87 protein-coding genes (2 of these 87 cut by a window edge) are annotated in these 115,343 nt (G+C 48.3%); 65 read left to right on the top strand and 22 right to left on the bottom strand.

Features of this window, described 5'->3' with window-relative positions:
• Window positions 1–421: the 3' portion of an SDR family oxidoreductase gene (locus tag FXO21_RS00810; protein ID WP_149638315.1), read on the top strand. Its footprint begins 323 nt before the window's first position; only the last 421 of its 744 coding nucleotides appear in the window; its start codon lies beyond the left edge, outside the window; the stop codon is at window positions 419–421.
• Window positions 422–434: 13 nt separating this feature from the next.
• Here the strand turns inward: FXO21_RS00810 and FXO21_RS00805 are convergent, their stop codons facing one another.
• Window positions 435–2,003 carry a sodium:solute symporter gene (locus tag FXO21_RS00805; protein ID WP_149638314.1) on the bottom strand — a complete coding sequence of 523 codons (1,569 nt, stop codon included), beginning with the start codon at window positions 2,001–2,003 and terminating at the stop codon, window positions 435–437.
• Between the two features lie 267 nt (window positions 2,004–2,270).
• On the opposite strand from FXO21_RS00805, the gene FXO21_RS00800 reads away from it, so the two are divergent.
• The 9 genes from FXO21_RS00800 (at window position 2,271) to FXO21_RS00760 (ending at window position 15,156) form a co-directional block, all read left to right on the top strand.
• On the top strand, window positions 2,271–3,302 hold the full coding sequence (locus FXO21_RS00800) for a LacI family DNA-binding transcriptional regulator (RefSeq protein WP_149638313.1): 1,032 nt from the start codon (window positions 2,271–2,273) through the stop codon (window positions 3,300–3,302).
• Window positions 3,303–3,535: 233 nt separating this feature from the next.
• Complete coding sequence (locus FXO21_RS00795) at window positions 3,536–4,705, top strand: iron-containing alcohol dehydrogenase (RefSeq protein ID WP_149638312.1); 1,170 nt, start codon at window positions 3,536–3,538, stop codon at window positions 4,703–4,705.
• Window positions 4,689–5,612 (top strand): dihydrodipicolinate synthase family protein, encoded by a 924-nt coding sequence (locus FXO21_RS00790; protein WP_192579136.1) that lies wholly within the window; start codon window positions 4,689–4,691, stop codon window positions 5,610–5,612. Before FXO21_RS00795 ends, FXO21_RS00790 begins: the two co-directional genes overlap by 17 nt.
• Complete coding sequence (gene pdxA / locus FXO21_RS00785) at window positions 5,612–6,655, top strand: 4-hydroxythreonine-4-phosphate dehydrogenase PdxA (RefSeq protein WP_225865509.1); 1,044 nt, start codon at window positions 5,612–5,614, stop codon at window positions 6,653–6,655. Before FXO21_RS00790 ends, pdxA begins: the two co-directional genes overlap by 1 nt.
• A 5-nt stretch (window positions 6,656–6,660) precedes the next feature.
• Window positions 6,661–7,836, top strand: a complete 1,176-nt coding sequence (locus FXO21_RS00780; RefSeq protein ID WP_149638310.1) for a four-carbon acid sugar kinase family protein — start codon at window positions 6,661–6,663, stop codon at window positions 7,834–7,836.
• 34 nt (window positions 7,837–7,870) lie between these two features.
• Window positions 7,871–9,190 carry a Gfo/Idh/MocA family protein gene (locus tag FXO21_RS00775; RefSeq protein WP_149638309.1) on the top strand — a complete coding sequence of 440 codons (1,320 nt, stop codon included), beginning with the start codon at window positions 7,871–7,873 and terminating at the stop codon, window positions 9,188–9,190.
• Between the two features lie 40 nt (window positions 9,191–9,230).
• Window positions 9,231–10,235: a DUF6807 family protein gene (locus FXO21_RS00770; RefSeq protein ID WP_192579135.1), complete on the top strand. Its 1,005-nt coding sequence runs from the start codon at window positions 9,231–9,233 to the stop codon at window positions 10,233–10,235.
• Window positions 10,236–10,448: 213 nt separating this feature from the next.
• Window positions 10,449–13,517, top strand: a complete 3,069-nt coding sequence (locus FXO21_RS00765) for a SusC/RagA family TonB-linked outer membrane protein (RefSeq protein ID WP_149638307.1) — start codon at window positions 10,449–10,451, stop codon at window positions 13,515–13,517.
• A 10-nt stretch (window positions 13,518–13,527) separates the two neighbouring features.
• Complete coding sequence (locus FXO21_RS00760; RefSeq protein WP_192579134.1) at window positions 13,528–15,156, top strand: RagB/SusD family nutrient uptake outer membrane protein; 1,629 nt, start codon at window positions 13,528–13,530, stop codon at window positions 15,154–15,156.
• 87 nt (window positions 15,157–15,243) lie between these two features.
• Here the strand turns inward: FXO21_RS00760 and FXO21_RS00755 are convergent, their stop codons facing one another.
• Entirely contained in the window at window positions 15,244–16,131 is an 888-nt protein-coding gene (locus FXO21_RS00755) for an AraC family transcriptional regulator (RefSeq protein ID WP_149638305.1), read from the bottom strand.
• Between the two features lie 312 nt (window positions 16,132–16,443).
• Here FXO21_RS00755 and FXO21_RS00750 point away from each other — a divergent pair, with 312 nt between their 5' ends.
• Both FXO21_RS00750 and FXO21_RS00745 read left to right on the top strand, forming a co-directional pair.
• Complete coding sequence (locus tag FXO21_RS00750; RefSeq protein WP_225865508.1) at window positions 16,444–19,614, top strand: SusC/RagA family TonB-linked outer membrane protein; 3,171 nt, start codon at window positions 16,444–16,446, stop codon at window positions 19,612–19,614.
• Window positions 19,615–19,657: 43 nt separating this feature from the next.
• Window positions 19,658–21,187, top strand: a complete 1,530-nt coding sequence (locus FXO21_RS00745) for a RagB/SusD family nutrient uptake outer membrane protein (RefSeq protein WP_149638304.1) — start codon at window positions 19,658–19,660, stop codon at window positions 21,185–21,187.
• Between the two features lie 95 nt (window positions 21,188–21,282).
• On the opposite strand, the gene FXO21_RS00740 is transcribed toward FXO21_RS00745, so the two are convergent.
• Window positions 21,283–22,020 (bottom strand): IclR family transcriptional regulator, encoded by a 738-nt coding sequence (locus tag FXO21_RS00740; RefSeq protein ID WP_149638303.1) that lies wholly within the window; start codon window positions 22,018–22,020, stop codon window positions 21,283–21,285.
• A gap of 63 nt (window positions 22,021–22,083) precedes the next feature.
• On the bottom strand, window positions 22,084–22,854 hold the full coding sequence (locus FXO21_RS00735) for an SDR family oxidoreductase (RefSeq protein WP_149638302.1): 771 nt from the start codon (window positions 22,852–22,854) through the stop codon (window positions 22,084–22,086).
• 286 nt (window positions 22,855–23,140) lie between these two features.
• On the opposite strand from FXO21_RS00735, the gene FXO21_RS00730 reads away from it, so the two are divergent.
• The 16 genes from FXO21_RS00730 (at window position 23,141) to FXO21_RS00655 (ending at window position 47,025) form a co-directional block, all read left to right on the top strand.
• Window positions 23,141–26,173, top strand: a complete 3,033-nt coding sequence (locus FXO21_RS00730; protein ID WP_149638301.1) for a SusC/RagA family TonB-linked outer membrane protein — start codon at window positions 23,141–23,143, stop codon at window positions 26,171–26,173.
• Window positions 26,174–26,230: 57 nt separating this feature from the next.
• On the top strand, window positions 26,231–27,928 hold the full coding sequence (locus FXO21_RS00725) for a RagB/SusD family nutrient uptake outer membrane protein (RefSeq protein WP_149638300.1): 1,698 nt from the start codon (window positions 26,231–26,233) through the stop codon (window positions 27,926–27,928).
• 79 nt (window positions 27,929–28,007) lie between these two features.
• Window positions 28,008–28,874 carry an alpha/beta hydrolase gene (locus tag FXO21_RS00720; protein ID WP_192579133.1) on the top strand — a complete coding sequence of 289 codons (867 nt, stop codon included), beginning with the start codon at window positions 28,008–28,010 and terminating at the stop codon, window positions 28,872–28,874.
• 3 nt (window positions 28,875–28,877) lie between these two features.
• Window positions 28,878–30,284 (top strand): glycoside hydrolase family 28 protein, encoded by a 1,407-nt coding sequence (locus tag FXO21_RS00715; RefSeq protein WP_149638298.1) that lies wholly within the window; start codon window positions 28,878–28,880, stop codon window positions 30,282–30,284.
• Between the two features lie 10 nt (window positions 30,285–30,294).
• Window positions 30,295–32,421, top strand: coding sequence for a glycosyl hydrolase 115 family protein (locus FXO21_RS00710; protein WP_149638297.1), 2,127 nt, complete (start codon window positions 30,295–30,297; stop codon window positions 32,419–32,421).
• A 21-nt stretch (window positions 32,422–32,442) separates the two neighbouring features.
• Window positions 32,443–35,265 carry a GH39 family glycosyl hydrolase gene (locus FXO21_RS00705; RefSeq protein ID WP_149638296.1) on the top strand — a complete coding sequence of 941 codons (2,823 nt, stop codon included), beginning with the start codon at window positions 32,443–32,445 and terminating at the stop codon, window positions 35,263–35,265.
• A gap of 20 nt (window positions 35,266–35,285) precedes the next feature.
• Window positions 35,286–36,443: a hypothetical protein gene (locus FXO21_RS00700; RefSeq protein WP_149638295.1), complete on the top strand. Its 1,158-nt coding sequence runs from the start codon at window positions 35,286–35,288 to the stop codon at window positions 36,441–36,443.
• 17 nt (window positions 36,444–36,460) lie between these two features.
• Complete coding sequence (locus FXO21_RS00695) at window positions 36,461–37,972, top strand: GH39 family glycosyl hydrolase (protein ID WP_192579132.1); 1,512 nt, start codon at window positions 36,461–36,463, stop codon at window positions 37,970–37,972.
• A gap of 7 nt (window positions 37,973–37,979) precedes the next feature.
• Window positions 37,980–39,461: a glycoside hydrolase family 28 protein gene (locus FXO21_RS00690; protein WP_192579131.1), complete on the top strand. Its 1,482-nt coding sequence runs from the start codon at window positions 37,980–37,982 to the stop codon at window positions 39,459–39,461.
• A gap of 16 nt (window positions 39,462–39,477) precedes the next feature.
• The gene (locus FXO21_RS00685) at window positions 39,478–40,167 is read left to right on the top strand and encodes an SGNH/GDSL hydrolase family protein (protein WP_192579130.1); all 690 of its coding nucleotides are present in this window, start codon (window positions 39,478–39,480) and stop codon (window positions 40,165–40,167) included.
• Between the two features lie 9 nt (window positions 40,168–40,176).
• Entirely contained in the window at window positions 40,177–41,862 is a 1,686-nt protein-coding gene (locus tag FXO21_RS00680; RefSeq protein ID WP_149638291.1) for a sodium:solute symporter family transporter, read from the top strand.
• Entirely contained in the window at window positions 41,859–42,560 is a 702-nt protein-coding gene (locus tag FXO21_RS00675; protein WP_149638290.1) for an SDR family oxidoreductase, read from the top strand. Before FXO21_RS00680 ends, FXO21_RS00675 begins: the two co-directional genes overlap by 4 nt.
• Window positions 42,561–42,610: 50 nt before the next feature.
• Complete coding sequence (locus FXO21_RS00670; RefSeq protein ID WP_225865507.1) at window positions 42,611–43,303, top strand: RraA family protein; 693 nt, start codon at window positions 42,611–42,613, stop codon at window positions 43,301–43,303.
• A gap of 2 nt (window positions 43,304–43,305) precedes the next feature.
• Window positions 43,306–45,360 (top strand): heparinase II/III domain-containing protein, encoded by a 2,055-nt coding sequence (locus FXO21_RS00665; protein ID WP_149638289.1) that lies wholly within the window; start codon window positions 43,306–43,308, stop codon window positions 45,358–45,360.
• Between the two features lie 43 nt (window positions 45,361–45,403).
• A complete protein-coding gene (locus FXO21_RS00660) occupies window positions 45,404–45,799 on the top strand; it encodes a VOC family protein (RefSeq protein WP_149638288.1) in 396 nt (131 codons plus the stop codon).
• A gap of 212 nt (window positions 45,800–46,011) precedes the next feature.
• Window positions 46,012–47,025 carry a zinc-dependent alcohol dehydrogenase gene (locus tag FXO21_RS00655; RefSeq protein WP_149638287.1) on the top strand — a complete coding sequence of 338 codons (1,014 nt, stop codon included), beginning with the start codon at window positions 46,012–46,014 and terminating at the stop codon, window positions 47,023–47,025.
• Window positions 47,026–47,040: 15 nt separating this feature from the next.
• Here FXO21_RS00655 and FXO21_RS00650 read toward each other — a convergent pair whose 3' ends face one another.
• The 4 genes from FXO21_RS00650 to FXO21_RS00640 all read right to left on the bottom strand — a co-directional run bounded on the left by FXO21_RS00650 (window position 47,041) and on the right by FXO21_RS00640 (window position 50,960).
• Window positions 47,041–49,422, bottom strand: coding sequence for an ABC transporter permease (locus tag FXO21_RS00650; RefSeq protein ID WP_149638286.1), 2,382 nt, complete (start codon window positions 49,420–49,422; stop codon window positions 47,041–47,043).
• A 240-nt stretch (window positions 49,423–49,662) separates the two neighbouring features.
• Window positions 49,663–50,106, bottom strand: a complete 444-nt coding sequence (locus FXO21_RS00645; protein ID WP_192579129.1) for a putative toxin-antitoxin system toxin component, PIN family — start codon at window positions 50,104–50,106, stop codon at window positions 49,663–49,665.
• Complete coding sequence (locus tag FXO21_RS28645) at window positions 50,072–50,284, bottom strand: hypothetical protein (protein ID WP_192579128.1); 213 nt, start codon at window positions 50,282–50,284, stop codon at window positions 50,072–50,074. Before FXO21_RS28645 ends, FXO21_RS00645 begins: the two co-directional genes overlap by 35 nt.
• Before the next feature lie 400 nt (window positions 50,285–50,684).
• Window positions 50,685–50,960, bottom strand: coding sequence for a hypothetical protein (locus FXO21_RS00640; protein ID WP_149638284.1), 276 nt, complete (start codon window positions 50,958–50,960; stop codon window positions 50,685–50,687).
• A gap of 141 nt (window positions 50,961–51,101) precedes the next feature.
• Here FXO21_RS00640 and FXO21_RS00635 point away from each other — a divergent pair, with 141 nt between their 5' ends.
• Together FXO21_RS00635 and FXO21_RS00630 are read left to right on the top strand one after the other, a co-directional pair.
• The gene (locus FXO21_RS00635) at window positions 51,102–51,452 is read left to right on the top strand and encodes a nuclear transport factor 2 family protein (RefSeq protein WP_149638283.1); all 351 of its coding nucleotides are present in this window, start codon (window positions 51,102–51,104) and stop codon (window positions 51,450–51,452) included.
• Window positions 51,453–51,635: 183 nt separating this feature from the next.
• Window positions 51,636–53,111 (top strand): tannase/feruloyl esterase family alpha/beta hydrolase, encoded by a 1,476-nt coding sequence (locus tag FXO21_RS00630; RefSeq protein WP_149638282.1) that lies wholly within the window; start codon window positions 51,636–51,638, stop codon window positions 53,109–53,111.
• A 43-nt stretch (window positions 53,112–53,154) separates the two neighbouring features.
• On the opposite strand, the gene FXO21_RS00625 is transcribed toward FXO21_RS00630, so the two are convergent.
• The 6 genes from FXO21_RS00625 to FXO21_RS00600 are packed head-to-tail and all read right to left on the bottom strand — an operon-like array spanning window position 53,155 to window position 61,893.
• Window positions 53,155–54,555, bottom strand: a complete 1,401-nt coding sequence (locus FXO21_RS00625) for a RagB/SusD family nutrient uptake outer membrane protein (protein WP_149638281.1) — start codon at window positions 54,553–54,555, stop codon at window positions 53,155–53,157.
• Between the two features lie 4 nt (window positions 54,556–54,559).
• Window positions 54,560–57,583, bottom strand: coding sequence for a SusC/RagA family TonB-linked outer membrane protein (locus FXO21_RS00620; protein WP_149638280.1), 3,024 nt, complete (start codon window positions 57,581–57,583; stop codon window positions 54,560–54,562).
• Window positions 57,584–57,604: 21 nt separating this feature from the next.
• On the bottom strand, window positions 57,605–58,507 hold the full coding sequence (locus FXO21_RS00615; protein ID WP_149638279.1) for an LLM class flavin-dependent oxidoreductase: 903 nt from the start codon (window positions 58,505–58,507) through the stop codon (window positions 57,605–57,607).
• A 19-nt stretch (window positions 58,508–58,526) separates the two neighbouring features.
• On the bottom strand, window positions 58,527–59,447 hold the full coding sequence (locus FXO21_RS00610; RefSeq protein WP_149638278.1) for an LLM class flavin-dependent oxidoreductase: 921 nt from the start codon (window positions 59,445–59,447) through the stop codon (window positions 58,527–58,529).
• Window positions 59,448–59,459: 12 nt separating this feature from the next.
• Window positions 59,460–60,677: a lanthionine synthetase LanC family protein gene (locus FXO21_RS00605; RefSeq protein WP_149638277.1), complete on the bottom strand. Its 1,218-nt coding sequence runs from the start codon at window positions 60,675–60,677 to the stop codon at window positions 59,460–59,462.
• A gap of 31 nt (window positions 60,678–60,708) precedes the next feature.
• Window positions 60,709–61,893: a lanthionine synthetase LanC family protein gene (locus tag FXO21_RS00600; RefSeq protein ID WP_192579127.1), complete on the bottom strand. Its 1,185-nt coding sequence runs from the start codon at window positions 61,891–61,893 to the stop codon at window positions 60,709–60,711.
• Between the two features lie 331 nt (window positions 61,894–62,224).
• Here FXO21_RS00600 and FXO21_RS00595 point away from each other — a divergent pair, with 331 nt between their 5' ends.
• The 14 genes from FXO21_RS00595 to FXO21_RS00550 all read left to right on the top strand — a co-directional run bounded on the left by FXO21_RS00595 (window position 62,225) and on the right by FXO21_RS00550 (window position 73,855).
• On the top strand, window positions 62,225–62,404 hold the full coding sequence (locus FXO21_RS00595) for a class I lanthipeptide (protein ID WP_149638275.1): 180 nt from the start codon (window positions 62,225–62,227) through the stop codon (window positions 62,402–62,404).
• A gap of 70 nt (window positions 62,405–62,474) precedes the next feature.
• Complete coding sequence (locus FXO21_RS00590) at window positions 62,475–62,654, top strand: class I lanthipeptide (protein WP_149638274.1); 180 nt, start codon at window positions 62,475–62,477, stop codon at window positions 62,652–62,654.
• 77 nt (window positions 62,655–62,731) lie between these two features.
• Entirely contained in the window at window positions 62,732–62,902 is a 171-nt protein-coding gene (locus tag FXO21_RS28640; protein WP_192579126.1) for a class I lanthipeptide, read from the top strand.
• 69 nt (window positions 62,903–62,971) lie between these two features.
• On the top strand, window positions 62,972–63,142 hold the full coding sequence (locus tag FXO21_RS28635; RefSeq protein WP_192579125.1) for a class I lanthipeptide: 171 nt from the start codon (window positions 62,972–62,974) through the stop codon (window positions 63,140–63,142).
• 56 nt (window positions 63,143–63,198) lie between these two features.
• Window positions 63,199–63,378: a class I lanthipeptide gene (locus tag FXO21_RS00585; protein WP_149638273.1), complete on the top strand. Its 180-nt coding sequence runs from the start codon at window positions 63,199–63,201 to the stop codon at window positions 63,376–63,378.
• Window positions 63,379–63,479: 101 nt separating this feature from the next.
• Window positions 63,480–66,641, top strand: a complete 3,162-nt coding sequence (locus FXO21_RS00580) for a lantibiotic dehydratase (RefSeq protein WP_149638272.1) — start codon at window positions 63,480–63,482, stop codon at window positions 66,639–66,641.
• A gap of 121 nt (window positions 66,642–66,762) precedes the next feature.
• The gene (locus FXO21_RS00575; RefSeq protein ID WP_149638271.1) at window positions 66,763–67,602 is read left to right on the top strand and encodes a LytR/AlgR family response regulator transcription factor; all 840 of its coding nucleotides are present in this window, start codon (window positions 66,763–66,765) and stop codon (window positions 67,600–67,602) included.
• Window positions 67,603–67,614: 12 nt separating this feature from the next.
• Window positions 67,615–68,760 (top strand): sensor histidine kinase, encoded by a 1,146-nt coding sequence (locus FXO21_RS00570; RefSeq protein ID WP_149638270.1) that lies wholly within the window; start codon window positions 67,615–67,617, stop codon window positions 68,758–68,760.
• A 116-nt stretch (window positions 68,761–68,876) separates the two neighbouring features.
• Window positions 68,877–69,041, top strand: a complete 165-nt coding sequence (locus FXO21_RS28630) for a class I lanthipeptide (protein ID WP_192579124.1) — start codon at window positions 68,877–68,879, stop codon at window positions 69,039–69,041.
• Between the two features lie 126 nt (window positions 69,042–69,167).
• Complete coding sequence (locus tag FXO21_RS00565; protein WP_149638269.1) at window positions 69,168–69,380, top strand: hypothetical protein; 213 nt, start codon at window positions 69,168–69,170, stop codon at window positions 69,378–69,380.
• Window positions 69,381–69,395: 15 nt separating this feature from the next.
• Window positions 69,396–69,569, top strand: a complete 174-nt coding sequence (locus tag FXO21_RS28625; RefSeq protein WP_192579123.1) for a hypothetical protein — start codon at window positions 69,396–69,398, stop codon at window positions 69,567–69,569.
• A 34-nt stretch (window positions 69,570–69,603) separates the two neighbouring features.
• Window positions 69,604–70,818, top strand: a complete 1,215-nt coding sequence (locus FXO21_RS00560) for a radical SAM protein (RefSeq protein WP_149638268.1) — start codon at window positions 69,604–69,606, stop codon at window positions 70,816–70,818.
• A 5-nt stretch (window positions 70,819–70,823) separates the two neighbouring features.
• Window positions 70,824–73,127, top strand: a complete 2,304-nt coding sequence (locus FXO21_RS00555) for a peptidase domain-containing ABC transporter (RefSeq protein WP_149638267.1) — start codon at window positions 70,824–70,826, stop codon at window positions 73,125–73,127.
• A gap of 11 nt (window positions 73,128–73,138) precedes the next feature.
• Window positions 73,139–73,855, top strand: coding sequence for an HlyD family efflux transporter periplasmic adaptor subunit (locus tag FXO21_RS00550; RefSeq protein WP_149638266.1), 717 nt, complete (start codon window positions 73,139–73,141; stop codon window positions 73,853–73,855).
• A 28-nt stretch (window positions 73,856–73,883) separates the two neighbouring features.
• Here FXO21_RS00550 and FXO21_RS00545 read toward each other — a convergent pair whose 3' ends face one another.
• Window positions 73,884–75,392, bottom strand: a complete 1,509-nt coding sequence (locus FXO21_RS00545; protein ID WP_149638265.1) for a DUF6734 family protein — start codon at window positions 75,390–75,392, stop codon at window positions 73,884–73,886.
• Window positions 75,393–75,605: 213 nt separating this feature from the next.
• Here FXO21_RS00545 and FXO21_RS00540 point away from each other — a divergent pair, with 213 nt between their 5' ends.
• Genes FXO21_RS00540 through FXO21_RS00520 form a run of 5 tightly spaced genes read left to right on the top strand, consistent with a single transcriptional unit; the run spans window position 75,606 to window position 81,512 of the window.
• Window positions 75,606–77,993 carry an outer membrane beta-barrel family protein gene (locus FXO21_RS00540; protein WP_149638264.1) on the top strand — a complete coding sequence of 796 codons (2,388 nt, stop codon included), beginning with the start codon at window positions 75,606–75,608 and terminating at the stop codon, window positions 77,991–77,993.
• A 25-nt stretch (window positions 77,994–78,018) separates the two neighbouring features.
• Complete coding sequence (locus FXO21_RS00535; RefSeq protein ID WP_149638263.1) at window positions 78,019–78,786, top strand: glycosyltransferase family 2 protein; 768 nt, start codon at window positions 78,019–78,021, stop codon at window positions 78,784–78,786.
• A gap of 19 nt (window positions 78,787–78,805) precedes the next feature.
• Window positions 78,806–79,690, top strand: a complete 885-nt coding sequence (locus FXO21_RS00530; protein WP_149638262.1) for a DUF6625 family protein — start codon at window positions 78,806–78,808, stop codon at window positions 79,688–79,690.
• A gap of 12 nt (window positions 79,691–79,702) precedes the next feature.
• A complete protein-coding gene (locus FXO21_RS00525; protein WP_149638261.1) occupies window positions 79,703–80,569 on the top strand; it encodes a beta-1,6-N-acetylglucosaminyltransferase in 867 nt (288 codons plus the stop codon).
• Between the two features lie 55 nt (window positions 80,570–80,624).
• A complete protein-coding gene (locus FXO21_RS00520) occupies window positions 80,625–81,512 on the top strand; it encodes a polysaccharide pyruvyl transferase family protein (RefSeq protein ID WP_149638260.1) in 888 nt (295 codons plus the stop codon).
• A gap of 19 nt (window positions 81,513–81,531) precedes the next feature.
• On the opposite strand, the gene FXO21_RS00515 is transcribed toward FXO21_RS00520, so the two are convergent.
• The 7 genes from FXO21_RS00515 to FXO21_RS00485 all read right to left on the bottom strand — a co-directional run bounded on the left by FXO21_RS00515 (window position 81,532) and on the right by FXO21_RS00485 (window position 91,545).
• Window positions 81,532–82,821, bottom strand: a complete 1,290-nt coding sequence (locus tag FXO21_RS00515; RefSeq protein ID WP_149638259.1) for a Gfo/Idh/MocA family protein — start codon at window positions 82,819–82,821, stop codon at window positions 81,532–81,534.
• Window positions 82,822–82,840: 19 nt separating this feature from the next.
• Window positions 82,841–83,530, bottom strand: coding sequence for a 3-keto-disaccharide hydrolase (locus FXO21_RS00510; RefSeq protein ID WP_149638258.1), 690 nt, complete (start codon window positions 83,528–83,530; stop codon window positions 82,841–82,843).
• Between the two features lie 71 nt (window positions 83,531–83,601).
• Complete coding sequence (locus tag FXO21_RS00505; protein ID WP_192579122.1) at window positions 83,602–84,489, bottom strand: DUF1735 domain-containing protein; 888 nt, start codon at window positions 84,487–84,489, stop codon at window positions 83,602–83,604.
• A gap of 26 nt (window positions 84,490–84,515) precedes the next feature.
• Complete coding sequence (locus FXO21_RS00500) at window positions 84,516–86,354, bottom strand: RagB/SusD family nutrient uptake outer membrane protein (RefSeq protein ID WP_149638256.1); 1,839 nt, start codon at window positions 86,352–86,354, stop codon at window positions 84,516–84,518.
• Between the two features lie 11 nt (window positions 86,355–86,365).
• Entirely contained in the window at window positions 86,366–89,800 is a 3,435-nt protein-coding gene (locus FXO21_RS00495; RefSeq protein ID WP_225865506.1) for a SusC/RagA family TonB-linked outer membrane protein, read from the bottom strand.
• A gap of 27 nt (window positions 89,801–89,827) precedes the next feature.
• Window positions 89,828–90,823 carry a FecR family protein gene (locus FXO21_RS00490; protein ID WP_149638255.1) on the bottom strand — a complete coding sequence of 332 codons (996 nt, stop codon included), beginning with the start codon at window positions 90,821–90,823 and terminating at the stop codon, window positions 89,828–89,830.
• 65 nt (window positions 90,824–90,888) lie between these two features.
• Complete coding sequence (locus tag FXO21_RS00485) at window positions 90,889–91,545, bottom strand: RNA polymerase sigma-70 factor (RefSeq protein ID WP_225865505.1); 657 nt, start codon at window positions 91,543–91,545, stop codon at window positions 90,889–90,891.
• 318 nt (window positions 91,546–91,863) lie between these two features.
• Here FXO21_RS00485 and FXO21_RS00480 point away from each other — a divergent pair, with 318 nt between their 5' ends.
• The 16 genes from FXO21_RS00480 to FXO21_RS00405 all read left to right on the top strand — a co-directional run.
• A complete protein-coding gene (locus FXO21_RS00480) occupies window positions 91,864–93,057 on the top strand; it encodes a n-acyl-d-glucosamine 2-epimerase (protein WP_149638254.1) in 1,194 nt (397 codons plus the stop codon).
• A 1-nt stretch (window position 93,058) separates the two neighbouring features.
• Entirely contained in the window at window positions 93,059–94,309 is a 1,251-nt protein-coding gene (locus tag FXO21_RS00475) for a sugar MFS transporter (RefSeq protein ID WP_149638253.1), read from the top strand.
• A gap of 295 nt (window positions 94,310–94,604) precedes the next feature.
• Window positions 94,605–96,335 carry an FAD-dependent oxidoreductase gene (locus FXO21_RS00470; RefSeq protein WP_149638252.1) on the top strand — a complete coding sequence of 577 codons (1,731 nt, stop codon included), beginning with the start codon at window positions 94,605–94,607 and terminating at the stop codon, window positions 96,333–96,335.
• A gap of 284 nt (window positions 96,336–96,619) precedes the next feature.
• Window positions 96,620–97,828 carry an ROK family transcriptional regulator gene (locus FXO21_RS00465; RefSeq protein ID WP_149638251.1) on the top strand — a complete coding sequence of 403 codons (1,209 nt, stop codon included), beginning with the start codon at window positions 96,620–96,622 and terminating at the stop codon, window positions 97,826–97,828.
• 115 nt (window positions 97,829–97,943) lie between these two features.
• Window positions 97,944–100,676: a PQQ-dependent sugar dehydrogenase gene (locus FXO21_RS00460; RefSeq protein ID WP_225865504.1), complete on the top strand. Its 2,733-nt coding sequence runs from the start codon at window positions 97,944–97,946 to the stop codon at window positions 100,674–100,676.
• A 330-nt stretch (window positions 100,677–101,006) separates the two neighbouring features.
• Window positions 101,007–103,379, top strand: coding sequence for a TonB-dependent receptor (locus FXO21_RS00455; protein ID WP_149638250.1), 2,373 nt, complete (start codon window positions 101,007–101,009; stop codon window positions 103,377–103,379).
• Window positions 103,380–103,415: 36 nt separating this feature from the next.
• Window positions 103,416–104,648, top strand: a complete 1,233-nt coding sequence (locus tag FXO21_RS00450; RefSeq protein ID WP_149638249.1) for a DUF4374 domain-containing protein — start codon at window positions 103,416–103,418, stop codon at window positions 104,646–104,648.
• A gap of 148 nt (window positions 104,649–104,796) precedes the next feature.
• Window positions 104,797–105,672, top strand: coding sequence for an AraC family transcriptional regulator (locus FXO21_RS00445; protein ID WP_149638248.1), 876 nt, complete (start codon window positions 104,797–104,799; stop codon window positions 105,670–105,672).
• Between the two features lie 100 nt (window positions 105,673–105,772).
• Window positions 105,773–106,105 carry a hypothetical protein gene (locus FXO21_RS00440; RefSeq protein WP_149638247.1) on the top strand — a complete coding sequence of 111 codons (333 nt, stop codon included), beginning with the start codon at window positions 105,773–105,775 and terminating at the stop codon, window positions 106,103–106,105.
• A 3-nt stretch (window positions 106,106–106,108) separates the two neighbouring features.
• On the top strand, window positions 106,109–106,408 hold the full coding sequence (locus FXO21_RS00435) for a hypothetical protein (protein ID WP_149638246.1): 300 nt from the start codon (window positions 106,109–106,111) through the stop codon (window positions 106,406–106,408).
• Entirely contained in the window at window positions 106,398–108,077 is a 1,680-nt protein-coding gene (locus FXO21_RS00430; protein WP_149638245.1) for a PepSY-associated TM helix domain-containing protein, read from the top strand. The genes FXO21_RS00435 and FXO21_RS00430 overlap by 11 nt, the downstream gene beginning before the upstream one ends.
• A 164-nt stretch (window positions 108,078–108,241) precedes the next feature.
• The gene (locus tag FXO21_RS00425; RefSeq protein ID WP_149638244.1) at window positions 108,242–111,367 is read left to right on the top strand and encodes a SusC/RagA family TonB-linked outer membrane protein; all 3,126 of its coding nucleotides are present in this window, start codon (window positions 108,242–108,244) and stop codon (window positions 111,365–111,367) included.
• Window positions 111,368–111,378: 11 nt separating this feature from the next.
• Entirely contained in the window at window positions 111,379–113,217 is a 1,839-nt protein-coding gene (locus tag FXO21_RS00420; protein ID WP_149638243.1) for a RagB/SusD family nutrient uptake outer membrane protein, read from the top strand.
• 43 nt (window positions 113,218–113,260) lie between these two features.
• On the top strand, window positions 113,261–113,668 hold the full coding sequence (locus tag FXO21_RS00415) for a DUF5018 domain-containing protein (protein ID WP_225865503.1): 408 nt from the start codon (window positions 113,261–113,263) through the stop codon (window positions 113,666–113,668).
• 18 nt (window positions 113,669–113,686) lie between these two features.
• A complete protein-coding gene (locus FXO21_RS00410) occupies window positions 113,687–114,670 on the top strand; it encodes a DUF4466 family protein (RefSeq protein ID WP_149638242.1) in 984 nt (327 codons plus the stop codon).
• Window positions 114,671–114,760: 90 nt separating this feature from the next.
• A protein-coding gene (locus FXO21_RS00405; RefSeq protein ID WP_149638241.1) for an alginate lyase family protein crosses the window boundary here: on the top strand, window positions 114,761–115,343 show its start. Its footprint extends 698 nt past the window's final position; the window shows 583 of its 1,281 coding nt (coding positions 1–583); its start codon is at window positions 114,761–114,763; the stop codon falls past the right edge of the window.

Below are 115,343 nucleotides of genomic sequence, written 5' to 3'. Positions count from 1 at the left end.
TGCGGCCAATATCACCGGGCAGTTTCTTTGTTCGCGCGAGGCGATCAAAAGAATGTCTGTGAAAAATGGCGGGGAAGGCGGCACGATCGTCAATGTGTCTTCAATCGCTGCCAGGACCGGGGCGCCAAACGAATATATTGATTACGCCGCCTCGAAAGGCGCAATCGACGCGTTTACCATCGGACTTTCAAAAGAGGTGGCCGAAGAAGGTATCCGCGTAAACGCCGTGCGGCCTGCATTCATTTATACCGACATCCACGCAGCTGGCGGCGAGCCGGGGCGGGTCGACAGGATCAAGGATAGTATCCCACTGAAACGCGGCGGACTCGCATCAGAAGTAGCCGAGGCAATCCTCTGGCTTTCAACAGAGAAATCATCCTTCTCCACCGGAATTTTTATCGACGTTACCGGCGGCAGGTAGAAAATGATTCATGCTAAGCGATTGTCTCCCGTTCTTTTTGTTCGCTGATCTCCCGCCAGCCACTGTATAGCAGTCTTTTGTCTAAGACCGGTTTGGGGAAAAATAAACTGGCTACATATCCGACCCCGATCACAATAAGGTGGCTGTAAACACCAAGCATCAGTTTATGGTGCGTGAAATTCAGCGCACCCATATCCAGAAGCAGGCGTTTGTTTTCTCCGATACCTATGGGGGTGGAGGTCAGAAAAGCGTAGGCTGTGAATAGGATACAAGTGACAATTGCGATATTAATTCCTTGATTGTTAGCTCTTGCGCTGAATAATCCCAGCAGAAATATGCCCACAATTCCACCCGAGAAAATTGCATATAGCGTAAACACAATGCCCAAAACACCCTCATCGCCTGCATTGAGGTACAACATCGCAATGCCCACGGAAATCAGGCCGGACATCACCACAATCATTTTTGATGCATACAGATATTGCTTATCCGTTTTTCCCGGACTGAATTTTTTGTAGTAATCCTCCACGCCCACCGCAGCCAGCGAGTTCAAATCGGCACTCAGACTGCACACTGCTGCCGAAATCATAGCCGAAAGGATCAGGCCTACAACGCCAGTCGGCAGCTGTGTCATGATGAAATAGGGGAACACTGCATCCGCACGAAGATCGGCTGGAATAGGGTTTTGTTTATAAAACACAAAAAGCGCGGTACCGATAAACATGAAGAGCGTCCAGACCGGAACTGTCAGCAAAATCCCCAAAAGCGATGCATTAATGGCCGATTTATCAGTTTTCGCGGTGAGGTAGCGCTGCACAACGGTTTGGTCGGTAGCATATTTCTGCACGGCGTAAAAAGCCCCGTTGATCGCCATCACCACAAATGTGAGCTTGGTCAGGTTCCATTCATAGGGGCCAAAACCAGTCCGGCCATTTTCAGAAGCAACGCGCCAAACCTCCGCCGGGCCGCCTTCTACCGAGAATAAAAGTACGCTGATGCAAATGATCCCGCTCGCGAAAAGCATGAAACCCTGAAAAACATCCAGCCAGATCACCGCCTCGATACCGCCCAGTAAATTGATGATGATAATCAGCGAGCCAACCACCAGAATAATAACAACGGTATCAATATTGGTCATTTTTTGCAGGGAAATAGCCAGCAGGAAAAACACGGTCCCCATTCCCGAAAACTGCCTCAAAACGAATGCAATGGAACTGTAATAGCGGGCCAGTGGCCCAAACCTGCGCTCAAAATATTCGTAGGTACTGAGGTTGATCACTTTTCGAAAAAGCGGCACGATGAACCAAATGACGATCAACAGGACGATTGGCACCATTAATCCCTGAACGAGCAGGATCCAGTTGGAAGAATAGCCCGTGCCGGGGTAGGCGAGGAATGTTACGCTGCTGATCAATGTAGCGAGCAGCGAAATACCCAGAGCCCACGACGGGATCTTACCTTTTGCCAAAAAATAATTCTGCGTAGTTTTCTGGGTTCTGGCGAAATAAAGGCCGAAACCGAGACTCCCGATCAGAAAGACCAGAATGATACAGTAGTCCAGTACATGTAAAGGCGAGTTCATAAAAACTAAGAAATGTTAAGGGTTAGGTGAGATCAGAAAGCCGGGTAATTGGTGTGACTGAAACTTCGAAGCAGGATTTTGCGCTGTAAAAATGTAAACGTTTACATGATTAACAAAATATTTTACATAAAAATGTAGGAAAAATGCCAGTAAGAGGCGTTGAAAATGAATCTGAATAGTATAAAAGCTATAAATAGTTAGATTATATTTTTTTATTTAAATAATTCCGTTTAATATTGTTGCAATCGTTTACATTGAATTGTTACCATGGCCAGTCAAAAGGGAGTTAGTCTGAAGGAAGTCGCTGATAAGGCCGGCGTTTCTACGGCAACGGTTTCCAGGGTAATCAATTCCAAAACGGTAGTAAAAGGGGAGACGGAGCTGCGCGTTCAGAAAGTGATCAAGCAGCTGGGTTACAGGCCAAACCGGGTGGCACAGCGGCTTCGCACAACACGGGGAGCCAGTAAGCTGATCGGATTATTGATTCCGGATATCCAGAACCCGTTCTATGTAGATATCATCCGCGGCATTGAACAATATGCTTATGCGAAGAATTTCGCGATCGTGATCGGAAACTTCTCGCAAAACGAGGAAAGACAGAAATTTTATATTGAAATATTGAAGTCCGAATCCGTCGACGCATTCATTGTAGCGCCGTTTCCGGGCATGAATGAATATGTGAAGGAGCTGGTGGAAGAAGGTTATGCGGTGGTTTGTATTGACCGGGGACTGGCCAATGTAGATTTGGACGTGGTAAAGGTCGATAACTACCAGGGGGCGTTTGACGCGGTAGAGCATTTGATCAAAACAGGACACACGCGCATTGCGCATATCTCAGGTAATGCATTGATTCCTACTACCATAGAAAGAATTTCTGGTTATGAAGCCGCGTTAAATAAATATGGAATCGCGATTGACCGGGACATTATTTTAGGCCGCAATTCGGACCACCAAAGCGGCGTGGAGCTCACAGCTCAGCTGCTGGATATGCCCAACCCGCCGAGCGCAATTTTTACGTCCAATAACCTGTTGACGCTCGGGGCGTTGGAAACGATCCACACCAGAGGATTGAAGATCCCGGAGGAGGTTGCGATTGTTGGTTTTGATGATATGTACTGGGCGATGTCGCTAAACCCGCCACTTACCGCCGTGCGGCAGTCGGGTTTTGAAATCGGCAGGATTACAATAGAACTGCTTCATCAGCGCATCGCCGATCCGGGAAGGCCATTTGTAAGTATTGTATTAAAAACCGAGCTGATTGTAAGGAATTCGTGCGGTTATAAGTTGAAAACAGGTTAAAGTGAAAATGTAGCAAGTGTAGCTGCTATTTTTTTGAAACAAAATGTAAACGATTACATTCGCAAGCAGTATGCCCTAAGCTATATGCATTAGGCTTCGAGGTGGAGTGGGTTAATGGCTGTTAGCTATTAGCTATTAGAAATGAGCAAAAGGTTATTCGAAAAAACATAAAAGGCTAACGGCTAAAAGCTAAAAGCTAACAGCCAAAGCTAACAGCCAAAAGCATCAAACAAATGAACAAAATTCAAATTTTCAATCCGGGTAAGGTTGTCTTTGGGGCTGATAGCCTGGATCAGTTTGTGGCGGATTACCTGAAACTTTCCCACAGGAGATTGTATATGGTGACCATCTCGCCAATGGTGGAGAAGCTGGGGGATACTTTGTCACAATTCACGGCAGCCGGCGTCGCTACGTGCATCAATACTACGATTGTGGATGAACCCACTTTTGATGATTTTGAAAGGCTTATTAACGAAGCAGCAGCATTTGAGGCGGATAGCGTGGTGGGAATAGGAGGGGGAAGTGTGATGGATATCGCCAAGCTCATTGCGGCGCAGCTGCATAGTGAACAAACAGTGGATGAGGTTCTTAGCGATGGCTTCCGGAAAAAGCGCAGTACGTATGTAGCTTGTCTGCCTACTACCGCGGGAACGGGAAGCGAGGTTTCTCCCAATGCGATTTTTGTAAATTCGAAGGGAAGTAAGATCGGTGTGATAAGCCCCGAACTGGTGCCCGACGCAGCCTATATCGACCCTGCTTTGACCATGACCGTGCCGCCGTCGGTTACCGCGGCGACCGGGATTGATGCATTGGCGCATTGTCTGGAAGCTTATACCAACAAATTTGCGCACCCGGTGATTGATCTCTTTGCATTGGAGGGTGTGAAACTGATCGGCAGTTCTTTACTGAAAGCATATCAGAATGGTGCGGATGCGGAAGCGCGTACCAACGTGGCGCTCGGCAGTATGTATGGCGGCATGTGCCTCGGGCCGGTGAACACAGCTGCGGTCCACGCGCTGGCTTACCCGCTCAGTACAGAATACCACATTCCGCATGGACTGTCGGTTGCATTGTTGCTTCCTTATGTGATGGAATTTAATCTTACCGCTTCCCCCGAACGTTATGCCGCGGTTGCAGTCGCTTTGGGTAGCACCGCCACAGGCTCGCAGGAGGAAATAGCCCATTCTGGTGTGCAAATCATCAAGGAGCTGATCAAAAACTGCGGCTTGCCGGCCAGTCTGGCGGACGTGGACATTCCCTTGGAGGCGGTAGCAAAACTGGCAGCCGGTGCGATGCCGATCCAGCGGTTACTGAAAAACAACCCGCGCGAGATCACGCTCGCCGATGCAGAAAAAATATACACCAGCGCTTTTAATTTGCAGGAATATGAAGAAAAAATTTAGCGGGGTAGTGGTACCGATGATCACGCCGGTGCACGCAGACCTGACCATTGACGTGCCTGCCGCAGAAAAACTGGTGCATTACCTTACCAGCAATGGTGCGGCCCCATTCATATTGGGCACAACGGGTGAATCCGCGTCGATCGGCAGGGCTGAAAAAAAGAAACTGGTGGAAGCAACTGTGAAAGCGGCGGCTGGAAGAAGCATTGTTTATGCAGGTATTTCAGGCAATGCGGTCACCGATTCCATTGAAGATGCACATCATTACCAGGATTTGGGCGCGGATGTTTTTGTAGCTACCATGACAAGCTATTACCCGGCCGATGCCGACCAGATGCTGCGTTACTTCACGCTGCTGGCGGATAAAGTGCCTGCGCCGCTGATTATTTACAACATTCCGGCCACAACACATTTGTCTATTCCGCTGGATGTGGTCGAGCAGCTTAGTACGCATCCCAATATTGTTGGTTTTAAAGATTCGGAAAGAAGTGTGGAGCGGCTGGAAAGGTCCGTTTCGCTTTGGAAAGACCGGTCGGATTTCGCTTTTCTGACGGGCTGGGCGGCGCAGTCGCTTCGTGCGTTGCAGCTGGGTGCCGATGGTATCATTCCGAGTACCGGAAATCTTGCCCCGAAATTGTATGATACACTCAGCAGATCGGTGGCTGAGGGAAATGGGCAGGTCGCTGAAAATGCGCAGCTTAAAGCCGATAGGATTTCAGAGATCTATCAGAAAGACCGTACATTAAGCTATTCTCTGCCCGCACTAAAAGCAATGATGTCGGCTTACGGATTATGCCAAGCCTGCATGTTGCCTCCGATGTTTCAGCTGGCAGCCGATGAGGAAAAATCTATCAAAAACTTCACATTATCGCAATTCGGCGATCTGGAAGCAATAAACACTATCAAGTGATGAACGAACAGAGACCAATTTTAGGCATTACAATGGGCGACCCGGCGAGTATCGGGCCGGAGGTTGCAGCGAAAGCTTTTGCCAATCATGAAATATATAATACCTGCCGGCCGCTGGTAGTAGGCGACGCGCGTGTGATCGAAGATGCAGTCCGTTTTTGCGGGCTGGACCTGAAAGTCAATGCAGTGAAAGCCATGAGCCAGGCGGAGTTTTTACCCGGACAAATCGATGTTTACGATCTGGAAAATGTGGATCTGGCGGAGCTGAAAAAAGGCGAAATGTCTGCTATGGCTGGCAACGTGGCTTTTCAAACGGTGGTGCAAACGATTAATCTGGCCATGAAAGGTGAGATCGACGGAACCGTGACAGGCCCCATTAACAAAGAGTCCATTCACATGGCGGGACACGAATTTTCGGGGCATACCGAAATTTATGCGCATTATACCGGTACCAAAAAGTATGCTATGCTGCTGGTGGAGAATGATTTGCGTGTGATTCACGTGTCAACCCACGTTTCATTGCGCCAGGCTTGTGACCTCGTAAAAAAGGACAGGATACTGGACACGATCGAGCTGATGCACCAGGCTTGTGTACAATTGGGAATCCGCGAACCCAGGATTGCAGTTTCAGGCCTGAACCCGCATGCAGGTGACGGCGGGATTTTTGGCTGGGAGGAAAAAGAGGAGATCATTCCGGCGATTGAAGAGGCTGTCAGCCGCGGCTACAACGTAACCGGCCCCATTCCGGGCGACACCCTTTTTCCGAAAGCAATAGGCGGCCGGTACGACGGCTGCGTGGTGATGTACCACGATCAGGGCCACATTCCATTCAAAATGGTCGGGTTTACGTGGGACGATCAGGCGCAGAAAATGAACAGTGTGAAAGGCGTCAACATTACCCTGGGACTACCTATTATCCGCACCTCGGTAGACCATGGAACTGCCATGGAAATTGCCGGAAAGGGCATTGCGAGTGCCGATGCGATGCTGCTCGCCATTGAGTATGCCGTTAAACTATTTGAGAACAAGGTTCAATCTTATTAGCATTTATGATAGCTGTCATAGCAGATGACTTTACCGGTGCGGCCGAGATCGGAGGCGTAGGAATACGCAACGGTTTCAGGGTTGTGATTGACACTAAGGTAGATAGCAGTGTGGAAACGGACATTCTGATCATTGCTACCGATACCCGGTCGCAGGCCCCCGCACAGGCGGCAGATCTGATCAAAAAAACAACACAGGACCTGCTGGCGCTGAAACCTGAATTCATCTATAAAAAAATGGACTCGATCCTGCGTGGTAATGTAGGCGAAGAGCTTTTGGCGCAGCTGCATGTTTCCGGCAAAGAAAGGGCATTGCTGATCCCGGCAAATCCGGTTTTAAAGCGGACGATCAAAGACGGGACTTATTATTACGACGGAATGCCGCTGAATGAATTCAGTTTTACAAACGGAACGGTTAAAAAAAGGGTTTCTTCGAAAGTGATTGATTTGATTGGCGGAGAAACAGGTACGGATATCTGTGTGATTTCAACCCATGACGAGCTGGCGGAAAAAGGGCTGATGATCGGGAACACTTCCACTTTGGAGGACCTGGAAGCATGGGTTAAAAAAGTGGACGAGAAGACCATCCCCTCGGGTGGATCAGGGTTTTTTGATGCGATTCTGAGAGGCCGGAAGGATGCAGGAAAAGAAGAATTCAACCCGGTGCATCTGGGGGAAAAAATCCTGTATGTATGCGGCAGTGCTTTTATAGACAGCCGGTTGCTGGTAAAGGCTTCGAAGGAATCGGGGCAGGAGGTTATTTATATGCCTGAAAAGCTATTTTGTTCAGATGACCAGGATGAAAGGCTTATTTCGGCATGGACAGCGGATGTGATCGATAGCCTCGAAAAGAAAAATAAAGTAATACTGGCAATAGATAACCTGGAATGCGGGGAGGTGGAAAATCTTCCGGCTAAAATCAGGAAGGCGATTGCAGACGTGGTTGAAAATGTGCTGAGCCGTTCAAAAGTGGATGAATTGATCATCGAAGGCGGTTCTACTTCCTTTTCGATCATTCAGAGACTGAATTACACACGCTTTTTCCCGACCCACGAATTCGGTCCCGGTTCTATCAGAATGCGGATCGAAGAGCAGAAAGACATTTTCCTTACGTTGAAACCGGGGAGCTACGTCTGGCCGGAGTCGATATGGGAATATCCGGTGCATCATCAGATGAAATGAATACGCAATAACAATTCATGCTAAATCCTGTAAAATGAAAAACAACGCAGACAACACAATGCTTCCGGAGGTAACCCGACGTGACTTTATCAAATCCGCGGGAATCGGCGTGATTGCAGCGCCGTATATAGCTAAGAGTGCGTGGGCGCAGACGCCGCCCAGCGACCAGATCCGGCACGCGATTATCGGAACGGGGAGTATGGGCCGGAACCATATCAAAGGTTTTGTCAATACCAAAGGCTGCGACCTCGTGGCCCTCTGTGACGTGGATCCGCAGCAGCTTGTAAAAGCGACGAAAGATTTGCCTAATGCGGATAAAATCAAAAAATACGCCGATTTCAGGGAATTGCTGAAAGACAAATCGATTGATTCTGTGTCTATCGCTTCGCCGGACCACTGGCATACACCCATTGCATTGTGGGCGCTGATGGCGGGAAAGCATGTTTACGTTGAAAAACCCTGCAGTCATAATATCAGGGAAACCAATTTGCTGGTGAAAGCCGCGAAGCATTTCAATAAATGCGTGCAGCACGGAACGCAGCGCCGCAGTAACGGTGCGCACATGGAGGGCATGAAGCAATTAAAGAACGGTATCATCGGTAAAGTACATACCATCAAAGCTATCGATCACCAGCACCGCGAGGCGATTGGCCGCGCGCAGGCGGAACCCGCTCCCGAAGGCGTAAATTACGATCTCTGGCTGGGTGCAGCGCCGAAAGTACCTTTTACTAAAAACCGCTGGCATTACAACTGGCGCTGGTTCTGGGAATATGGAAACGGCGACGCAGCCAACGACGGCGTTCACCAGATCGACGTGGCGGTTTGGGCATTGGGTGACAGGTATCCGAAGCGCGTTGTGTCATCAGGAGGCCAGTATTATTACAATGACGACCACCAGACACCGGATACGCAAACCACGATTTTCGAATACGACGATACGCAGATCATCTGGGAAATGCGCCTCTGGACACCCTATAACCTGGAAGGCCACGACAATGGCAATGTGGCTTACGGAACAGATGGCAAGATGGAATTCGGCCGCGCCGGGGTTGTGGTGACCAAAGGAAAAGAGCAGATCAAAATTGAGTCTCCCAATGAGGTGGAGGCGATTATGCCGAATTTCCTGACTGCGGTGAGAGAAAACAATCCGTTGAAACTGCATTCACCCATTGAAAAAGGAGCTATTGCAACCAATATGGCACTTCTGGCCAACATTGCAACCCGTATCGGCGCTTCTTCGCTCGAATATGACCCGATTAAGGTGAACATCAAATCTCCCGGCTACGATGCCAAGGCCAATGCATTGCTCGGCAGGGAATACCGGAAAGGCTATGAACTTCCCTGGAAAGGTTAAACTAAACGCTTGCTATCACTCAACCCTTAACGCCTTCAATATGAATGAAAATCTGACTTTAAAGACCCGATTCAAGCAATTTACAAGTGTTTTAAGTGTAATTATCTGCACGATATTGCTAGTCGGCGCCGATGTAATTGCACAAAAACCGAAGAAAACTTCCGGCCAGCCTGTGGTTGCCTTTGAGCAAAAACCCGGAGAACTGACGATTACCATTGGCGGAAAGCCCTTCGCCAGCTACGTGTACGAAGACCCGAAGATCAGCCGGCCGTATTTTGCCCATGTAAAATCCTCCTGCGGGATTCAGGTCACACGCAATTACCCGCCGCAGGAAGGCGATCCGAAGGACCACGCCACGTTTCATCCCGGAATATGGCTCAGTTTTGGCGACATCAACGGCAATGATTACTGGCGTTTGAAATCCAAAGTGGAGCATGAAATGTTTGTGGAACAACCCAAAGGCGGTGCCGGATCGGGCACATTCACAGTCAGGAATTACTATATGACCGCGGATGGAAAAGACCGGCTTTTGGCAGAGCTGGTAAAATACACGATTCTGATCAGGCCTTCTGGTACTTTGCTGCTCACCAACAGTACTTTTTCCTCAGAGACAACGGACCTGGCTTTCGGGGATCAGGAGGAAATGGGCCTTGGCGTGCGTGTGAATACGAAGTTTACCGTGCAATACGGAAAGGGGCATCTGACCAATGCGGAAGGTCTCAAAGAAGGGGCCGGAACCTGGGGGAAAGCTTCCAAATGGGTGGATTACAGTGGTATTGTTGATGATAAAAACGTAGGTGTTACCGTTATGCCGGATCCCGGGAACTTCCGCCCGAGCTGGTTCCATACCCGTGACTATGGTTTGATGGCCGCCAATGCTTTTGGCAGGGAAGCCATGAAACAGGGAGAAAAAAGCTCCATTGCTGTAAAAAAAGGCGAGAAATTTGAACTCGGTTATGGTGTTTTGATCTATTGCAAATCAAAAGGTGAAAAAACCGACATCGAGGGCGCATATCAGGACTATCTGCAAGTTCTGAAAGACTAAGGTTTTCTACTAACAAGCTTCTTTACCAGACATTCTGTTTTGCCTTGCGTACACTTTTCATCCAGCCGGACGAAAAGTGTACGCGGGGATTCTTACTGCCAAAATTCAGGATCCAATAAGCATATGATGAAGGTTTTTCATCATAGACAGGATTCCTGCTGCCTGCTTTTATTTGCATTATATCGTGAAAAACTATTTTAAAACTAATTTACTATGCAAAAGTATTACGATGATTTGATTGCATCAGCCAGGAAAGGCGGCATTTATTTGCTGACGGCCCTGCTGCTGCAGGTCGCTCTTGTGAACCTTGCCTACGCTCAGACCAGGACGGTCAACGGAAGGGTTACCTCTCTCGACGGTGGCTTACCGGGCGTGAATGTGCTTGAAAAAGGAACAAACAATGCTGCTATTACCAACAGCAGCGGGCAATATTCTATCAAGGTTGCTGAGGATGCGGTCCTTGTGTTCAGCTACGTAGGCTTTTTGAGCGAGAGCATCAGCGTGGTTGGTAAATCCACACTGGACGTCGAGCTGAAAGACGATGTGAAGGCACTCGGTGAAGTTGTGGTGGTAGGTTATGGCGCACAGGAAAAGAAAACGGTGACCGGTTCCATTGTGACGGTTCAGGGAAAGACACTGGAGCAAACTCCGGCGGTAAGCCTTTCCAACTCTTTTGCAGGCCGTCTTCCTGGTTTACAGGCGCTTAACCGTTCGGGTGAGCCTGGAAGCGATGTGGCTCAGCTGCTGATCAGGGGGAAAAGTACATTGGGGACCAGTGCTGCATCCACCGCCCCGCTGATCGTCATCGATGGTGTTCCCGGCCGTGAAGGTTTTGACCAGATAGACCCGCGGGACGTGGAAAGTATTTCCATTTTGAAAGATGCCTCGGCTTCTATTTATGGCGCCCGTGCCGCCAACGGAGTTATCATCATCACTACGAAACGGGGCGCATCGGGTAAGCCATCGATCAGTTACAGCTTCAACCAGGGCTTTACCACGCCTACACGCATTCCCGATTACGCAGATTCGGAGACATTGGCGAGGTTCCAGAATGACCAGTTGCAGGCACAGGGACAGGCGCCAAGATATACAGCAGACCAGATCCAGAAATTTCGCGATGGTTCGGACCCGCTGAACTATCCCAATACAGACTGGGCCAAAGCCACTTTGAAAAATGTGAGCACGCAAAGCCGCCACAGTCTTTCGGTACGCGGCGGAACGGATGCTGTTAAGTATTTTGTATCAGGAAATTATGCCAATCAGGAAGGGATTTTTAAGAATGGTATTAATAATTACAATGTGATTGGTGGACGCTCCAACATTGACGCCACGATCACTAAAAACCTGAAAATCGGGCTTGATCTTTCGTTTCAGGAACAAAACCGCACCTTTCCCGGAATTGTTGCCGCGGACATTGTCAAGTCTATGTGGCGTAATTATCCTTATCTGGTTGACTTTTATCCAAACGGCTTGCCGGGTGACGGGGTGGAAAGGGGGGATAACCCCATTGTAATGGCTTCTGACAAAGCGGGGTACCGGAAAAGCAAAACGGACATTTACCAGACCAGACTTTCTTTTGACCTGAACATTCCGCAGGTAGACGGACTTGGCGTGGACGGTTTTGTTGCTTTTGACAAAAACAGCGAGCAGATCAAGGAATTCAACAAACCTTATTCTGTGTACAGCTACAATGCCACTACCAATGTGTATACGGCCAATGCAGCACGTTTTTACGCCCAGCCACAGCTTACCGAGCGTTTGAACTACAAGTCCAGCCTGATTGGTCACTTGAAACTGAAATATGTTAAAGCCTTCAACAATCACAAGTTCAACTCTTTTGTGGCCATGGAATTCGCTGATAACCGCAGCAATTACTTTTCTGCACAGCGGAGAAACTACATTTCAACGGCAATTGACCAGCTTTATGCAGGCGGCGAGGCTAATCAGGTAACAGATGGAAGCGCCAATGATTTTACGCGGAAAAACTTTTTCGGCAGGATCAATTATGATTTTAAAGGAAAATATCTGGTGGACCTGAATGTGCGTTACGACGGCTCTTCCGCTTTTCCGAAAGACAAGCGGTGGGGCCTTTTTCCGGGGATTTCCGTCGGCTGGGTGGCTTCGAATGAAAGTTTCCTGAAAAACGACTTCATGAATTTCCTGAAGTTCCGCTTCTCCTGGGGTAAAATGGGTAACGACGCCATCGATCCATTCCAGTATTTGTCTACGTACAGTTTCACCAACGGGTATTTTCTCGGCGACGGAAAAGTGCTGAACAAAGGTTTGAACCAGAACGTGGCGCCTAACCCGAACATTACCTGGGAAGTGGCCAAAACGACCAACGCAGGTTTGAATGCCGAATTTTGGGACGGCTTGTTAGGTATTACGCTGGACGTTTTTAAAACCCGGCGAAGCAATATCCTGACTGCTCGCGACGCTTCCATTCCGGTTTACACTGGACTAAAACTGCCGCTGGAAAATATAGGTGTTGTGGAAAATAAGGGCTTCGAAATTGAATTATCTCACCGCAAAGCGATTGGAAATTTCAATTACAGCATTCGTCCCAACATGTCCTTCGCCCGTAACAGGATCATCGATATCGACGAACCCGAGAATGTCCCGGAATGGCAGCGACGAACAGGTCATAACATCAACAGCGGACTTTACCTGATCCCATTAGGCATTTACAGAACCCAGGAAGCGATAGATAACTCCCCGCACATTCCGAATACGATGATCAATGACCTGCAATACAAGGATGTGAACGGTGACGGAAAAATTGACAACCTGGACAGGATCAGGCTCGATAAATCCAGCACGCCGGAGATTATTTTCGGAACTCAGATCGCTGTCGGTTACAAAAATTTTGACCTCGGGATCCTGTTGCAGGGGCAGAGCAATGCGTGGCGCTATTATTGGTTCCCGCAGGGTTTATTCGGCAATGTGATGCAGGAAATGGCCGATAACCGTCCAAGCGCAGATAATCCGGACTCTAAATATCCAAACCTGACCTACGATGCGGCGCAGGTAAGCGCGCAAACGTCCGAATTCTGGCTGAAAGACGCTTCATTTCTTCGTTTGAAAAACGTTGAAATCGGTTATGTCCTGCCGTCCGGATTTTTGAAAAAGATAGGCATCAGCGGCGCACGGCTTTATGTGAACGGGTTCAATATCCTGACCCTGGACAAACTGAAATGGTTTGATCCTGAGGGAGATGCGGACAGGGGCTCGTTTTATCCCCAGAATAAAATTTTCAATGCTGGTTTTAACATTACCCTTTAAAATAACGGATATGAAAAGCATTTTTAAATTCAGACCGGTTCATTTACTGGCTGGTGCCATGTTGGTTGTGCTATCGTCCTGTAATGATTTTCTTGAAAAAGAACCTCTTAATGCAGTTTCCGAACTGGTAGTTTGGAATGACGTTCCGCTGGTGGAAGCGTTTGTAAATGAAACTTACGCAACCATGCGTACGGGCTGGCCCAACCACAGTTCGCTAAGCGTTACCTCCGACGAATCGTTTGCGCGGGAGCGGGACGGTGCGCATTTGATCCAGCGGGGACAGATCACACCATCCAATCTGGGGCATCTGAACTGGACCTGGGCCCACTATTATACGATTATCACCAAAAGCAACATATTCTTTGACAAACTGCAAGGCGCCGACCTCGATGCTTTGAAGGCGATCGACGAAAAGCGAGTCAACCGGATGATTGGAGAAATGAAGTTTTTGCGGGCATTTTCCTATTTCAGACTTTCTGCATTTTTCGGCGGCGTTCCGCTGATTGAAAATGTTTTCGGGCTGGATGATGAATTTGGGGTGGAAAAAAGTTCGTACGAAGAGATAACAGCTTATGTCGTGAAAGAGCTGGATGAGGCTGCTGCATTGCTGCCGCTTGCGCATGACGCTGCGAACAAAGGCCGTATCACCAAAGGCGCATGTCTCGCGATCAAATCCCGCGCATTGCTGTATGCGGCCAGCCCGTTGCACAACACAACCAATGACAAAGGCAAATGGCAACAGGCTGCCGACGCGGCCAGGGCGGTGATCGATCTTAAACTATATGCACTGTATCCGGAGTATGGTAAAGTTTTCACGGTACCTTTCAATAGTGAAGTCATATGGGAAAAAGTGATGAACAATGATGTGCTCCGTCAGGAAACGATAGAAAGGTACTTCTTTCCAAATGGCAGCGGCGGACATGCCGTAACCGTCCCCACCCACCAGCAAGCCGAGACCTACGAAACCAAAAACGGCCTGCTGCCCAAGGACGACCCGACTTACAAGCTTGAGAAGTTTTGGGAAAACCGTGATCCCCGTTTTTATGAAACCATACTTTACGATGGGGCTCCCTGGAAAGGACGGCAGATTGAGGTGTTTTTACCAAAAGGCATGGATTCCAATCAGGGCAATGAGGGCTGGAACGCGAGTTACACCGGTTATTATACCAAAAAATTCGTAAACGAATCCGTTAATGGTCCTGGCAGCACCAATTCATCGAGCCCGAACTGGCCTTACGCCCGTTATGCCGAAATCCTTCTGAACTATGCCGAAGCGCTTTACAATCTGGGGGATGAAGCGGGCGCGCGCGAGTACATCAACCAGGTCAGGGCGCGCCAAAACGTGAATATGCCCGCTGTAAAAGACACTGGCGCCAAACTCTTGGCACGCATTCAAAATGAGCGAAGAGTGGAACTTTACCTGGAAGAGCATCGCTTTTTTGATATCAGAAGGTGGAAATTGACGTTTCCCGCCAGCACGTCATTACTAAAAATGAATGTTGAGCTGGCAGGCGGCAAGAAAACGTATTCGTTTTCTCCTGTTATCCAGTTTGCGTTACCGGAAAATACTTACCTGCTCCCGATCCCGCAGGATGAGATCAATAAAAGTGCTGTTTTAAAGCAAAATCCGGGGTATTAAGTAAGTGCCTGACATAATAAAGCGGGAAGGTACATGCGCAGCAGGCGCTTACCTTCCCGTTTTTATATTTTCCTGGGTTCAACGCATTCAGAGTTTCTGACGGTTGCGGGTTTCCAGTGAGTCGCGAAATTCTTTGGGGGACATCTTGTTGATCCTTTTGAAACACCGGTTGAAATAGGAAATGTTACTATATCCGCATTCCAGCGCTATTTGGGTGATCGACAGCTCAGACTGGTGCAGCAGCTTGCACGCAAACCCAATTCTCACATCATTCAGAAACTCGGAGAATGTGCGATTGGTGAGGGATTTGAAATAACGACAAAACGCATGAATTTGCAGGCCGGCCACCGAAGCAGCCTTTTCCAGGCTGATATCATCCTTGAAATTTTGATGGATGAAATACATCAGCTTCGGGATCCTTCCGTGAGGCTGGATCGAATAGGTGGAGATCGGGTCAGGGGCATTGAGGTAGCTTTCTTCAGCCGGGTCGCAGAGATGCACCAGGATGCGCAGGAACGATGAAAGCAAATGAACATCTTTCTGTTCCAGCATTTCCTCCAGAATCGCGGTTACCAGCGCCCGTTTTTCTCCGTGTATTTTGAGGCCTCGCTGCGCTTCAATGAAAAAATTCTGCACCTTTTTCACATCCACAAGGCCCTGCATTTGCTCGCAAAATTGTTCTGAATCAATGTAAAGTGCCACCGAAACTGCTTCAAGCGGCTCGGGGGTTTCAGAATCCGGTTCGCTATACCAAACGTGGGGAACATTGGCGCCGACAAATGTGAGGTCATCTTTTTCGAACCTTTCAACAGAATGGCCGATAATGCGCACGCCGGAGCCGGAAACGATATGTACCAGCTGACATTCCTTGTGAAAGTGAAAGTCGGTAGAGAACGAGGAGCGCGCAATTTTTTTGACCACAAACGAACTTCGTGAGTGGGCAAGGTCAGACAGGATCGAGAAGCTTGGTTTCATGGAAAGTTGATAGATGTTGCAAATATAGTATCACAAGATATCAACCCAAAATCATTTTTTAGAACTAAATCAGTATTTATTTGTATGAAAGTGCGTGTCGTTTAAACCGGTGGCTGGCGCTGATATATTCCTGACAAAGTGAATTAAACCTGATTTCTATTCGTCCTGGCATCAGCGGTTACATCAGATCATTTTTTGATTACAATCAGGTCGTCCGGTGTGTTTGATATTATGTTGCCCATGTCAGCTGATCGGCTTTACCCTTGAATAACTACACTACTCAAACAATTTCCTTCTAACCATTTCAGATTTATGGATCAAATTTACAACTCAGGGTCCCGGATGAAATCAGGCTGGCTTCCGGCCTGGCGACTGTGCGGCCCAGGCGACGTTCACCCGGTAAACGCTGCACATTTGAATGGCCTTTCGGGCAAATTCGCCAAAGCGTTTTTTATCGTCTTACTCATTTTTTGTCAAACATCGTTCGGCCAGACGCGGCAGGTTTCCGGCACCGTATTTGATAACGACAATGCCCCGCTGCCGGGCGCCAGTGTCCAGGTAAAAGGTACCACCACCGGCACGATCACAGATGCTGAAGGGAAGTACAATTTGCAGGTGCAACCCAATTCTACACTGGTTTTCAGCTACATCGGTTATATTAAACAGGAAGTGCCGGTTGGGACACAGACTACGCTGGACGTGAACCTGAAATCCGAAGAATCCTCTCTTTCCGAAGTGGTGGTGGTCGGGTATGGAACCAGCAAGAAAGCGAATCTTTCCGGTTCGGTGACGACGGTGTCGGGTAAGGAACTGACAGAGCGGCCTGTACCCAACGTGCAGAATTTGCTGCAAGGCAGGGTTTCGGGTTTGGATGTGATCCAGTCAACGGGTGAGCCTGGCCGCGATGACGCTGCTTACCAGCTGAGAGGATTTGGCTCGTTTGGTGCTTCCAATGCGCCCCTGATCCTGGTCGACGGGATTATCGCCTCGATCAAAAACCTTTCTCCGCAGGATATTGAAAGTGTTACGGTATTGAAAGATGCCGCGTCTGCCTCCATTTACGGTGCACGTGCAGCCAATGGCGTGATCCTGATCACAACGAAAAAAGGAAAAGCGGGCTCGTCGGAAATTGAGTATACGGGCAGCTTCGGACTTAGCGAAGCCACCAGGACACCGGAGCTGATCACCAATTCGGTACAATATATGGAGATGTACAATTCGGCCCGGGCCAGAAGCGGGCAGGCGCCGATTTACACCCAGCAGCAGATCGATTTATATAAGAACAACCCGAACAGCGATCAATACCCTAACTTCAACTGGCTGGATTATGTGCTGGACAAAGGTCCGATCCAGAACCACCACCTCGGTTTCAGCGGCGGCAATGAGAAAACGCTTTATAATGTTTCCTTCAATTACCTGGACCAGGAAAGTATCACGAAAGGTTATTTGTACAAACGTTACAACGGCCTGATCGACTTCTCGACACAGGTACATAAAAAGGTGCGGGTGGGTACAAATCTCAACCTTTCGTTCCAAAATGCGAAAGCGCCCTGGCTTGTCAACGACGACCTGCTGCTGCTTGCTTACGCATCTGCGCCAACATTCGGCCCGTTCCTTCCTGACGGTAGCGGCAGGGTAACAAACAGGGATTTCGCGACCAACGGATCGGGTAACAGGAGTGTGGAAGAAGTGTATGCGACAGGCGGGCAGTATACCAAAACCTACAATGTCAATGCACAGGCTTTTGTTGAAATAGAAATTTTAAAAGGATTGAAATGGCTCAATAAGGCCGGTCTCACCTTTTACAATGACCAGCTGAAAAACAGGCAATTCGGTTCTCCTTCGTTTGCCTACCAGCCCAATGCGGAGGGGAATTATGTGCAGGTAGCGAATGGCAACCCTACATTTTTCGGATTGCAGCAGCGGGAGGACAGAAGCATTACCAGGACTTTTTTCAGCACCCTGAACTACACGAAACAATTTGGGACGAATCACAATCTGGGGCTTTTGGCCGGTTTTGAACAGCAGAACAACCTGACGGAAAGGCTTTCCGGTAACCGGTTTGATTTTCCAAATACGTCGATCATGGTGCTGGACGGCAGCGGGCCTAACAATCAATCAACGGGCGGCACGGCATCGGAATGGGCATTGCGGTCGTATTTCGGTCGTGTGAATTACGATTTCAAAGGCAAATATTTCATTGAAGGTAATATCCGCCGCGATGGTACTTCCCGCGTGAGCTCGCGCTGGGGAACGTTTGGCGGAGGTTCTGCGGCCTGGCGGATTTCGGAGGAAGGATTTATCAAAAATTCATTGTCCTGGATGGATAACCTGAAACTCAGGGCTTCTTACGGTGTATTGGGTAATCAGGAAATCAATGTGGGTGTGGCCGACAGGATCAATCTCGCAGGTAACTATCCTTATCAGGATATTCTCAGTCTGACGGCTTATCCGTTTGCCAATTCACTCGGTACCGGTGCGCAGCTGACCCGTCTGGTCACCAAAGACCTGAGATGGGAAAAAACTTCTATGCTGGATTTCGGTTTGGATATCGACATTTTCAAAGGGCTTTTCGGTGCGACGATCGACTGGTATAAGCGCAATACAACCGATATTCTTTCCACCCGTGCGGATTTGCCCAGCAGTGTTGGCTTGATTGCCCCGATCGTGAATGCGGGTGGTATGCAAAATACGGGTCTGGAAGTGGAACTGCGGCACCGGAAGAGTTTTGGGGAATTTAATTATGGTGCAAGCGTGCTGTATCACAAATTCAACAATAAGGTTACCAAACTACTTGCCCCTACTTTGGGTACCATAGAAGTGGGCCAGCCTTACAACAACTTTTTCTTATACGACTGGATCGGGGTATTCCAGAGCCAGGAGGAGATCAACAATTCACCCAAGCAGCCTTCTTCTGGTACCCTGAAACCCGGGGATCTGAAAATCAGGGATGTCGACGGCAATGGTACCGTAGGGCCAGAGGACAGGATCCGGATCAGCCGGTTTCCGAAATACAACTATTCGTTCAGTGTGAACGCCGGTTGGAAAGGCTTTAACCTGACCGCTTTCTTCCAGGGCGTTCACGGTATCAATACGCAGGTAAGCGGCTGGGGATATGAGCCTTTTCAGCAAAATTCCGCACCTCCGACCCGCTTCCTGGACGCATGGTCGCCCACCAATCCGAGCAATACAGTGCCGGCTACTTACCTGACTGGCTATGCGGGTGTGGCAGGCTACACGTCGACCTATTTTCTTCAGGACGCTTCTTATCTGCGGTTGAAAAACCTATATCTCTCTTATGCTTTCAATGAGAAGCTATTGAGCAAGATTCGGTCAAAGGGGTTAACCATCTACATTTCAGGGGATAACCTCGTTACCTGGACCAAATACGAAGGGAATGACCCGGAACGCGCAGGTTCAGGCAGGTTTGCCCAATTTCCCCAGCTGCGGATCTACACGGCCGGATTAAGTATCAAGTTCTAAAACATGTGGATCTGATTCACAGCCATTTAAACCGATATTAAAAATGAACCTCAGACATAAATTTATATTTTCCGCGATGCTGGCAGGTTTGGTGCTGGGTGGTACCAGTTCCTGCGACGACGGCTTCCTTGACAGAGAACCGCTGCACGCTATTTCCGGTGAAAGTTTCTGGAAGACGCAGGCAGATGTGGATATGGCGCTGGTAGGTGTGTACCGCAGATTGCAAAGTAACCTTTTCGGACACCGCAGGACCCACCTCGACGGATATTCCGACAACTCCTATGACCGGCATCAGCAGATAGGTTTTCAAAATCTCACCATAGGCATTACCAATCCTTCCAATGTGCCCTCGGCATTGTACAATGATCCGTATGCGGGAATTGCTGCCTGTAACTATTTTTTGGAAAATGTTGGAAGCGTAACGGCCTTGCCACCCGCAACGGCGGGCATTTACATTGCCGAGGTCCGTTTCCTTCGGGCATTGTTTTATTTCGAGCTGGTGCAGTTTTTTGGGGATGTAGTGTTGTATAAAACACCGCCAAAAACCGCTGAGGACGCTAAAATTGCAAAAAGCCCCAAAGCCGATGTGCTGGCATTTATCGTGGAAGACCTGGACGATGCCATATCAAAATTGCCCGCAACTGCCTATTCAGGTCATGCTGTGAAGGCGAGTGCACAAATGCTGAAAGCCAGGGTTAGGCTGTACCAGCAAAATTGGGCCGATGCAGTGGCGTTGACAAGCGATATCATGGGTACCAATACCTTTTCAATTTTCCAGGGTGGCTATGCCAATCTCTTTTTGCAGCCAACGCAGCAGGGTAATCCGGAGATCATTTTTTCGACCAAATACCTGGCGCCCAACAATCCGCAGGGCAATGAAGGTATGCTGGTTGAAATCGGTTGGTATGGTGGCAATCAGCCTTATCAAAATCTTGTAGATGAATACGAAACCGCCAGCGGTAAGATGATCACAGACGCATCATCGGGCTACGACCCGGCTAATCCATACGATAAAAGAGATCCCAGGTTGAAAATGACCATTCTGGTGCCGGGTGATAAATATGTGAATCCCGATGGTTCTACATTTGCAACCTCAGACCCGATCCTTACCGGGTTTGCCCAGAAGAAATACATGGACGTCTCGAAGCTGCCATGGGACCGGTCGAAGATCACTGTTACCGACATGAATATTGTACATATGCGTTACGCCGAAGTGCTGCTGGCCTATGCGGAAGCTAAAAATGAAGTGTCAGGGCCGGATGCCAGTATTTACGATGCCCTGAACAAGATCAGATCGAGGACGGGTGTAAACCTGCCGCCGGTGAGCCAGACGATGTACAATACCAAGGAAAAACTGCGCGATTTTATCCGGCATGAGCGACGCGTTGAGCTGGCCATGGAGGGACATCGTTATTTTGACCTGAAACGCTGGGGAATTATAGCGCAGAAACTGGCGACTGTGAAAAACCCGGCCGGTGTCACTTTGTCTTTCGGAGAGAAAAATAACGTGCTGCCATTCCCGCAGTCCGAGATCGACCGCAACAAGAGCTTGGTACAGAACACAGGCTATTAAAAATTATTGATTGAAATGCACAATCCCGGACCGGAAAATCACTGGTCCGGGATTGTGCATGATAGGCTATTCCCCCGGGGGATGCTTCTTGCTGATCAGACATCCAGCCGAAGCCTTATTTTCTCTCCTGCATTCCTTAGCGCCTGGATGATTTCTTTTTTTCTGGGCAATGAAAATCTGGATTCAGGCATAAAAATACTTAGTGCCGCGATGACCCTGTCGTTTTTACGAATAGGCACAGCGATCCCTATTATGTGCTTCACAGAATGGGTAATCACAAGTTCTTCCTGAACAATTTTCTCCAAAGCTAATTCGAGACCTTCCCTGGTATTTGCTTCTTTCCAGGTTTCAGTGGTTGGAATTCCATTGCTATTGATGAAATTTTCTCTCTCCCGTCTCGATAGAAAAGCGAGCAGTAGTCTGCCGGTTGCAGTTTCGTAGACATTCCGCTCGCTCCGGCTCCGTACCTGTAAATCCTGGTCGCTGTTCACCAGATGAAGTACAAAGCGTTTCTGGTTCCGAAGTATCCCAAGCAGGGAGGTTTCGTTGACCTGGTTTGTCAGCTCTTCCATCACATCCTTCGCTGCCATGATCAGGTTCTGGTTGTACGAAAGGTTGTTGGTGAGGTTGAATGCCATCGGGCCCAGCCTGTAACCTTTTTTTCTGCCCAGGTGTTCAATGTAATTTTTGCTCACCAGCGATTTAAGTATGTTCGCGCAGGTGGCCTGGTTCAGTTCCAGCTTTTCAGCAATTTCAGTAAGTGTGTAGGCCTTGTCCGGGTCCTGGGCAACATATTCCAGGATATCCAGCGCCTTGATGATGACTAGTACCATTGTGTTTCGGTCAAATCTTTATATGACAATTTACATTCAATAACCTCACTTTATGAAGTCGCGTTACCGGCCCATCCAGCCGCCATCCACGGTAATTATGCTTCCGTGCACATAGTCTGAAGCCGCGGACGCCAGAAAAATAGTCGCGCCTTTAAAATCATCGGGAGTACCCCAGCGGCCTGCCGGAATGCGGCCCAGAATAGATGCGCTGCGATCGGGGTCATTCCGCAATGCCTCGGTGTTATCGGTATTGATGTAGCCGGGCGCTATGGCGTTTACGTTGACACCCCTTCCGGCCCATTCATTGGCGAGTGCTTTTACGATTCCGCCAATGGCCGATTTGCTCGCCGTATAGCCAGGTACGTTAATGCCGCCCTGGAATGTCAGTAACGAAGCTGTAAAAATAATCTTGCCCGACCCGCGCGCGACCATCGTGCGGCCGATCTCACGGCTGAGGATGAATGGCGCATGGAGATTCGTATTGATAATGGTATCCCAGTATTCGTCGGAATGCTCTTGTGCCGGCTGGCGTAGGATGGAACCTGCGTTATTGATCAGTATATCAATGACCGGAAAGTCGGCCTGGACCTTTTCTATAAAGCTATAAAGAGCCCCACGGTTACTGAAATCGCATTGATAGGCTCGGAATTGACGACCCAGCGCATGAACCTCTTTTTCAATTTCGCTGCCGGAAAGTTCCAGATTGGCTGAGACACCTATGATATCCGCCCCGGCTTCTGCCAGCACCGCCGCCATTGCACGCCCAATCCCTCTTTTACAGCCGGTAACCAATGCTGTTTTCCCGGTCAAGTCAAACCGCTTGAATATGTTCATAATTTTATAATGCTAAATTAAAATTTCTTTGTCCAGGCAATATTATAGTATTATGGAATAATTTTCAAATTCGGAACAAAATTTTTCAAATAGGAATATCCGGGGTAAAACAGCCATTTATTGGATTTTATAAAATGTTTAATATAAATTAAGCAATATTAAGACTTTATAGAACAGGATTTAAACCAAAATTAATTGTACTAAAAGTTGCTGAAAGTGCTGTTTCATAGTAATATTGTATTGTGAAATTATTATTTATCATTATTAAATTATAAACCACTTCACGATGCGAAAGTGTTTTACAGCCCTGCTAAAACTGGCGATGCTACCAAGCCTGCTAGTCCTCTTAACCCTGGTATACACGCCTTCTTTTGCGCAGCTGACGGTTACCGGTACTGTGTCTGATGAAAGCGGGCAACCTGTGCCAGGTGTCAATGTGGTGGAAAAAGGAACCACGACGGGTGCCTCCACCGGTGTGGATGGCAAGTACGTTACCAAAGTGTCGTCACCAAATAGTGTGCTGGTGTTCTCATTTGTGGGATACGTGTCCCAGGAAGTGACGGTAAATAATCGTGATCTAATTGATGTGATGGTATCGCCGGACGATAAGTTGCTGGGAGAAGTAGTTGTGGTCGGATATGGGACGCAGAAGAAAAAGGACCTTACCGGCTCCATCGCTTCAGCTAATCTGCAAGCCTTCAAGGAATCGCCAAACGTCAGTATATTACAATCATTGAAAGGGGCATTGCCGGGCCTGACAATCGGGCAGACAAACCAGGCCGGGCAGGAAGCTGCTATCAATATCCGCGGCGTATCTACTTTAAACGGAAATACATCTCCACTCATCATTGTCGACGGGCTTATTTTTAACGGACGGCTGTCGGATATCAACCCGAGTGATGTAGCCAGTGTGGATGTTTTGAAAGATCCGAGCAGCAAAGCCATTTACGGTTCGCAGGCCGCCAATGGTGTGATCCTGGTGACAACCAAATCCGGTAAAACAAATCAGAAACCCTCGATCACCTATTCGGGCAGCTTCGCCGTCTCTTCACCTACTATCAATGCAAAATTGCTGGATCGGGAAGGTTACCTTCAGAAAGTACGTGACATCAATTATTACAATTCATACACAAAGGAATCGGGCTATACGCAGACCAATCCGGGCTGGGATTTTATCAACTCCGATATGAACCCACCTTTGCTTGCAGGTATCGGCGCAGGCAACAATTATGACTGGTTTGGCAATCTGACACAGGATGCGCTGATCAGTAATCACAGCATCGGAGTTTCGGGCGGCTCTGAAAAGACGACCTACTTTCTTTCCGCTGGTTATACCGGGGAAAAGGGTTTTATCAAAAATGATAATTATAAACGATACACCGCGCGGCTCAACCTCGACACGGAGGTTACCAGCTGGCTAACAGTCGGAGCCAATACGTCGGGTACATTTACTGATTTTTCCGGCGACGCACCTAATGTGGGCACCATTGCAGTCACCTCACCGCTGGTATTACCCTGGGACGCAAATGGCGATTTTGTTATCAATCCGGTTGGAGATGCTAATAATAACGCCTTTTTACAGTCGACCAACGACAACTTCGAAACCCAGAGCCGCCTGGTGGGCAATGTCTACGGGATCGCGAAAATTCCTGGGATCAAAGGTTTGACCTATCGGGTGAATTTCGGTAACAATGTTAAGTTTTTTAAAGAGTTCGGTTCCAGTATCTACGGTGCAGGACGGACGGGTTCGGCTTTCAAAAACAATGCTTATCAGTATGAGCAAACCCTGGACAATATCCTGAGCTACACTAAAACGATTGGCAAGCATAACATCGGCGCCACTGCGGTGTACGGATACAATACCGGCAAATATGAGCGCACGGCTGCAAGTGGCAGCGGGTTCTCGGATCTCGACCTTTCTTACAACAACCTGGCGCTCGCGGAAATCAGGAATATCGAATCCAGCGCTTGGAAAGAATCATTGTTATACCAACTCGCCAGCGCGACGTATAGCTTTGACGGTAAGTACCTTTTTAAAGCGACGGTGCGGCGGGATGGTTTCAGCGGTTTTTCCAAGAACAATAAAACGGCGATTTTTCCATCGATCGGGTTGGGCTGGGTAATCTCGGAAGAGCGCTTCTTTCATATATCTCCCATTAATTACCTGAAAATCAGAGGTAGTTATGGTGAAAACGGAAATAAGGTCGCACGATACAGTTCTCTGGCTCTCGTGAAAGCAGAGGATGAGTCGAAATATGTTTTTGGTGACGGAGGGACGACCCAGGTCGGCCGGAGCGTAAATACGCTCGCCAATAACGACCTGAGATGGGAGAGGACAAAAGGGATCAATATTGGAATGGACTTCGAGATCCTGAAAAGTAAAATTGACGGAAATATTGAATATTATAACTCCGATACCTACGATCTGCTCTGGTCCAAAGTGTTGCCGCAGACTTCCGGCTTTTCAACGGTATTGAGCAACATCGGTCAGTTGAAAAATACCGGGCTGGAATTCATGGTTCACGGGGCGCCGGTAAAAGGCAAAAACCTGAGCTGGGATGTGACGTTGAACTTTTCGCGAAACCGAAATAAAGTGGTGAGTTTGCTGGGAGACGATTTGAATACCGACGGCAAGGAAGACGATCTCATCGCCAGCGGACTGTTCATTGGCCGGTCTATCGGGACGATTTATGACTATAAAGTGAATGGCATTTACCAGGTCAACGATGAGCGGCCGGCAGGATTCGAGCCGGGCAGCCACCGCGTGGTCGACCAGAATGGTGACGGCAAATATACGCCTGCTGACGATCGGGTTATCCTGGGTCAGTCGGAACCTGCCTATTCATTTGGGATCCAGAATACGGTTTCATACAATCAGTTCACGCTACGGCTTTTTGTTAACTCCATCCAGGGCGGCAAGGACGGTTACCTGAAGGCCAACTTTCCACAAGGTAATCTCAGCAGCCGGGGGAATGCCACTAATTCCAATTGGTTTGATTTCTATGATTACTGGTCGCCGCGTAATGCCGATGCCAAATATGCGACGCCATGGGTGGGGTCACCTGTCGGAGGTAATGCGCGCGGGTATTACCAGCGCAACTTTGTCAGACTGCAGGATATTTCGCTTTCGTACAATTTCGACAAAACCGTGACGGATAAGCTGAGAATGCAAAATCTCAAATTGTTTGTGAGCGGAAAAAACCTGCTCACACTTACGAAGTGGGATGGCTGGGACCCGGAAACCGGCGTCGGAATTGATTCACGAAACCCGTATCCGGTCATGAAATCGTATTCTTTCGGCCTGGAAGTATCCTTTTAAAATCACCCTCTATTGTTCAGACTATTCCTACCCGTTTAACATACAATAGCAAAAAGTATGAAAACCAATCTATTTAAAATCAGCTTGTTCGCGGCTTTAATGGCGTGTAGTTCCAGTTGTAAAGAAGAGAGCTTCCTGAATGAGGTACCGCTGGATTTTTACAGTCCTGAAAACTCTTATGTGAATGAAGCGCATTTCGAATCGGCCCTGGTTGACCTGTATGCCAAGGTGCGCACAGAAACGAGCGTTACTGCCAATGCCAATGAGTATACCGATGTGCTGGGCACTGACGTGGCCTTTAACGCACGCCTGGATAACAATCGGCTGGCGGATTATAACAACACGATCACGCCGCAGAACAACGTACCCAAAATCCACTGGGTGAACATGTACAAAATCATCTCCAATGCCAATACGATCCTATCCAGGCTGTCGGTTTCCGAGGTCCCGGAAGAAAAGCAGGCCATTATTGCAGCCGAGGCGAAGCTTTTCAGGGCGTGGGCTTACCGTTACCTGGTTCATATTTATGGCGGGGTACCTTTGATCCTGGAAGAAGCCACGTCGCCGAAAAGCGATTTTGTGCGGGCAACGCGTGATGAGATTTTTAGTCAGGTTATCAAAGACGCCACGGAAGCGGCCGGCATTCTCCCGAATGTTGCCGGTGTGGCCGACGGGCGGTTGAACAAATCAGTCGCCAATCATATTCTTGCGGAAACGTATCTTACCTTAAAACAATACGACCAGGCCATTGCCGCAGCTACCGAAGTGATCGAAAAATCGTCACTGGCGTTGATGACAGTGCGTTTCGGGAGTCTGAAAGATAAGCCGGGCGATGTCTATTATGACCTGTTCCGGGCGGGGAACCAAAACCGGAGTGCGGGAAATACCGAGGCGATCTGGGTGGCCCAGTACGAGGTCGATATACCTGGCGGCGGTCTCACATCGGCCGGTTCGCCTACCAATCAGCTTGAACGCGTGGTGGCGCCGGTTGCATTTACGCTCAAAGATCCAAAAGGTGCAGCGGTGGTACTGGATAACCTGCCGGCCTCCACGCTCAATGTCGGCGGGAGAGGCGCGTCATTTGTGCAGCCCACCGATTACTATTTGTACGATATCTGGGGCCTGGACCCGAAAGCCGATAACCGCATCATTAAATCGACGGACATCCGGACTTCTCCATTCAACATCGTGCGTGATTTCATTTATACCAATCCGGCATCTGAATACTTTGGAAAAAGCATGATAGATTTCCCCACCTCTCAGTGGGTACAGCAAAGCTGGCGCTGGTATCCGTATCCTTCCAAGGTGACCACGCCGGGCCAGCATCCTCCGGGATTGATGGAAGATCCGATTGCGATGACGCTCAAAGCAACCGCTGGCGCGACGTATCGCGATATGTACCTGATCCGGCTTCCGGAAACCTACTTTCTGCGGGCAGAGGCTTACTTGATGAAAGGTGACCTGGCAAAGGCGGCAGCTGACCTCAATGTAGTCCGTGTGAGATCGAATGCGACACCGGTATTGCCAGCGCAGGTAAGCCTGGAATATATCCTGGACGAGCGGGCCCGCGAACTGACTTTCGAGGAAAACCGCCGGTTGGTATTGGTTAGGATGGGTAAGCTGGTGGAGCGGGTACGGAGGTATAATCCATTGAACAAAGGCAATATCAACGACCATAATATCTTGTTCCCCATTCCGTACTCGGAAATTGAAGCAAACAAGGATGCGAAACTGGAACAAAATCCCGGGTACTAGGGAAAGGCGGCTTTTGGTGAATAGATGTCATTTATGGTCAGTGGTCGTCATTGGTTGTTTTTGGATGAATGGGGTTTGTGTGGCGCAGACTGAAATTGAGATACCGCTTTATGCATCGAAAGTGCCTAATTCGATACCAGCCACCCAGCCTGAAAAGAGGACTTTTAATGCTGCCGGGCAACTGACAGCATTGTCAAAAGTGATTGCGCCGCGACTGATCGTATTTCGTCCGGCTGCGGCCAATGGAACCGGAATTATTATTTGCCCGGGTGGCGGCTACCGCAACCTGAATATTGAAAATGTAAGGTTCATTGCTCAACGGTTAAATAAAATGGGTATCACCGCTTTTGTACTGACCTATCGCCTTCCTGCCGACAGTTTGATGGTCGACAAGTCGGTTGGGGCGATGCAGGATATCCAGCAGGCTTTCAGGGTGGTTCGCAAAATGGCGGCTGAATGGAAGTTGAGCCGCATTGGCGTCTGGGGTTCCTCGGCTGGGGGACACCTGGCGGCGATGGCGGCCACGCATTGGAACAAAGCCTATGAGACAGGAAAAGACACCGCGAATTTGCGACCTGATTTTGCGGTTTTGGCCTGGCCCGTGATCACTTTCAATGGAAGCGACGCGCATAAAGGCTCGGTTCAGAACTTGTTGGGAAGTAATGCCACGGAGGCACAGATCAGGGAATTTTCACCAGAAGAAAGTGTCGACGCCCAAACGCCGCCCACTTTTCTCGTCCACGCCGGCGACGATCCCACGGTTTCATTCCAGAACAGTATGCTGTTTTATCAGGCATTAAAAAAACAAAAGGTACCCACTGAGCTGCATATCTATGAAGAGAAAACGCACGGTTTCGGGATCAATCCGGAGGTGAAGCATTCATGGATGTCGCAGCTGGAAATATGGCTTACTAACCGGGGGCTTATTCCTTCCAATACGCATTAAACGATGAATTTGAAAGATTTCGCCTTTTACTTACTCTTCATGATGCTGGTAGCATCCGGAGCAGTGTTTGCCCAAAACACTCCATCTGCCGTGCCGTTTCCATTCCCGGAGATGAAAGCGCCCGTATTCCGGAAAGAGAAGTTCGATATCCGGAAATACAGGGCGAAAGAAGGGGGCATCACTTTGAATTCCGAGGCGATCCGGAAAGCGATTGTGGCTTGTAATGCGGCTGGCGGCGGTTCGGTAATCGTTCCGAAAGGTATTTGGCTCACGGGTGCCGTCCATTTGAAAAGCAATGTTAACCTGCATCTGGAAGAAGGGGCAGAACTTCGTTTCAGTCAGAAATTCGCGGATTACCTTCCGGTAGTGCTGATCCAGCGCGGTGGGTTCTTTTGTTACAATTACTCGCCTTTTGTGTATGCCAAAGATTGCGAAAACATCGCGGTGACGGGCAAAGGTACTTTGAATGGACAGGGTCAGGTTTGGTGGCCGTGGAAAAGTAAGCAGCCCGGAATGACGCAGTTATTTCAAATGGGAAAAGCTGGTGTGCCGATCGAGCAGCGGGTATTTGGTACTGAAAAAGCAGGCGTTCGCCCGCCATTTATTCAATTTTTGGAATGTAAAAATATCCTTTTGGAAGACATTACGGTTGTCGATGGGCCTTCGTGGAATGTGCATCCCGTTTTTTCTGAAAATATCATCATCTGGAAAATCAAGATCAGGGCGCACGGGCCAAATAACGATGGTATTGACCCGGACGGCTGTAAAAATGTGCTCATTGAAGATTGCGATATCGATGTCGGCGACGACAATATTTGCCTCAAATCCGGCCGCGACGAAGAAGCCTGGAAAATAGGCAGACCGTGTGAAAATGTAGTGGTACGCCGTTGCAGCACCAAAGCCGGACATGGAGGATTTGTAATCGGCAGTGAAATGTCGGCGGGAGTGAAAAACGTGCTGGTCGAGGATTGTCATTTCGCCGGTACAGACCGCGGGTTGAGGTTCAAATCCAGGGTTGGCAGAGGCGGAGTTGTGGAGAATGTGTGGGCCAGAAATATTACCATGACGAAGATCAAAGGCGAAGCGATCGTCTTTGACCTGACTTACGACAGCGAACCCATCGAAAAAAATATGAACTATGGCAAAGGCTCTGCCCCGCTGGCAAATGCGCCCGTTTTCAGGAATTTCAACATCAAAAACATGGAATGCGATGGCGCGAAAACAGCAATTAGCCTTCGTGGCCTGCCGGGGAATTACCTGCATCACATCACGTTCGACAACATTAAAATCAATTCTAAAAACGGCGTCTTTTGCAGCAATTCCCAGTTTATCGATTTCCGGAATATGGCAATAAAGCATCAAAACGGCGAGGCTTTTCAGATAGAAAATAGCAGTTCAATACAGTACTGAACAGAAACTTATGAGATATTCAGCGATCATTTTTTTCCTTATTTCGGCTTATACCTCTTTTGCGCAAAGTAAGGCAAAGCAGCCTTTTACGCTGGTTAGTGAGCAAAATCAGGCTACGATCATTTTGCCTGAAACAGAGCCTGAATGCGTTCGGCTGGCTGTGAATGACCTGGTGCATGATGTAGCGCAAATCAACGGGAAAAAGTTACGGGTCGTTTCCAAAGATGACGGTAAGGTTTCCGGTTCGAAAATCCATGTCGGAACCGTAGGTTTATCGGATTCGCAGATTAAAAAATACAATAGTAATGCAGCCTCCCTCAAAGGAAAATGGGAGGTGTATGAAGTGAAATCCAATGGCGGCAGCCTGGCGATCAATGGGAGCGACGAGCGGGCAACCATGTTTGGGATCTATCATTTCATTGAGGAATATCTTAAAGTCGATCCGCTGTATTTCTGGTCGGATAAGCTACCGGAAAAGAAGTCGGCACTTCAATGGGAAAGGGTTCAGATCAGCCAGAAAAGTCCATCTTTCCAATACCGGGGCTGGTTTATCAATGACGAAGATCTGCTGACCGAATTTTACGAAAGCGGCGGCAAACGGAATATTGACTATCCGTACTATGGTCAGGTGGTGAACCCTGCATTGATGAGCAAAGTCGTAGAATCACTGGTACGCCAGCGCCTGAACCTCATTATTCCGGCCAGCTTTATCGACATCCGAAATCCTGCCGAGGCTGCATTGGTGAAGGAGGCTGCGAAACGCGGCGTGTTTATTTCCATGCACCATGTGGAGCCGATGGGTGTGAGTGCATTTACTTTTTTTAATTATTGGAAGGAAAAAACGAACGAGAAACCGCTGTTTTCTTTTTACAGCAGCCGGGAAAAACTCACAGAAGTGTGGCAGGTGTATGCCAAAGAATGGGCGAAATATCCGAATGTAATCTGGCAGATCGGTTTGCGCGGCATCGCCGATCGTCCGATGTGGATGGCGGATCCCGGTGTGCCTCAATCGGATGCGGACCGGGGAAAACTGATCTCCGACGCCATGGCGACACAAATGGAAATCATCAAAGAAGTTGACAAACGTCCAAACCCGCCCATTACAACCACATTATGGGCCGAAGGCTCGACTTTGAACCAGGCCGGGCATTTGAAAATTCCTGAAAAAGTAACCATCGTATTTTCCGACAACAGTCCCGGCTGGAAATGGCAAAACGATTTCTATCAAACCCCGCGGACGAACAACAATACGTACGGCGTGTACTACCACCACCAGCTCTGGGGAGCAGGCCCGCACATCGCCCAGGGCATTTCGCCGCAGCATACCTACCAGGTTTTTCAGGAAGTACAAAAAATGAAAAGCAATGCATATGCGATCATGAATGTCTCGAATATCCGCGAGTTTCAGCTCGGTCTGGCTTCTTCGGCGCATATGCTTTATAATTTAGAATCGTATGATCCTCAGGTTTTTATGAAGGAATGGACGGGCGTTCAGTATGGTCAGCATGCAGCTGCCGCCAAAAAAGCATACGATCTGTATTTTGAGTCTTTTGTCGTGCACGACAAGCAAAGGGTGGCCATGCTCCTCGACGGGCAGACCCGCAATTTTGCCCTGAATTACTTGAAGAAACTCTCGCAGCAAATCAGCGATCCGGAGGCATACCAAGCCGCCGAATTAAAAGCAAAGCAAGCATCGACCGAATCTGACTGGGGAAAAACCTCGTTGAGCGACGCGCACCCGCAGCCGCGCGACGAAAACGAACTGCTTGAAAAGGTCCAGAAACAACAGCAAGCCCATCAAAATGCATTGACCGAATCGCTAAACGTGCTGGCGAAGCTGGAAACGCTGCAAAAGACTTTTTTCGAAACCAACCTGATTTCCCAAACCCGCATAATGCTCGGTCTGGAAGAATGGCTGAAACAGGTACTTCTCGCCAAAAAAGCAATGCATGAAGGGCAGCCGGATCAATGCAAAAATCACCTGCAACTGGCGGTTAAGTCCATTGACGGGATCAATGAAGGAAAGGCGATGAATGTAAAGTCGGACAAATGGGCAAACTGGTACCGGGGTGATAAGAAAATGAATATCAATGCTTGTAAAGACGCCACTGAAAAGGTTTATAAACTTTTGAAATGAATTGAACCACCTAAATCCATTATGATGAAAAAAAGTCGTTTTCAAAATTTGAGCCACTGGGTCGCCGGCCTGCTATTAGCCAATTGCATGGGTACCGCGGCGTTCGCGCAGTCACCTGCCGGGCTTCCAGCGGGGCTTCCAGCTGGGCCACAAAATTTTAAGGAAATCGGGTCGGTCAAGACACGTTCGGCCAAAGAGATCAAAGCTTCGAGCTGGTCGATCGGGGGCGAAACCATGGACCGCGACTACACCGATTATCAATCCTATAAAAAATACCTCGACGCGTTGGGCGCCAAACGGATCAGGCTGCAAGGTGGCTGGGCCAAATGCGAAAAAGTGAAAGGGAAGTACGACTTTGCCTGGCTGGATGCAGTTATTCCCGATGCATATAGCCGCGGTGTGAATCCCTGGGTAGAACTTTCCTATGGAAATCCGATCTACGAAGGTGGCGGCGAACCTAAACTCGCCGGTCGCATTCCCACGTCACCAGAGGCATTGGAAGCCTGGGACAAATGGGTAAAAGCGATCGTGAACCGTTACAAAGGACAGGTAACCGAATGGGAGATCTGGAATGAGCCGGACATTAATCCCAAAAATACCGGAGATGAATTCGCTGATTTCTATATACGTACCGCAAACGTGGTCCGGTCGCAGCAGCCTAATGCAAAGTTTCTTGCGATGGGTATTGCGGGTGTGCCCAGGCTGGAATTTCTCAGACCTTTTCTGGAAAAAATAAAAGCTAAAAACGCGCTTGATCTGATCGATGTCATTACCTACCACGGGTATGCGCCGAACCCGGATACCTCGTATCCCAAGATTGAGGAAATGCGAACCTTCGTGGCCGGGTATAGTACCAAAATTGGTTTCATGCAGGGCGAAAACGGCGCGCCATCAACTCCCAGTAATGTAACGATCGGCGCATTGAGGCAATACGACTGGACGGAATTGAGCCAGGCCAAATGGGACCTGCGCCGGATGCTGGGCGACCACGGACGCGGCATTGCCACCAACCTGTTCACGATCAGCGATATCCATTATGCAGCGGGCGACCACATGACGGGTGTGAATACGAAAGGGATTTTGAAAACCAATCCGGATAAAACCATTGAACGTCCCAAGCTGGCCTACAAAGCCGCGCAGCATGTGTTCTCAATCTTCGATTCCGAAATGGAGGCATTGACGACTCAGATTCCGAAAACAGATCAAGAAAACCAGTCTGTATTTGCCTATAAACAAAAAGGAAGCGGCAAAATGGCTGTGACCATGTGGTGCAACGAGGCGCGCCCGGCAGAAACCTACACCCCAAAAAGCAGCAAAATTACCGTGAATGGCGCGTTCAAGGAGCCGGTTTACGTAGATCTTATCTCTGGAAAAGTGTATGAGATCCCCAAAGCAAACTGGAAAAAGGAAGGCGCTGCTTTTACATTCAGCGGCATTCCAGTGCCCGATTATCCCGTATTGATCACTGAAAAATCGACATTTACATTACTCACTTCTTCCATTGATACGCCGGATTTTAAGTACCTGGGAAAGGTGGAGCCGAAGCATGCGCTGGATATCAAATCGTCCAACTGGTCGGTAGGTGCCGAGATGATGGACCGGGATTTCACGATTTATGCCAACTGGAAAGAATATCTGGGAAAATTGGGTGCGAAAAAGGCAAGGATACAGTCTGGCTGGGCGAAAGTAGAGAAAACAAAAGGCAGTTACGATTGGGCCTGGCTCGATGAGATCGTGTATGATATGGTGAAACAAGGTGTAAAACCCTGGATCAACCTGTCTTACGGAAACACACTTTATTCCGGTGGCGGCGGGACTACTTTAATGGGCGCCGTTCCGCAGTCGGACGAGGCTTTGGAAGGCTGGGGCAAATTTGTAAACGCCATTGTGTCCAGATATGGCAAGGTAGTCGACGACTGGGAAGTGTGGAACGAGCCTAACTATAAAGTGTCGCCCGAAGGGTATGCAAAGTTGCTGGTACTATCCGCAGAAATCATCCGCAAAGTGCAGCCGAAAGACAACATCATTGCATTTGCAATGGGCAGCAAAGTGGATTACGAGTATGCCGACAAAGTGCTGGCGATTGTGCAGCAACAAAACAAAATCCATTTGATCGACGAGATCAGCCATCACAGGCACATCAAAATACCCGAAGACCGCGGCACAGAAATCGAGCTGGAAGCGGTGGTGAAAAAATATAACCCCAAGATCAGGATCAGACAAGGTGAGGGCGGATGCCCGTCGGAATGGAACGACAACTTTGCGCTGAACAAATATCACTGGAGCGAGCAAATGCAGTCGAAACACATTTTGCGCAGGCTGCTTACCGATCTGGGAAATGACAAGGAATCGTGCCTTTTCACGATCATGGACGCCCGCTATCCACAGGAGTGGAACCACAAAGGTTTGCTGAAAGCCAATGACGACAAAACGGTGGCCTATGCAAAACCAGCTTACTACGCATTTCAGAATGTAACCTCCGTTTTCGACGACCGCCTCACACGATTGGAAAAGTATCCGTTTGCCATTCAAAATCACCACGACAGGAAAGTGTCACTTTATGGGTATGCCGGCAAAGGAAAGCAAAGTCAGATTGTAACCGCCTGGTTTTCTGATAGCATTCCTTCCAATGTGAATGATAAAACACTTTGTGATCTGTCTTTTGATAACGGGAGTTTTGAAAACCCGGTCTGGGTGGACCTGGCCTCGGGAAGCGTGCACGAGATTCCGAAATCCAACTGGAAAAAGGAGGGCAGCAACGTTCATTTCACCAAAATTCCGATGTACGACTCGCCGATCCTGATCGCGGAGAAATCCCTGATCCAGATCGCCAAAGCAATGTAAAGTTCTTAAACCCATTAAAAATGACTGATATCAACACGCCTGGCTTCGAGAGGATCAAACAGACTTCCCTGAATTTTGTGAATGCGATGAAAATCGGCGATACGCCTGGCATTTATCGAAAAGAAAAAGGCGATGGCGAAAGCTTTTATGGCTCTTACCATGCAGCGCACATCCTGGATTTATTTGGGGAACTACCAAAATTCTCAGATGAAGAAAAGGCGATCTGGGCGCAGCAGTTTCAGGACCGGCAAACGGATCAGGGCTATTTTTCGAGCAAAAAAGAAGATAAAACCCGGTTCCGCACATTGGAAGAAATGGAGCCTGTATGGCATTACACCCGCGGGAATATCTGGGCGATGCGCGTTTTGGGCGTGAAGCCCGAGAAAGAATTCGCATTCCTCGAACCGTTGCTGGATGCTGAAAAGCTTTATAAATGGGTCAAACATTACGATTGGAGCAATTCCTGGGCTGCGGGAAATCAGGTACTGGCGGCTGCCACGGCATTAGTTGCCGCGCGCGACTGGTTTGGGATTTCCGAGGTCGATAAAGTTTTGGAAGAAGGCATGTACCCCGCATTGGAAGAATTGCTTGATGAAAACACCGGTTTCTGGGGAACACAATTTGGCGCCGATCTGCCGAATGGATTGTTTGGTACCATTCACGTAACCCCCATTTATTTCGCCCAGGGCTGGCCGCTGCGGGCTGTGGAACGCAATGTGGATTCCACACTGGCTTGCCAGTTACCCGACGGTTCCTACTGGCCGGGCGGCTCCGACTGCCCGGATTTCGACGGCGCATACATGATCGCCAACCTCGCCGAACTGACCGATTACCGCCGCGACGACCTGATCGCCGCAGCGCGACTTTACCTGGAACATGCTTTAAAGCATGAAGATCCGGCAGGAAACGGCTGGCTTTTACACCGCATTGACAGCAAGCCTGCCGACTGGGTGCCGCGCCCGCACTGGATCTGGAAAGAAGGCGGTACCAACGCCACCGCCGAGCTCCGTGACGAAGACCCGCAAAGAACGCATATCATGCTCGGATCGTGGTTTTACCCGCTTTCCATTGCATTGATCAGCCATTTTCTAGGCGATACCGGCTATGAAGGAAACTACCATTTCAACTCGCATTCCTTGCACGTATGCAATGTGTTCAACGAGCCATTGAATCTCTAAACCCATTGAAAAATAGTATGGAAAGCAACAGGAGGACATTTTTGAAAGCATTAACACTCGCCCCGCTGACGGGAAGTGTTTTGGATACAGAAAACGAATTGCCGCAGATTGAGCCGGATGTACAGCCCGTTTTTGCCCTCAACAAAATAGGCAGCATCAAGCTTGTACAACCAAAAGATATTAAATCGTCCCCGTTTGGTATTGGCTGCGAAACGCTCGACCGCGAACTCTGGGACCCAAAAGAAGTATATCCGTTCCTGACCGACCTGCCTGTGAAATGGGCGCGGCTGCAAACCGGCTGGAACCGGGTCGAAAAGGAAAAGGGAAAATACGACTGGAAGTGGCTCGACGAAAGTGTCGACGGGCTGATCAGTCGCGGCATTCAGCCGTTTTTTAATGTAGGGTACGGAAATAAATTTTATACCGAAGGCGAAATGGGTTTCCATCCGATGGACAAACCCGAGGCTTTGAAAGCATTCAAGGCATTTGTAACTGCCCTTGCCAAACGCTACCACGGCAGGGTGCAATATTACGAGATCTGGAACGAACCGAACCTCGGCGGTTTCTGGCAGGGCGGTAAAGTCGATCCTAAAAAATACGTGGGTCTTGTGAAGGAAACGGCGCCATTGATCCGCAAGAATTGTCCGGGTTCGGTGATCGTGGGTGGCGTGGTTTCGCGTCTTCCGATCGTTTTTATCAAAGGATTATTCAATGCAGGTTTGGCCGAAGAGATCGATATTTTCTCCTTTCATCCCTACACTTCCGCGCCTGAAAGCTATAATGACAAGATCATTGCGGTCACCAGGCTGGTGAAGCAGCATAATCCGAAAGTGAAGATCTGGCAGGGTGAAAACGGTTTTTCTTCACAACCCAATAGCACAGGCTACCCGGGCGAGGGACCATATAGCGAGAACATCCAGGCTAAAATCATGCTGAGAAGGCTGCTTACCGATGTTTCGCTGGGCATTCCGATGACGTTATGGTTTCTGGTCGTGGATCTGCACGATTATCCCAAAGGTTCGGGGAAGGTGAATTACAAAGGGATTTTGCGAACAAAACCGAACATTGAACCCAAAGTGGCTTACAAGGTTTTGCAAAATCTGGGCAGCGTCGTCCATGGCGATGTGAATCCGGCCAATGCAACAATCTACATTCTGGATGGAGAAAAAGCGGGTGATAAAAAGGAATACAGCGCCATGGAAAACTGCGAAATGCGCGGGATGCCAAACCTGAATTCCACGCTCCTGAATACTGCAAAAGGCAAAGTGCTGGCGTACTGGAATATGGATAAGCCGGCAGACACCACGCCTGGCAAAACCGCACACGTCTTTTTGTGGGATTGGGAAGCCCATGGTTTTGAGGACGCCGTATTGGTAGATCCGCTCGACGGCACCATTTATGAACTCACCGATCAGGAGAAATTCTATGATAAAAATAAGCTGAGCACCGAACTCGAAGCCCAGGTTTTCAGGAAACTTCCCCTCCGCGATTACCCGATGCTGATCATGGAAAAGAAATCAGTGATTTAAAATGCGTATGAAAACGAACCGATTGATTCTGTTGCTTTTTGGCATGTTGTCTCTGTCCCTAACCGTATCGGCACAGCGCGGAAACGGCACATGGGATGTATTCGACAGCGGTGCAAAAGGCGATGGTAAAACGAAGGATACCAAAGCAATACAGGCGGCGATTGACAAATGCCACGCGGCTGGCGGCGGGAGAGTGTACCTCCACAACGGGACATTTCTGTCGGGGACAATCTATCTCAAAAGCAATGTGACGCTGCATATAGAAGCTGGCGCGACACTCCTGGGCAGCGACAATGTGAACGATTTTCCGAGTATTTCGTCCAAATACCCTTCCTATACCGGTGATTTCGTAACCAACAAAATGCTGATCTACGCGGAGGATGCGGTCAACATTGCCATCACGGGCTACGGCACGATCGACGGCCGGGGCGACGATATCAAAGAACCGTATCTGTCGCCTTCATTCAGCGGCCGGCCACGTATCATCCATTTCAGGGCTTGCGAAAATGTGAAGATCCTACGCGTGAAATTGTACAACTCGGCATCCTGGGTGCAATCGTATCAATCCTGTAAAAATGTATTGATTGATGGCATTACCGTCGATAGCAGGGAAAATAAGGATATCGAAAAGCCGCGATGGGCCGATGCGAAAGGCCGAAATAACGATGGACTGGACCTGGTGGACTGCCAGCAGGTGCGGATTGCCAACTGCAACATCAGTTCCGGAGATGACGCGATCTGCCTCAAAAGTTTTTCGCCGGATGAAGCCTGCCGCGATATCACGATCACCAATTGCATTGTCAGCTCCAATGCGTCGGGCATCAAGATCGGCACCGAAACCAGCGGGACCATGGAAGACATTACCGTTTCCAATTGTGTGGTTTACGATACCCGCGTGGATGCGATCAGTATGATGACAGCCGATGGCGCAACGGTGCAGCGGATCACGTTTTCAGGCATTACGATGCGCAATATTAAAGGCGGCGCCATTTTCGTGAGACTGAATAAACGAAATCGTCCTTACCGAAAAAATGCCAAGATAAATGAGCCGGTATTAAAGGATATCCTGATTGAAAATATCCAGGGAACTCGGATATCGGCAGATTACAGCAGCTCCATCAGTGGCATTCCTGATGCATTTGTAGAAAATATCACATTACGAAACATTAACCTCACTTTCGAAGGAGGCATGAAAGCTGCGGATGCCGACCGGCAGATTCCGGAACAAGAAAAGGGCTATCCCAACGGTCTGACTTTCGGCAGGTTACCAGCCTACGGTTTCTTCATCCGCCATGCAAAAAATGTATTTATGGATAACATTCAACTGCGGTTTCTGAAAGAAGATCAGCGCCCGGCGATCGTTTGTGAAGATGTGGAAGGGTTGGAGATTACGAAGTTAAAAGCGCAGCGTACGGCGCAAACGCCGGTTTTGGTTAGGAAGGTGAATGTGCGGGAAAAGAACGATGACAATGATAGCGGTATCAAATAAAACTGTTGAGCAAACTATGAAAAAAACAACCAACTACATTATGCCAATTCTCCTCCTCGCGCTCTTCGCTGCCTGGAAGCAATCGCTACCCTCCATTTTCCTGATCGGCGATAGCATTTCCATTCAATATGGCCCCTATCTGGAAAAATACCTGGATGGAACCGTCGCTTTCGACCGGAAAAAAGATGATGGGCAAGCGGAGAAGAACCTGGATGTGCCGGTGGGTGCGAATGGGGGTGATTCGAGGATGGTGTTGGAATATTTGAAAATCAAGATCAAAGAACCGGCTTTTAAACCTGACTACCTGGTGCTCAACTGTGGGCTGCATGACATTAAACATGATGTGAAAACGGGCAAGATCCAGGTGGGCGAAACGGAATACCGGAAAAACCTGCAAGACATTATCGACCTTTTAAAACCCAAAAAAATAAAGATGATCTGGATCCGGACAACGGCGGTGGTGGATTCGATCCATAATAAGAAATCGAGCAGCATTGTGCGCTATGGGAAAGACCTGGCGACTTACAACCGGATTGCCGACGAAGTGATTACCAAAAATAACATCCCGATGATCGATCTGTACGATTTTACCTGGAAGCTGGGTATCGCGCAATTCATTGATCATGTGCATTACAATGAACAAACCCGCTCCCTGCAGGCGGCCTATCTCGCCGGTTCCATTCAAACTCTTGTCCGTAAACCTTAACCTTCTCTCATGCAAACTTTATCAACGCTGGATTACTGGGCCATAGGTATTTACATGCTGCTCATGGCAGGCATCGGCCTGTTTCTAGGCAAGTTTGTGAAAAATATCGGCGATTATTTCAAAGGCGGAAACGCGATTCCCTGGGTATCGGGCGCAATCTCCAATTTCATGACCAAGTTCAGTACATTCATTTTTGTCGCCTATGCCGGGATCGCGTATCAGCATGGTTTTGTGGCACTTACATTGATATGGAGTACCGTTCTTCCTGCATTGGTCGGGGTGGCTTTCTTTGCAAAAAGATGGCGTCGGGCGGGCGTGATGACGCCGATGGAATTGCTGGAAACGCGTTACAATATGCCGGTAAGACAGTTGTTTTCGTGGACCGGCGTGTTTTTCAAAGTCCTGGATAACATGGTGCGGCTCTACGCATTGGGGTTATTTGTAAAAGCAGCCACCAGTTTGAGCCTGGAAAGCTCCATTTTGGTCTGCGGAATCATTGTCGCATTGTATACGGTTGTAGGCGGTCTTTGGGCAGTAGTCGTAACCGATGTCGTTCAATTCATCATTCTGATGGTCGCGACATTGATATTGGTACCCCTCACCATTCAGGCTGCGGGCGGGCTCGACGCGATGAAACTGGCGATTCCCGACCATTTCACCTGGTTCAACGGGCCAAAGGGAATGCCGCTATTCATGACGGTTTATTACCTGATGATTTTGGTCAAATACAGTGGTAACTGGACATTCATCCAGCGTTTTTACAGCGTCCGCGACGAACGCGCGAGTGAAAAGCAGGGTATGCTCACAGCTGTTTTCTTCTTCATTTTCCCCATCATTTTCCTGTTCCCTTCCATTGCTGCAAAAGCATTGATCCCCGGGCTGGAAAATCCGGAAATGGCTTATGTAAGTGTCTGTCTGAAACTGCTGCCGCAAGGAATCATGGGACTCATGATCGCGGCGATGTTTGCGGCAACCATGTCGGTACTGAGCGGGGAGTATAATGTGACGGCCGGCGTACTGACGCGGGACATTTATCAAAGACTTTTTAACCCCAACGCAACCGATAAGGAAATGCTTTGGGTCGGCCGGTTAATGACATTGCTTTTTGGCGGATTTATTACCGTCGGTGCACTTTATGTGGGTGGATTTGGCGGCGCATTTGAAGCGAACAAACTCTTCACCGGATTATTTGCATTGCCGATGACCCTGCCGCTTTTACTCGGAATCGTCATGAAACGTCCGAGACCCTGGGGTGCACTGGCGACGGTGATCGGCGGGATGATCCTCGGATTATTCCTCAACAGCCAGCCTCAGATTTCCTGGGAAATGGCCACATTGATCCAGATCGTGGTGTGCGTACTGATTTTCCTGGCCTCCGGTCTGGTCGAATCCAAAGACGCTGCATACCGGAAAAGGGTGGATGCTTTTTTCCTGAAACTCGCCACGCCGCTGACCGAAGCCGAAAAGCCGAAAGTCAACTGGGGCTTTATGCATGTGATGAACCGCCTGTATGCGGTGGCATTGGCGGTGACCGGGGTTTTGTTCGGCGTAATGAGCCTGCCGTCGATCGGGGAAACCAGCGGGCGGTTTGCGTTCGGGGCCGGAACAGTGTGTTTGATATTGGCCGTGTTTTTATGGCTTAGGACGCAGAAAGTAATTGTAGATGAACCTGTTAATCAAAAAATAGAAGTATGAATTTTGTAAAAGATAAGGTATATTTTATCACCGGAGCTTCGGGCGGAATCGGTAAAGCCGCTGCATTGCAACTGCTGGAATTGGGCGCGAAAGTGTTTGATTTGAGCCGCACGCGACAGCTTGCCGATGAAGTTTCCAATGAAAATCTGCGCTCCTACAAAGGGGACGTAAGCTTGGAAGCAGACGTATTAGCGGCATTTCAGGCGTGTATCGATTCTTTTGGTACGGTGGATGTACTGCTCAACAATGCGGGTCTGGGTGTATTGACTACTGACTTAGCAACGACCGATCTGGACACCTACGAGCAGATGGTCAACGTAAACATGCGTGGCGTGTTTTTATGCAACCGCGAAGCGCTGAAAGTGATGAACCCTAAAAAAGAAGGGCATATCGTGACGGTGATTTCCATGGCGGGCCAGCGTACCAATCCGAATGCGCCGATCTACTGCGCTTCCAAATTTGGCGCGCGTGGGCTGAGCAGCGGACTGGCAGACCAGGCGGTGAAGCTGGGAATTAAGGTTACGGACGTTAATCCGGGTCCGGTGGATAGCGACTACTGGGGCGACCGGCAGGTACCACGCGAGAAATTCCTGAAAGTGGAGCAGGTTGCGAACGTGATCGTTTTTGTACTCAACCAGCCCGCGGAAGTAATGATCCGGGAGATCAATTTTGACAATATAAAATACCTGGCAGGATAACGCACCAATGGCCCGGCATTGAGCCGCAAGTCAGTTAAACATTTGAAACCATGATGAAATCGAACGGAATACTTGTCGAATCACCCTTTCCTATCTCAGTCCGGGAAATGAAGCAGCGGTACCTGAAACTGTATTCGGGTGCTGTGAATGACGTTTTGCGGTTCAAACACAATCGTCACGCATCGAGCCTGCCGGCTACATTTGCCCCGCTTCGGGAGGAAATGAAAATGGCCGGACTCGCATTTACGGTAAAAGGAGGGCCGGACATTACGACCGACGGCGAGATGGAAATGCGCGCCAAAATGCTGGAAGAATTGCACGAAGATTCCATTGTGGTGTGGGATTGCGGCAGCGAAACGGTCACCTCGCAATGGGGTGAAGTGATGACCATGGCAGCCATTCGTGCGGGCTGCTGCGGGGCGGTTGTGAACGGGATCCGCGACACCCAGTCTATTCTTGAACAGAAATTCCCTGTTTTTCATAAATACAAATCCAACACGGGCATGCTCGGCAGGTTCCGGATGTATCATTACCAGAAACCCGTATTGATGGGCGAAGTGATCGTAAAGCCGGGCGACTGGGTCTTCGGCGATATCGACGGCGTGATTTCCATTCCGCAAGAGATAGCCTATGAAGTACTGCTCGCAGCAGAGGAAATCATCGAAAAGGAGGCCGACATCCGTGATATGGTCGAAAGCGGTATGAGCCCGACGGATGTGGTGAAAAATGGAGGTTATTTCTGAGTATGCATATTTTCATTACCAAAAAAGAACGGGAGGATATTCTCCAAAAGCTTCACGACCGCGATCCGCTGATCTGCTCTTTTTTAGATGCATTGAAACAGCGGGTAGCGCGACGTGTCGAAAATGGCGGACTTTGTCAGCCGGGAGACGCTACTTCCTGGTATTACCCCGCCGCCGAATACATCTCGGATGCTGCGATGCTCCATGGCTTGTTCCCGGAGGAAAAACGGGCGGCCTGGATCAGATCGGTTACGCTAACCATTGCCCGAAAGCCGGAAAGTGACTGGGCAGGACCGGCCTTCCGCAATCATTCGAAACCCTATTCCGGACATTTGGAAACGGCGCACCTTTGCTGGGCACTCGCGTCCGCACTGGATCTGGCAGGGGATGTTTGGAGTGAGGCAGAGCGGGACGAGATTGAAACCGCGTTGGCCGAAAAGGGAATGGAGCTGTGCGAACGCTGGGTCCAAAAGAACACACACCTGGCCAACTGGCGCGGGATTATGGTGTCGGGCGTGATCGTGTCGTCGGCTGTTTTGCGAGACGAAGAAATACTGGATGCTTACATTCCGGAATTGCAGCAATGCGCCACTGCTTTTCAATCGGATGGTTCGTATGCGGAATCGCTGCAATACGGGAACTACCTGGCTTTTGCTTTGATGCTGGCCTACGAATCGGTAGCGCGCGCATATCCGGCAAAAGCGGCGCAGCTGGATGTTTCGGCCTATGGAAAAGGTATTAAGTGGGTGGTGAACAGCATGTTGTATGCTAAACCGATGAATTCCTGGGGCGAGCAGCCACGGGCGCGGGCGGTGAATTTTAATGACAGTGCGGCATTATTTCGTCCATCGGGTGACTTGCTTCTGCATCTGGCCGCCAGGAATACCAACCGTGAAGAAGCGGGGCTGGCCTTTTATTTATTTCAAAAATATTACCAGCCGGTACCGTATCAGGGACCACACGATCTGGCGACTTTCGGGATGCGCAATGACTGGGGTTTTCTGACGCTGCCCCTTTTAACAAACGACCTCCAAGCCGTCACACCACAAGAAGCAAACCTTCCGGCAACCGTTTCTTTCAGTAATGGACACGGTTTTTTGCGGGATCAATGGGATGGGAAAGCGGTTGTGGCGATCAATGGAGGTGGAGATGCATTGAACGGGCCGGGGCATTTGCATGGCGATGTGAACGGTTTTATCCTGGCTTATCAACATGAGCGATTGCTCGTCGATCCCGGCCACAGCTGCTACCGAAACCTGATCCACGGCCTGGAAAGCGCATCGCAAACGCACAATACCTGCACATTTCTGGTGGAAAAAGACAAGCTCGGTTTGCAGGAAGACCTGGCAAAGGCCACGTTACTTGAACAAAAAAGCGTTTTGCCCCGCAGGGAAATCCGGAATGGAAAAGTAGGGGAGCCTGTCGATCGCGGCAATAGGAAGTTGATTTGTGAAAGATCAGGCATTGTTTCGGTGATCGGCTGCGAGGCTGCAAAAGTGTATGACGACCCGATTACAACATTCAGTCGGTTCTGGATTTTGGCAGGTAGTCAGGTTGTTTTTGTGGTTGATAAAATCACAGCGAACAAGCCGGTGACGACCATGTGGAACTGGCTGGTCAATAACCGGGACGGAAAAACGACGTTTGAAAAAGATGATCATGCGCTGGCGGTCAGGCGGGGAGGTTCGGGAATGAGGCTGTTTCAATCCGCGCAATCGACGCTCGGTTTTCCGGTATATGCATATGTCCACGATGCTTATCATGTGGAACCCAATCAGTTGGGAGAAGGTAAGCCGGGAAGCGGCTTGTTGTTCAGGCATACCGAAAACGAAAGTACTTTGGATCGGATCATGGTAACGGCCATTGCATTGGACCAGTCCGAAAATATCGCTTTATGGAATTATGAAGCGCAGGGTAATACACACATTTTAAGGAAAGGTAATGATACCTGGGAGTTGGAAGTAGCGGGTGGTTTTGAGAGGATTAACGTGGTCGGGGCCGGGGGAAGGATTGGGATTATCAGGGAGGATGGAGGGTGGAGAATGGAGGAGGGTTGAAACGGAAACAGCTGCTAACCACAAAATAGACAAAAAGAATAATATGGAAAACGATTGGAAATCCCTTTTTACGGGCGTTGATCACCCGGCGGTAGCAGCTGACGATGTAGAAGTATTGGCAGACTGGTACTGCGAAACGCTGGGTTATGAACGGTATTTTAAACATCCTAAACCGATCTGGATGCTCAAAGCACTTGACGGTACCTTGCTGGAAATCATGCCAAAAGACCATACGCTCCGCCAGGAACGCACCACCTGGACACCCGGCTGGTCACACGTCGCATTCCGCGTTACGGACATTACCGCCGCCATTCAGTACCTCGATTCCAAAGACATCAAATGGGGCGGAGAGGTCATGGATGCAATCGGCGGCGGAAAAGTGAGGAATTGTTTCGATGGGGAAGGGAATATGATTCAGGTGTTGGAAAGGGTTTTTTAGCTGTTGGCTTTTAGCCGTTAGCTATTGGCTGTTAGCTTTTAGCTATTGGCTGTTAGCTTTTAGCAATTAGCTTTTGAGGTACTATCAACCAATAGCTAGTGGCACACGAATGAGCGTGAACAAGTAATGCAATTAACTAATAACAATAAATTAAAAAACAAGCTAACAGCTAACAGCTAAAAGCTAACGGCTAACAGCTAAAGAACAACAACATGAAATCACTAGTATATTCTGGAAATAAAACATTTACGGTTCAGGACTCCGAGAAGCAGGAATTGCAGGCTGGGGACGTTCGCTTGAAAGTGGCTTACTGCGGCGTTTGCGGCACGGACGTGCACATCTATCATGGTAATATGGACCAGCGGGTGCAAATTCCTCAGGTGATCGGGCACGAGGTTTCTGCGGAAATCGATGCGATCGGAGCGGACGTGACAGGCTGGGCGATTGGCGATAAAGTAGCCGTGCGTCCGCTGAAACCCGGAGCCGAAGATCCTTCTGATAACGACTGCAACCACATCGGAAAGAACCTCAAATTCATCGGTATCGACACCGTGGGCGGGATGCAATCGTACTGGAACGTGCCGGCTTACACGTTACACCGGCTACCCGAAAACCTTTCGCTGCGGGAGGGCGCGATGATCGAACCGTTGGCGGTAGCTTGTCACGATGTCCGCCTTGGAGAAGTAAAAGCCGGGGAGTATGTTGCCGTGATCGGTGGCGGGCCGATCGGAATGCTCGTTGCATTGGTTGCGCGGCAAAAAGGCGCGAATGTGCTGATCTCCGAAGTAAACCCGACACGCATTGAACTGGCGGAATCGCTGGGTTTGAAAACGGTTAACCCATTGGAAAAAGATCTGGCGGCCGAAGTAGCTACCTTCTCAAATGGCGCCATGGCGGATGTGGTTTTTGAAGTTTCCGGTACCCAGGCCGGCGTGCATGTGATGACGCAATTACCGAAAGCCAGAGGTCGCATTGTGATGGTGGCCATTCATGCTCAGCCAAAGCCGGTTGATCTGTTCCGGTTTTTCTGGCGTGAACTGAAACTGATCGGGGCGAGGGTATATGAGCCGCGGGATTTCGAAGAAGCGATTGCGCTGGCGGCAAATGGCGACATTCCGTTGAGCGCATTGATTACCGAAGTAGCCCCGCTGGAAAACGGGCAGCAGGTTTTTGAGATGATCGATAATAACCCGGCAGGTATGAAGTACCTGTTGCAATGCTCGTAGACAGGTTACCCGGCATTATTCGCTTCGCAAGGACTTTACCGGATTCGTCAATGCTGCCCTGATACTTTGAAAACTTACCGTCACGAAAGCGATGGCTGTTGACAAAAATGCCGCAATCAGGAATATCCACCAGTGGATGTCAGTGCGGTAGGCGAAGTTTTGCAGCCATTTGTACATGCCGTAATAAGCGATCGGCGAGGCGACAACGAAAGCGATCAGGACAAGTTTTAAAAAATCCTGGGAAAGCAATCCCACAATGCTGCCTACTGACGCGCCCATCACTTTCCGGACGCCAATTTCCTTCGTGCGCTGCATCGTGCTGTAAGAAGCCAATCCGAGTAATCCTAAACAGGAGATGAAAATGGCCAGGATTGCAAAGTTGAAAAACAGCTTTTCGAAACGTTCTTCACTGCGGTATTGGCGATCGAAGAACTCATCCATGAAATAGTAGCTGAACGGGCGGTTAGGCATGATGGATTTCCATTTGCTTTCAATCGCCGCAACCGTGCCTTTGACATTGCCACCATCGATCTTAACCGAAACAAGGTCCGAATTTCTTGTCTCAATCCGCATGGTTAGGGGCTTGATAGGCTCGTGAAGTGCCCTGAAATGAAAGTCCTTCACGACGCCAATGATTTTTCCTTCTCTTCCCCATTGCCTGAAACGGCGGCCGATTGCCTGCTCGGGAGAACTGTAGCCGAAGAGTTTAACAGCCGCTTCGTTAATCACCATGGCCTGGGTCGTGTCTGTGCCGAATTCCCTTTCAAAAGGCCGGCCTGCTACCATTTTGAGCTTAAACTGATTGATATAATCGAAATCCACAAAATACAGGTCCAGATTGGCAATCTGCAGGTCGCCGCTTTTATTTTCTATTTCCGAATAGGCTCCCGGGTTCCCGCTTCCCGGTACGCTGGAAGAAGTGGCCGTTGACTTCACGCCTGTCAAATTCCGGAGTGATTCCTTGAATGCTTCTTTCTTAGGATCTCCTTCCGAATTGACGATCAGCATCTGGTCCTTGCTAAAACCCAGATCGCGGTTGCGCATGAAGTTCATTTGCGTATAAACCACAATTGTTGCGATAATCAGCGCAATAGAAATGGCAAACTGAACCGACACCAGTCCTTTCCGCAGTAACACCCCTTTGAGGCTGGTAGTAAAACGCCCTTTCAGCACCACGACCGGTTCAAAAGAAGACAAAACCAGTGCAGGATAAATGCCCGCAACAGCTCCGATGATGATCGAAGCCAGGAATAAACCACCGACAAAAGGAAGGTTATGCAGGATGCCTTCACTGATGATCTTGCCGGACAGGTTGTTGAACAAAGGGATCAAGGCAGCGGATAAAACCACGGCAAAAATGAATGCGATCAGGCAGAGTAAGATTGATTCGCTGAGAAACTGCCTGGCAACCAGCCACTTCTGGGCACCAACAACTTTGCGGATGCCCACTTCCCTCGCCCTTTCAACGGAGCGTGCCGTAGTGAGGTTTACAAAATTGATGCAGGCAATCAGCAGGATGAATACGGCCACAACCGAAAAGATATATACGTTGTTCATACTGCCCGAATCGTCCGAGCCGCGGGTTGAGCGCAGGTGCACATCCCGAAGCGGTTCGAGAAAAAGCGTGTAATGCATATTCAGCTCGTTCATGAGCTTTCCTGCGCGGTTTTTGAGAAATCCCGGAAGCTTTTTCTCCAAAGCTTTTCCGCTTGTTCCCGGTTTTAAAAGCAGGTAGGTCGTAGCGCCGAAATTACCCCACTCCTGATCAATCCCCTTATTGAATTTCTGTGTCAGCGTCGACATAGACACGAACATATCCCCCTTGATCTGTGAATTTTCAGGGATATCTTCCATCACGCCGGTAACAATCGCGGGGAAGCCTTCACCCGACAAGAGCAAAGTTTTTCCAACCGGATCGGTATCGCCGAAGTATTTCCTGGCCGCTTTTTCAGTAAAAACAAGGCTTAGCTGGTTTTTCAGCGCCGTCTCCGGGTTTCCTTTTAATAATTTAAATCCCAATACCTTAAAAATGCTGGAATCCGCAAATACGGTTTTCTCTTCCTGAAATTTGATTTCCCCTTTCCTGACTAAAAAGCTGCCGCCGTTGACGCGCGTAAAGGCTTCGACTTCCGGAAAATCGATTTTAATGTTGGGTGCAAACGCCCAGGAAGTACTGCCTGTGTTGAGGGTCTCGGAAGGGGTTTTTATATCGGTCACCAATCTGTAAACCCGGTCGGCTTTGGTATTGAAAGCATCGTAGCTCAGCTCGAAGTAGACATACAGGAATATCAAAAAACAAGCCGACATCCCTACCGTCAGGCCCATAATATTGATAAATGAAAAAATCTTATGTTTCCAGAGATTACGAAAGGCGACTTTCAGATAGTTTTTGAACACGGCTGATAGCTATTGGATTTTGGATTTCGATTTTTGAAATACAAAACCCATACCCGGTTTTTACCTAACTAATAGTCAGTTTATTAGCTACTGGAATGGCAAAGAAGTGTTCAAAAGTGGACAGTGTATGTTTTTTTGCGAACAGCGATTGTGAGTAGGAGATGATGGTGGAGGCTCCGCTGGAAGCAAAATTTGTATGATTATTGATTTTTTCTAAAAACAAGAAGCTACCCGGGAGCTTTAACCGGCTGGTTGGCTAAGTGTCAAGATCTTGATGAATTGTCCCATTGTAACAATTTTAGTTTGTTGATACTGGCTTAAAACCAGTAAATCCTGATCTCCGGTAACTAGATAATCAGCCTTGCTGCTTTCACATACGCCAAGCAAATAATTGTCATCTACATCACGAGCAATTTCAGGTGCAATTCCGTCGCTGGTTTTCTTTAAAAACTTCAATGCAATGATCTTGAAGCGGTTTATTTGCTTACGCGAAATGTATTTTGAAAATTTTGGACGTTCGATAACATCACTAAATTCATCTATCAAGTCAGACGAATAAAATACCTGTAAGTCTGTATTTTTTAGGATATTATAATAAAGGGTCCTGCGTGAGTTTCTACTGATGCAGGCAGATACGTACCAATTGGCATCAAGGACGATGCTGAGCTTTTTGCTTTTTTTCATTCCGGTACGCATTGATTTCATCCTGGATCTCTTGGGTAGACATTTCGACATCAGGCAGTTCTGAGTCGAGTTCTTCAAAGAGTTGATCAATCATGCGATCCTGTATTTTTTTAGCAATAGCCAAACGTGCCCGCGCCGGGAAGGCCTCAAAGGTCTTTATGAATTCGGTCTGTGTCATTGTGTTACCTGTCCTCATTTTCCTTAATTTTTATGCAGCAATGTAATTTATTGGAAAATTCATTGCCATCTAAACGCAACATGATTTATATGCTTATGGTCAGTTAGCAACAACGTAATCGGTTTAAAAGAAGTGACAAATGTTAACAATATTTCGGATCTTAAGGTTTATCGGCCTTTCTTCACTCGCTTACGGCTTCGCACCAATTAGTTAACCGCAAAGTAGCAAATTGTATCACGTTACCAGAAAAGGCAAGGTCACAAACCATAACAGCCGCAGAGCGGTTTCCTGTTTACAGAAAAGTGCATGCCAACTTATCGCAAGTGTGCCAGCGGGGCAATCCGCCGCGAAGTTCCCGGACATTATACTGTCATCTCGCTGTATGTTATCGGCTCGGTAGTCAGTGAAATATAGGGAGGTGTGCTGCCAGCGAGATTATTAAAATAATGACCATGGTCCAGACCTTGATCCTCAAAGGTTGACGTCGCAGGGCATATCCGATTCCTAATGTTAAACCCAGCGCGATAATGGAGGCGACAGCATATTGGCTGAATGATAGTTCGTCCGTATCCGACATCTTTCTTAGAAACAATCTGACTACTAAATTCAGGCTGCTATTATTCAACATAAAAAGCCAAAAACCCCATTTTTGCTCTTTTTGCTGGGTTTGATCCATCGTATTTAATAGTTCAGTATCTGAAATAAAACTAGCCTGTATAGAGAAAGTGAGTCTGCGTCAGTTGATCCCGATGCGAAGCCAGGAAGTCCTCCAAAGCTAAAATAGTTATCTTAGGCTGTATAGACAAAAAAACTAGTTATGGGCACGAACAACAAGCTGATATTGGAAGAAGCAAATGCCGCAATGACAAAAGGCGACTATGAAGGGTTTTTATCGTTCTGTACTGACGATACGGTATGGACATTTGTAGGGGAGCAGACGCTACGGGGAAAGGAAGCAGTGCGGGCTTACATGGCGGAGACCTATTTGGAACCGCCAAAATTTATGGTTAAAAACCTCATTGCAGAAGGTGACTTTGTTACCGCACTCGGCAACATCGACTTGAAGGATAAAGATGGAAAATCGACCAGCTATTCATACTGCGACGTCTGGCGATTTCTTGATGGTAAGATGGCCGAATTGACGGCATTTGTCATTGAGGCTGAGTAGCGGAGACTGGCCGTTTTCGAGAATCATAAATTCGCAGGAACGAGAGTTGGGCAAGTAAATCAAACTGGTGAAGGTTTAAACAAATCCGATCAGTAGGGATTTCTCTCATCAGATAATACTATGGGGAAAAAATCATTTCTTTTTGCTTTATAATGAAATGCCAGGCCGATAATCTATTCACTTATGAGAAGATTTTACATTTCCCTCGTCTTCATACTATTTGCCGGCCTTGCCTCGGCGCAAAACGCAAAACCTTGTAAGCCCTGCGGTGAGTTAAAAAATCTGCAATTTCCGGATGTCACAATTCTGGTCGCTGAGGCCAATGCCGGAGATACGATTAAAAACCCGGATGAACCGTGGCGCGGAACGGTCGTCATACAGAAGCCTTTCTGTCGCGTACTGGGCAGGATAAGCAAAGAAATCAATTTTGAGCTCCTGCTGCCGGAGGAAAGTAACACGCGTTTTCTGATGTCGGGCGGAGGGGGTTTTGTGGGGAGTATTCAAAATGATTTCCAGAGGCAGGTAGACGAGGGATTTGCAACAGCAGGCACGGATACGGGGCACGAAGGAGGGGGCGACGCGAAATGGGCTTACAATAACATGGAGCGACAGCTCAACTTCGGGCGGCTTGCCGTTCATCGTACCGCCGTGGTTTCGAAAGCCATTATGCAACATTATTACTGCGCAGCACCGTCTAAATCGTATTTCGTTGGCTGTTCGCGCGGGGGCGGGCAGGCGATGATGGAGGCCCAAAATTACCCGGAGGATTTTGACGGGATCGTGGCCGGGGCGCCCGCATTTGGGTGGCCGGCGACTGCGGCGAAATTTTTGCAGCACAGTCAATACAATTATCCTGATCCAAAAGCGCTGAGGCCGGTCATCACATCGGATAATCTCAAACTTTTGCATAAGGAGGTTCTCAAACAATGCGACCAGCTCGATGGTACAGCTGATGGGATTTTGAACAACCCCGGAAAATGCAATTTCGATTTTTCCAAATTACCGGTTTGCGCTGGCGAAAAACCAGGAAGCGCATGTTTGACAAACAAACAACTCGCTGCGATCAAGTCTATTTACAGTCCTTTGGTTGCAAATGGTAAACAGATTTACCCCGGTTTCCCCCTTGGCGGAGAAGCGGAAGCGAATGCCTGGGACCCCTGGATTACCGCACCAAGTTCCGGTCCGCAAAACGAGCCCAGCCTGCATTATATGTTTTCGACAAACATTTTTAAGTATTTGATATTCAACGATTCAACCTTTAATTATTCAAAGTACGACTTCAAAAACTTTGACGCTGAAACTGCCTACGCTTCATCCTATCTGGATGCCACCAGTACCGATTACAGCGCGTTCAAAAAACGCAATGGGAAGATCATCTTTTTCCATGGATGGAATGACGCTGCACTCTCGGCAAACGCAACGATTGAACATTATAACGGGATATTAAAAAACGACAAAGATGCGCCATCCTACGCACGACTGTTTCTTCTTCCGGGAGTGCTGCACTGCGGCGGCGGGCCGGGTTGTGACAGGGTAAACTGGGTCAGCCTGATTATCGATTGGGTAGAAAAGTCAAAGGCGCCCGATCAGATCGTTGCGTCGAAAAACGTTGGGGGGAAAGTTGCTACTAAAAATATCTTTCCTTATCCGAAAGAGTAGGAGCCGCAGCCAGCGGTGACGGAAATTCTTGAAAATTGACAGATCAATACCCTTCGTTCTGATCAATATTTTGATTTTGATTCCGCTCTTCTTCAGGAATAGGCGCGATGCGGAAAGGGTGGGAGAAGGGAATGGTCGCCGGATGTTGGCCATCTTTTCTGATGATATCAAATTTCAGGCGGTTCAGGTCGTGGAAGCGATCTCCCTCGAATGCGAGTTCCTTTCGTCGTTCAAGAAGGATATCATCCAGAAGGCGTTGGCCGGATGAACTGTATTTTTTGCCCGGATCCCGTTCTTTTACCAGCATGTTCAGATAAGATATTGCTTTGTCTTCCTGATGTAGCCTGAATGCGGCTTCCGCTGCGATCAGGTAGATTTCGGATAAACGGATCACTTTTTTATCGTCCTGGTCGCCGGTCATGTGACTGTACTTATTGACGACAAACGCGGGGTTTTCGGCTGCTTCTCTTTTTTGGGCATTTATGAGTTTTGCGCGGATGTCAGTTTGACCATACAGTTCAACCAACGAAGCTCCGGCAAGCGCGTCACCATAACCGGCTTGGTGGTACATATAGCCCAGCTCATCGGAACCCGCATTCGAAAATTCATCGGCAGATACTTCAAATAGTGTTTCCCGTCTGTCGCCAGGCAGGTGTGGCTTGGCGGATGCCCAATAAGAAAGGAACTCATCACGCAAAAGCAGTTTATATTGTGCTTCTTCAATGACCTGTTTCGCCTGATCGAATGCGCTTTGATAGTTCGCCTGATAGAGACTTACCTTGGCTTTCATTGCTATAACAGCGGGCCCCGAGAAGTGCGCGGAACCCTTGTCGGACACGATCATTTCCGCGGCAGAATCCAGGTCGGCTGTTATCTGGTTATAGACTTCGCGGACGCTGTTCCTGGGTGGCCTGGCCGAAGGGTTGTAAGTGAGCACAAGCGGAACACCAGGCATGGAGGGGTCTTCTGTAAATGGTCTTGCAAATGTCCTGACCAATGTGAAATACATCAATGCCCTTAATGCGTAAGCTTCGCCTTTCATTTGGCCCACATTTTCATCCACCGGAAGATCGGCATTGATCACATGATTGATCCTTAATATTGCTTTATAGGCATCAAACCAAATACCCCTGTATTCGGCATTGTTGGTAGTGATTAAATTCTGATCAAATGCAATGTATTTTCCCGAATTACGGGAAGACAGATACACATTGTCCGCAGCCAGGTCTCCAATCAAAGGAAGCGACCGCCCGAAGAGATTGGGGCTGGCTAGCTGGGCATAGCATCCGTTCAATGCGGCCTGCATATCAGCAGCATTTGTGATCGCCTCTTCGGACGGGATCTGCGTATAGGGATGCAGGTCCAGGAACGATTTACCGCACGAGCCGCTGATGAACAGCAGTATAACCGATATGGCCGTTAAATTTTTTCCTCTGGTTTTCATATCCCTAAAATTCAAGTTGCAGTCCTCCTGTGAATGTTCTTGGAATAAAAACCTCGAAGTTCGTTGTGCTGGTGAGATTGGTTTCAGGGTCGTACGGAAGTTTTTTGTCCCTTACCCAGGTCAGCATATTGGACCCTCTCAGATACAGTCTGACGTTTCGCAAACCTGTGCCCGCCAGTAATGTTTTCGGTATTTGATAAGCCAATGCAGCATGACGGAGCCGCAGGTAATCGCCCCGGTAAAGGAAGCGGCTTGACACCGCATTGGAAGCATTGGCCCCACCGTATACGAATTTGGGCACATTAGTCACATCACCCGGTTTCTGCCACCTTTCCAGCTCTGCCGCCACCACATTGAAATTGGTATGATATCCATCGCTTTGCGTATAAGCCGCCCAGGCATCTCTTACTAAATGGCCGTAGCTGTAATAGAACTGGAAATCCAGACTCAGTCCTTTGTAGCGAAAAGCAGATCCAAAGCTGCCGAACGCCCGTGGTGATGCAGAACCCGCAATAGCCTGTTTGGCGAGATTGTAAGACTCCGTGGTTTCCCTGCGGGAAGCATCCGTGTACCATGTCGGCGCGCCGGTTTCAGAATTAACTCCCGCCCATTGCCGCATATAAAACGATTGCAGGTCTTCCCCAACCCGCCGAATGAACATTCCTGAAACAATGTCCTGATTGCCAGGTAGTGACAGGATCGTGTTTTTATTCCAGGCGATATTGAAGAAGATATCCCATGAAAACGGATCGGATCGAACCACATTCCCCGACAACCCGATTTCGGCCCCGCGGTTCTGCATGGTGCCTGCATTATTTTTGTAGCTGGCAAAGCCCGATGTGCCCGACAACGGCTCGTCGATCAGTAAATTGGAAGTGATACGGTTGTACCAATCCAGGGTAAGCAAAAGCCGGCCGTCCATTGTTGCCATATCCAACCCGAAATTGAGCGGTTTGCTGAGCTCCCAGGTTAAATTGTTATTACCGGGCGTTACCGGCGCACTTCCGGTATTTCCGAGATAGTTATAAGACTTGCCAAACTCGTAGACGGCCTGCGAATCGTAATTTCCGATCGATGCATTGCCAGTGAAACCGTACGAGCCTCTTAATTTCAGCTCGTTGATGAAAGGAACATCTCTGAAAAAGCCCTCCCGGTGGAGATGCCAGGCTATTCCAACCGACCAGAAATTGCCGTAACGGCGATGAGCGCCAAACCGGGAAGATCCATCCCGCCGAAAGCTTCCCGAAAGAAGCAGTTTTTGTTTGATTGAAAAGTCCAGTAACCCGATTGCAGAAACAAATGCGTAATCGCTGTTGCTTCCCTCTCCCGAGTATGTGACCGCTCCCGCGGAAGGAACATTAATACCCAAATGGGGCGGTAAGCCATGTACAACTGTCCGGTTGAAATAATGCTGTGACTTTTGGGCCTCGTAGCCGGCCGACAAGTGTATTGCATAGTCATTCTCTGAAAAGCGCAGATCATATGATGCCAGATTGCTCCATACCCAGTTAAAATATCTTGCATAACCCCGGGCGGAAAGTCCTTTTTCGTTGACAGCATCGCCGTAGAAAGGGTTATTGTAGCTATCCTCTTCCAGCGTATTGTAGTCGGTTCCGATTCTGGAAGTCAGTTTCAGTTGTCTGAAAAGCTGGAAATCAGCAGCGAACGAGAGGATACCTTTAAGGCTGGATGTGTTCCGGTTATCCATTTCGGCAATGGCCACAGGATTGTAAAGACCACCAGCCGGGAAATCCGGGGCAGAAGTGTTGGGACTTCCCCCGGCATTTTTCGGGGACAGGGAAGGCCGCAAAAAATAGGCTGCCAGCACCGGGTTGGAAAAGGCGCCTCCATTGTCGGGTCCAAACTGGGTAGTGTTTCCGAAAACCAGGGAAGTTCTTAAAGTGATTTTCTTCGCGGGCGTATGTTCCAGGGCCATGTTTCCTGTAAAGCGCTTAAAACCCGTATTGATTACATTTCCAGTTTGCGAAAGATAGCCGGCGCTGATATAAAAACTGGTTTGCTTGCTCCCCCCCGCTGCTGAAAAATGGTATTGCTGAAGTTTGCCGGTCTGAGTGACCTCTTTGAGCCAGTTGGTATTTACGTCGCGATTAACTTCGAATGTTTCGTCTACATATTGAATCGCGGAATTTATATCGGGGTATTGATCCGGGTACCGGTTGCGGACACCCTCGGCGGTCAGTTCGCGCCATTCAGTTGTATTCAACGGGCGATTGGCCGGGCTTGAAAACGCCTGCCTGGCGAAACCGGCCTCTGTGCTGAACTGAAAACTGGTCTTGCCTGACTTTCCTTGTTTCAATGTAATAACAATAACCCCATTGGCTGCCCGGGATCCGTAAGCGGCAGTCGCAGCGGCATCCTTGAGTACGGTGATCTGTTCGATATCATTGACATTAATGCCTGCCAGCGTATTGGCATGGACATTGTTGCGGGCAAGAACTCCTGCATTGACGGGAATGCCATTTACAATATACAAAGGCTCTGAGCCAGCATTAATGGAACCAGTACCCCGAATGCGGACACCTTGAAAAGACCCCGGAAGCCCCGATCCCCCCGCAGCCTGCAAACCCGGAACAAGACCCTGCAGGGCTTTATCCACTGAAATAAAAGGGGTGTTTTCGAACTGCTTCGACTTCACGATCGCGTATGAACCGGTTGTCTGGTTCCTGGGCGCCGAAGTGTAGCCGGTGATGACGACTTCTTTCAAATCGGAGACATCTGCCCTGAGTTGCACATCGAGCTGCCGCTGATTTTTGGGCAGGGCAACTTCATGGGTTACCAGACCGAGGGCCCTGAAAATCAGTGTTGAATTCCGGTCGGGTACTGAAATCCGATAGCGGCCCAGCGAGTCAGTGATACTTCCGTAGGCGATTCCTTTGAGCTGCACCGTGACGCCGACGATCGGCATTCCGTCTTCGGCAGAAGTTACTATTCCGGCTACGGGGAAGTCCTGGGCATTTAGCTGCAGTACCCCTAACACCAGACCAGCGAAAAACAGCCACCTATACATTTCAGATACTTCGGTTGAAATTCAGGATTTTGCAAGCAGATATTTCAGTTGCCGGACGCCCTGCATGCGGTATTTGGGATCGAGGATCCCATTGAAAAACATAAAATCGTGCAGGTCGAAATACGAACGGTATTCCTGGATGAAGTCATAAAATGAATTAACGTCACCATAAGGCAGCTTGTCTTCGTATTGCTGGCCCATGGCAATCCGTTTCGCGGTGCGTGAGGAAGGATGGCATATCCCGGTTACCACCGCTCTGACCTGCGGGTGCCGACCGTGCAGCTCGAAGAATTGCTGCCGGAATTTTTCCAGTTTGTCTTTCTGTTCGTTGCTGAATTCTCTGCTCGTCCAGATGCACAGGTTTGTGCCCAGGGATAGGGCGCGTCTGAAACTGTTGTCCGAGCTGCCAAGCGTCCAGAGTTCGGGGAGAAAGCCTTTGTATGGCGGCAACACAACGCCGTCGTTTCGATATAAATCTTCTTCATTACGCAGAAAAGACACTGTTTCGGTTACCTTTTTATCAAATTCAAGATAGGCATCTTCATTTTTCTTCCCGGTCGAATACAATGCTATGTTTTGATAAGGCATGCCGTTGGCAAAACCAAGCTCGATGCGGTTTGGAAAAATGCTGTTGTACAGTTTATAGGACGAGGCCACATGATACGGATTGTGGATACAGATCAGCGTCCCTGCGGTGCCGATGCTCATATTCTTGGTATGCGTGGCCAGGATGGGGATGAGGTTGGTGGGGTTGCTGTACGTGAGGCTGGTCTTGGGCATGTGGTGTTCGCCCAGCCAGAATTTGTCGAAACCCAACTTTTCCCCGGCAATGGCGTAGTCAATTACGTTCTGCAATTTGAGCATACTGTTCAGGTGCGGTGCACGCTGGCCAAAATCAATTAACCCTATTCGTATTGGTTTCATAGGATATGGTATAATGAGGTTATGCGGCCAGCACCGCCTTGCCAATGAGGCGCATAGCCAGGTTTCTTTCCTTTGATTCTACACTGTAATTGTAGAGGATGAATTCATCGACGCCGTATAGCTCCTGGTATTCCGCTATTTTTTCCTGAAAATAATTAGGACAACCTACCAGGTTCAGATAGGGGCCGGCAGACGCAAATTTCTCTGCTGTCCGCCGGGCCTTCTGCATGGTCCTATCGCAAATAAACCCGACCACCAGATTTATTTTCGGATAGGAACCGTTGGCCGCGAAATAGCTTTCCCGTAATTCCAGGAGCCGCTCTTTCGCAAAGCCTTGCTCTGCATATTCATGGCAAATAGATCTTGACAAATTAACTTTAAGGTTGATAATGCGGTCGTTTGAGCGATACGCAGAGCTGGATAGGGACCAGACATCAGGCACATGCCCTTTATAAGGAGGCACTACTACACCAGTCCCATCCATGTACAGATCCTCGTCATCCCGCAAATAGTGAAGCAATGCCGCAAACTTCTCCTCAAACACGGAAGATTGGTCTAATTCATCCTTCCCGGTCGCGTATTTAATGGCGTGTTTGTTGGGTTTTCCATTCGCAACCCCCAGGTCGATCCGGTTGCTGTATATATTGTTGAGCATCTTGAAAAACGTCGCAATATGGTAGGGGGAGTAGAGGTTCAGCAGTATCCCCGCTATCCCGATCCGGATCTTTTTCGTGGAAGAGGCGAGTATCGGAAGTACGGCCTGCGGATTGGACCATGCCAGTGATTTATTGGAAAAATGATGCTCGCTGATCCAGTATCTGGAAAAACCCAGTTGTTCCGCGGTCGCAGCGGAGTTGATCACGTCATCGAGTTTCAGCAGGCTGTTTAATCCGTTTTCGCGGGTTCCAAAATCCAGGATCCCACAGGTTGGCTTTTTCATTTTACAAATCGATTAAGAGAGTAACCATAATTTTTCCCAATAACCTGGTTCGCCTTGCAGCGCATTCATGAGCACTAACCCTGAGCCGACAGCACCTTCAAGAAAATTGCCGGACAGATCCGGATACAATTGCTGGTCTTCTTCTTTCTGGTATTCACTGAATGCGATCTGCATCCAATGGTCATAGCCTGCCTGATAATCTTCAATACCTGAAATACGCCGCAGATAATCGTAATAATGCGCAATGCCGGTGGCACCGTGGCAGAATAGCGAACCGTGGCATTTGGCATTCCCGATGTCTTTCATGGCAAGGGATGCCAGACCAGCTTCCGAAGCCAGCTGAAACCATTCCGGTTCCTGAAGGATCAGGCCGGCCTTGTAGAGAAAGTGGATTGCATTAAGGTCTCCGTAGCACCAGCGGAGGCCACCCAGGTAGGATGATTCTTCCGCCGGCCGGAAATCCCCGTCACGCGGAACAACCGTGTTCGGGAAAAACGAATGCTTCCCTTGCTGATAATCGGCGGTTTTTTTGTGGACAGTGATAAAACGGATGTACTTTCTAACCAGCGATGCTGCCAGGTCCTGTTCAATTTCAGATTCATAAAGATTCAGCAGCAGGAGAATGGACGCTGCCATTCCGTGTGACAGGCTGAAATTGATCTCGTCAGGCCAGGCAGGTCTCCACATGTAGGTATTCTTAAGATAGGACCCGGCCCGGCCTGCATGGGTAATGGCGGACAGCTTGCGTACATATTCGCTGAGATATCCCCTTACATCGGGATTTCTGTCGAGGCGGTAATAGAGATAATGAAATCCGCCGGTACCGCCGTGCAAAAAGTCAGTGTCTTCCCTTTCAATCTTTTTAATACTGTTTTCATGAACGTATATATCAATACGTCGGAGGAAATGATCGTAGTCGTCGCCGATGAAACCTTCGTTGACCAGGATTTCCAGGGCCAGCCCCAAACCGGCCAGGCCGCTTGATAAAGTTGCATTAACAAGGCCACTGTCTGTGAGCTGCCGGAGCAATTGCTCAAGCCGGATATGTGCCTGCTGCGCCAGCCGGTCGTCACCGAGTACCCTCGACAGATAGAAATAGTACATGATTACACCCAGCTCGCCCCTGGATACATTTTTTTCCTGCACCGGATTTTGCTCGATCAGTTTGGTCAGCTTCGGCAGGCGCTCTTCGATTTGGGAGGTCCAGATACTTTCTTTGATCGCTATCATCAGTATAAAAAAGATAGGTGAAAAATGAATGTCAGAGTAACCATATTAAATCATCAAAGTCCACATGATCCGGGTTCAGCCCCTTGATCAGTCCGCATCCGATACCAATTACTCCCTCGCTGAAAGCCAGATTGGTGTGTGTGTGCCACTGATTATTGGCCGCCCTGAACCCCGCGTAACCATTTTGGGCGTTATCATACTCCAGAATTTTCAGGTACCAGAATCTGGCAGTTTCTTTCATCAAAGTGTCATTTGTAATGCGGCCGATGCGGTCAAACATCAATGCAAGGCCCGTAGCCCCGAACAGGATACCGGCGTCCTGTACGCCTGTGTTACTTTCATCATGGCGCATTGCACAATTTTTCAGCAAAGCAACTCCGTCCTGATACCAGGGGCTGTTATTGAATACCTTACCGGCCCTCAGTAACATATAGCCGATACCCATATCCCCATAACACAATGCCAGTCTGCTTTTATGGGGATCTTGTACGATGTCGATAAATTGATAGTGCTGGTCCTGCACGCGATGCAGCTCGATGAAGGCAATCGTCTGGGTAATGATCTCCTTCATCTGATCGGCTGGGAATAAAGCCATTTCTGCAACCCTGGTTAGAAAAAGGGCAACGGCCGCTGAACCGTGCGGCATACTCAGATAGGTGCTTTCAATATTGCCTTTGAGCTGGGATTTCCAGTAGCAGCCTTTGTCAGTCCGGATTGCGTTTTTGATAATTCCGTGCACAAGCTCTGCAACAATAGGCTGCATCCGCTCACGGTCGAAGTGGCTTCGGTGCAGGAAATAAAGCCCGTATCCCAGTGCCCCGTTCACAAAGCCCCCTATATTGTTTTGGGCTAATTCGCCACGCATTTTTTTTAATAATATCACATCGATGTCTTCCAGAAATTCATTAGGAGCGACATCCAAAACACCTGCTTTATATAAATACTGGCATACGATACCCAGTTCTGCGAAATCCTGGGGATAGCTCTTATCGGGGTCCCCATCAATCATTTCGCAGGCTTTGTCAAACATCAACTTTGCTTCATTAAAATACCGCGGTTCGGCGGAATGAACGGAATACAGGTAATTCAGAACGGACACGCCCAAAAAACCTCTGGAAAACCCGAAGCTGGTCAGTTGTTCCTGGTTCGCAGATACGACGTGGTAAATTTCATTTATCTTGCTTTTTGCCGCTTCGGTCAAAACCCTTGATGTCATTGATGGTACCATTACTATCCTTATTTTTTCTGCACAAATTTGATTACAGCAGGCGACCACCAAGAACTTTATAGACCAATGCCCGTAATATTTCGACAAATCACTAAAACCGGGAAACCGACCCTCCTTTTTTCTTAATAAGCCTCACAATCAGGTCTGTCACACCATATGGCGTAACATCAGACGCAAGCAGAACGCCCTTGTCGATTAATATCGACATTTCGTATAGTTAATTTACCGGCCTGTGAATCGTCAGGCAAATTCGTATCGATTTCGTTCGGGCCCATCAAGAACGTCACGTCTCAATTTCAACTATTAATCATTTTTTATTATGAAAAAGAAAACCGAAACATCAAAGCTTTCACTTGACAAGGAAACTATCGCTCGTTTGAATGAAGAGCAACTTTCCGCTGAGCAAACACAAGAAGTAGACGGAGGTGCAACAGTATTTACAGGCGGATCCTCTTGTTGCGGAATTGGTAATACAGGATCGTACACCTCCTGCTGCTAATCAAATCATGTGGGCAGGAGTGACACACTCTGTGCCCACAATTTTTTCATTTTAAAACAAATAGCAAATCATGAAAAAGAAATCAACGCCAAACCGCCTTTCTCTCGACAAGGAAACCATTGCTCACCTGAACGTTCAACAGCTCTCAGCGGAACAGGCTGAAGAAATACAGGGCGGCGCTACCAAATTTACCGGAGGCGGCTCCTGTTGCGCACCGGAAGGAGGTTCCAATTACACTTCCTGCTGCTAATAATTCCCCCAAATGTGAGCAAAGGACGAACCCTCTGCTCACATTTCTTTTGTTTCATTTTAAACAATCGGTGCATCATGAAAAAGAAAACCACGACTTCCAAATTGTCAATTGACAAAGAGACTATTGCCAATCTGAACTTCGAACAATTATCGGAAAACCAGACCGACCAGGTCCAGGGTGGGGCAACACCTTTTACCGGAGCGCCGGGATCATGCTGCGGCGGCTATACGTCCTGTTTAGGATGAGCATTCATATGGGCAAAGGCAATCCTCTGCTCATATTTCTTTATTTCACTTTTAACAATCGCGGCATTTATGAAAAAGAAAACCACAACTTCCAAATTGACAATTGATAAAGAGACAGTTGCCAATCTGAACTTCGAACAATTGTCGGAAAACCAGACAGTTGAGATCCAGGGTGGGGTAACCCCATTTACCGGAATGCCGATATCCTGCTGCGGTGATCAGTACACATCGTGTGTATGAAAAAATTTATATGAGCAAAGGCTGGTCTCTGCTTGTCACTTTTAAAAACTACGGTTATGAAAAAGAAAAAGTTAAACTCAAAGCTTTCTGTTGATAAAGAAACGATTGCCAATTTGAATGTAGAGCAGCTTTCGTCTGACCAGACGGAGCTCCTTCAGGGAGGATGCGGGACGCATTTTACCAGCGGCGCGTCGTGCTGTCATACCACCAGCCCAGGATATACTTCATGTGCCTGACCTTCAAGTGTTTTTGTATCAGACGGTAACGGTAGATTGCCGGCTTTCTCTCTTTATTAGACGATTGTTTTCAGGTCCCCAGATCTAAATCTTTCAGCGTTATGCCTATTCTTTCCCAAGGGTTCTTTCTGCTAAGACGCCCACAGCTTCCCCTGGATGTCTTTTACCAGTTCAACGAGCGGGTCAAAAATCAGCCTGAACTATTTGAACAGGAAATTATTCATTTTTTCTCACAGCCTGCCGTACTGGAAGCGATTTATGTAGCTTCTCCGGAGCTCTATGATTCTTTCACCGGGCTGATCGAAGGAAGGGTCAAAACCGGGATCGACAAACTGCTTAAAACATTTTATAAGTACCTCGTCAGGATGACCTCTCGCAGTACTCCTTACGGCTTGTTTGCGGGGTGCGCCATGGGGGAATTCGGGCAGCAAACCCGCATTGAGTTTGATAAGGCCCAGCCGCATTTTACGCACGCAAGGCTGGATATGAACTACGTGGCGGAAATGGCGGCGGGCCTGCTGAAAAAAAACAATGTTCGGCAACAGCTGAATTTTTTTGTGAATACCAGCCTCTATCGCATTGGTGATACTTACCGGTATGTGGAGAGCTTCCTGAGGAATAAACGGAGATTGTATGTACTCGCGTCGGTGGAGGCCAGTACATACCTCGATATTGTGCTGTCGACAGCCCGTCGCGGCGCGACTTTGTACGAGCTGGCAAATGCTATCGTTACCGACGACATTACCCTGAGCGAAGCGGAAGAATATGTAGATGCGATCATTCACGCCCAGATCCTGGTTTCGGAGCTTGAAGCTACCGTAACCGGAGAGGAATTTTTTCATACCATTATTGGTAAGCTGGAAGGAATGGAAGGTACTGCGGAAGATGTATTTCAGCTCAAAAAAATTGGCGGGTTGCTGCAATCCCGGGAGCCGGGTGTGAGTAAGTACAAGGCCGTGGAATCTGTCATTGCAAATCATTTCGTAACAACCGGCAGCAAGGACCTGATCCAGACCGATCTGTTTTACAATACACAATCCTGCGTGCTGAACGAGCAGGTGATCGGCTTGCTGACGAAGGAATATAAAAACATCGAGCTGCTTGGTCACAAAAATCCGCAGCCCGAGATGGACCAGTTCAGGAGGAATTTTTTTGAGAGATATGAACAACGGGAAATGCCATTGCTCGAAGTGCTGGATAGTGAGACCGGCATCGGGTATGGCAGGGTAACAACCGGCAAGGCGGATAACCTGCCATTGCTGGATGAAATGCAGCTGCCCGGTAATTCGAAACCTAATGCGACGGAATGGTCGCCGCTGGTAAAATTCCGCGAAAAGCTCTATCATCAGGCCATCGCGGAGGGTACAAAGTCGGTTTCGCTGACTGATGCCATGTTGAATGAATTAAGAAAAGACATGCCGGTCACGAGAACGGCTCCGGACAGTTTTTACTTATTTGGCACCCTCATCGCCGACTCCCAGGCCGAGATGGATAACGGCCGCTTTAAATTTGCTTTCCAGGCCATGGGAGGGCCTTCCGGGGTAAAGCTGATAGGACGTTTCTGTCACGGAAACCCGCAGCTGACGGATTGGGTCAAAAAAGCAGCCAGGGAAGAGGAAGCCTTTTGTCCGGACGCGGTTTTTGCAGAAGTTGCGCACTTGCCGGAAGCCCGCGTAGGAAATGTGCTCATGCGGCCCCACTTCCGTGAATTCGAGATCCCTTATCTGGCGGGTTCGTCACTGCCAGAGGAAAACCAGATCATGCCGGAGGACCTGATGGTTTCGGTATTAAGCACCGGCGAGGTGATATTACGATCGAAAAAATTGAACAAGCGCGTAATACCCAGTCTTACGAATGCACACAATTTTAGCAATGGTTTACCGGTTTACCGGTTCCTGTGCGAACTGGCTTATCAGGAGGATTATCAATATTTTGGCTGGAACTGGAATTACCTTTCATCGAGAACATTTTTGCCAAGGGTAGAATACAAACACTGGATACTGAGCCGGGCAACCTGGAACCTCGAAAAAGATTCCTTCGCCTCCCTGCTGGGAAAAGACGTTGCCTACGCAAAAGAATGGCAAAACGTCAGAGATAATTTAGATATTCCCCGGTTTGTACAGCTACGGCAAGGTGACAGCGAATTTTTAATTGACGGGGAGTCAGATATTTCTGTGCAGATATTATGCGATTCATTGCGCAAGTATGGCAGGGTTGTCATCACTGAATTCCTGGAAGGGCAGGGAGGGGCGATTCTGGGTGATGAAGAAAATCGCTATGCCCATGAGTTACTGATCCCGCTTTTAAACCAGAAAGAAGCAATTACCGCTCCGTTGGCAACGACTAAGCTCACCGAACCGCCTGTTGAAGTGAAGCGAAACTTTATGGTGGGAAGTGAGTGGCTGTATGTCAAGATTTACACCGGCACAAAAACGGCCGACCGCCTTCTGACTTCTCTGATCAAGCCTTTCGCTGAAAAGCTTTTACAGGAGAATGTGATCCAGAAATGGTTCTTCCTGCGCTTTGGCGACCCTGATGAACATATCCGGCTCCGGTTCTTCCACGGCAGCAATCCTGTTTTCTGGAATACAGTGATGCAACAACTTAACGAGATCCTCCACCCGCTTATCGAAAACGGAACAGTTCAAAAAGTACAGTTGGACACCTACAAGCGGGAGCTCGAAAGATATGGGCACAATGCATTTGAAGAGGTCGAATCGATATTTTTTGCAGATAGCGTAGCCACGATCGGACTACTGGATATGCTGGAAGGAGATGAGGGAGAACGCTACCGCTGGCTTTTGGGGCTCAGGAGTGTGGACCGCCTTCTGGATGATCTCAATTACAGCCTGCCGCAAAAGAAAATACTCATGGACCTCCTTCAGGAAAGTTTTTTCAATGAGTTCAAAGGTAATACTGCGCTTACCGTTCAGCTGAACGATAAATACAGGGCCCATTCAAAGGAAATAGCCAGCTTCCTCAACCCGCAGGATGATGAAACAAACGGTATCCTGGAAGTGATCGAACTGCTGGATCAACGTTCTGAACGGATTAAAGCTTCGCATGCTATTTTACTGCCCGGCATGACCAAACCGAAGGCCGGTTTTACCAGCAGCCTCGTACATATGCTGCTGAACCGGTTGTTTGTTTCCAAGCAGCGGGTGCATGAGCTGGTGATTTATCACTATCTGAAAAAATATTACGAATCGACGCTGGCCAGGCAACAAAAGAATACGGCCAGAGAGATGATGAAGGAACAGTAATTATTAACATTTTTAATATTAATGCTCATATTTGCCGGCCAGGGATAATCATTATAAAGATTATTGTCTGGCCTTTTAGCATTCATCCGGTTTTGCACAACGTTCGAAAATATAGCCCTAAATGAATTCAAATACGACAAGAAAAATCAGTTGTTTGATCATTGACGACGAGGAACCTGCTCATGAAGTGCTCAAATTCCTGATTGCGAAAATTCCCTGGCTGGTTTGTGTGGGGAGCTGTTACAATGCGATCGACGCACTGGAAATAATTCCGGAAAGCAAGCCGGATATTCTTTTCCTGGACGTCAATATGCCCGAACTGACTGGCCTCGACCTGTTGAGCATTGTGCAGGCGCCCAATTCGCACGTGATCATGACCACCGCTTATCCCCAGTATGCAGTGGATGGATTTACCTTTGATGTTACCGCTTTCCTATTAAAACCCATTGGTTTCGACCGTTTTCTGAAAGCTGTTACCAAAGTACGCCGTTTAGTTACCGGTAATCAGTCGCCTGATGAAAAGATACCTGCGACAGCCGGAGATGAGGTTTCTGGGCCTGAACCGTTGCAGGTGGATCAGTCCGCGCCCAACAAGCCGTCATTACAGCCAGCAAACGACGGGCGGGACGAAAACGCAGTCCAGGAAGAGTATATGTGGATCAGGGCTGACCGAAAAATGTATTGCGTCTGGTTCAAAGACATTTATTTCATCGAGGGGCTGAAAGATTATGTAAAAGTGCATTATTCCAACGGCGTGCTGGTTACGCTGGCTTCCATGGCCACGATGATGAACCGCCTGCCCTCACCGCCATTTGTCAGGACACACCGATCCTATATTGTCAACCGGAACAGTATTAAGGTGATCGAAGGAAATATGATCACGATGCTGAATGGAATGAAAGTCTCTATTGCCGTGTCGCCGACCAGGGATGAGGTTTTCAAACAGTTGACGGAAAAATGAAACTTAGCGTGAATGAACAGTATTAATCAGGATAAGTCATTTGTTTATAGCCTATTTTTCCCTCGTTCGACCAGGCTGAGGGTTTTTTACCATATCAGCTTTTGGATTCTGTTTATTTTGCTGCACAACGCTTACGCTATTCCTACATTGGCGTCGAAAGCCGGCGATCCGAAAGTTAACTTGGCCGGGTTTCTATATTTCTTCAAGATCATTCCCGAATACTACTTATGCGCGGGGCTTTATAATTTTCTGAGTAGGCATTTCAAAGGGTTATTTCTTGGATTAATATTATTGGTCACAATTATTGTGGTCAAGCACTTCTTTTCACTTGCTCTTTTTTTGTGGGTAGATAATTCACTGGGTTTGGAAAACATGCCTGTCAGATTTCAGTTGGCAGCAAGCTTATATCTGGCTCCCTTCGATCCGCGAAATATTAATTCCTGGCTTGTATTTCTCTATGACATATCCGAAATAGAGTTGCTGTTATTGCCTGCTGCATTTAAGGTTGCCAAATATGCCGTGAAAGAGAATACTTTACGGCAGAAGCTTCAGAATGAATCGTTGAGTATGGAGTTAAGGGTTCTGAAGACCCAGATCAATCCCCATTTTGTTTTCAACGTCATGAATGCTGCCTATGCAAAAATCCTTCCCATTTCGGAGGAAGCAGGGGAGTATTTGCAAAAAGCGTCCGAGATTATGCGTTTTGCATTGTATGAAACCAACGACGAGTTTATCAAACTTGAAAAGGAGATTTCCTATCTGACCCAATATGTTGAATTGGAGTCCATCCGGAGTAACAAACGGTGTAAGATCACCTTCCGGCAGGAAGGGCATATTAGCGAAAAGCACGAGATCCCAACCCTCTTGCTGATAACACTTGTTGAAAATGCTTTCAAACATGGTGTTCATGCGACCCGGCATAACTCGCATGTGGATATCCGGATATCGGTTGACAGCGATTCGCTCGAATTTGAGATTATCAACAGTATTCCCAATCAGCCTGCGATGCGGAACAGGCGCTCCGAAAAGGCCGGCGGGATCGGGCTGGCCAATCTGGAAAAGCGGATGAATATTTACTATCCCGGCCAACATCAGTTGATCAAAACCGAGCAGGGCGGTGAATTTAAGGTATTGATCAGGCTGCCGTTAAATAGTTAATGCGAAAGTATCCCGTCTTTGGTCGAGAACTAACCAATATTGGTATAAAAAGAATAAAAAATATGTTTTTGTAGTGTTATTTCATGTCGTACATAAACAAAACCGATATCAAAGACATGAAAAAACAAGCTACTACCCTCGCAAAACTCTCTGTCAACAAAACTACAGTAGCCCGCCTTACCGACTTTTTTTCAAGGGACAACGAAAAGTCTTTCACAGAGTCAGATACTACGGTCAATACCACCCTCATGTGCAAAGGACTTACGCTGCTTAGATGGTAACTCTTTAAAAGTGGTTCAGCCTTTTCTGGCTAGTCGAAAAACAACCTGCTTTCGTCGAAAAATATTCGGCTCCCGCATTTTTTGCGGCAGATTTGTACATCAAGTTTTACCACAAACACAATGGTTATGAGAAAAAGCTTTGACCAATTTTGGATGGAACTTCTCGACGAGGACGACTCCCTGAACGCAAACGCAGCGGAGGTACTGACGCAAGACAGTGGCGAAGAGGTAAGGGGCGGCGACAGACCGGATATGCCCGTTATCTACGAATCGGCCACCCGGAAACCGGACACGAGGTCGGCAACCCTGCTTGAAAACCTTGGACTCAACATTCACTAGAAACATTCGGAAACCATGAAAGAAAAAGGACGATTTTCGATCAGCAGGAAGGATAAAAAAAGCAGCAAAAAATCGCTGGACGAACTGAAAGAGGATGGGCGCGACCAGATCGATGGCGGCGACGTGCAAGGCGGCTGGCTTCAGTTCGGAGGCGGTAAAATGTCGGACGACGAGAAGGACAAGAAATGATTGACTGAAGTAGCACCTGTTTTCGCAAATTCCTATGTCTCCCCGGAAAGGCCTTAACGGATTGGTTGTCAAGATAGCCAGCCGTTGTAATCTCAACTGTTCCTATTGTTACATGTATAACATGGGCGACGAAAGTTACAGGCAATTACCGAAAATCATGACAGACGCTGTTGTGGATCAGCTGATCGAGCGCACAGCAAGGCATTGCGAAGATTTTAAGCTGAGGGACTTCGAGTTTATCCTGCACGGTGGCGAGCCATTATTGGCTGGAAAGCCATTCCTTACCAGGTTTGTCGAAAAGGCGAAAAAGCGATTTGAGGCGAAACGAATGAAGTTAAGGATCGGCATTCAAACGAATGGCGTGCTCCTTGACGAAGCGTGGTGTAAATTATTAAGTGCTTCATCAATAAACATCGGGATCAGTATTGACGGTCCGGCAGGGTGGCATGACAAGTATCGTAAGGACCATCAGCTGAACGGTACCCATGCCAAAACCCTGCTGGGCCTTCGTGCTGCCCAAAACGAAAAATGTAAGGTAGGTGTGCTTTCGGTGATGGATGCCAGCTCGGATCCCAGGAGCATGTACGAGTATTTCAATCAACTGGGTATCGACGATCTTGATTTTCTATGGCCTGACCACAATTATGAGAAGCTCCCCGAATTGTACATTCGAAGGTCACGGGCGCCAGGTTATACCCCTTTTGGTGATTGGTGGATACGCCTGTTTGACTGTTGGTTTGCTGACCGGTTCAGCAAGCCGAGGATCAGATTTCTGAATCAGGTCATATTGATGATTTTAGGAAGGGACGCTGGCTTTGAAAGTATCGGACAAGAGGAAAACCGGTATCTGATCGTCGAAACTGATGGCGGAATAGAGGCTTCTGATTACCTGAAAGCGTGTGGCGATGGCTTTACGAAAGAAGGGCTTAATGTCGGGAACCACGAATTTTCGGAAGCATTCGATACACCTTTGATGAAAATGCACCGGCAAAGCCACCAGGTTATGTCGGAGACGTGCATGCAGTGCAAGATAAGGGAAGTGTGCGGGGGCGGGCATATTGCGCATCGCTTTGGCAACGGCAATGGGTTCGACAACCCTTCGATCTACTGTTTTGATCTGATGAAGCTTTTGACGCACATTCAAAACACGCTTCTGGGGCAACTATCGGCAAAAACCATTCGTGAAGCAGGGTTGGTTGAGATGTCTTACGAGGACGTTTTGGAAAGTATTAACATGCATAATTGCTAAGCGCTATGGCTGGAAATAAATACAAATTCTTTGCGCAGCTGGATTTTATGGACTGCGGCCCTACCTGCCTGAAAATGGTTACGGCTTATTTCGGCAAGGACTATTCCATAGATTTTTTGAGATCCAACGCATTCGTGTCCAGGTCGGGCGTGAGCCTGGCGAACCTGAGCCTCGCTGCCGAGAAAATCGGGTTTAAAACCTTGATGGTCAGGATCAATTGCACCAAATTGAGCAACGAGGCTCCTTACCCGTGTATTTTACACTGGAACCAGGAGCATTACGTGGTTTTATACGATGTGAAACGACAATTTTCTTTCACCAAAAGGAAATTCGAAGATCGGTACATTGTGGCGGATCCGGGACATGGCCTGGTATCGCTGGATAAAGAGGTTTTTCTGCGTTGTTGGGCAGGCAGTAGTGCGCAGGAGGTCGGGGTTGCGCTGTTACTGGAGCCTACCCCGGAGTTTCATCAGACAGAAATAGAGGGAGATCAGAAACCAAGTGCAGGTTTCGGTTTCCTGTTTCAATATCTGGCACCCTACCGCAAATACTTGTTTCAGGTTTGCCTTGGCATGTTGTTTGGCAGTTTGGTCAGTCTCATTTTCCCTTTTCTCACTCAGTCACTGGTAGACTACGGGATACATCAGCACAACATGAGCCTGATCCATCTGATCCTCATCGCGCAGCTCATGCTTTTTTTGGGTGGGATTGGTGTGGATATGATCCGCAACTGGATTTTGTTGCATGTCAACACGAGGATCAGTCTGAGTATCATCTCTCATTTCCTGATCAAACTGATGAAACTGCCCATCAGCTTTTTTGAAAGTAAGAATATAGGCGATATCACCCAGCGCATCAGCGACCATCACCGGATTGAAACTTTCCTGACCAGTACGACGATCAATACGATGTTCTCGGTACTGAATATTATCATTTTCTCCGTCGTGCTAGGCATTTACAGTGCGCAGTTATTACTGGTATTTGTTGTCGGCAGCATATTATCGTTTGCCTGGGTTTTCCTGTTTCTGAAACAAAGGAGGGACCTGGATTACAAGCGTTTTCAAAGCATGAGGGAAAATCAGAGCGGCATTTTCGAGCTGATTACGGGCATGCAGGAAATCAAGCTTAATAATTGCGAACGTGCCCGCAGGTGGGAATGGGAGCGCATCCAGGCCAAATTGTTCAAAGTGAATGTAAAAAGCCTCAGCCTGGAACAATACCAGGAGATCGGATCCTCATTTTTTACACAGTTGAAAAACATTATGGTGACGTACATTTCGGCAACCCAGGTGATCAACAATGAAATATCGCTGGGGGTGATGCTGAGTATTTCCTACATCATCGGCCAGCTGAACGGGCCGCTGAGCCAGGTCATAGAGTTTATTAAAAGCATTCAGGATTCTAAAATGAGCCTGGACCGATTGAGTGAAATACATAACAAACCTGACGAAGAGTTGAATGAAGAGTATGTGTTCGGGAAAAGAAGCGCCATTTCCACTTACGATGATAAGGATTTAAAAGACGCGGTGAGCGACATCCGCTTTAACAGCCTGCTCACCGGGTTTGACGAGGGGATTACGATCCGTAACCTGTCTTTCCGGTACGGCAGCCCGCATGTTCCCCTTGTTTTGAAGAATATCAACCTGCATATCCCAAAAGGAAAGGTGACCGCCATCGTGGGGTCGAGCGGAAGCGGTAAATCGACATTGCTGAAACTATTGTTAAAGTTTTATCCTGCTCAGGAAGGAGAAATTCTCGTCGACGGCATCGAAATGAGCGATATGCAGGCAAGTACGTGGCGCAGCATGTGTGGTGTCGTAATGCAGGACGGATTTATATTCTCGGATACACTGGCTAAAAACATAGCGGTAGACGGTCAGCGTGTGAATGAAAGCAGGCTTTTAAATGCAGTCGTGACAGCCAATATCCAGGATTATGTAAGAAAGCTGCCACTTGGGTTTTCTACCAAGATCGGAAGCGCGGGATCGGGACTAAGCGGTGGTCAACGGCAGCGGCTTTTCATTGCACGATCGGTTTACAAAGATCCCAGCTATATTTTCTTCGATGAGGCAACCAGCGCACTGGACGCCAATAACGAAAAGATTATCATGCAAAATCTTGAACATTTCTTTAAAGGAAGAACAGTCGTCGTGATCGCGCACCGGCTTAGTACGGTGAAGAATGCGGACCAGATCATCGTTCTGGATAGTGGTGAAGTAAAAGAGATCGGGAACCACAAACAGCTGTGCGAAGAAAAAGGATATTATTATGAACTGGTCAAAAACCAGCTTGAACTGGATGCAGCATAAACTCAATCATCATGGCCGAACTAGTGGAATATCATCAACCTAATGAAGAAATCCAGGAAATTATAGGTCAGGTCCCCAACACAGTTGTCCGCTGGGGGATCACATTTTCCCTGATCCTGTTGCTGACTGTAATAGGTGTCTCGCGTTACCTGTACCTGCCTGTTTCAATTAAGGCAACGGCGACATTGAATGCCAAGGAACAGTATTTCAGAGTGGTCTGGATGAAGACCGACCCGGCTGTGGACTATGTGTTAAAAGTTTCGGAAAACGACCTCGTTCATAAGAATGATACGCTTTTGACTGAGATCAACTCTCAGACTGGAAAGAAAAAATATTACACGTCTCCCACGGGCGGAAAGGTTGCCATTTTTAAGGGTACCGAACAAATGCCCCGGGCCTCAGTCCTGATGGTAGTACCCGAATTCTCGGATTATATAGTGGAGTTGAAAGTACCCGTGAGCGGGGCCGGACAATTGCGGGTGGGGCAAAAGGTAATTTTACGGCTTGACGAATTCCCGGAAAGCAAGTATGGTTTTTTGATTGGAGAGGTGGCAACCACCACATTAATTCCCATTGACAAGTTTTACAGGATCAAAGTAAACTTGACCAACGGGATGACGACCAATATCAATCAGCGTATCCCGCTGCAAGCCAGTATCAGTGGTACAGCTGAGATTATTACCGAAAATACGACTGTCTTCAACAAGATCTTCAAATATCTGACCTAGCTAATCGGATTCCATAAGAGCTGACCGGTCATACGCCGGCAGCTTCTTTTGCTTTATGGCGGGCAGGTAAGGTTTCGGGTTCGATCGGGAACTCCAGTAACCCCAGAAACAACAATTCCTTGATTTTCAGATCCAGTTTGCGCAACAGCTTCTCGCGTTGATCGGGAGCCACGGATTTTTGCGTCTTGTCGGTCAGTAATTTGGTGAGGGCGGCAATCGTGATGGGGTCTTTGGAAGAAGCTATAATAAAAATAGCAAGGTCGTCCAGCGGGCGATGCGCAATGTGGTGATATCCGAACCCGAAATCGTATACCGTGGCGAGATAATACGTGCCGGTTTTTCCGGGGTATGAAAAATGCATGACGGGAATTCGCTCATTAACAGTCAATATCGTGTCCGGGCTTAATCTGAGGTTCTGGTTGAGTGCAGCATAACTTTCCTCCTGGCGCTGCCTGAGTTCTTCGCTTTTTGATAGCAAATCCCTGAAGAGCGCATGCTTTTCATATTCAAATCGGATGATGGCCGAAAGCTCGTTTTTCCCTGCCTTGCGGTAGCGTGTTTCAAGACTCCGCCAGTTCTTGTTATCGACGGTCACTTCGGGATCAGTTTGCCTGATCATCAGGTTACTCTCTATGAAAATCGGATTGTCAGGAAAAGTAAATGCTGTCGTCTTGTTCCACGATTTTTCGATCAACCGGACCACTTTCTGAAATGTCTTTGGGAAGCGTTTTTTTAATTGAAATTCAACCTGCTTGCAGTAATAGATATCCTTTTTGTTAGTGCCAATCAGATGGGTAAGGCCAAAAGACTCATCCATGCAGTTAGCCAGCGCGCCATATCCGCCATCCTGTCTGACTGGAATAAGCTCAGTGACCGGCTGCTGGCAATAATCCGCATAATGCCGGAAAAACGCTTCTTCTATCAGCGTATTCAGGTAACCATAATGGGCCATTCCAGGGATAGGATTTGAGAGGTATTGGTTAAAAAACGATTTCACCTCTTCGACGTACGCCTTGAAGAAAGTATGGTTTGTACCTCCCGTGATGCCCATGTTCACCGCCTTGTACGGGCCTGCCTGACCATTGAAAAAGTGCGGTAACGGAATACCTGCCTCGGTAAACTGCTTTATGGCGATTTCATAACATGGGAATCCGCTCTGGTCATTTTGTGCAATAACGGGCTTTCCAGACAGGGTGTCCGGCAAACCGTTCCACAGAAAAGCGTCTCCGTCGACGTGGAGAAAAGGGGCGTCAGGCTGCGCGTAGGAGCTAATTTTACGCAAAACCCACCACTCTTTGGAATACAAATCACCCAGACCTTCCTGAGTCAGATGCACTTCGCTGTACGGCAGTTCCAGCAGGTCGGCCAGAATGTGCTTCCCGGTCTGGTCCGTATGCAATACGAGTGCAGGGAAGTGCTGGTGGAGCAGGGAAGCACTTAAAGCCCAGCCCATAAAGTGAAACCTGGCATCCAGCCAGCCGCCCCGAATTTGATCTGCCGGAAGCTCCGGGGCCCAGAAAGTTTGTACAGCATTCATTTTCACAACATTTGCAATGAAAGCGAATAATAAGCAGCGTCACTTTCGCTACCTATTTTCTTCGACGAAACCGGTTTTCCTATCGACGAAACGCGATGTATTCTCCTGTCTGATTTTTTGCATAGTTGGTATAAGAAAATTTCAAATCGCTAACTATTAAGTCTCTTTTGTAATCACAGATAAGCGCAAATAGTATAACAAAATTTTGTTGTCATGAAAACGAACTTAACCTTATTGATCATTTTGATTTGTGCCGCTTCGCCGGCAATGTCTCAGTCCCGGGTGAGGGGCAAGATTGTAGAAAAAGGGGATCAGGGAGCTGCATATGCAACAATCGCGTTAGTAGCGGCAACAGATTCAAGCGTGGTGAAAGGAGCGGTTTCAGATGAATCGGGTGTATTCGAAATCGACAACGTCGCCAACGGGAATTATCTCGTCAATGTGCAATACGTAGGTTATAAAAAGAAATGGTCGCCACCGGTTGTGTTGAGCGATTCGATGAATAGCGTAGACCTTGGGAGCCTGGTGCTGGAAGAAAACGTCGAAAGTCTTGCCGAAGTGACCGTCAAAGGTCAGCGGAGCCTGGTGGAACAAAAAGGCGACCGGATGATCCTGAATGTTGAAAAAAGCGTGATCGCCAAAGGAAATAAAGTAACCGATCTGCTCAAATATGCCCCGCTCGTACGGGTTACCAATGAAGGCATTAAAGTCGGTAATAAGGGTAGTGTTCTGATACTGGTTGACGGTCGCCAGACAGGGCAGGGGGCACTGGCCAGTTTTCTGCAGAACTTTTCGGCAGAAGATATTCTCAAAATAGAAGTGCTCACCAATCCTCCCGCCAAATACGATGCCAGTTTCGGGGCTGTAATTGATATTATTACGAAAAAAAGCCTGGAAGTAGGACTCAACGGAAGGGTTGCCGTGAATTATTCGCGGGGCGAATACGGCAGGTTCACACCCGACGGTTCCCTCAATTTCAGGACCCGGAAGTGGAACCTGTTTACCAGCGCCAGCGGAGCGGTCAGCGACTATTACAATGATCAGTTTCTCGAACGTCAGTTCCCGGGCAGCTCTCTGGCGAATAAGGTCAATAGCCTCGATCAGAACAAGAGCATTTCATCTTTTAACGGAATTGATTTTACACCGAACTCAAAACATGCACTGGGCTTGCGACTGAATGGATCATGGTCAGGCAAGGACGGTGAAAACAAGACAAAAACCAGTTTCAGGGGCCCGTCGTCGGTTGTTGATTCGTTGTTACAGGTAACCAACAGAAGTAAAGAAGACGGACAAACCTATGATGTTAATTTTTACTATACCGGGAAACTCGATAGCACTGGTAAGGAGCTTTCAGTTAATGTAACCCAAAGCTTTTTCAACAAATCATCTGTTCAAAATCTGACCTACCAGCGGCAAAATCCCGGTGAGACCCCAATTGGAGTCCCTTCGAGAGTACGTATCACCAACCCAAATGATCAGAAAAGCTTTATCGCACAAACTGATTTGAGTATTCCTTTCAAAAAAGGGAAATGGGGCGCAGGACTAAAATATATCTCCATAGGAAATGATAATGAGTTGCGTCAGGAAAATTATGATGAAGGTTTATATGTGCTGGATACAGCGTTCAGCAATGCAGGAGTTTATCGGGAAAACACCTATGCCGGCTACACGAATTACAGCAACTCGTTGGGGAACGACTGGTCGCTGCAAGCCGGGTTACGGTTGGAGCACACCAGTCAGGAGTTGACCAGTGCCGGTTTGAGCAGAACGTACACCGGCCTATTCCCGAGCATGAACCTGAGCAAAGGTTTTAAGAACGAATCGAATTTCAGTATCTCGTACAGCAGAAAAATAGCACGGCCGAGCTTGTACAGCCTGGTGCCGTTTCGTACAGTGGTTGATCCTTACTCGATCGTGGAAGGTAACCCGTTGCTGAAACCTTCCTTCGCCAATACCGCCGATGTCTACTATACGTTTGGCAATATCTCGCTATTCGCAAACTACACCCATACCAAAAATATGATCTCGGATGTACTCTTTGCCGACCCGGAGACTAAAGTCTACATTCAGACAATGGGTAACCTGAGTAGTGTCAATGATGCCTATGCAGGGATCAGCTGGGGACAGGATATTACCAAATGGTGGAAAACAAATACTACATTCACGATCTCGGGGACTCAGACAAACTCACGGATCGCCGATGTGCCCGGTGTAAAATTGAATGGCTACGGTGTTGTTGTGAACAGTACCAATATATTTAATCTGGCAAAGGGCTACAAAGCCGAGCTCTTTCTGAATTACAATTCTCCCAACCGTTACACGATATGGAAGACCCGCTCCCTTTATTGGGCCTCTTTGAGTATCAATAAAGAATTAACCAAATCTCTCAACATTCGGGTAGCCTTTGAAGATATTTTCCGCACGCAGGTCAATCGCATCCATGTAGCTTATGGGCCGGTGGATATCCGTAGCCGGCTCTACTCGGACACGCAACGTGTACGGGTATCCGTTTCCTACAATTTCGGGAAGAGGACTGTAAAAGGCTCGAAATACAGAAGTCTTGGCAATGAAGCTGAGAAAAGTCGAATGGGGGGAAGATAGGGGGTAATTTGTTAAATGAACCCATATGGAAAATAAAGCAGACGTTACGGTTATCCTGACTGTTTGGAAGCGCAACCATTTAAAAGAGCAGATAGAAGCCCTGCTTGCGCAAACTTCACCACCCGCTCATATCTGGGTAATCCAGTGTATGCAGCATGTATCGATTAAAGAAGTTCTCCGGGAATATCCGCAGGTGAAATTCTTCCAGTCGGATGAAGACCTGAAATATTTTTCGAGGTTCAGTATCGGTATCCATGTCCGGTCGGAATTTACCTGGGTTTTGGACGACGATATCATCCCAGCTTCCGGCTGGATCGACAAATGTATCAGCACGTGCAGGAGGTACAATGCCATCGTTTCCAGTAATGGCAGGATCATTCCCAGGGACGACTTTCACCCCGAAAAGGTGAAGGGAGCGGATTATACCCAAAGATATTTTATCGGCGACAGCACATCGCGCGATTCAGTAAACCTCTGTGACCGGGATTCGCGTATTGATTTCCCGTGCAGCAGCTACTTTTTCAAGACGGAGTGGCTGAAATATTTCTGGGGAATATGGCCGCTGACACTGGAAACCGCCGAGGATATTCATTTCGCAGCAACTTGTCAGATCCTTGGCGGCATATCGGTCATGGTTCCCAGGCAATTATCAGAGTCAGACAGCGGTAATGTGAAACCGGCGTACAGTCTCGACGAGCATGCATCCTGGAAAAGGTGGGGTTTTTCTGAGACAAGGGCCGAGGTGATCCGGTGTTTTATTACCGAGAAGGGATGGAAACCATTGTTGTGGTAGAATTTTAAATTTCCGGCAAGTGAAATCTGACGACATTACATTCATCATCCCGTTTTTCGGTCCGCCACCCGCGTGGTGGCCGTTTTTCCTGCAAAGTTGCAACTACAATGAAGGAATATCCTTTCTGATCTTTGCCGACCGCCTGGACACCGGCGTGCATGGTAATGTGGAGGTGATCAAATGGAGCCTTCCGCAACTGAAACAACTGGCAGAAGAAAAGTTGCGTATGGAAGTATCGTTGGATAGTCCTTACAAGATTTGCGATTTGAGACCTGCATTTGGGCTGATATTTGAGGATTATATCAAAGGGTCACGCTTCTGGGGAACTTGTGACGTCGATATTATTTTGGGCAATATCCGTATGTTTATCACAAGCGATATATTGAATGAGTATGATGTCATCACTGCCAAGCGCGAGTATCTGATCGGTCATTTTACATTGTACCGGAATGTCCGCAAAGTCAATCTTTTGTTTAAAAGAAGTGCGGATTATCGTAAGGTTTTCCAAAATCCGGAAGCTTTTGTTTTTGACGAATGCAACTTTCTCTGGTGGAAATTACTGGCCGGACAGCCTATTCTGGAAACCCAGCCGAAAATAGAAAGCATGTCCCACCTGGTAAAACGGTTGGACGCAAGCGGATACATCCGGGCTTATTTTCAGACTCACGTAATCGAGCAGGACAGGCTTACCCCCCTGGGACAGCTGGAAGGATTCACTCAGACACTGACCTGGAAAAACGGAAAATTAATGGATGAGACGGAAAGTAAGGAATATCTTTCATTTCACTTCCACTTCCTGAAAAAGGATCCGGAATTTAGTATTCCCGCGTTGGAAAAAGTGCCGGAATGCTTTGCTATTTCTCAAAAAGGTTTTTCAACAATTGAAGAAAAAATGCTCTGCTAAAAAGATTGCCATATGTATATTAATTATCTGATATTGGTTCACAAAGACCTGGCTCAGGTCGACCGGCTCATTGATAATCTCATAGACAATAACACGTTTATTTATCTTCATATTGATAGAAGGGTCAGAAGAAGTGAAATAATGCAGTATAGATTTTCAGCTAATCAAAACGTAAGGATAATAAAGAACCGGGTAGCTGTAAACTGGGGAGGATATAGCATGGTACAGGCGACTTTGAACCTCATGAAATCCGCCTGTAATCATAACAGGGATGGCTATTTTGTTTTGCTTAGCGGACAGGATTTTCCACTGCAACCCACCCGGTCAATTTATGCATACTTACAAGACAATTATGGAAAGGAATTCCTGAACTATTGGCGGCTTCCATATAAAAACTGGATGTGGGGAGGGCTTGATAGAATCAAGTATTATTGGTTTGTTGATAAAATCGGGATGGATGCCAGCAACCTTTTTGTTGATTTTCAAAAAGAAAATAAAATGGAGCGGGATTATTTCAAAGACTTTCCGCCATACGGGGGCTCTCAATGGTGGTGCCTTACTATGGGTTGTATTCAGTACATTCTAAATTTCATCAAACAAAATCCGATTGTTATTGAATATTTCGAATCGACATTGATCCCGGACGAATCTTTTTTTCATACGATTATAATGAATTCGCCTTTTCAGGATAATGTGGTCAATGATAATCTCAGGTATATCATTTTCGAAGGAGGAAAGCCAAACCCAAAAGTATTTGGTATTAGTGACTTTTCATCCCTTGTGAATTCCGGAAAATTATGGGCAAGAAAATTTAATATGGTTCACGATCATTTAGTGCTTGACGAATTGGAAAGCCATATTCTGAGTGAGATGGTGTAATTATCACTGATATATGAATGTCTGCTTGTTGTAATGTAATCAAGGTCGTCACTATATGGAAAATCATTTGTTTGCCGGGTTCAATTATCTTCAATCAGATAACCTGGGAGATTATATACAATCATTGGCAGCGGAGCAGTTTATTCCTGTAGTCCATAAACGATTTAACCGTGATAACCTTGGCGAAGTAAAGTCTTCAAAAAAGTATATTTTAATTATGAATGGCTGGTTCACGCATTCGCCGGGCTCCTGCTTTCCTTTGTCCCCCGCTTTTCGTCCGGTTTTCTGGGGCCTCCATGTTACCAACTGGAATGATTCGTGGCAGTATTTGATTTCAGATCCGGAATCACTGGATTATTTGAAAACGCATCAACCCGTAGGATGCAGGGACAGGTTTACGCAGCAAAAACTAGAAAATGAGGGAATTGAATCCTTCTATACCAAATGTCTCACTTTGACATTTCCAAAAAGAAATAAAATCATTAAAAAAGAATTGAACGTTATTGTCGACGTTCCCATTTTAATGCCTCCGCATATTGAAGCCAATTCCATTCGTTTGACGCACCATATCTCAAAGGAAATAAGTGAGCATCAAAAGAGGGTGAAAGCAAAAGAATTGATTGAATTCTATAAAAATAATGCTTCAACCGTCATTACAACAAGACTGCATTGCGCACTGCCATGTATTGCGATGGGAATTCCGGTGATATTTTTCGGAAACCGGAAAGATTACAGGGTTTCAATTTTAGAAGATATTGGGGTACCCATAAATAATTTTCCGGTCAACCATTACACATACGATCAAGGCCAGCTTGAAAAATTGAAACAAACCGTTTGGAACGAAGCAAACTGGAATCCGCCGTCAATAGATTTTGAAAGTTCAAAGACCGAACTTATTCGGGATTTTAAAGAGTTTCTGGCGGAGAAGTTAGGCAAACACTAAGTGTTCGGGGGCTGCAAGCTTACGCTAAGTCCCATTTCTTCCTTATTTTCCGGGATAAAAGTTTGTTTGCCTCTTTGTCTCCCTCGAACTTTTCTTTATCCGCATTCCAGGTCAATTCCCTTTTTAGCCGGTACGATATCAGTCCCAGATGCATCGGAAGCGTGAGTTCCCTGGCATAGGCGAGATTGGATTCGGGCTGTTTCCGGGATTTAACTGCATCTACAAAATTTTGCTGGTGCCCCGGTGAGCGTGGGTTTGTTTGCGGGATCTCAGGGATTTCTGTAACCGTTTCGCCGTTGATAGTAATTTCTCTGGAGTCGTAGTCACAAATGAGCGTCCCCTTGTCTCCTTCAAAATATGCGCCGATCCCTCTTTGGGCAGCACCCGGTACGTTCGGGGGAACTGTCGTCCAGTATAATTTAAGGTCGTCAAACTCGTAGTCTACATCCAGCCACTTCGGAGCGTCTCCCAGGCCGGCCGGGGTTTCTCCGCGGGCAGCTATTTTCTTTAAGCCCTTCGGCATGATCGCTGAATAAACTACATCGGCAATATGGCACCAGAAATCCGCGTAAACGCCACCTGAATAGTCCAGGAAATACCGGAAAGTTCCGTGGCATTTCTCCGGCATGTAGTCTGTGAGCGGTGCCGGGCCGAGCCACATATCCCAGTCCAGCGTTTTAGGGATCGCCTGCACGCCGGAGGGACGCAGTTCGGGGGAGTGTCCGGTTTTCCAAAGCCGCACGGTCGATACTTTGCCTATTGCCCCCGACTTGATTATTTCCACGACCCGATGAAAGTTTTCTCCCGCGTGGATCTGGTTGCCCATCTGAAAAACCCGGTCGTATTTGTTCAGGTTTTTCAACATCATATTTCCCTCCTGCACATTGTGTGAAAGCGGTTTTTCCCCATAAACGTCCTTCCCCGCCTGAAACGCCAGGGTGGCAATCTGCGCATGCCAGTGATCTGGCGTGGCGATGGTAATGGCATCGATGTCTTTCCGGTCCAGTATCCGCCTGAAATCCCCGTAGGTGTCTACTTTACGGTCGGGGTGTATTTTGGCCAATCGTTCTCTGGTTTCTCCCAAATGCAGCGCATCGACGTCACATAGCGCCGCGATCTCAACCTCCGGCAAATTGGCAAACCAGCGCATATGGCTGTTTCCCATTCCGCCAAGACCGATGTGGGCGATCCGGATCCGGTCACTTGCAGCTGCTTTTCCCGGGAAGGACGGAAGCAGGGTGAACCCCAATGCGCCCAGGCTGCTCATTTTAATAAACTCCCGCCTGTCGACAGGTTTTGCATATTCCATATTATTTGGTTTAGGGTTTTTAGTTTTCCTTAATGCGGATATTCCGGAATTTGACAACGGAACCGTGGCCCAGAAAAGCAATATGTCCCGATTCATTCAATACTGCCTTCTGGAAAGAGCCCGGTTTTAATTTCGCTGTTGCCTCTTTTAAATGGCCGTCCAAAATCTTTTCACCGTTCAGGATTACCTGGAGATGGTCGCCTTTCGCGCGTACTTCCTGTACATTCCATTCGCCCGCCGGTTTCAGAAAGCCGCGCCTGGCAGGGATAATTTTATAAACAGAGCCGTGGTATTGGCCCGGTTCCAGGTCTTTGTAACTGGGGTGTTCATTGTCAAGTATTTGCAGCTCCATTCCGCTGTATCCCTTTTTAGGCTCCACAAAATCGTGGCGAAGTCCCAGCCCGTTGTTCCCGGCGGGTCCCAGCAGAAATTCGAAACGCAGGGTGAAATCTGCGTACGTATCTTTTGTATATAAATTACCGCCTTCCTCCTGCGTCGGGCGCATGGTTATCGTTCCCTCTTCCAGCACGTATTCAGCAGTATTTCCTTTCCATTGATCCATCGACGTGCCATCAAACAGGATCTTATAGCCCTCTTTTTTTTCCTTTTTTGACAATTCAAATTTGTCCTGTTGCTGCCCGCTGACATTGACGGAGACAACACAGAGTATACATAACGCACAAATGCCGTTTTTCCAATTTCTCATCATCAGATTATTAGCTGGTTTAAATTAAGCCATCACAGCATTGGCCATGCGGCAATTGCTGTGATGATTTTGGATTAATCCTGGATTGATACAGGTATTAGGATAGTCGATCTCGACGGGTCGATTCCGTATTTTGAAACAGTTGTGATTTCAAGCGGCAGCATATAATCGCCGTTGGGGACCTTACCTTTTATCAGGTAATAGGACAATGCCTGCTCATTATTCAGGTTTGCGATCGTAAAAGTTGTTTCGTCAATCCTGTAACCAGCAGCAGGGAGTAATTTGTGGGTTGTTTCATTGGCGAGGTTATAGGCTTTCAGCGCCGCTTCGCTCACTTCGACCTTGTATTGCAGATCGGTTTTATTATGGTAATTGGTTTGAAGAAACGCATAAAACCTGGTTTCGGCCGGTGAATTTGCGGTACTGATCGCAGCAGTCCCGGGGGCCAGACCTGGTGTTTTAAATTGGATGTAAGGATCAAGTACTTGGGGGATAACCAGTGAATACAGCTGATTTTCCCCGGCAGGTTTAATAGTATTCGACGAAATCCTGACAGGCACCGCGTAAACCAGTTCGGTGGCAGCCTGCAAAGTCTCTATTCCGGCAGCATTAAATTCAATTTCGAAAGGAACGCTGTAATCCTGTTCTCCAAAAGATACCTGCGGCGTTTTGATCTTGTACAATTCCGCTGGCAGCAATGTGTATTTATCGCCGAACTGCGCCAGTAAAGCCTCGTCTACGTGCAGGGCAACTTCACCGCCCTGCTGCCCAACCCCGCTTTTAATGGCCTGAAGTTGGTAGGTAAAATTCTCCCACTTAAAGATATTTTGCAAATTTTCCCCGGAATCATTCAGGTAGACCTTATCCTCCACCATATTGTTCAGGCGCCGGTCTTCACAACCTGAGCCAACGATGGCAGGCAGGCATATCAGTAAATTCAGCAAGCTATTTTTAATTTTCATGATCGTAAGTCGCTTTTTTATTTTGATTACCATCCGTAGTTCTGTGTGAAATTCTTCATCTCATTCAGCTGCTCCTGATTGATCGGAAAGAAATAATGTTTCTTTTCAAATACCCTGGTGCCGGGGAAAAGGGTAGAAGAGCGCTTCCACGAATCATCGTAATTGGTGGCCGCCAGGTTTCTGGTGTAATTCGGGCCGACAAATTCTTTTTCGGCGATCAGCCAGGTCCGCGCATCGTGGTAGCGGTGCGATTCAAAAGCCATTTCAACCATTCGTTCCTTGCGGATCAGCTCCCGTAGCAGAGACTGGTTTCCGGTCACCTCTGGGTAAGCGACCTGCAAATTGTTAAGCCCGCTCCGGTTTCTGACTTTATTGATATACAGCAGCGCATCTGCTTCGTTTCGCTGCGGTTTTTCGTTGCAGGCTTCGGCATAGCTCAGGTAAATTTCCGCAAGCCTGAACATGGGCCAGCAGAATTGGCCCCACTGACCGTTTTCGGTATTGTTATTCGGGTCGGACATTCTCCGGAAGAGATAACCTGCCTTCACGCAGTCTCCCGAAGCCTGATAGCCCGAAGTGCCTCCCGTGTGGAATGTAACTACTTTATCTCCCGCGCCGCGATTGTACCAGTTGAAGCCGTTTGCAAGTATGGAAGCGTAAAAGCGCGCATCGCGTCCGACGGTACTATTGTGTGCCCGGATCGGTTTCCAGTTATCCATCGGGTGGATGTAGTTTGCCGTAAAACCTTCTTCCCGGTAGCCCGACTTGGCATCTATCAACGGGTAGCCGGTAGCGTCGTAGCCCGTAACCGGGTAGCGCCCGCTGGCGGCCATCGGATAAGTGTCGACCAGTTTCAGGGAGGGAGCATATCCGCCATATCCTTCTTTCACAACCCGCGGCGGGTTGGCCCGTACTACCCAGCCATTTGCGGCGCCAAGCCAGCGGCCCCATATCACCTCCGAATTCCAGAACTTGAAAAATATCCCCTGATAAGATTTGATCGCCTTCCGCATCGGATCGGTTTCGGTATTGTCGGTGTACAAGGCGTACTGGTTCATGTCGATCAGCTCTTTCGCCGTCTGCGCCGCGGTTTCCCATTTGCCAGGATCAACAGCTTGCGGGAAAAGGTTTTTGCCTTCCTTGTTGACCATGGATTTCAGAAAGTCGGCGCCATTGAAGAGCGGGCGGGCTGCATAAAGCGTTGCACGCGCCTTTGCTGCCAGTACAGCGCCTTTGGTAGCTCTGCCTGCCCAGGCTTCTTCGGTAATCGTAGCCGGGAGGGCAGCAATGCATTTGTCAAATTCAGAGAAAATGAAATTGAAGTTCTCGTCTACCGTATGCCGGTCTATCGTTTCAGGACGGATCGAAATATCCGGGTCGGTGTCTCCCCAGATGTATACAGGGCCATATTTACGCAAAAGGTTGAAGTAAAGAAATGCACGTATAAAACGGGCTTCCGCCTTCATTACCTCCTTCTCCGCCGCACCGATCTCTACGTTTTTGTCCACATTGTTCATGAAGATCGTAGCCTGGTTGATACCGGTATAGCTGTTTTTCCAGGTCACAAAAGATGAGGTGGTCGGGCCCCAGGAGCCATTGTTCATGTTCAGCCAGGCAACACCCGACAGCCAGGAGAACATGCCTTCGTCGGATCTTGGCACAACGGAAGCTTCCCCGCCTACAAGGTCGGAGTCATTTGGTAAAAAACTGTAAATCTGAGCGAGGTAAGCCTCGGTGGTACCTCTTTTGTTAAATGTTTCTTCCAGCGTGAGCGCGTTCTGTAATTCTACCGAGAGATAGTCGCTGCATGACGTGAATACAAGTATGCTGAATAGGATGCCTGATATAAAAGATAGTTTTCTCATGATCGTCAAGATTAAAAATTAAGGCTGGCTCCGAAACTGACCGTTCTCATCTGGGGATAAATGTTTCCAAAGCTCGCGTCCAGTTCCGGGTCCCATAATTTGAATTTGCTGAATGTGAATAGGTTAACGCCCTGCGCATAGATACGAACCGACGATATCTTTGCTTTGCTTACAAAACTTTTCGGGACGGTGTAACCGATTTCAGCATTCTTGACCCTGATAAAACTCATGTTTCTCTGGTAAAAAGTCGACGCCTGCCGGTTGTTTTCATTGTAAGCCAGCGACATCCGCGCATACTCGGCATTGGGGTCCTGGTTGCGCAGGCTCCATCGTTTTTCAGCCGCATCGGCCAGGATCTGCCCGTTCACCAGTATACTTCCCTGCGGTCCCTGCAAAGGGTCGCCGCTGATGATCCTGGTTACATTTCCTACTCCCTGAAAGAATGCCGACAAGTCGAATTGTTTGTATTTGGCACTTAATCCGAAACCATAGGATAGTTCGGGAACGGTACTGCGCCCGATGGCGATACGGTCGTAGCTGTCGATCACCCCGTCGCCATTGATATCTTTGAACCTGATGTCGCCAGGAACCACAGACCCGAATTTCTGGACCGGGCTTTGCTCAATTTCTTCTACCGATTTGAATAAACCCAGCGACACCAACCCGAATTGCTGGTTGTATGCTTGTCCGGCAATATCCTGATAGCCATAGATCGGAGTGGGGGAGTCGTTGTAAATCACTTTGTTCCGGTTATAGGAGAAATTTCCCCTGGCGGAAAGCAGCCAGTCGCCTTTTACGTAACTGTATTCAATAGAGCCGTCTACCCCGCGGTTTGCCATTTTACCCAAATTCACATACTGGGCTATATTCACACCGACCACCGAGGGGACACTTTGCTGTAAAATATAGATCCCGTCGCGGCGCTCATTGAAATAATCGACCTGCAATTTCAAGTTGTCCCAAATCCCCAGCTCGAGACCGATATTCGTTTTGATCGCCTCTTCCCAGGCCACGTTGGGGTTGCCCGGATTTCCGGTTGCAATACCGCCCACAAACTTCTGGCCCGTCGTTCCAAAGATGTAGGATTGGGAATACTGCATTTCGGAGTTGTAGGCAAACCGGCGGTCGCCACCGATCTGATCATTTCCGATATAGCCGTGGGAGCCTCTGAATTTCATCAGGTTAACGGCCGGGAACATATTCTGGAAAAACTTCTCCTTGCTCAGGTTGTAGCCGAGGCCGATCGAGGGGAAAAAGCCAAAGCGGTGGGCAGGAGCAAAATTCTCCGATCCGTTGTAACCAAAATTTCCGTCAAAAAACAGCTTGTTCTGAAAAGCATAGGTCACCCGTCCGGCAATACCAATGTTGCGGTAAGGGAACGCCAGGATGTAATCGCTGGGGAAATTGTTGGTATGTTCCCTCCTTGTAAACAGGAATAATCCTCCCAAACGGTGATCGCCAAATGCATTGTCGTAGTTCAGTGACGATTCGAGGTTGGTCGTTTTCGTGCCGCGGTTTGATCGCGATAGCGACAGGTAATCACTGCCGTCCGCATTTTTGTGAAGGATCAGATTGCCGCTATCGTCGCGTCCCGTTGCGTAATAGGTGGCCGGGTTTTTCCTTTTATCCAGTGTCGATTCATTGGTCGCATCCCAGGAAAACTTGATATTGAATTTCAATCCTTTCAAAGCGAAATCGCTCAGATCCTGGGTTAAACTCATGAGCGACTGCGAGGTATTCCAGAAGTCCTGGGAAAAGCCGGTGGAATTCAGCGAATAATAGGGATTGCTGCCCACCAGCGGCTGTGCGTGGGTCCCGTTGGAATAGTAAGGCGGGATGGATATCGGCGGGGTGGTCATGACCATATTGTACATGGCGTCCATGTTTACGCCCAGACGATTTTTGTTCTCGTAAGTATTTGAAAGATTGAGACTTAACTCGGTCGATTTTGTGATATCAACATCCAGGTTCGACCGGAAAGTGAATTTGTTGTAGCTCACTGACGGATTGTACGATTTGCTGACAACGGGATTAAAAAGACCGTTTTCATTGTAATAGGAGCCGGAAACGTAATACCTGGCGATCTTTCCGCCGCCCGAGACGTTCAGATTCAAGCGGTTGCTGGTGGTTGCATCTTTGTAAATCGTCTTCATCCAATCCACGTTAGGATAAAGGTCCGGGTCTTCGCCCGACAGGTATTTCTGTTTGATGTGATCGGGGAACGGGGTCAATCCGTTCGCGTCATAACTGATGTCATTGTAATATTCCATCCACTGGCTTGCATTGGCCAGCCTGGGTAGTCGGGTAGGTGCGAGGAAACCTCGTTCATATCGGGTATTGATGGTGGGCTTGTCGGAGTATTTGCCCTTTTTTGTCGTGATCAGAACGATCCCGTTTGCACCTCTCACCCCGTAAACCGCGGTTGCACTTGCGTCTTTCAGGATTGAGAAAGATTCAATGTCTTCAGGATCAACCAGGTCCATCGAGCGCTGAATACCATCAACCAAAATAAGCGGGGTATTGCTGGCCCCAAAGCTGCTGATACCGCGGATCCAGAAACTCGATCCCGAACCCGGCTCACCACTGCCCTGTACGGATACGATACCTGCGATCTGACCGGCAAGTGCATTGCTGAGTTTGCTCACCGGTACTTTCAGATCGCTCGCCGATACCGACGAGATCGCGCCCACGATACTCTCTTTCCGCTGCGTTCCGAAAGCGACGACAACAACCTCATCCAGGTTCTGGTTATCCGGCCGCAAAATTACATCAAGCGTCTTGCGGTTGCCTAGCGCCACTTCCTGGGTGAGGTAACCGACAAATGAAAAGATAAGCGTTACTTCACCATTAGGTACCGACAAGCTGTAATTGCCTGATGCATCCGCAGAAACCCCTCTCAGCGTACCCTTCACCGTGATATTCACACCTGGAAGTATTTCACCTTTCTCATCAGTGACACGGCCCGTAATGGGTACGTCCGCATTGCTCATCGGTACTTCCCTGATCTTTTTGCCGATGACCTCAATGGCCTTCACACTATTTTCTCGGGAAGGATTGGAAACGGGTTCCAATGGTTTTTGTATAGGTACCGGGCTGATTTTTTCATCTACCAGCACATAGGTGTCCTTCTTTACCTTCTTAAACCGGATGCCTGTCGAATGCAGCAGTATTTCCAGGTTATCTTCAAAAGAGGCCGACGAACGGATGCTGTTGGCCGGGACCATAATCCTGTTCAGGATTTTTTCTTCAAACAGCAGATCCACCTGGTATCTACTTTTCAGTATCAATAACATATCTGCCAGCTCCTTCATCTGTGGCCGCGTGTCTGAAGACTGCCGGACGAAATTCCGGGTATTAGCCAGAAGTTGGGCCGAAGCCGCAGCGGGAAGCGCACCGATTACAACACAGAGGCAAAAAATCCTGATCAGCGGTAATTTTAAATTCATAAATCGGCAGGTTAGGATGGATTATAATTAAGGGTTAGGAATTAAAATGATCTTGTTTTCGGTCCTTGTTATTTCAAAACTGTACATATAGGACATGCTCGTCAGCAGCTCTTCGGCATTCCTGGCCGGGAAAGATCCCGTTGCAGTGCGGGTTGCCAGGGTTTTGTCTTTGATCTTGACTATTACCCCAAATACCTCGCGGATTTTGGCCGCCACTTCCAGCAGGGGCGTATCGTCGAAAACGAACCGGTGTTCCTTCCATGCCGAATGCTGCACAACCTCCGTTTTCGTTAGCTTTTCAATTTTGATAGCGCCGTCTTTTTCAATAGTCGCACGGTCGCCGGGGGCCATGGTGAGGGGCTTTTCCCTTGCATACGACGACAATTCCACCTTGCCTTTATTGAGTACCACATTCGTTTGCTTGGGACGGGTGTACACAACGAACTCTGTCCCCAATACGGTGATCAGGCTGTTATCCGCGGTATGCACTCTGAAAAGCTGATGGTCAATGGTATGTTTCACAGAAAATTCAGCCTCCCCTTCCAGGTACACGTGCCTGGTAGATTCGCCAAAGCCCCATCTGGGGACTTTCAAGGTAGAATTAGCATTTAACGAAACGATGCTGCTGTCTTCAAGGGCAAACTTGCTAACCTCACCGAAAGCAGTTTCATAAGTCCGGTAGAGGAAGAAGTCCTTGCCTGTATACAGGCCGAAACCCATGACGAACAGACTGGCTGCTGCCCACAGGAAAATCGTTTTGCGGGAAATTTTCCGGATTGGAATTACTGCCTGCGTTGAGCCTGGTTCATCTTTCTGAAGTATTTTTTCAGTAACCCTGGCCAGGGCAGCCATTGTGTCGGGCTGAAACTGGAGTTGCGTTTTTTCCCACTCTTCCAGCCATTCAAAATAGATCTCTACATTTTGTTTATCCGTCAGCCATTCCCCGATCAATTGTTTCTGAAGAGCGGTTGCATCACCCGAGAAGTAGATGAAGACAGTATGTTTTGTGAGTTCTGGTCTCATTTTTTATTTTTTTAGAAATAGGGCAAAAGGTCAGGGACGACTTTTAAAACCATAGATTCTGGGGATTAAAACAATTCTGAAAAGCCCATGATCATGAGCAGGCTGTGGCCTTTGAGCGCTTTTCTTAACTCGTTCAGTGCCTTGCTGATATGTGCTTCAACCGCTTTTTTGGATATCTGAAGCTTATCTGCTATTTCCTGATAGGATTTTCCTGCAAACCGGCTCATAATGAAAACTTTCTGGTTTTGGGGAGGAAACCCGCCGATAATCTTTTCGATCTTCGTGTAGAGCTCGTCAAATTCCATGAGGCGGTCGGGTTGCATATGCAGCGATGCAACGGTTGCCTCTTCAAGTTCTTCGGCCATTTCGTTCTTCAATTCCCACTTCAGGTAAGTGAAGCATTTGTTACGGACCGATATAAACAGGTAAGCGCGAAATGAAGTGGAAATGTGCTCATGTACAGCCTTCTTCCAGAAGGATAAAAAAACTTCGGACACAATATCCTCAGCAACCTCCCGGGAATATACGTACCGCACCGCGTGGCTGCACAGGGGGGTATAGTAGTGCGAGAACAACAGGTCATAGCCTTTTTTGACGTCTGTCTGAAATACGCTTTTAATAAAAAACTCCTTGTCCACGGGCGAATCAGGGCTGGCTTTCTGATCACCTTCGGAATTTGCCTGAATCAAACCCCTTTCTCCGAAGACCTCAGTCAAATTCATATTCTGCATCTTTTCCAATCTGACGAATATTAAGTACACCGTTACGATGGAGACAAAATTTTATTATAACACCCTACCTGTTCATTAAAATAATTTTAAAAAAAGAATACACGCATTCCCGCTGGTAACCAGTCCGAAGTAATGAGATGTGTCAGCAGGGGAGTGTATGGCATCTTTTAGTCTGACGTAAATAAAGTTGCTGTATATTAATGCGTGTGATATTTTGTTTCTTAAATATTTGAAAACTTAATATTTAATAACAATATTTGCTTCATACTAAATAATATATAATATTAACACTGCCGAATTTTACAGCGCATGGAAATTGACAGTTACATAGATCTGTATCGGGGCGGTTTATTAAACAACGTGATCCCGTTCTGGGCACAGCACTCGCCGGATGTCCGGTATGGAGGTTACTTCACTTGCCTGGACAGTCACGGAAATGTGTTTGATACGGATAAGTTTGTCTGGCTTCAATGCCGCCAGGTCTGGTGCTTTTCCATGTTATATAATAAAGTGGAACAAAAGCAGGAGTGGCTCGATACTGCGCTGCTTGGTGCCGGGTTTCTTGAAAAATACGGGCGGGACCAAAATGGGGACTGGTATTTTTCGCTGAGTCGCGAGGGTGCGCCGCTTACACAGTCCTACAATATTTTTTCCGACTGTTTTGCTTCCATGGCATTCGGGCAGCTGTATAAAGCCACACAAAACCCGGAACATGCCCGGATTTCGGTGGATACTTTTCACAGGATTTTGAGCAGGAAAGAAAATCCGAAAGGTATTTATGATAAAAATTTTCCGGGAACCCGTCCTCTGAAGGGTTTTGCCCTTCCCATGATACTGTGCAACCTGGTGCTGGAGATTGAACATTTGCTCCTCCCCGAACTGGTAGAAAGTACCATTCAGAACGGGATCAATGCGATCCTCCATGAATTCTATCGTCCGGAGTTCGGCCTGATACTGGAAAATATTACGCCCGACGGGCATTTTTCAGATTCCTTTGAGGGGCGTTTGATAAACCCCGGGCACGCTATCGAAGCCATGTGGTTTTTGATGGACCTTGCGGAGCGTTCCAATAATAAAGAGTTGGCACAGCAGGCAACAAACATCACCCTGGATATCCTGGAATTTGGCTGGGACAAAAAGTATGGCGGGATATATTATTTTCTGGATGTAAAGGGCCTGCCGCCGCAGCAGCTCGAATGGGACCAGAAGCTTTGGTGGGTGCATATCGAAACGCTGATCAGCCTGTTGAAAGGTTATTTGCATACAGGTGACGAAAGGTGCTGGGCCTGGTTTGAAAAAGTACATGAATACACATGGACGCATTTTGCAGACCAGCAAAATCCGGAGTGGTTTGGGTACCTTAACCGCCAGGGAGAAGTACTTTTGCCTCTGAAAGGCGGTAAATGGAAAGGTTGTTTCCATGTTCCCCGCGGACTGTACCAGTGCTGGAAGACTTTGGAAGCAATCAGGGAGAAAAAATCGTCGGAGATTCAATTTTCATAATATGGCAGGAATTCCCGTTGGCAATGCAATCAGCTCCGGGCCGGCCGACCGGCAGGTGCGGAGTTATACTCCCGCGTTGATCACGCTCGCGGTGTTGTATTTCATGATGGGCTTTATCACCTGCCTGAACGACACGCTTGTCCCGTTTTTCAAAAAAGGATTCAGGCTAAACTATGCAGAATCGTCGCTGGTACAGTTCTATTTTTTCCTGACGTACGGAATCGTTTCCATTCCGGCTGGCAGGATAGTGGGAGGCGTGGGATATAAGAAGGGAATGGTGCTCGGTTTCTCGATTGCTGCACTGGGTGCGTTGTTGTTTTTTCCTGCTGCGGTCATGCATCAATACGCTTTGTTTCTGGCGGCGCTCTTTGTTTTAGCAATCGGTATCGTGCTTCTTCAGGTAGCTGCCAATCCTTACATCACCGTTTTGGGAGCGGCAAAAACCGCATCCTCGCGACTAACGCTCATTCAGGGTGTGGGGTCGATCGGTACCACTACGGCCCCTTTGTTTGGTGCCTATTACATTCTCGCGCCTCTGCAAACGTCGGCCGCGTCCAGTGCGGCGGTTAAATATCCGTATCTGGGTATCGCCGCAGTACTCGTAATTATTGCATTCATTGTGAGCAGGTTAGCGCTTCCTGAAATCGAGGTTGAAGAAAGTAATAATGTTGAAGACCAAAATTCCGCAAAAGGTATTTTTGCTTTCAGAAATCTTAATTATGGAATATTCGGTCTGTTTTTTTATGTAGGTGCGGAGGTTTCAGTGGGGACTTTCCTGACAAACTATATTGCCGATCTTCTGAAAACAACAGAAAGCGCTGCAAACAATTTTGTCGCATTTTACTGGGGCGGCATGCTCGTGGGGCGATTGATCGGGGCGGTCCTGCTAAAGTCGGTCAAGGCGTCGGTGATGCTTTCTGTATGTGCCGGGCTGGCGATCGTCCTTGTGATACTTTCCATAAATACCAGCGGTTATGTGGCCGTCTGGAGCATGATCGCGGTAGGTTTTTGCAACTCGGTGATGTTTGCCATCATTTTTTCACTGGCCGTAAACGGGTTGGGAAAGTACACGACCCAGGCGTCGGGACTGCTTTCTGCTGCTATTGCAGGCGGGGCCGTTATTTCATTTTGTCAGGGGATGCTGATCGACAATACCAGCTGGACGATTGCATTTGTGCTGCCAGTGGCGTGTTATAGTTATATCCTTTTTTATGGACTGAGTGGCTACAAGTCGAAATTCAGCAACTTGTAAAATGGTGATTGGATTGACTATGCCTAAATACGATAAATTAAATGCTTCTGAACGACTACCTGCTTCTATGGCTGTACTGCCAGGCAGAATATTATTTAACTAAACCCCCAATAATGTAATGACGTAATGATGCAAAATTTTATGAACAGGTCAATCAGCTGCGCCGGGAGTTGCTACCGGAACAATACGTATAAGGCGGATCGGCAGTATTATCGCAGTCCGGAACCCACTCGCTCTGATAGATAATGTCGAAATGAGCTGAGCGCCGGGAAGTTTTATCTTAGATTTTAAAAATATGAATCGCAGAAATTTCATTGAACATATTACAATAGGCGGCGGTACGCTGGCCACGGCCGCTTTGGTCGGTTTGCCCGCAACAGGTCAACCAGTAAAAAAAGAGTCAGTAAACGGTAAAACGCAGATAAGCGCCGATCTGGTGGTGGCCGGAGGCGGGCTTGGTGGCTGTGCCTGCGCGATCGCAGCCCTCAGGAATGGCCTGTCGGTAATATTGACCGAGGAAACGGACTGGGTGGGCGGACAACTCAGCCAGCAGGGTGTGCCGCCGGACGAGCATCCCTGGATCGAAACGCACGGTGCGACGCAGCTTTACCGCGATCTCAGGAATAATATCAGGGATTATTACAAAAGAAATTATCCATTGACAGCCGATGCAAAGGATAGGAAAAACCTGAACCCCGGCGACGGTTCGGTGTCCAAACTTTGTCACGAGCCTAGGGTAGCGGTCGCCGTTTTAACGGATTTGTTTGCGCCGTACATCAGCAACGGGAAACTGAGCCTGCTGCTGGAACATAAGGTAACAGGCGCGGATGCAAAAGGTAACAAGGTAAATGCATTGCAGGCGGTGAGTTTGCGAAGCAAAGAAAAGCTTACGCTGGCAGCGCCTTATTTTGTGGATGCAACCGAAATGGGCGATTTACTGCCACTTACCGGGACTGAATTTGTGACCGGAACAGAAGCGAAAAGTGAAACGCAGGAATTGCATGCACCCGAAAAAGGCAATCCGGAAAACAACCAGGCTTTCACGGTTTGCTTTGCAATAGACTATGTTCCAGGTGAAAATCATGTGATAGAGAAGCCGAAGGAATATGATTTCTGGAAAAATTTTGTCCCTAAAATGACGAAACCCTGGTCGGGCAGGCTGCTGGACCTTTCGTATTCCAATCCAAAAACATTGGAGCCGAAAATGCTGGGCTTTCATCCTGAGGGCATTGCAACGGGCGACAAGCTGAACCTCTGGAACTACCGGCGGATTATTAGCAAAGCAAATTTTGCAAAAGGCACTTACCCGGGCGATATCACGATTGTGAACTGGCCGCAAAACGATTATTTTCTGGGCAACCTGATCGGTGCGAGCGACGCGGATTTCAACAAACATTTTGAAAGAGGAAAACAGCTCAGTTTGTCATTGCTATACTGGCTGCAAACCGAAGCGCCCCGGCCCGACGGCGGAAAAGGCTGGCATGGTATCAGGCTGCGGAAAGACATCATGGGGACTGAAGACGGTTTGGCGAAATATCCGTATATCCGCGAATCCAGAAGGATCAAGGCTGTTTTTACGATCAAAGAAGAACATGTGGGCGCGGATAACCGGGCGATGATCACCGGGAAAAAAGAAGGAAATAAAGCGGCTGATTTTTATGATAGTGTCGGGATCGGATATTACCACATTGACCTGCACCCCAGCACGGCCGGAGACAATTACATTGATTTCGCGTCCCTGCCATTTCAGATCCCGCTCGGTGCGCTGTTGCCGGTAAGGATGGAAAACCTGCTTCCTGCCAACAAAAATATCGGGACCACGCACATTACCAATGGCTGTTACCGCCTCCATCCGGTTGAATGGAGCATTGGAGAGTCGGTAGGGTTATTGGTCAGATATGCACTGGACAAAAATGTGAGCCCGAAAAGTGTCCGGGAAAAGAAGGATTTGCTGGCTGGTTTTCAGGATTTTGTGAGAAAGAACGGTATAGAAACCGAGTGGCCGAAATCGGATGTTAGGCGTTAGCTGTTGGCTGTTGGCTGTTGGCTGTTGGCGGTTAGCTATTTGCTATTAGCTATTAGCCGTTAGCTATTAGCTTTTAGTTTTTTGATTTTAGTTCTAGTTTTTAACAAAGTATGCACAGGGAACGGTTCATCCCGGCGCTTAAAAGCGAATAGCCCAAAGCCAACAGCCAACAGCTAATAGCTAAAAGCTAACAGCTAAAGGCCAAAAGCTAATAGCCAAAAGCCAAAAGCTGCATTATATTTCTGAAAGTATCTAAGTTTGGACAAGTATCACAGCAAAAATATATGAGTCGGACGATTCGGTTAACGGGTGTCGGGGGGAAGCCGTCGGACCCTAAGAAGGTTATTCTGAGACATTTTGCAAACAATGGAAATACAACGCTTCCTGACCTGAGCAAAGAGCTGAATGTAGGCGTGCCGAAGGTTACGTCACTGGTGAGCGAGCTCATTTCGGAGGGGCTGATAAAGGATTATGGCAAAATAGAATCAACCGGAGGCAGGAAGCCCAATCTGTACGGGATCGTGCCCGACTCCGCTTTTTTTATCGGTGTCGACGTCAAGCAGAGCCATATTAATATTGGCCTGTCGGATTTGCAGAAGAACCTGGTGCGCATTTCTGAAAAATTGCCGTTCAGGCTCGACAATACACCGGAGTCCCTTGCATCGCTATGTGGCTATATTCAGGATTTCGTCGAAAAGCTGGATGTTCCCGCAGAGCGGGTACTCGGCATTGGAATCAACTTGTCGGGGCGGATCAATTATACGACCGGGCATAGTTACAGTTTTTTTCATTTCGACGACAAACCCCTTGCCAGTGTCATCCGGGAAAAGGTAGGCATTCCGGTATTTCTGGAAAATGATTCCAGGGCAATGGCTTACGGGGAATTTTGCGCGGGGGTTGTCGAGCAGGAGAAGGATGTGCTGTTTTTAAATCTCGATTACGGCATTGGAGTCGGTATCCTCTTCGACGGGCAGGTATATTACGGCAAATCCGGGTATGCCGGCGAAGTAGGCCACATCCCGATTTTTGACAACGAGCGGATCTGTCATTGCGGAAAAAAAGGCTGCCTGGAAACCGAAGCTTCGGGCTGGGCGCTCACCCGGATGTTTCAGGAGAAGCTCGCCGGCGGCTCTTCTTCGGTACTGACTTCGGTCAGGGGCATCAAGCCGGAGGATGTGACAATGGACGACATTATAGAAGCGGCGTTAAATGACGATGTGCTGGCAATCGAGCTGATTGCCCGGGTTGGAGAAAACCTCGGCCGCGGTATTGCTGCCCTAATCAATGTATTGAACCCGGAAATGATCGTGCTCGGAGGAAGCCTGGTTTCAACGGGTGATTATTTGTACCTGCCAATCAAAACAGCGTTGAATAAGTATTCATTAAGTCTGGTGAATAACGATTCCAAGCTTAAAATATCCAGGCTCGGAGAGCGTGCCGGAATTCTGGGAGCCTGTCTGCTGGTAAGGGACCGGCTTTTGGAAATCGAATAAGAAAATGGCGCTTTTTTACCTTACTAATGATAAATACAATCGGGATCCGACAATGTAAAATCAAATATTATAGCGGCGTTTTCTCGAAATATCTTAAACCTAAGCCCTTTTAATAGTGAATCATGTCAAAATAATCGGCGGGCTGCTGGCAGCCTGCCTGCTAAATCCCGCAACACTCATTACTGGTTCCGAAAGTGGAGGCATCGACCGGTTTTCCTCCGGTGAAAAGCCGGGATTTCGGCAGGATCGTGTAGTGGTTGCTAAGCAAAATACTTCACTGCACGCACCGGACAGTAGCCGCTTTTCGCATATGATGCTTGCTCAGGGATTCGACGAGCCTATGGAAATGGCTATCCTGCCCAATCTGAATGTCCTGATCGTTGAGCGTAAGGGTGCGATAAAGCTTTACGATGCAGGTGCAAAGCAAACCAGGACCATCGCTCATCTTAAGGTTTTTAGCGGGATCGAAGACGGCCTGCTAGGGGTGGCGATCGACCCTGATTTTGAAAAAAACAATTGGATCTATTTGTATTATGGTGTCGGCGGAGACCAGAATGTGAGCAATCTGGAACGTTACGAACTCCGCGGCGACCAGATCGATATGGCATCCAAAAAGGTACTGATGCAGGTTCCTACCCAGCGTACCTACTGCTGCCATTCTGCTGGTTACCTTACTTTTGGCTCCGATGGTCTGCTGTATTTATCTACCGGCGACAATACCAATGCAGAGGAAATTGAAGGGCACAACCCGACGGACGAGCGGCCGGGCCGGGCACTTTCCGATGGCCAGGGAACGACGGCGAACACCCGCGATTATCGTGGTAAAATACTGCGTATCAAGCCGGAAGCGGACGGTACATATTCGATCCCGGAGGGAAACCTTTTTCCCAAAGATGGCTCGAAGGGCTTTCCGGAAATATATGTGATGGGTTGCCGTAACCCTTTTCGGGTGTCAGTGGACCCCAAAAACCAATACGTATACTGGGGCGATGTCGGCCCGGATACCAATGTTCCTGCGGAGGAAAATTTCCTGAGTTACGATGAAATCAATCAGGCAAGGAAGCCGGGATTCTTCGGGTATCCCTACTTTTTGGGTAATAATGAAGGTTTTCCCAAATATGACTTCGAAACGAAAAAGGAAGGCCCCAAACAGGATCCGCTGCATCCTGTAAACAATTCGCCTAACAATACCGGTATCAAAGAACTGCCGCCTGCGCAGCCTGCCATGATCTGGTACGGAAAAGGCCCATCGAAACGTTGGCCGATGGTTGGGAAAGGGGGTGCCAGCGCAATGGCAGGCCCGGTTTATTACAGTGACCAGTATCCCAATGCAAAATACAAGCTGCCCGACTATTACAATGGTAAGCTCTTTATCTACGACTGGATACGCAAATGGATCATGGCCGTAACGATAGACGAAACCGGTAACTACGCAGGTATGGAGCCATTTTTGCCGCATTTGAAATTCGTTGCGCCTATTGATATGAAAATAGCGCCGGACGGGGCTATTTATATGCTGACTTACGGAACCAACTGGTTCGCGAAAAATGCTGACGCAGGCCTGCTGCGGATCGAGTATTCGGAAGGAAACCGTAACCCGATTGCAGATATCCAAATAGACAGGCAGTTCGGAGCGGCGCCGATGACGGTTTCGCTGTCCGCAGAGAAATCAAGAGATTATGACACCCAGGACAAACTCAGTTTTGAGTGGAAAATAGGCGAAAAAAAACAAACAGGAACCACAGTTAAGCATACATTTACCAAAACAGGTATTTACGATATATCCCTCACCGTTTCCGATCAGCAGGGTGGTACAGGTGTGGCCACGACGCAGGTGAAGGTAGGCAATACCCCTCCGGAAATAGTAGTGCAGAGCAGCGCGAACAAGAGCTTTTACTGGGATAATACTTCATTTGACTATAAAATAAACGTTGCAGACGCGGAAGACAAAACGATTAACAATGCAAGCGTAGCGGCATCTTTCAGCTACCTGAAGTTCGGCAAAGATCTGGCTTCGGCTTTGTCCGGCGCAAGCCATGGCAACATCAAATATGCTGCGACTGAAAAACTGTATGCTTCCCTGGATTGTAAAGCCTGCCATACCATGGACACAAAGTCGATAGGGCCGGCCCTGAAAGAAATCGCTAAACGGTACGCCGGAAAAGAGGGTGCTGACCAGCAGCTTGCAGGTAAGATCATTAAAGGAGGAAGCGGAAATTGGGGGACTTACGCAATGCCACCGCACATGGACCTGCCTGAGAAGGATGCCCGCGATATCGCCGGTTATATTCTATCGCTCGGAAAAGAGCAGCCCCGGCTGCCTTTGCAGGGTAATATCCGGCTGACCGAGCACGTCGGGCAGGGGAAAGAAGGGGCTTATGTGTTGCAGGCGAGCTACACGGATAAGGGTGCCAACGGGATCGAGCCATTGAAGAGCAGCGGCCATGTCGTATTGCGCAATCCGCTGGTCCAGATGGAAGATTTCGAAGAGGGTAGCGCCAATGTATCGATTGGTACGCTCAATACAGATTATGTTTCATCTATCTGGGCCAAAAACGGGAAATATGTGAGTTTCAGGCAAATTGACCTGACGCGCATTAAAAAGATCAGGATACGGATACAGCAGCAGGGTGCCGGCGGTTTGCTGGAAGTGAAATTGAAAAGTCACCAGGGTGTAGCGATCGGTAGTCTGACTATGCCCGCCGGGCAGGACAAGGATAATTGGAAGGAGCTGGAAATCCCGGTAACAGCGACGGCTGGCTTCCATGACCTTTATTTTACGTTTTCAAATCCGGACAAAAATAAAGTCGGCTTGTTTTTTATAGACTGGATTTACTTTGAAAACTGATTTGAGGTTCAGATAATCCAGCTAAACCGGCAGATTGTATAAGTATTAATGCAGCTAATCACATACTTTTGTGCCACTATTTAGAATAAGTCTATTTACTAATAGAAAGATAATAATAGTTAATGAAATAATCCAGTACGGGAAATAGCTGCTTACGCTACTGTTAAAACAGAACGATGCCACTTTTTAAATGAACAATATGAACTGAACATTGTACAGGCTTCAATAGAAAACATCAAATCATAAAGCAAAAAAAAGCCGGATGGCTGGTACCCATCCGACTCCCGCGCCGAGGCGCTGCGCTTTTAAAACGCTGAACATTTTAAAGCAATGCAAATTAGTAAAATTCTGCATACAGGGCTGTTTTGTGTCCTGGTGATCATAGCCTTTGCCCAGCAGCCAATATCCCTGACGGGGCAGGTCCGCTCGGACGAGGGAGGAGTCCTGCCCGGGGCCTCGGTCAGTCTGAAAGGCACCGCTTACGGGGCCGTCGCTAATGCCGAGGGTAAATATGCCATCGAAAACGTTCGCCCGGGCGCCTACCAGTTGCTGGTGACTTTTATGGGCTACAAAACATGGTCCAAAGAGGTTACCATCAAGGCCGGCGAAAATGCCAGACAAAATTTCAAACTGGTTCCCGAAACACGCGAGCTTGAATCATTATCGGTGATCGGCAGGTCTGAAACGCGGGAGGTAAACCGGCAGGCATATAATGTCACGGCCATCGACGCGCGGAAGCTGCAAAACTCGACACTGGATCTTTCTCACGCATTGGACAGGGTGTCGGGCGTGCGGGTGAGGGAAAGCGGGGGCGTGGGTTCCAATATGAATTTTTCGCTGAATGGTTTTACAGGCCGCCAGGTCAAATTTTTCCTTGACGGCGTGCCGATGGACAACTTTGGTTCGTCTTTTCAGCTTAATAATATCCCCATCAACCTGGCCGAGCGGGTAGAGGTGTACAAAGGCGTAGTACCGATCTGGCTGGGCTCCGATGCGCTGGGCGGCGCAGTCAATATTGTAACCAATACCCGGCAGAACAGCTACCTCGACGCATCTTATTCATATGGTTCATTCAATACCCACCGAACGGCGATCAATGCCGGATATACAGCGAAAAACGGCTTCACAGCGCAGCTGAATGCATTTCAGAATTATTCAGACAACAATTACTGGATCAATGTAGATGTGGCGGATGTAAATACGGGCGAATATTTCCGCAACCAGCGTCTGCGCCGTTTTCATGATACCTACCATAACGAAACGGTGATCGCCAATGTAGGTGTGGTTAATAAAAAGTACGCCGACCGCCTGCTGCTGGGCATTACTTTGGGCAAAAATAAAGCCGAGATCCAGACCGGAGCGCGTATGGTGAGCGTGTTCGGGGCATGGCACCGAAAGGGGAACATTGTCATGCCGAGTCTGAAATACCAAAAGAAGGATCTGTTTGTCAAAGGATTAAGTGTAAATATCTCAGCCAACTATAACCTCGGGCAAGAGCAGAACGTCGACACGGTGTACCGCCGCTACAACTGGTTTCAGCAGTTCAAACAATACGAAGGCCTGGGCAGCGAGCGCGAAAGGTCGCTTTACAGGTTCCGGAACAACAATGGCCTGGCGACTGCAAATGTGACATATCAGCTCAACGAGCGCCATTCTTTGACTATCAACAATGTCTATAACACCTTCAACCGCGAAGGAAAGGACGAACTTTTCCCCGACGCGGAAAAATACGAACAGCCGAGGATCAATAAGAAAAATGTGCTCGGGCTGGGATATAAGTTCGATTACAGTGAGCGCTGGAATACCTCTGCATTCGTGAAGCATTTTTCGCAGAGAAATAAATACTCGGTCTCCTATAATCCGAGCGGGAACTGGGGGGATAATGCATTTCTGGAACAGAAAAACAGGTGTACAAAGCTGGGCTATGGCATTGCTTCCACTTATTTTCTTTCCAAAAATCTGCAGTTGAAAGGTTCATTTGAAAAAAGCTATCGCCTGCCCGAAACCGATGAGCTTTTTGGCGACCTGATTAACCTGGAAGGTAATATTGAACTGGAACCGGAAACGAGCTACAATTATAACCTCGGGTTCAGTTACCAGGGCAATATCAGCAGGGTCCACCGGTTCAGTGTAGATGCAAATGTGCTCTACCGCGACGCGCAGGGCTTTATCCGCCCGAGACTGAATGCCAATCAGACCAAACAGGTGATGGACAACCTGGCCGATGTGACCAACTTCGGGGTAGACGGGGAGGTGCGTTATTCATACAAACAACTGCTGACCGCAGGCGTGAATCTGACTTACCAGGACTTGCGCAACAACACCCGTTTCGAAGAAGGCTACACCGTGGAAAGCCCGCTTTACCGGGACCGCATTCCGAATATGCCCTTCATGTTCGGGAATGCCGACGCGGCACTGTTCCTGAAAGACTTCGGGAAAAAAGGCAATACGCTCACCGTGGGTTATAATCTCTTATTTGTACACGCCTATTACCTGTACTGGCCAAGCCTGGGCAGCGACAAGCTCGATATTCCACGGCAGCTGAGTCACGATGTCAATGTGGTTTACGCGCTGGCGGACGGCAAATACAACGTCTCCCTGGAATGCAAAAATCTGCTTGATGCCAAGCTGTATGACAATTTCAGCCTGCAAAAGCCAAGTCGCGGTTTCTACGTCAAATTACGCTACTTCATCAGTAAATAATTCCGATCAATTTTATAAATCAATCCAAATCAGAAAATGAAAAAATCATATTTAAAATGGGTTTTCGTAGTAGGGACAGGCCTATTCCTGGGTGGTTGCAGCGACGACAATCCTTCCGGGCCAACTCCCGAGCCGGGCACAGGAACTGCGCGCTACGTGGTGGCCTCGGCGCCGGTCGGCTCGCAGGATGGTGTGGCCGATTACCTGTTGACTACCAGCGATCTTACGCAGGGCACGATCAGCACAGTCGGTCAGGGGATTGAGCAGGATGGGTCGTACCGGTACTACCTGACACACAAAGGCAAATTTTTCAGCCTGCTGTACGGGCAAGGCAATCCGGGCGCAGTAACAACTTATGCACTGGACGAAAAAGGTGCGTTGCAAAAAACATCTGATTTCCAGGCGGAAACTGTTCAGGTATTCACCACGGCCGGCGACGATATCCTTACCATCAAAGTACCCCGCAGCGGCAATGAAAGTGCTTCCTGGTTTCGCATCAATGCCGATCAGTCCAAAATCGTCAGTGAAGGGCAGGTTAACATCGTAAAGCTTGCAGGCAATGGTGAGCGGGCGCATTTCACCTGGGCGACGCAGGTTGGTGACAAAATTTTCGCTCCTTATATGAGCATCAAAGGCGCGGCGCCGGATGTATTCGGGACCGCTTATCCCGACAGCAGCTGGATCGCCGTGTTTTCGTACCCTTCTATGACCTACGAAAAAACGATTAAAGACAACCGCACCAGTTTCATCGGATCTTATTTCAACAACGGTCTGGCTGTGGACGAAAATGGGGATGTGTATGGATTTTCGCCCGCGTCGGCTACTAATGCCGGGAAAGAATCATCAACCAAACCTTCGGCTTTCGTTCGTATCAAAAAAGGCACCACCGAGTTTGATCAGAGCTATTTCTTTAATGTGCAGGAAAAATCAGGCGGGCACAAAATCTCTGATCAGACCTACCTGGGCAGCGGAAAGATCCTGCTTTATATGTATGGGGACATTAACGCCACTACCGGCAATGCGAAACTGGCTATTGCGGACCTGTACAACCAGACATTTACATGGGTAACCGGCGCGCCCAATGCAATCGCTTCATCATCTGCATCTTACAATAACAATACCGTAAGCGAGGACAAGAAAAGTGTTTACGTTGGTATCAACACAGAGGCAGGCAGCTGGGTATACACCATCGACATTGCAACTGCGACGGCCAAACAGGGTTTGAAAGTGGAAGGCGGAGCGATTACCGCTATCGTGAAGGTGAAGTAGTTTTCTGAAACCCACCGCTCCCTGCTTTTGCGGGGAGCGGCGGCAGACTGATCATCGGGAAGGAAAAAGCGGGCACACGGTTTTGTTATTAATTTTGCAGCGGTTGGATAGCAATATTTGTAATACATCAGACGGGAGGCGGAGATATATGAATAGCGTAACAAATCAGGCAGATGTGAAGGATGCGGACCCGGCATTGCAGGACTATCCGCTCCACGACCTGGGTGATGCTTTCTTTGAAATAGCCACCATTGAGGATGCCGATACATATTTCTTCAAAGGCTTGCACCGGCATGATTTCTACGAATTGCTGTGGTTTACCGATGTCAGAACGGATCAGTTTCACTATATCGATTTCAATAGGTTTCCAATCGCCGACAACCAGGTATTCCTGCTTCTGCCGGGTCAGGTGCATAGCATAGAGCAACGCGGCAAACGCGGTTTTTTGATGGCTATTTCCAAAGATTTCTTCGAAAAGGAAATGGGTAGCGACCTGTTAAGGCTCTGCAACTATTCGGGCAACTTTGCCGTCGTGGTCCCTGAGAGCGGGACTCAGGTTTTAAATACATTACTTGGCCTGATCAAAATCGAATATGACGGTGCGCGGCGCCCGGCGATACTTGAGTCTTATCTTCGGAGCTGGTTCCTGCATTGTATCGAGCTGCAAAAAGAGATCAGTACCGCCTCTCACACCGACCCCCGCCTCCACACGCTGATCGAATTCATTGAAACACATTACCGAAAGCAACGCAGCGCCGATTTTTATGCAAAACAACTCTCTATCAGCGCCAAGCGCCTGAACGAACTGACCCGTGAATCGTTTGGCAAAACAATCAGCCAGATGATCAGTGAGCGCCTTATTCTGGAAGCCAAACGGGAGATCGGCTACATCGAAAAGCCGATCAAGGAAATCAGCTATGCGCTGGGTTTTTCGGAACCTTCGTATTTCACCAGGTTTTTCGGAAAACAGACAGGTTATGCCCCGCTGGATTTCAGAAAACGCATTGCGTCATTAAATAACTGAAAAACATTTTTGCCTGAAAGATTTTCGGTTCGACCATCCAAAATCGGCGGCGCGTATCTACCTTGCATTGTATTTTTAATTATTCTGAATAATAATAGTAATGTTCAGTACCATTTGTTTACTTTTTCTGAGCGGTTTCATTCTGTGGATGAATACCTCCGGGCGGATCTCGTGGCCGGATAAAAACCGGATCATGTCCGGATTGGCATCTTCTCCTGCTTATTGCCGGTATGCCGCTTTTGCGCTGTTTCTCGCAGCAACGGCGCTATGTGTAGTGCAATTGGGTCTGGGCAGCGGGATTTTTGCGGCAATAGTTATTCTGATGACCGCCGGATCAGTTTCCGTCCTGTTTTTTCCATTCCCCTACTTCGGTATCAAAAGCATTACAATACTCTATATATGCGCGCTTGCGCTTGAACTGATCATTTACTGACCTATGCCTGCCAACAAAAAGTACCTGACCCGCTCACCCTGGCTGCGCCTGAGCAAGATCCTCGCCGGATCAGTAGGGGGCTACGCCGTGATGATGAGCCTGCACCTCTTTTTTACGGCCTTTTTGCCAAAAGAAAACGTGATCATTACCGCCTATTTCACGGGTTACATACTGTGGGCATTTTTGCTGCTCTATGCTTTCATCGCACGCAATGTCTGGCGCGTCTGGGCGCTTTACATTATTCTTAGCCTTGTGTTTTCATTGCCTTACCTGCTGAAATTCAACCTCAATCATGGATCTTAGGAAATACAACATCTATTTTCATACCCACACGATCAGCGGGATCATCATTGCTGCGATATTGTATGTGATCTTTTTCGCGGGGTCTTTTTCTTTTTTTAAGGATGATATTTCAGCCTGGCAAAAAGGGAAATCGATCGTCGCGCAGCATCCGGTACAAAAGTTCAATCCCGTTATCGATTCGCTGGCTGGCAAGCACAACCTGCTGGGCCGTAATTTTGATTTTTATGTTCAGCGGCAGGGTCAGGGGACTTACGTGAGTATGACCGCTTCTTCGGATACCACCGTTACCAAGCCAAAGCCAAAGCCGAAAAGGGAAGGCAAGCGAAAAGGAAGGGGCAGAAGGGGCGGCGATGACGATTCGGCTTATTTTCTGTACAGCTTTACCGATCAGAAGGCCGCCGGGGATTATTCCGAGGCTTATGATATGGGCGAGTTCCTGTACCGTCTGCATTTCCTTGCCCAGCTCAATCAGGTATTTCCCTTCGATATCGGTACACCCTTTGGCTATCTGATCGCCGGTATCGTCTCGTTTCTGTTCCTTTTTGCATTGATTACTGGTTTGCTGCTGCATTGGGACAAGATCAAATCAAACTTCTTTGTGTTCAGGCCCGTCAGTAAATGGAAGACGGTCTGGACGGACATGCATACTGTACTGGGTGTGATCGGATTCCCTTTTCAGCTCGTTTTCGCCGTGACCGGCGTGGTGCTGATCGTCAACTATGTGATCCTGGCGCCATTCACCGACCTGCTTTACGAGGGAAATTCGGACAAACTCTATGAAAGTCTGCAATACAACCGCAGTATGACCGCTGAATACACTTACAAGCCCATGAAAGCCGGTTTTGACCTGGATGCATTTGTATCTGAATGGCAAAATAAATGGAAGGGAAGCGAGATCACCCGCGTGGCGATCCGTAATTATATGGATGAAAGTATGCAGGTCAGCGTGGAGTCGAAGCCCAACCCGGAAACTAACTTTGCCGGATCGGGACTGGTGCACGTAGAAGTAGCTTCTGGTAAAATGCTGGCGCAAAAGTCGCCTGTCGACGGAGGCAATTATATCGATGGCGTGAAAAGCCTCGTATTTCACCTGCATTTCGGCGATTTCGGTGGCAAGCCGCTGCGTATTGTGTTCTTTATTTTAGGTTTAATGGGCTGCGCGGTGATCATTTCGGGCATTCTGATCTGGTTTGTGGCCCGCGATAAGGTGGCAACCGAGGCGCATAAGCGCAAGTTCAACTTCTGGGCCAGCAATGTGTTCCTTGCGGCTTGCCTGAGCATGTTACCCGTGACTGCATTTACATTCATTATGCTGAAAGTGCTGCCCAAAGTAGACCAGTCGGCCATTTACCATACCTACTTTTACAGCTGGCTGATTCTGTCGCTATATTTCATCATCCGAAGGAACTTCCCGCTCATGAACCGCCAGACGCTGCTTTTGTCGGTTGTACTATGCCTGGGTGTGCCTCTTGCCAATGGTATCTCTACGGGACTTTGGATGTGGACAACCTGGCAGCAGGGTGCATTCGATATTTTCTTCATCGACGCACTGTTCCTGGTGCTGTCGGCCTGCTGTGCCTTTGCCTATCGCCGCGTAAAGCTGGAAGCGAAGCCTTTCAAGGTTTTAGAGAAGAAAAAGGGGAGAGCTGCACTTGGGGTTGGGGTGTAGTTAAAAAGCGCGAATATTGGGCCGATCATAGGTTCATTCACAATTACTTATCCATTTATTATAAAATTATTCGGATAATTTTTAGGAAAATAGTAATGGTACGGGGTTGAGGTTTACGTCACTGGGAGATACATATCTGTTCTCTTAAACTAAACTTAACCCCTATGAAAAAATCCTCTACGCGCATTCGGTGGGTTAGTCTCGCGGTCATGTCAGGAATATGGCTGTGTCCGGGCTTTCACATCGAAGCAAAAAGTGGCACGATGACACGCGCAGGTCGGGAAGCAAAAGTTGCCGTCACTGTTACCGGTAAGGTAACCGATGAAAAAGGTGTCGGCCTTCCTGGTGTGAATGTGATCGAAAAAGGTACCTCCAACGGAACGACCACCAATCCCGACGGAGACTACACAATTACGGTTGCCGGCGCCTCTTCGGTGCTTACTTTCAGTTTTATCGGCTACATTTCCCAGGAGGCAACAGTCGACAACCGCACTGCAATTACCATCCAGCTCGCGCCCGAAGACAAATCGCTGGACGAAGTGGTCGTAGTCGGTTACGGAACGCAGAAGAAAGTGAATGTGACCGGCGCAGTTTCGGCGATTACGATCGACGACAAAATTACCAATCGGGCGCTCAGCAATGTTTCTTCGGGTCTTCAGGGACTGGTTCCAGGTCTGGCGGTGAACCAGAATTCGGGTATGGCGGGCCGCAATAATGCGTCGCTTGTGATCCGCGGACTTGGTACTGTCAACAATGCCAGCCCGCTCGTGGTAGTCGACGGGATGCCGGATGTGGATGTCAACCGACTGAATATGAACGATATAGAGTCGGTTTCAATCCTGAAAGATGCGACTTCTTCTTCTGTTTATGGTTCGAGGGCGGCAAATGGTGTCATTTTGATCACCACCAAATCCGGGAAAGGCCAGGAAAAGGCAACCATCAACTTTTCGGGAAACTACGGCGTCCAGGTCCCGACCAGGGCTTATGACTTTCTTGCCGACTATCCGCGCACGCTTACGATTCACCAGCGGGCAGCTGCGGTGAATACATTGCGCCCGAACTTCAACTTCAAAGACGGTACGATTGACCAGTGGATGGCACTTGGTTTGATCGATCCGGTCGCCTATCCCAATACCGACTGGTGGGATGTGATCATGCGTACAGGTTCGGTGCAGAACTATAACCTTTCCTCGTCCGGCGGTGGCGACAAGTCCAACTTCTTTATCTCCGTTGGTTTAATGAACGAAAAGGGTTTGCAGATCAATAATGACTACAAACGCTATAATGCACGTTTCAACTACGATTATAAGATCAGGAAGAATATCAACACCGGTATCAAATTCAATGGTAACTGGTCGAACCTGACTTATGCGCTGGAAGACGGCTTTACAGACGATGCTTCCACCAACACAGCGGGATTTGATATGCAGTACGCTATTCCGGGTATTTTGCCTTACGATCCTGTTACCGGATATTATGGTGGCGTAATGGCCTACAATGAAGATCCTCAGGCCTATAATCCCTATACGCTTTATGTAAACCAGCTCACCAGGCAGAACCGTCAGGAAGCCAATACCAGCATTTATCTCGACTGGACGCCGATCAAAGGCCTGACTGCCCGCATCGATTACGCGCTCAACTACTTCAACCAGTTCCGCTGGAATGCAAATACGCCTAATCAATCGTACAACTTCCAGACCAATTCGTTCGGAAGCAGGGTGTATGTGGGCGCCAATGCCGGAGTAGGTAACTTTACGAATACAGGCTACAAAACCCTGCTGAACGGGCGTTTGAATTACAATACAACCATTGCCAAGAACCACGAATTGGGCGCAATGTTTGTGTACAGTGAAGAGTACTGGTACGATCGCTACCAGGCCACTTCGAGGAACGACAGACTTCATCCGTCTCTGAGCGAGGTCGATGCGGCGCTGACCGAGATTCAATCTACCGGCGGTAATTCTTCAACCGAAGGCTTGCGTTCTTACATCGGGCGCGTCAACTATGCAGCGTTTGACAGGTACCTGCTCGAAGTAAATTTCCGGTCGGATGGATCTTCGAAATTCCTTCCCGGCAGTCAGTTCGGATTTTTCCCCTCGGCGGCTGTGGGCTGGCGGTTTACAGAGGAATCATTCATTAACCAGTACACCAATCGTTTCCTGACCAATGGAAAGATCCGCGCTTCTTATGGAAGCCTCGGAAACAACAGCGGGGTAGATCGCTACGAACAGCAGTCAACGCTCGCTGCCAGCAACTATATGGTAAGTGCGGGAATTGTGAAGGGTTTTATCAACAAAAAACTGGTTAACAGAGATCTCTCCTGGGAAAATACCAAAGTCTTCAACCTGGGTCTTGACCTGGGCTTCCTGGATAACCGCCTCACCGCCGAGATCGACTATTACGACCGCCTTACTACCGGCATGAACCGGCCATCCGAAATGTCGATCCTGCTGACAGGGGCCTATGATGCGCCAAGGAAAAACATCGGAAACCTGCGCAACCGTGGCGTGGAAGGTAATCTTACCTGGCGTGACCGGAAGGGTGCAGTGAACTACACCCTCGGGTTAAATGCTTCTTTCAACCGGACCAACCTGGAAGTTTGGAATGAATTTCTGTCCAGAGGATATACATTTCTGAACATGCCTTACCATTACCTTTATACTTACCAGGATGCAGGTATCGCCCAAACCTGGCAGGATGTGTACAATGCAACCCCTCAGGGCGCGTCGCCGGGGGATATCCTGCGGAAGGATATCAACGGGGACGGCAGGATCTCGGATGATGATAAAGTGGCTTACCCAAAAGTGCAGCGCGACCGCCCTACTACCAACTTTGCCCTGAACGGTAATGTTTCCTGGCGTGGTATTGATCTGACATTCCTTTTACAGGGAGCTTCCGGTCGCAAGGATTACTGGATAAATATTTACAACAATACCAGCATTGGAAACCAGCGCTATGCATCTACGCAAGCGCACTGGGATAACCCCTGGTCTGTGGAGAACCGTGACGGTGAATGGCCGAGGCTGAACGGAAATGCAAACCGGGAAGAAACCACATTCTGGCTAGATAACCTTTCCTATCTGCGGGTAAAGAATATCCAGCTGGGATACAATCTTCCTGTAGTGCTGACGAAAAAGCTCGGCATTAGCAACTTCCGCATTTTTGCCTCGACAGAAAACCTGGCCACGATCACCAAGTTCCGCGGACTTGACCCGGAAAAAGCCGGCAACAAAAGCGATGCATATCCTTTGAACAAATCCTATTCAGTTGGTATCAACATAGGAATCTAAAAGCTATTCCAATGAAAAGAATCAAACATATATTATCAGCTATCACCCTCGCCGGGATTGTTTTCGGTGCGAGCTCTTGCGTAGAAGACCTGCTCCAGCAGGATCCTACGACGGAACTGGCGGCAAACGCATTCTGGAAAACTGAAGACGATGCAATATTTGCATTGAACGGAGCCTACGCATCCGTGCGACCTTTGTTTGACAGGGATTATTATCTGGATGGGCACGGCGAATACGTGCGTACCCGCGGTACCAGTGCAACCAACGAAAATTTACGCCTCGGCGACGCTTATCACAACGGGGACTATAACCCAACCGGCTACGGCGATAATTTCGATAAAATGTACCGGTACCTGTATGGTGGTGTAAACCGGACAAACTATGTGATCAGGAATGTTGAGCGCATGTTGCTGACTGCCAAGCCAGAGTCGATAGCCAAGCTGGAAGCGATCGTAGGCGAGGCCAGGCTGCTCCGGGGAATGGTTTATTTCCGGCTTATTTCCATGTGGGGAGATGTGCCTTACTTTACCAACATTGTCGAAGCCAACTCGGACGTATCCGCATTGACGCGCACGCCGATCGGGCAGGTAAAGGATTCCATCATGGCGGATTTTACCTATGCTTATGAAAAACTTCCTGCAAAAGCGCCGGGGGCCGGGCGCGCAGGAAAGCCTGCCGCACTTGCATTCCGCGGAAAACTGCAGTTGTACTGGGCTTGCTGGAACCGGTTTGGCTGGCCCGAGCTGGAAAACTTCAAGCCTGATGCCAATGCGGCAACTGCTGCCTACACCGCCGCTGCTGCTGACTTTAACTCGGTGATCAACGATTATGGTCTGGTTTTGTTCCGCAACGGAGAGCCGGGAGAGATTGACTCACTGGGCAAGGCTGAGAAGCTGCCGAACTATTATTACCTGTTTACTCCGGCTGCAAATAACGATCCCGAAATCATCATGGGTTTCACGCACGGAGGTATTGGAACAGGGCAGGGGGAAGAGCTGATGCGCGATTTCGCCGGTCGTTCACACGAAGGGTCACAGCTTTGGGTAGCGCCGCGGTATGAGATCGCTGATCGCTATCAGTCTACGGTAACAGGTGATTTTGCCCCGAAAATGGTACCTATGAACCCAGTCGACGCGGGTGCCCGTACGGCGCTGAATTCTGCTGTAAATCCACAAAGCTACAAGAACCGGGACTACCGCATGAAAGCTTCCATCATGTGGGACTATGAAGTAAGTGTGGGTATGATTTCACTGAAATCCACGGGTTGGCTTCCATATATCTACAAAACCTGGAACCAGCCGGTTACCATTGATGGCGTAAAGTACACGACCTACAATACCGACGGTACCAACTCTGGCTACGTCTTCCGTAAGTTCCTGCGCAATTATGCCGGTCAGGGACGCAGCGAGGGGGATTACAACTTCCCGGTAATGCGCCTGGCGGATGTTTACCTGATGTACGCAGAAGCTTCCAATGCAGTAAAAGGTCCTACTGCTGAGGCGATTGCTTTGCTGAACAAGATACGGCGCCGCGGAAACCTCCCTGCGCTTACCGCTGCCAAAACAGCCGGGGCAGATGCATTTTTCGCAGCTATTGAGCAGGAGCGGATTGTTGAGCTTTTGGGTGAAGGCCACCGTGGGTTTGATCTCCGCAGATGGCGTGCATTGGAACGTGTATGGGGAGCGCCTTACAGCGAAGGGGTGTGGCGGATCGATACGCACGGTGCCAACCAGCAAAGGTATTTCCAGAACGTACCCGAGCGTACTTACCAGCAAAACTACATTTTCCGGATTCCGCCGGGCGAACGCGACCGCAATCCGAACCTGACCCAGAATACGCCCTGGTTGTAGGCTATTGTGCGACGATTTTCTAAAACATTAATATTTAATTCAAATGCTAAAATATATCAAATGGATTGGAGCGATGCTACTGACCGTCAGTATGCTGGTATCCTGCAAAGAAGATTTCCCTGTGGATGAAGACGGGCTGCTGATTACCACCCGCAGCCAGTGTTATGTGAGTAACTTCGAGCTGCTCGGGCCTGATTTTCAAACGGTAAGAGTTGAGAATGCAGTGATTGACACCACTGCTCAGACGATCAACGTCAAGGTGTTTTATGGAACAGACCTGAAAAACCTGTACCCGCAATTCTCACTTGTAACTGATGCGAAGCTGGACCCAAAGATCACCGGAAAAGTCGATTTTTCGGATCTGGCAAATCCAAAGCAGTATACAGTTGTATCGGGTAACCGCAAAATCAGGAAAGTATACACGGTCAATCTTACAGTGCAACAACCGTAACCCTTTAACAGCAAGATCATGAAACATAGCTATTTATATTACTTCCTTGTTCTGATCGGACTGGTTTCGCTGTCTTCCTGTCAAGAGGAAGAATACGCAATACCGGAACTGAAACAGGAACTTCAAAACGATGTGATTAAAAGAACGCTCGGGCCAAACCTGGTCGGATTGAATATCGAGTTCGCTTATGCAATGGCGCTGCCAAAGTCTATGGGCAAGCTGGTCTCTGCAGAAGTGGAAGCAAGCATTGCAGGTGGAGAATCGACCTTCCTGGAAAACCGATCGTTTTACACCAATGGAAGCGGTGAGGACGTGGGTATCGAAGTAGGGAGTAAGTCGGTAAACAGCGGCGGGAAAACGACTGTGGCATTTACCAAAGATACGTCTGCGGCCACGCTTCGCTATTCCTACCGCATACCATCTACTGCGAGAGGAAAAGAGGTTTCATTCAAATTCTCTGCCCAGGCCAGCAACGGCCAGGCGGTTACCTATTCCATGGGGCCTTACAAGGTCGCCGAAATGGACATGGTGCTCGATCTTGATGTTGTGGATAGCTCCAAAGCATTCATCTCGATTGAAGATATGGCCGTTTACAGCGCGGCGGATGCAGCTGCAAATGCATCTAAAATCGATCTGGTGTATTTGTACCGTTCTATTCCAAATATTACTTTTTCGCACGGACTTGTTGCGCCTTCTGCCAAAACTTACCTGCCTGGCGTGAACCTGCCGGCTGGTGCGAACCGGGCTACCAAAGTACAAAAGGTCTGGAACCTGCGCGATTTTCACCTGGCAAGGTTGCAGTTTGGCGTATATATTGATGACCTGGATTTTCAGCAGCTCGATATTGCTTCGGCGCCTGATTATGCGATTAATATGCGCGCAGAAGCTGGCGTGTGGGTGGAAACGCAGGATGGAAAGTACCGCGCGTACGTCTATGTGAATTCGGTTAGTAACGATAAAAAAAGCGCCAGGATCAGTATTAAACGCTACCTGATGAAATAGCGTTGCTAAAATCGTTTGCTTCATTTCCCGCAGGTTGCGTTGACGGAACCTGCGGGATGATGCATTAATAACTCCCAATGGTGCTTTCCTATGAAGAAAATTGCATTTACAGCCCGCCTCGCGACATGCCTGGCGTTGTGTTTCTCAGTCTCCGCGCATGCGGGTACGCTCTTTTCAGGCACTGCTCAGCAGCTAAGAACTGATATTGTCACATCAGAAACCAACAGCTATGCCGCCGGGCCGCTGCAAACTTTCCTGCTTAAGCCGGAATTTCTGAAATCGTCAAAAGATAAAATCCGGAAAGGCGACAAGCAGCTCCAAAAAGCGTTGCAGGAATTGGTCGCCCAGGCCGACAAGGCATTGAAGGCTGGGCCCTATTCGGTTACCTACAAAAGAAAAGTACCTCCAAGCGGCGATAAGCACGATTATATGAGCGTTGGTCCGTATTGGTGGCCGGATTCAACCAGGGCTGACGGACTTCCCTACATCAGAAAAGACGGGCAGGTGAATCCGGAAAGGTACACTATCAAAGATGCGGATTATCATTCAAGTCTCTGCCGGGATGTTTACCGGCTTTCGCTGGCCTGGTATTTCACAGGAGAAAGTAAATATTCCGACCATGCTGCGAAACTTTTGAGAACCTGGTTTTTGGACGAGGAGACAAAAATGAACC

This window comes from Dyadobacter sp. UC 10 (genome assembly GCF_008369915.1).
In the GTDB taxonomy this organism is placed as follows: domain Bacteria; phylum Bacteroidota; class Bacteroidia; order Cytophagales; family Spirosomataceae; genus Dyadobacter.
This window is presented reverse-complemented; position numbering and strand designations above follow the sequence as displayed.

Excerpts from the sequence above, each read along its gene's own strand:
- FXO21_RS00565 (WP_149638269.1), top strand. The coding sequence starts at position 69,168 with ATGAGAAAAAGCTTTGACCAATTTTGGATGGAACTTCTCGACGAGGAC.
- FXO21_RS00790 (WP_192579136.1), top strand. The coding sequence starts at position 4,689 with ATGAAGAAAAAATTTAGCGGGGTAGTGGTACCGATGATCACGCCGGTG.
- FXO21_RS00735 (WP_149638302.1), bottom strand. The coding sequence starts at position 22,854 with ATGAACATATTCAAGCGGTTTGACTTGACCGGGAAAACAGCATTGGTT.
- FXO21_RS00585 (WP_149638273.1), top strand. The coding sequence starts at position 63,199 with ATGAAAAAGAAAAAGTTAAACTCAAAGCTTTCTGTTGATAAAGAAACG.
- FXO21_RS00410 (WP_149638242.1), top strand. The coding sequence starts at position 113,687 with ATGAAACATAGCTATTTATATTACTTCCTTGTTCTGATCGGACTGGTT.
- FXO21_RS00750 (WP_225865508.1), top strand. The coding sequence starts at position 16,444 with ATGGATCAAATTTACAACTCAGGGTCCCGGATGAAATCAGGCTGGCTT.
- FXO21_RS00555 (WP_149638267.1), top strand. The coding sequence starts at position 70,824 with ATGGCTGGAAATAAATACAAATTCTTTGCGCAGCTGGATTTTATGGAC.
- FXO21_RS00770 (WP_192579135.1), top strand. The coding sequence starts at position 9,231 with ATGAATGAAAATCTGACTTTAAAGACCCGATTCAAGCAATTTACAAGT.
- FXO21_RS28640 (WP_192579126.1), top strand. The coding sequence starts at position 62,732 with ATGAAAAAGAAAACCACGACTTCCAAATTGTCAATTGACAAAGAGACT.
- FXO21_RS00430 (WP_149638245.1), top strand. The coding sequence starts at position 106,398 with ATGGATCTTAGGAAATACAACATCTATTTTCATACCCACACGATCAGC.
- FXO21_RS00660 (WP_149638288.1), top strand. The coding sequence starts at position 45,404 with ATGGAAAACGATTGGAAATCCCTTTTTACGGGCGTTGATCACCCGGCG.
- FXO21_RS00505 (WP_192579122.1), bottom strand. The coding sequence starts at position 84,489 with ATGAAAATTAAAAATAGCTTGCTGAATTTACTGATATGCCTGCCTGCC.
- FXO21_RS00635 (WP_149638283.1), top strand. The coding sequence starts at position 51,102 with ATGGGCACGAACAACAAGCTGATATTGGAAGAAGCAAATGCCGCAATG.
- FXO21_RS00610 (WP_149638278.1), bottom strand. The coding sequence starts at position 59,447 with ATGAAAAAGCCAACCTGTGGGATCCTGGATTTTGGAACCCGCGAAAAC.
- FXO21_RS00520 (WP_149638260.1), top strand. The coding sequence starts at position 80,625 with ATGGAAAATCATTTGTTTGCCGGGTTCAATTATCTTCAATCAGATAAC.
- FXO21_RS00525 (WP_149638261.1), top strand. The coding sequence starts at position 79,703 with ATGTATATTAATTATCTGATATTGGTTCACAAAGACCTGGCTCAGGTC.
- FXO21_RS00495 (WP_225865506.1), bottom strand. The coding sequence starts at position 89,800 with ATGAATTTAAAATTACCGCTGATCAGGATTTTTTGCCTCTGTGTTGTA.
- FXO21_RS00415 (WP_225865503.1), top strand. The coding sequence starts at position 113,261 with ATGCTAAAATATATCAAATGGATTGGAGCGATGCTACTGACCGTCAGT.
- FXO21_RS00645 (WP_192579129.1), bottom strand. The coding sequence starts at position 50,106 with ATGAAAAAAAGCAAAAAGCTCAGCATCGTCCTTGATGCCAATTGGTAC.
- FXO21_RS00445 (WP_149638248.1), top strand. The coding sequence starts at position 104,797 with ATGAATAGCGTAACAAATCAGGCAGATGTGAAGGATGCGGACCCGGCA.
- FXO21_RS00740 (WP_149638303.1), bottom strand. The coding sequence starts at position 22,020 with ATGGTACTAGTCATCATCAAGGCGCTGGATATCCTGGAATATGTTGCC.
- FXO21_RS28645 (WP_192579128.1), bottom strand. The coding sequence starts at position 50,284 with ATGACACAGACCGAATTCATAAAGACCTTTGAGGCCTTCCCGGCGCGG.
- FXO21_RS00510 (WP_149638258.1), bottom strand. The coding sequence starts at position 83,530 with ATGATGAGAAATTGGAAAAACGGCATTTGTGCGTTATGTATACTCTGT.
- FXO21_RS00600 (WP_192579127.1), bottom strand. The coding sequence starts at position 61,893 with ATGACATCAAGGGTTTTGACCGAAGCGGCAAAAAGCAAGATAAATGAA.
- FXO21_RS00765 (WP_149638307.1), top strand. The coding sequence starts at position 10,449 with ATGCAAAAGTATTACGATGATTTGATTGCATCAGCCAGGAAAGGCGGC.
- FXO21_RS00575 (WP_149638271.1), top strand. The coding sequence starts at position 66,763 with ATGAATTCAAATACGACAAGAAAAATCAGTTGTTTGATCATTGACGAC.
- FXO21_RS00695 (WP_192579132.1), top strand. The coding sequence starts at position 36,461 with ATGGAAAGCAACAGGAGGACATTTTTGAAAGCATTAACACTCGCCCCG.
- FXO21_RS00800 (WP_149638313.1), top strand. The coding sequence starts at position 2,271 with ATGGCCAGTCAAAAGGGAGTTAGTCTGAAGGAAGTCGCTGATAAGGCC.
- FXO21_RS00420 (WP_149638243.1), top strand. The coding sequence starts at position 111,379 with ATGAAAAGAATCAAACATATATTATCAGCTATCACCCTCGCCGGGATT.
- FXO21_RS00590 (WP_149638274.1), top strand. The coding sequence starts at position 62,475 with ATGAAAAAGAAATCAACGCCAAACCGCCTTTCTCTCGACAAGGAAACC.
- FXO21_RS28635 (WP_192579125.1), top strand. The coding sequence starts at position 62,972 with ATGAAAAAGAAAACCACAACTTCCAAATTGACAATTGATAAAGAGACA.
- FXO21_RS00715 (WP_149638298.1), top strand. The coding sequence starts at position 28,878 with ATGAATTTGAAAGATTTCGCCTTTTACTTACTCTTCATGATGCTGGTA.
- FXO21_RS00475 (WP_149638253.1), top strand. The coding sequence starts at position 93,059 with ATGGCAGGAATTCCCGTTGGCAATGCAATCAGCTCCGGGCCGGCCGAC.
- FXO21_RS00570 (WP_149638270.1), top strand. The coding sequence starts at position 67,615 with ATGAACAGTATTAATCAGGATAAGTCATTTGTTTATAGCCTATTTTTC.
- FXO21_RS00745 (WP_149638304.1), top strand. The coding sequence starts at position 19,658 with ATGAACCTCAGACATAAATTTATATTTTCCGCGATGCTGGCAGGTTTG.
- FXO21_RS00470 (WP_149638252.1), top strand. The coding sequence starts at position 94,605 with ATGAATCGCAGAAATTTCATTGAACATATTACAATAGGCGGCGGTACG.
- FXO21_RS00580 (WP_149638272.1), top strand. The coding sequence starts at position 63,480 with ATGCCTATTCTTTCCCAAGGGTTCTTTCTGCTAAGACGCCCACAGCTT.
- FXO21_RS00775 (WP_149638309.1), top strand. The coding sequence starts at position 7,871 with ATGAAAAACAACGCAGACAACACAATGCTTCCGGAGGTAACCCGACGT.
- FXO21_RS00690 (WP_192579131.1), top strand. The coding sequence starts at position 37,980 with ATGAAAACGAACCGATTGATTCTGTTGCTTTTTGGCATGTTGTCTCTG.
- FXO21_RS00480 (WP_149638254.1), top strand. The coding sequence starts at position 91,864 with ATGGAAATTGACAGTTACATAGATCTGTATCGGGGCGGTTTATTAAAC.
- pdxA (WP_225865509.1), top strand. The coding sequence starts at position 5,612 with ATGAACGAACAGAGACCAATTTTAGGCATTACAATGGGCGACCCGGCG.
- FXO21_RS00675 (WP_149638290.1), top strand. The coding sequence starts at position 41,859 with ATGAATTTTGTAAAAGATAAGGTATATTTTATCACCGGAGCTTCGGGC.
- FXO21_RS00535 (WP_149638263.1), top strand. The coding sequence starts at position 78,019 with ATGGAAAATAAAGCAGACGTTACGGTTATCCTGACTGTTTGGAAGCGC.
- FXO21_RS00605 (WP_149638277.1), bottom strand. The coding sequence starts at position 60,677 with ATGATAGCGATCAAAGAAAGTATCTGGACCTCCCAAATCGAAGAGCGC.
- FXO21_RS00455 (WP_149638250.1), top strand. The coding sequence starts at position 101,007 with ATGCAAATTAGTAAAATTCTGCATACAGGGCTGTTTTGTGTCCTGGTG.
- FXO21_RS00595 (WP_149638275.1), top strand. The coding sequence starts at position 62,225 with ATGAAAAAGAAAACCGAAACATCAAAGCTTTCACTTGACAAGGAAACT.
- FXO21_RS00685 (WP_192579130.1), top strand. The coding sequence starts at position 39,478 with ATGAAAAAAACAACCAACTACATTATGCCAATTCTCCTCCTCGCGCTC.
- FXO21_RS00655 (WP_149638287.1), top strand. The coding sequence starts at position 46,012 with ATGAAATCACTAGTATATTCTGGAAATAAAACATTTACGGTTCAGGAC.
- FXO21_RS00465 (WP_149638251.1), top strand. The coding sequence starts at position 96,620 with ATGAGTCGGACGATTCGGTTAACGGGTGTCGGGGGGAAGCCGTCGGAC.
- FXO21_RS00780 (WP_149638310.1), top strand. The coding sequence starts at position 6,661 with ATGATAGCTGTCATAGCAGATGACTTTACCGGTGCGGCCGAGATCGGA.
- FXO21_RS00670 (WP_225865507.1), top strand. The coding sequence starts at position 42,611 with ATGATGAAATCGAACGGAATACTTGTCGAATCACCCTTTCCTATCTCA.
- FXO21_RS00725 (WP_149638300.1), top strand. The coding sequence starts at position 26,231 with ATGAAAACCAATCTATTTAAAATCAGCTTGTTCGCGGCTTTAATGGCG.
- FXO21_RS00425 (WP_149638244.1), top strand. The coding sequence starts at position 108,242 with ATGAAAAAATCCTCTACGCGCATTCGGTGGGTTAGTCTCGCGGTCATG.
- FXO21_RS28630 (WP_192579124.1), top strand. The coding sequence starts at position 68,877 with ATGAAAAAACAAGCTACTACCCTCGCAAAACTCTCTGTCAACAAAACT.
- FXO21_RS00540 (WP_149638264.1), top strand. The coding sequence starts at position 75,606 with ATGAAAACGAACTTAACCTTATTGATCATTTTGATTTGTGCCGCTTCG.
- FXO21_RS00545 (WP_149638265.1), bottom strand. The coding sequence starts at position 75,392 with ATGAATGCTGTACAAACTTTCTGGGCCCCGGAGCTTCCGGCAGATCAA.
- FXO21_RS00615 (WP_149638279.1), bottom strand. The coding sequence starts at position 58,507 with ATGAAACCAATACGAATAGGGTTAATTGATTTTGGCCAGCGTGCACCG.
- FXO21_RS00665 (WP_149638289.1), top strand. The coding sequence starts at position 43,306 with ATGCATATTTTCATTACCAAAAAAGAACGGGAGGATATTCTCCAAAAG.
- FXO21_RS00490 (WP_149638255.1), bottom strand. The coding sequence starts at position 90,823 with ATGAGACCAGAACTCACAAAACATACTGTCTTCATCTACTTCTCGGGT.
- FXO21_RS00705 (WP_149638296.1), top strand. The coding sequence starts at position 32,443 with ATGATGAAAAAAAGTCGTTTTCAAAATTTGAGCCACTGGGTCGCCGGC.
- FXO21_RS00755 (WP_149638305.1), bottom strand. The coding sequence starts at position 16,131 with ATGAAACCAAGCTTCTCGATCCTGTCTGACCTTGCCCACTCACGAAGT.
- FXO21_RS00485 (WP_225865505.1), bottom strand. The coding sequence starts at position 91,545 with ATGAATTTGACTGAGGTCTTCGGAGAAAGGGGTTTGATTCAGGCAAAT.
- FXO21_RS00435 (WP_149638246.1), top strand. The coding sequence starts at position 106,109 with ATGCCTGCCAACAAAAAGTACCTGACCCGCTCACCCTGGCTGCGCCTG.
- FXO21_RS00550 (WP_149638266.1), top strand. The coding sequence starts at position 73,139 with ATGGCCGAACTAGTGGAATATCATCAACCTAATGAAGAAATCCAGGAA.
- FXO21_RS00625 (WP_149638281.1), bottom strand. The coding sequence starts at position 54,555 with ATGAAAACCAGAGGAAAAAATTTAACGGCCATATCGGTTATACTGCTG.
- FXO21_RS00795 (WP_149638312.1), top strand. The coding sequence starts at position 3,536 with ATGAACAAAATTCAAATTTTCAATCCGGGTAAGGTTGTCTTTGGGGCT.
- FXO21_RS00640 (WP_149638284.1), bottom strand. The coding sequence starts at position 50,960 with ATGGATCAAACCCAGCAAAAAGAGCAAAAATGGGGTTTTTGGCTTTTT.
- FXO21_RS00500 (WP_149638256.1), bottom strand. The coding sequence starts at position 86,354 with ATGAGAAAACTATCTTTTATATCAGGCATCCTATTCAGCATACTTGTA.
- FXO21_RS00710 (WP_149638297.1), top strand. The coding sequence starts at position 30,295 with ATGAGATATTCAGCGATCATTTTTTTCCTTATTTCGGCTTATACCTCT.
- FXO21_RS00700 (WP_149638295.1), top strand. The coding sequence starts at position 35,286 with ATGACTGATATCAACACGCCTGGCTTCGAGAGGATCAAACAGACTTCC.
- FXO21_RS00515 (WP_149638259.1), bottom strand. The coding sequence starts at position 82,821 with ATGGAATATGCAAAACCTGTCGACAGGCGGGAGTTTATTAAAATGAGC.
- FXO21_RS00730 (WP_149638301.1), top strand. The coding sequence starts at position 23,141 with ATGCGAAAGTGTTTTACAGCCCTGCTAAAACTGGCGATGCTACCAAGC.
- FXO21_RS28625 (WP_192579123.1), top strand. The coding sequence starts at position 69,396 with ATGAAAGAAAAAGGACGATTTTCGATCAGCAGGAAGGATAAAAAAAGC.
- FXO21_RS00620 (WP_149638280.1), bottom strand. The coding sequence starts at position 57,583 with ATGTATAGGTGGCTGTTTTTCGCTGGTCTGGTGTTAGGGGTACTGCAG.
- FXO21_RS00760 (WP_192579134.1), top strand. The coding sequence starts at position 13,528 with ATGAAAAGCATTTTTAAATTCAGACCGGTTCATTTACTGGCTGGTGCC.
- FXO21_RS00680 (WP_149638291.1), top strand. The coding sequence starts at position 40,177 with ATGCAAACTTTATCAACGCTGGATTACTGGGCCATAGGTATTTACATG.
- FXO21_RS00630 (WP_149638282.1), top strand. The coding sequence starts at position 51,636 with ATGAGAAGATTTTACATTTCCCTCGTCTTCATACTATTTGCCGGCCTT.
- FXO21_RS00560 (WP_149638268.1), top strand. The coding sequence starts at position 69,604 with ATGTCTCCCCGGAAAGGCCTTAACGGATTGGTTGTCAAGATAGCCAGC.
- FXO21_RS00440 (WP_149638247.1), top strand. The coding sequence starts at position 105,773 with ATGTTCAGTACCATTTGTTTACTTTTTCTGAGCGGTTTCATTCTGTGG.
- FXO21_RS00805 (WP_149638314.1), bottom strand. The coding sequence starts at position 2,003 with ATGAACTCGCCTTTACATGTACTGGACTACTGTATCATTCTGGTCTTT.
- FXO21_RS00450 (WP_149638249.1), top strand. The coding sequence starts at position 103,416 with ATGAAAAAATCATATTTAAAATGGGTTTTCGTAGTAGGGACAGGCCTA.